This window comes from Rhodococcus sp. NPDC003383, from assembly GCF_053589115.1.
On sequence record NZ_JBSFRG010000009.1, the window covers coordinates 1 to 115,343 of the forward strand.

General features: G+C 67.8%; 103 protein-coding genes, 1 tRNA gene and 2 pseudogenes (1 of these 106 running past the window's edge). 53 read left to right on the forward strand and 53 right to left on the reverse strand.

All coding sequences use genetic code 11. The features are described 5' to 3' along the window. Positions 1-95 precede the first annotated feature (95 nt). Both ACWDTS_RS10325 and ACWDTS_RS10330 read right to left on the reverse strand, forming a co-directional pair. Positions 96-446, reverse strand: a pseudogene (locus tag ACWDTS_RS10325) (IS110 family transposase); the annotation flags it as partial. A gap of 413 nt (positions 447-859) precedes the next feature. Then, the gene (locus tag ACWDTS_RS10330; protein WP_450118108.1) at positions 860-1,903 is read right to left on the reverse strand and encodes an LLM class F420-dependent oxidoreductase; all 1,044 of its coding nucleotides are present in this window, start codon (positions 1,901-1,903) and stop codon (positions 860-862) included. Between ACWDTS_RS10330 and rph the strand changes: the two genes are divergently transcribed. Beyond that, entirely contained in the window at positions 1,896-4,850 is a 2,955-nt protein-coding gene (gene rph, locus ACWDTS_RS10335) for a rifamycin-inactivating phosphotransferase (RefSeq protein WP_450118109.1), read from the forward strand. The two genes, ACWDTS_RS10330 and rph, sit on opposite strands and share 8 nt — an antisense overlap. Before the next feature lie 63 nt (positions 4,851-4,913). Here the strand turns inward: rph and ACWDTS_RS10340 are convergent, their stop codons facing one another. From ACWDTS_RS10340 to ACWDTS_RS10350, 3 genes are all read right to left on the reverse strand, one after another. Further along, the gene (locus ACWDTS_RS10340) at positions 4,914-5,450 is read right to left on the reverse strand and encodes a hypothetical protein (RefSeq protein WP_450118110.1); all 537 of its coding nucleotides are present in this window, start codon (positions 5,448-5,450) and stop codon (positions 4,914-4,916) included. 99 nt (positions 5,451-5,549) lie between these two features. After that, positions 5,550-5,984, reverse strand: coding sequence for a phospholipase D family protein (locus ACWDTS_RS10345; protein ID WP_450118111.1), 435 nt, complete (start codon positions 5,982-5,984; stop codon positions 5,550-5,552). 234 nt (positions 5,985-6,218) lie between these two features. Next, complete coding sequence (locus ACWDTS_RS10350; RefSeq protein ID WP_450118112.1) at positions 6,219-7,040, reverse strand: SDR family NAD(P)-dependent oxidoreductase; 822 nt, start codon at positions 7,038-7,040, stop codon at positions 6,219-6,221. A gap of 246 nt (positions 7,041-7,286) precedes the next feature. Between ACWDTS_RS10350 and ACWDTS_RS10355 the strand changes: the two genes are divergently transcribed. From ACWDTS_RS10355 to ACWDTS_RS10370, 4 genes are all read left to right on the forward strand, one after another. Continuing rightward, complete coding sequence (locus ACWDTS_RS10355) at positions 7,287-7,967, forward strand: TetR/AcrR family transcriptional regulator (protein WP_450118113.1); 681 nt, start codon at positions 7,287-7,289, stop codon at positions 7,965-7,967. Beyond that, positions 7,967-10,579 carry an ABC transporter ATP-binding protein/permease gene (locus tag ACWDTS_RS10360; protein ID WP_450118114.1) on the forward strand — a complete coding sequence of 871 codons (2,613 nt, stop codon included), beginning with the start codon at positions 7,967-7,969 and terminating at the stop codon, positions 10,577-10,579. Before ACWDTS_RS10355 ends, ACWDTS_RS10360 begins: the two co-directional genes overlap by 1 nt. After that, positions 10,576-12,315 carry an ABC transporter ATP-binding protein gene (locus ACWDTS_RS10365; protein WP_450118115.1) on the forward strand — a complete coding sequence of 580 codons (1,740 nt, stop codon included), beginning with the start codon at positions 10,576-10,578 and terminating at the stop codon, positions 12,313-12,315. Before ACWDTS_RS10360 ends, ACWDTS_RS10365 begins: the two co-directional genes overlap by 4 nt. Before the next feature lie 119 nt (positions 12,316-12,434). Then, positions 12,435-13,472 carry a beta-ketoacyl-ACP synthase III gene (locus ACWDTS_RS10370; protein WP_450118116.1) on the forward strand — a complete coding sequence of 346 codons (1,038 nt, stop codon included), beginning with the start codon at positions 12,435-12,437 and terminating at the stop codon, positions 13,470-13,472. 63 nt (positions 13,473-13,535) lie between these two features. Here the strand turns inward: ACWDTS_RS10370 and fabG are convergent, their stop codons facing one another. The 4 genes from fabG to ACWDTS_RS10390 all read right to left on the reverse strand — a co-directional run bounded on the left by fabG (position 13,536) and on the right by ACWDTS_RS10390 (position 17,631). After that, on the reverse strand, positions 13,536-14,294 hold the full coding sequence (gene fabG / locus ACWDTS_RS10375) for a 3-oxoacyl-ACP reductase FabG (protein ID WP_450118117.1): 759 nt from the start codon (positions 14,292-14,294) through the stop codon (positions 13,536-13,538). A gap of 28 nt (positions 14,295-14,322) precedes the next feature. Next, complete coding sequence (locus ACWDTS_RS10380) at positions 14,323-15,084, reverse strand: SDR family NAD(P)-dependent oxidoreductase (RefSeq protein ID WP_420752640.1); 762 nt, start codon at positions 15,082-15,084, stop codon at positions 14,323-14,325. A gap of 148 nt (positions 15,085-15,232) precedes the next feature. Beyond that, positions 15,233-16,450: an acetyl-CoA C-acetyltransferase gene (locus tag ACWDTS_RS10385; RefSeq protein ID WP_450118118.1), complete on the reverse strand. Its 1,218-nt coding sequence runs from the start codon at positions 16,448-16,450 to the stop codon at positions 15,233-15,235. A 35-nt stretch (positions 16,451-16,485) separates the two neighbouring features. After that, entirely contained in the window at positions 16,486-17,631 is a 1,146-nt protein-coding gene (locus ACWDTS_RS10390) for an acyl-CoA dehydrogenase family protein (protein ID WP_197252933.1), read from the reverse strand. A gap of 102 nt (positions 17,632-17,733) precedes the next feature. Between ACWDTS_RS10390 and ACWDTS_RS10395 the strand changes: the two genes are divergently transcribed. The 3 genes from ACWDTS_RS10395 (at position 17,734) to ACWDTS_RS10405 (ending at position 19,554) form a co-directional block, all read left to right on the forward strand. After that, positions 17,734-18,336: a TetR/AcrR family transcriptional regulator gene (locus tag ACWDTS_RS10395; RefSeq protein WP_450118119.1), complete on the forward strand. Its 603-nt coding sequence runs from the start codon at positions 17,734-17,736 to the stop codon at positions 18,334-18,336. Positions 18,337-18,452: 116 nt separating this feature from the next. Next, positions 18,453-18,926: a DUF309 domain-containing protein gene (locus ACWDTS_RS10400; RefSeq protein WP_197252932.1), complete on the forward strand. Its 474-nt coding sequence runs from the start codon at positions 18,453-18,455 to the stop codon at positions 18,924-18,926. 7 nt (positions 18,927-18,933) lie between these two features. Beyond that, positions 18,934-19,554: an LON peptidase substrate-binding domain-containing protein gene (locus ACWDTS_RS10405; protein ID WP_450118120.1), complete on the forward strand. Its 621-nt coding sequence runs from the start codon at positions 18,934-18,936 to the stop codon at positions 19,552-19,554. Positions 19,555-19,632: 78 nt separating this feature from the next. Here the strand turns inward: ACWDTS_RS10405 and ACWDTS_RS10410 are convergent, their stop codons facing one another. The 6 genes from ACWDTS_RS10410 to ACWDTS_RS10435 form a co-directional block, all read right to left on the reverse strand. Then, positions 19,633-21,324, reverse strand: coding sequence for a CotH kinase family protein (locus ACWDTS_RS10410; protein WP_450118121.1), 1,692 nt, complete (start codon positions 21,322-21,324; stop codon positions 19,633-19,635). Further along, complete coding sequence (locus ACWDTS_RS10415) at positions 21,324-22,001, reverse strand: DUF4956 domain-containing protein (protein ID WP_450118122.1); 678 nt, start codon at positions 21,999-22,001, stop codon at positions 21,324-21,326. Before ACWDTS_RS10415 ends, ACWDTS_RS10410 begins: the two co-directional genes overlap by 1 nt. 54 nt (positions 22,002-22,055) lie before the next feature. Then, a complete protein-coding gene (locus ACWDTS_RS10420; protein WP_450118123.1) occupies positions 22,056-22,973 on the reverse strand; it encodes a VTC domain-containing protein in 918 nt (305 codons plus the stop codon). 117 nt (positions 22,974-23,090) lie between these two features. Continuing rightward, entirely contained in the window at positions 23,091-23,714 is a 624-nt protein-coding gene (locus ACWDTS_RS10425; protein ID WP_450118124.1) for a LutC/YkgG family protein, read from the reverse strand. Beyond that, positions 23,711-25,222: a LutB/LldF family L-lactate oxidation iron-sulfur protein gene (locus tag ACWDTS_RS10430; protein ID WP_450118125.1), complete on the reverse strand. Its 1,512-nt coding sequence runs from the start codon at positions 25,220-25,222 to the stop codon at positions 23,711-23,713. The genes ACWDTS_RS10425 and ACWDTS_RS10430 overlap by 4 nt, the downstream gene beginning before the upstream one ends. Beyond that, positions 25,219-25,971 (reverse strand): (Fe-S)-binding protein, encoded by a 753-nt coding sequence (locus ACWDTS_RS10435; RefSeq protein WP_450118126.1) that lies wholly within the window; start codon positions 25,969-25,971, stop codon positions 25,219-25,221. Before ACWDTS_RS10435 ends, ACWDTS_RS10430 begins: the two co-directional genes overlap by 4 nt. 93 nt (positions 25,972-26,064) lie before the next feature. Between ACWDTS_RS10435 and ACWDTS_RS10440 the strand changes: the two genes are divergently transcribed. The 3 genes from ACWDTS_RS10440 (at position 26,065) to ACWDTS_RS10450 (ending at position 28,130) form a co-directional block, all read left to right on the forward strand. Next, complete coding sequence (locus ACWDTS_RS10440; RefSeq protein ID WP_450118127.1) at positions 26,065-26,799, forward strand: FadR/GntR family transcriptional regulator; 735 nt, start codon at positions 26,065-26,067, stop codon at positions 26,797-26,799. Positions 26,800-26,813: 14 nt separating this feature from the next. Beyond that, positions 26,814-26,890, forward strand: a tRNA-Met gene (locus ACWDTS_RS10445). Positions 26,891-26,984: 94 nt separating this feature from the next. After that, entirely contained in the window at positions 26,985-28,130 is a 1,146-nt protein-coding gene (locus tag ACWDTS_RS10450) for an AI-2E family transporter (protein WP_450118128.1), read from the forward strand. Between the two features lie 71 nt (positions 28,131-28,201). On the opposite strand, the gene ACWDTS_RS10455 is transcribed toward ACWDTS_RS10450, so the two are convergent. From ACWDTS_RS10455 to ACWDTS_RS10465, 3 genes are all read right to left on the reverse strand, one after another. Next, positions 28,202-29,737 (reverse strand): FAD-binding protein, encoded by a 1,536-nt coding sequence (locus tag ACWDTS_RS10455; protein ID WP_450118129.1) that lies wholly within the window; start codon positions 29,735-29,737, stop codon positions 28,202-28,204. A gap of 168 nt (positions 29,738-29,905) precedes the next feature. Next, entirely contained in the window at positions 29,906-30,553 is a 648-nt protein-coding gene (locus tag ACWDTS_RS10460; RefSeq protein ID WP_450108804.1) for a CoA transferase subunit B, read from the reverse strand. After that, entirely contained in the window at positions 30,550-31,296 is a 747-nt protein-coding gene (locus ACWDTS_RS10465) for a CoA transferase subunit A (RefSeq protein ID WP_197251941.1), read from the reverse strand. The genes ACWDTS_RS10460 and ACWDTS_RS10465 overlap by 4 nt, the downstream gene beginning before the upstream one ends. Positions 31,297-31,370: 74 nt before the next feature. Between ACWDTS_RS10465 and pcaD the strand changes: the two are divergent. The 3 genes and pseudogenes from pcaD to ACWDTS_RS10480 all read left to right on the forward strand — a co-directional run. Beyond that, positions 31,371-32,129 (forward strand): annotated as a pseudogene (gene pcaD / locus ACWDTS_RS10470) (3-oxoadipate enol-lactonase); the annotation flags it as partial. An 82-nt stretch (positions 32,130-32,211) separates the two neighbouring features. Continuing rightward, the gene (locus tag ACWDTS_RS10475; RefSeq protein ID WP_450118130.1) at positions 32,212-33,042 is read left to right on the forward strand and encodes an IclR family transcriptional regulator; all 831 of its coding nucleotides are present in this window, start codon (positions 32,212-32,214) and stop codon (positions 33,040-33,042) included. A gap of 25 nt (positions 33,043-33,067) precedes the next feature. After that, positions 33,068-34,279 (forward strand): acetyl-CoA C-acetyltransferase, encoded by a 1,212-nt coding sequence (locus ACWDTS_RS10480; protein ID WP_450118131.1) that lies wholly within the window; start codon positions 33,068-33,070, stop codon positions 34,277-34,279. A 70-nt stretch (positions 34,280-34,349) separates the two neighbouring features. Here the strand turns inward: ACWDTS_RS10480 and ACWDTS_RS10485 are convergent, their stop codons facing one another. The 8 genes from ACWDTS_RS10485 to ACWDTS_RS10520 form a co-directional block, all read right to left on the reverse strand. Next, positions 34,350-35,387: an NADP-dependent oxidoreductase gene (locus ACWDTS_RS10485; protein ID WP_450118132.1), complete on the reverse strand. Its 1,038-nt coding sequence runs from the start codon at positions 35,385-35,387 to the stop codon at positions 34,350-34,352. A gap of 47 nt (positions 35,388-35,434) precedes the next feature. Continuing rightward, positions 35,435-37,888, reverse strand: coding sequence for a glycosyl hydrolase (locus ACWDTS_RS10490; RefSeq protein ID WP_450108800.1), 2,454 nt, complete (start codon positions 37,886-37,888; stop codon positions 35,435-35,437). Beyond that, on the reverse strand, positions 37,888-38,880 hold the full coding sequence (locus ACWDTS_RS10495; RefSeq protein ID WP_248674206.1) for a DUF1839 family protein: 993 nt from the start codon (positions 38,878-38,880) through the stop codon (positions 37,888-37,890). The genes ACWDTS_RS10490 and ACWDTS_RS10495 overlap by 1 nt, the downstream gene beginning before the upstream one ends. Beyond that, complete coding sequence (locus ACWDTS_RS10500) at positions 38,877-39,818, reverse strand: amino acid--[acyl-carrier-protein] ligase (protein ID WP_450108799.1); 942 nt, start codon at positions 39,816-39,818, stop codon at positions 38,877-38,879. The genes ACWDTS_RS10495 and ACWDTS_RS10500 overlap by 4 nt, the downstream gene beginning before the upstream one ends. Then, entirely contained in the window at positions 39,815-40,999 is a 1,185-nt protein-coding gene (locus ACWDTS_RS10505; RefSeq protein WP_450118133.1) for an acyl-CoA dehydrogenase family protein, read from the reverse strand. Before ACWDTS_RS10505 ends, ACWDTS_RS10500 begins: the two co-directional genes overlap by 4 nt. Next, positions 40,999-41,238 carry an acyl carrier protein gene (locus tag ACWDTS_RS10510; RefSeq protein WP_450118134.1) on the reverse strand — a complete coding sequence of 80 codons (240 nt, stop codon included), beginning with the start codon at positions 41,236-41,238 and terminating at the stop codon, positions 40,999-41,001. The genes ACWDTS_RS10505 and ACWDTS_RS10510 overlap by 1 nt, the downstream gene beginning before the upstream one ends. Before the next feature lie 19 nt (positions 41,239-41,257). Further along, positions 41,258-41,665: a holo-ACP synthase gene (locus ACWDTS_RS10515; RefSeq protein WP_420748958.1), complete on the reverse strand. Its 408-nt coding sequence runs from the start codon at positions 41,663-41,665 to the stop codon at positions 41,258-41,260. Between the two features lie 304 nt (positions 41,666-41,969). Continuing rightward, positions 41,970-43,346 (reverse strand): NAD(P)/FAD-dependent oxidoreductase, encoded by a 1,377-nt coding sequence (locus tag ACWDTS_RS10520; RefSeq protein WP_420748959.1) that lies wholly within the window; start codon positions 43,344-43,346, stop codon positions 41,970-41,972. Positions 43,347-43,483: 137 nt separating this feature from the next. On the opposite strand from ACWDTS_RS10520, the gene ACWDTS_RS10525 reads away from it, so the two are divergent. Then, a complete protein-coding gene (locus tag ACWDTS_RS10525; RefSeq protein WP_420748960.1) occupies positions 43,484-44,368 on the forward strand; it encodes a LysR family transcriptional regulator in 885 nt (294 codons plus the stop codon). Here the strand turns inward: ACWDTS_RS10525 and ACWDTS_RS10530 are convergent. Then, on the reverse strand, positions 44,365-45,648 hold the full coding sequence (locus tag ACWDTS_RS10530; RefSeq protein WP_450118193.1) for an MFS transporter: 1,284 nt from the start codon (positions 45,646-45,648) through the stop codon (positions 44,365-44,367). The genes ACWDTS_RS10525 and ACWDTS_RS10530 overlap by 4 nt on opposite strands. A gap of 181 nt (positions 45,649-45,829) precedes the next feature. Here ACWDTS_RS10530 and ACWDTS_RS10535 point away from each other — a divergent pair, with 181 nt between their 5' ends. Continuing rightward, positions 45,830-46,669 (forward strand): alpha/beta hydrolase, encoded by an 840-nt coding sequence (locus tag ACWDTS_RS10535; RefSeq protein ID WP_450108797.1) that lies wholly within the window; start codon positions 45,830-45,832, stop codon positions 46,667-46,669. 63 nt (positions 46,670-46,732) lie between these two features. Here ACWDTS_RS10535 and ACWDTS_RS10540 read toward each other — a convergent pair whose 3' ends face one another. The 6 genes from ACWDTS_RS10540 to ACWDTS_RS10565 form a co-directional block, all read right to left on the reverse strand. Beyond that, the gene (locus tag ACWDTS_RS10540) at positions 46,733-47,719 is read right to left on the reverse strand and encodes an alpha/beta hydrolase (protein ID WP_450108796.1); all 987 of its coding nucleotides are present in this window, start codon (positions 47,717-47,719) and stop codon (positions 46,733-46,735) included. A 77-nt stretch (positions 47,720-47,796) separates the two neighbouring features. Beyond that, on the reverse strand, positions 47,797-48,954 hold the full coding sequence (locus ACWDTS_RS10545; RefSeq protein WP_450118135.1) for an alkaline phosphatase family protein: 1,158 nt from the start codon (positions 48,952-48,954) through the stop codon (positions 47,797-47,799). A gap of 28 nt (positions 48,955-48,982) precedes the next feature. Next, positions 48,983-49,267 (reverse strand): muconolactone Delta-isomerase, encoded by a 285-nt coding sequence (catC, locus tag ACWDTS_RS10550; protein WP_197251925.1) that lies wholly within the window; start codon positions 49,265-49,267, stop codon positions 48,983-48,985. A 50-nt stretch (positions 49,268-49,317) separates the two neighbouring features. Beyond that, positions 49,318-50,445 carry a muconate/chloromuconate family cycloisomerase gene (locus tag ACWDTS_RS10555; RefSeq protein ID WP_248674216.1) on the reverse strand — a complete coding sequence of 376 codons (1,128 nt, stop codon included), beginning with the start codon at positions 50,443-50,445 and terminating at the stop codon, positions 49,318-49,320. A gap of 100 nt (positions 50,446-50,545) precedes the next feature. Next, positions 50,546-51,397, reverse strand: coding sequence for a catechol 1,2-dioxygenase (gene catA, locus ACWDTS_RS10560; RefSeq protein ID WP_248674217.1), 852 nt, complete (start codon positions 51,395-51,397; stop codon positions 50,546-50,548). Between the two features lie 488 nt (positions 51,398-51,885). Next, complete coding sequence (locus ACWDTS_RS10565; protein ID WP_450108793.1) at positions 51,886-52,821, reverse strand: AraC family transcriptional regulator; 936 nt, start codon at positions 52,819-52,821, stop codon at positions 51,886-51,888. Positions 52,822-53,013: 192 nt separating this feature from the next. On the opposite strand from ACWDTS_RS10565, the gene ACWDTS_RS10570 reads away from it, so the two are divergent. From ACWDTS_RS10570 to ACWDTS_RS10615, 10 genes are all read left to right on the forward strand, one after another. Further along, positions 53,014-53,580: a flavin reductase family protein gene (locus tag ACWDTS_RS10570; protein WP_248674219.1), complete on the forward strand. Its 567-nt coding sequence runs from the start codon at positions 53,014-53,016 to the stop codon at positions 53,578-53,580. Between the two features lie 45 nt (positions 53,581-53,625). Next, the gene (locus tag ACWDTS_RS10575; protein WP_248674220.1) at positions 53,626-55,242 is read left to right on the forward strand and encodes a 4-hydroxyphenylacetate 3-hydroxylase family protein; all 1,617 of its coding nucleotides are present in this window, start codon (positions 53,626-53,628) and stop codon (positions 55,240-55,242) included. Positions 55,243-55,323: 81 nt separating this feature from the next. After that, positions 55,324-55,815, forward strand: a complete 492-nt coding sequence (locus tag ACWDTS_RS10580; RefSeq protein ID WP_248674221.1) for a hypothetical protein — start codon at positions 55,324-55,326, stop codon at positions 55,813-55,815. A 283-nt stretch (positions 55,816-56,098) separates the two neighbouring features. After that, positions 56,099-57,472: a benzoate 1,2-dioxygenase large subunit gene (gene benA, locus ACWDTS_RS10585; protein WP_248674222.1), complete on the forward strand. Its 1,374-nt coding sequence runs from the start codon at positions 56,099-56,101 to the stop codon at positions 57,470-57,472. Between the two features lie 13 nt (positions 57,473-57,485). Continuing rightward, complete coding sequence (gene benB / locus ACWDTS_RS10590; protein ID WP_450108792.1) at positions 57,486-57,989, forward strand: benzoate 1,2-dioxygenase small subunit; 504 nt, start codon at positions 57,486-57,488, stop codon at positions 57,987-57,989. A gap of 31 nt (positions 57,990-58,020) precedes the next feature. Further along, positions 58,021-59,637, forward strand: a complete 1,617-nt coding sequence (benC, locus tag ACWDTS_RS10595; protein WP_450108791.1) for a benzoate 1,2-dioxygenase electron transfer component BenC — start codon at positions 58,021-58,023, stop codon at positions 59,635-59,637. Then, positions 59,634-60,428 carry a 1,6-dihydroxycyclohexa-2,4-diene-1-carboxylate dehydrogenase gene (locus ACWDTS_RS10600; RefSeq protein WP_450108790.1) on the forward strand — a complete coding sequence of 265 codons (795 nt, stop codon included), beginning with the start codon at positions 59,634-59,636 and terminating at the stop codon, positions 60,426-60,428. The genes benC and ACWDTS_RS10600 overlap by 4 nt, the downstream gene beginning before the upstream one ends. A 106-nt stretch (positions 60,429-60,534) precedes the next feature. Then, on the forward strand, positions 60,535-61,866 hold the full coding sequence (locus ACWDTS_RS10605) for an MFS transporter (protein WP_450108789.1): 1,332 nt from the start codon (positions 60,535-60,537) through the stop codon (positions 61,864-61,866). An 11-nt stretch (positions 61,867-61,877) separates the two neighbouring features. After that, entirely contained in the window at positions 61,878-64,562 is a 2,685-nt protein-coding gene (locus tag ACWDTS_RS10610; RefSeq protein ID WP_450118194.1) for an AAA family ATPase, read from the forward strand. A gap of 10 nt (positions 64,563-64,572) precedes the next feature. Next, entirely contained in the window at positions 64,573-65,826 is a 1,254-nt protein-coding gene (locus tag ACWDTS_RS10615; RefSeq protein ID WP_450118136.1) for a benzoate/H(+) symporter BenE family transporter, read from the forward strand. On the opposite strand, the gene ACWDTS_RS10620 is transcribed toward ACWDTS_RS10615, so the two are convergent. Then, the gene (locus ACWDTS_RS10620; RefSeq protein WP_450108787.1) at positions 65,823-66,629 is read right to left on the reverse strand and encodes a class I SAM-dependent methyltransferase; all 807 of its coding nucleotides are present in this window, start codon (positions 66,627-66,629) and stop codon (positions 65,823-65,825) included. The two genes, ACWDTS_RS10615 and ACWDTS_RS10620, sit on opposite strands and share 4 nt — an antisense overlap. Positions 66,630-66,967: 338 nt before the next feature. Here ACWDTS_RS10620 and ACWDTS_RS10625 point away from each other — a divergent pair, with 338 nt between their 5' ends. Further along, the gene (locus ACWDTS_RS10625; protein ID WP_450118137.1) at positions 66,968-67,393 is read left to right on the forward strand and encodes a hypothetical protein; all 426 of its coding nucleotides are present in this window, start codon (positions 66,968-66,970) and stop codon (positions 67,391-67,393) included. Positions 67,394-67,488: 95 nt separating this feature from the next. On the opposite strand, the gene rsgA is transcribed toward ACWDTS_RS10625, so the two are convergent. Next, positions 67,489-68,397, reverse strand: coding sequence for a ribosome small subunit-dependent GTPase A (gene rsgA / locus ACWDTS_RS10630; protein ID WP_450108786.1), 909 nt, complete (start codon positions 68,395-68,397; stop codon positions 67,489-67,491). A 257-nt stretch (positions 68,398-68,654) separates the two neighbouring features. On the opposite strand from rsgA, the gene ACWDTS_RS10635 reads away from it, so the two are divergent. The 3 genes from ACWDTS_RS10635 (at position 68,655) to ACWDTS_RS10645 (ending at position 71,994) form a co-directional block, all read left to right on the forward strand. Beyond that, positions 68,655-69,362, forward strand: coding sequence for a polysaccharide deacetylase family protein (locus ACWDTS_RS10635; RefSeq protein WP_197251132.1), 708 nt, complete (start codon positions 68,655-68,657; stop codon positions 69,360-69,362). A gap of 90 nt (positions 69,363-69,452) precedes the next feature. Continuing rightward, positions 69,453-70,460, forward strand: a complete 1,008-nt coding sequence (locus ACWDTS_RS10640) for an NAD(P)H-dependent glycerol-3-phosphate dehydrogenase (protein ID WP_197251131.1) — start codon at positions 69,453-69,455, stop codon at positions 70,458-70,460. A 91-nt stretch (positions 70,461-70,551) separates the two neighbouring features. Then, positions 70,552-71,994: a flavin-containing monooxygenase gene (locus tag ACWDTS_RS10645; protein ID WP_450118138.1), complete on the forward strand. Its 1,443-nt coding sequence runs from the start codon at positions 70,552-70,554 to the stop codon at positions 71,992-71,994. On the opposite strand, the gene ACWDTS_RS10650 is transcribed toward ACWDTS_RS10645, so the two are convergent. The 4 genes from ACWDTS_RS10650 to ACWDTS_RS10665 form a co-directional block, all read right to left on the reverse strand. Further along, the gene (locus tag ACWDTS_RS10650) at positions 71,974-73,938 is read right to left on the reverse strand and encodes an aconitate hydratase (RefSeq protein ID WP_450118139.1); all 1,965 of its coding nucleotides are present in this window, start codon (positions 73,936-73,938) and stop codon (positions 71,974-71,976) included. The two genes, ACWDTS_RS10645 and ACWDTS_RS10650, sit on opposite strands and share 21 nt — an antisense overlap. A gap of 162 nt (positions 73,939-74,100) precedes the next feature. Further along, a complete protein-coding gene (locus ACWDTS_RS10655; protein ID WP_450108781.1) occupies positions 74,101-74,745 on the reverse strand; it encodes a GntR family transcriptional regulator in 645 nt (214 codons plus the stop codon). A gap of 180 nt (positions 74,746-74,925) precedes the next feature. After that, the gene (locus tag ACWDTS_RS10660; RefSeq protein WP_450108780.1) at positions 74,926-75,711 is read right to left on the reverse strand and encodes an ABC transporter permease; all 786 of its coding nucleotides are present in this window, start codon (positions 75,709-75,711) and stop codon (positions 74,926-74,928) included. 83 nt (positions 75,712-75,794) lie between these two features. Further along, a complete protein-coding gene (locus ACWDTS_RS10665; protein WP_450108779.1) occupies positions 75,795-76,577 on the reverse strand; it encodes an ABC transporter ATP-binding protein in 783 nt (260 codons plus the stop codon). 310 nt (positions 76,578-76,887) lie between these two features. On the opposite strand from ACWDTS_RS10665, the gene ACWDTS_RS10670 reads away from it, so the two are divergent. From ACWDTS_RS10670 to ACWDTS_RS10680, 3 genes are read left to right on the forward strand one after another with little or no spacing between them, the layout of a single operon-like run. Then, positions 76,888-78,060: a nitrate ABC transporter substrate-binding protein gene (locus ACWDTS_RS10670; protein WP_450118140.1), complete on the forward strand. Its 1,173-nt coding sequence runs from the start codon at positions 76,888-76,890 to the stop codon at positions 78,058-78,060. A gap of 34 nt (positions 78,061-78,094) precedes the next feature. Then, on the forward strand, positions 78,095-79,090 hold the full coding sequence (locus ACWDTS_RS10675; RefSeq protein WP_450118141.1) for an isopenicillin N synthase family dioxygenase: 996 nt from the start codon (positions 78,095-78,097) through the stop codon (positions 79,088-79,090). Beyond that, complete coding sequence (locus ACWDTS_RS10680; RefSeq protein ID WP_450118142.1) at positions 79,087-80,418, forward strand: amidohydrolase family protein; 1,332 nt, start codon at positions 79,087-79,089, stop codon at positions 80,416-80,418. Before ACWDTS_RS10675 ends, ACWDTS_RS10680 begins: the two co-directional genes overlap by 4 nt. Positions 80,419-80,420: 2 nt before the next feature. On the opposite strand, the gene ACWDTS_RS10685 is transcribed toward ACWDTS_RS10680, so the two are convergent. Together ACWDTS_RS10685 and ACWDTS_RS10690 are read right to left on the reverse strand one after the other, a co-directional pair. After that, positions 80,421-81,533 carry a sensor histidine kinase gene (locus ACWDTS_RS10685; protein ID WP_450118143.1) on the reverse strand — a complete coding sequence of 371 codons (1,113 nt, stop codon included), beginning with the start codon at positions 81,531-81,533 and terminating at the stop codon, positions 80,421-80,423. Positions 81,534-81,595: 62 nt separating this feature from the next. Further along, positions 81,596-82,375 (reverse strand): winged helix-turn-helix domain-containing protein, encoded by a 780-nt coding sequence (locus ACWDTS_RS10690; RefSeq protein WP_450118144.1) that lies wholly within the window; start codon positions 82,373-82,375, stop codon positions 81,596-81,598. 136 nt (positions 82,376-82,511) lie between these two features. Between ACWDTS_RS10690 and ACWDTS_RS10695 the strand changes: the two genes are divergently transcribed. The 6 genes from ACWDTS_RS10695 to ACWDTS_RS10720 all read left to right on the forward strand — a co-directional run bounded on the left by ACWDTS_RS10695 (position 82,512) and on the right by ACWDTS_RS10720 (position 87,747). After that, complete coding sequence (locus ACWDTS_RS10695; RefSeq protein WP_450108773.1) at positions 82,512-82,793, forward strand: SHOCT domain-containing protein; 282 nt, start codon at positions 82,512-82,514, stop codon at positions 82,791-82,793. After that, complete coding sequence (locus ACWDTS_RS10700) at positions 82,793-83,602, forward strand: DUF305 domain-containing protein (RefSeq protein ID WP_450118145.1); 810 nt, start codon at positions 82,793-82,795, stop codon at positions 83,600-83,602. Before ACWDTS_RS10695 ends, ACWDTS_RS10700 begins: the two co-directional genes overlap by 1 nt. Before the next feature lie 167 nt (positions 83,603-83,769). Further along, positions 83,770-84,990, forward strand: a complete 1,221-nt coding sequence (locus ACWDTS_RS10705) for a serine hydrolase domain-containing protein (protein WP_450118146.1) — start codon at positions 83,770-83,772, stop codon at positions 84,988-84,990. A gap of 176 nt (positions 84,991-85,166) precedes the next feature. After that, the gene (locus ACWDTS_RS10710; protein ID WP_450118147.1) at positions 85,167-86,330 is read left to right on the forward strand and encodes an alpha/beta fold hydrolase; all 1,164 of its coding nucleotides are present in this window, start codon (positions 85,167-85,169) and stop codon (positions 86,328-86,330) included. 71 nt (positions 86,331-86,401) lie between these two features. Beyond that, positions 86,402-87,082 carry a nitroreductase gene (locus ACWDTS_RS10715; RefSeq protein ID WP_197251119.1) on the forward strand — a complete coding sequence of 227 codons (681 nt, stop codon included), beginning with the start codon at positions 86,402-86,404 and terminating at the stop codon, positions 87,080-87,082. A gap of 80 nt (positions 87,083-87,162) precedes the next feature. Then, the gene (locus ACWDTS_RS10720; RefSeq protein ID WP_450118148.1) at positions 87,163-87,747 is read left to right on the forward strand and encodes a sigma-70 family RNA polymerase sigma factor; all 585 of its coding nucleotides are present in this window, start codon (positions 87,163-87,165) and stop codon (positions 87,745-87,747) included. Here ACWDTS_RS10720 and ACWDTS_RS10725 read toward each other — a convergent pair. Continuing rightward, positions 87,701-88,888, reverse strand: a complete 1,188-nt coding sequence (locus ACWDTS_RS10725; RefSeq protein ID WP_450118149.1) for an AAA family ATPase — start codon at positions 88,886-88,888, stop codon at positions 87,701-87,703. The two genes, ACWDTS_RS10720 and ACWDTS_RS10725, sit on opposite strands and share 47 nt — an antisense overlap. Before the next feature lie 220 nt (positions 88,889-89,108). Between ACWDTS_RS10725 and ACWDTS_RS10730 the strand changes: the two genes are divergently transcribed. The 3 genes from ACWDTS_RS10730 to aztD all read left to right on the forward strand — a co-directional run bounded on the left by ACWDTS_RS10730 (position 89,109) and on the right by aztD (position 91,765). Continuing rightward, on the forward strand, positions 89,109-90,347 hold the full coding sequence (locus tag ACWDTS_RS10730; RefSeq protein ID WP_450108766.1) for a cation:proton antiporter domain-containing protein: 1,239 nt from the start codon (positions 89,109-89,111) through the stop codon (positions 90,345-90,347). After that, positions 90,344-90,472, forward strand: coding sequence for a hypothetical protein (locus ACWDTS_RS10735; protein ID WP_269437552.1), 129 nt, complete (start codon positions 90,344-90,346; stop codon positions 90,470-90,472). The genes ACWDTS_RS10730 and ACWDTS_RS10735 overlap by 4 nt, the downstream gene beginning before the upstream one ends. Before the next feature lie 63 nt (positions 90,473-90,535). Then, positions 90,536-91,765, forward strand: coding sequence for a zinc metallochaperone AztD (gene aztD / locus ACWDTS_RS10740; RefSeq protein WP_450118150.1), 1,230 nt, complete (start codon positions 90,536-90,538; stop codon positions 91,763-91,765). On the opposite strand, the gene ACWDTS_RS10745 is transcribed toward aztD, so the two are convergent. Then, entirely contained in the window at positions 91,766-93,235 is a 1,470-nt protein-coding gene (locus ACWDTS_RS10745) for a DUF4185 domain-containing protein (protein WP_420749062.1), read from the reverse strand. Between the two features lie 257 nt (positions 93,236-93,492). On the opposite strand from ACWDTS_RS10745, the gene otsB reads away from it, so the two are divergent. The 4 genes from otsB to ACWDTS_RS10765 all read left to right on the forward strand — a co-directional run bounded on the left by otsB (position 93,493) and on the right by ACWDTS_RS10765 (position 98,946). Further along, complete coding sequence (otsB, locus tag ACWDTS_RS10750) at positions 93,493-94,302, forward strand: trehalose-phosphatase (protein WP_450118151.1); 810 nt, start codon at positions 93,493-93,495, stop codon at positions 94,300-94,302. 38 nt (positions 94,303-94,340) lie between these two features. Further along, a complete protein-coding gene (locus tag ACWDTS_RS10755; RefSeq protein WP_450118152.1) occupies positions 94,341-96,791 on the forward strand; it encodes a glycoside hydrolase family 65 protein in 2,451 nt (816 codons plus the stop codon). After that, complete coding sequence (locus ACWDTS_RS10760) at positions 96,788-97,591, forward strand: HAD family hydrolase (protein WP_450118153.1); 804 nt, start codon at positions 96,788-96,790, stop codon at positions 97,589-97,591. Before ACWDTS_RS10755 ends, ACWDTS_RS10760 begins: the two co-directional genes overlap by 4 nt. Before the next feature lie 128 nt (positions 97,592-97,719). Beyond that, on the forward strand, positions 97,720-98,946 hold the full coding sequence (locus tag ACWDTS_RS10765) for a glycosyltransferase family 87 protein (RefSeq protein ID WP_450108760.1): 1,227 nt from the start codon (positions 97,720-97,722) through the stop codon (positions 98,944-98,946). On the opposite strand, the gene ACWDTS_RS10770 is transcribed toward ACWDTS_RS10765, so the two are convergent. Both ACWDTS_RS10770 and ACWDTS_RS10775 read right to left on the reverse strand, forming a co-directional pair. Next, the gene (locus tag ACWDTS_RS10770; RefSeq protein ID WP_450108759.1) at positions 98,916-99,245 is read right to left on the reverse strand and encodes a branched-chain amino acid transporter permease; all 330 of its coding nucleotides are present in this window, start codon (positions 99,243-99,245) and stop codon (positions 98,916-98,918) included. The two genes, ACWDTS_RS10765 and ACWDTS_RS10770, sit on opposite strands and share 31 nt — an antisense overlap. Continuing rightward, positions 99,238-99,930, reverse strand: a complete 693-nt coding sequence (locus ACWDTS_RS10775; RefSeq protein ID WP_450108758.1) for an AzlC family ABC transporter permease — start codon at positions 99,928-99,930, stop codon at positions 99,238-99,240. Before ACWDTS_RS10775 ends, ACWDTS_RS10770 begins: the two co-directional genes overlap by 8 nt. A 209-nt stretch (positions 99,931-100,139) precedes the next feature. Here ACWDTS_RS10775 and ACWDTS_RS10780 point away from each other — a divergent pair, with 209 nt between their 5' ends. Continuing rightward, positions 100,140-100,880, forward strand: a complete 741-nt coding sequence (locus tag ACWDTS_RS10780) for a M50 family metallopeptidase (protein WP_450118154.1) — start codon at positions 100,140-100,142, stop codon at positions 100,878-100,880. A gap of 49 nt (positions 100,881-100,929) precedes the next feature. Here ACWDTS_RS10780 and ACWDTS_RS10785 read toward each other — a convergent pair whose 3' ends face one another. Further along, complete coding sequence (locus ACWDTS_RS10785; RefSeq protein WP_450108756.1) at positions 100,930-101,574, reverse strand: cyclase family protein; 645 nt, start codon at positions 101,572-101,574, stop codon at positions 100,930-100,932. Between the two features lie 145 nt (positions 101,575-101,719). Here ACWDTS_RS10785 and ACWDTS_RS10790 point away from each other — a divergent pair, with 145 nt between their 5' ends. Both ACWDTS_RS10790 and ACWDTS_RS10795 read left to right on the forward strand, forming a co-directional pair. Further along, positions 101,720-102,859: an acyl-CoA dehydrogenase family protein gene (locus ACWDTS_RS10790; protein WP_450108755.1), complete on the forward strand. Its 1,140-nt coding sequence runs from the start codon at positions 101,720-101,722 to the stop codon at positions 102,857-102,859. Between the two features lie 68 nt (positions 102,860-102,927). Next, entirely contained in the window at positions 102,928-104,202 is a 1,275-nt protein-coding gene (locus tag ACWDTS_RS10795; RefSeq protein ID WP_450118155.1) for an acyl-CoA dehydrogenase family protein, read from the forward strand. Here ACWDTS_RS10795 and ACWDTS_RS10800 read toward each other — a convergent pair whose 3' ends face one another. Further along, positions 104,203-105,615: an FUSC family protein gene (locus ACWDTS_RS10800; RefSeq protein ID WP_450108753.1), complete on the reverse strand. Its 1,413-nt coding sequence runs from the start codon at positions 105,613-105,615 to the stop codon at positions 104,203-104,205. Between the two features lie 71 nt (positions 105,616-105,686). Here ACWDTS_RS10800 and ACWDTS_RS10805 point away from each other — a divergent pair, with 71 nt between their 5' ends. Further along, positions 105,687-106,202: a MarR family winged helix-turn-helix transcriptional regulator gene (locus tag ACWDTS_RS10805; RefSeq protein ID WP_197251106.1), complete on the forward strand. Its 516-nt coding sequence runs from the start codon at positions 105,687-105,689 to the stop codon at positions 106,200-106,202. Positions 106,203-106,214: 12 nt separating this feature from the next. Here the strand turns inward: ACWDTS_RS10805 and ACWDTS_RS10810 are convergent, their stop codons facing one another. After that, positions 106,215-106,676, reverse strand: a complete 462-nt coding sequence (locus ACWDTS_RS10810) for a hypothetical protein (RefSeq protein WP_450108752.1) — start codon at positions 106,674-106,676, stop codon at positions 106,215-106,217. Between the two features lie 77 nt (positions 106,677-106,753). Further along, the gene (locus ACWDTS_RS10815) at positions 106,754-107,566 is read right to left on the reverse strand and encodes a DUF72 domain-containing protein (protein WP_450108751.1); all 813 of its coding nucleotides are present in this window, start codon (positions 107,564-107,566) and stop codon (positions 106,754-106,756) included. A 113-nt stretch (positions 107,567-107,679) separates the two neighbouring features. Between ACWDTS_RS10815 and ACWDTS_RS10820 the strand changes: the two genes are divergently transcribed. Continuing rightward, on the forward strand, positions 107,680-108,267 hold the full coding sequence (locus tag ACWDTS_RS10820; RefSeq protein WP_450108750.1) for an HdeD family acid-resistance protein: 588 nt from the start codon (positions 107,680-107,682) through the stop codon (positions 108,265-108,267). 105 nt (positions 108,268-108,372) lie between these two features. On the opposite strand, the gene ACWDTS_RS10825 is transcribed toward ACWDTS_RS10820, so the two are convergent. Then, positions 108,373-108,780 (reverse strand): PPOX class F420-dependent oxidoreductase, encoded by a 408-nt coding sequence (locus ACWDTS_RS10825; RefSeq protein WP_450108749.1) that lies wholly within the window; start codon positions 108,778-108,780, stop codon positions 108,373-108,375. 144 nt (positions 108,781-108,924) lie between these two features. Here ACWDTS_RS10825 and ACWDTS_RS10830 point away from each other — a divergent pair, with 144 nt between their 5' ends. Further along, on the forward strand, positions 108,925-109,245 hold the full coding sequence (locus ACWDTS_RS10830; RefSeq protein ID WP_197251101.1) for a GYD domain-containing protein: 321 nt from the start codon (positions 108,925-108,927) through the stop codon (positions 109,243-109,245). A gap of 20 nt (positions 109,246-109,265) precedes the next feature. Here ACWDTS_RS10830 and ACWDTS_RS10835 read toward each other — a convergent pair whose 3' ends face one another. From ACWDTS_RS10835 to ACWDTS_RS10845, 3 genes are all read right to left on the reverse strand, one after another. After that, positions 109,266-111,092: a flavin-containing monooxygenase gene (locus ACWDTS_RS10835; RefSeq protein WP_450118156.1), complete on the reverse strand. Its 1,827-nt coding sequence runs from the start codon at positions 111,090-111,092 to the stop codon at positions 109,266-109,268. Positions 111,093-111,168: 76 nt separating this feature from the next. After that, a complete protein-coding gene (locus ACWDTS_RS10840) occupies positions 111,169-112,485 on the reverse strand; it encodes an NtaA/DmoA family FMN-dependent monooxygenase (RefSeq protein WP_450108747.1) in 1,317 nt (438 codons plus the stop codon). Positions 112,486-112,525: 40 nt separating this feature from the next. Then, the gene (locus ACWDTS_RS10845; RefSeq protein ID WP_450108746.1) at positions 112,526-114,169 is read right to left on the reverse strand and encodes an FAD-dependent oxidoreductase; all 1,644 of its coding nucleotides are present in this window, start codon (positions 114,167-114,169) and stop codon (positions 112,526-112,528) included. A gap of 150 nt (positions 114,170-114,319) precedes the next feature. On the opposite strand from ACWDTS_RS10845, the gene ACWDTS_RS10850 reads away from it, so the two are divergent. Further along, positions 114,320-115,343: the 5' portion of an FAD-dependent oxidoreductase gene (locus ACWDTS_RS10850; protein ID WP_450118157.1), read on the forward strand. 605 nt of this gene lie beyond the right edge of the window; the window shows 1,024 of its 1,629 coding nt (coding positions 1-1,024); the start codon lies at positions 114,320-114,322; its stop codon lies off the right edge, out of view.

The window sequence follows — 115,343 nt, forward strand, 5'->3', positions numbered from 1 at the left end:
GGCTACCACTGGAACACGGCAACCGCTACAGTGAAACCGCCCGCGAGTGGGCACTTTCGTTGAGCACAAGCGAGCACATTCGCTGAGCCTCATCAGTGGTTGTGTCGGTCCGTGCGTACCAGATCCGCGAGCAGCTTGGCGTCACCGGCGTCGGACTTCGCACCGGAGACATGGTGACGGTCGCGGTAGCGCGCGACCGCGAGCGGGTTGACCGCGTACACCTGGTACCCGGCCGCGGTCAGCGCCTGCACCCACAGGCCGCGGTCGGTTTCGATGCCGACCACGACCTGACCGGGCTCTGCGGCGTACTCGGCTACCAGCTCGTGTAGTGCGCGTATGCCGGCCAATCCTTCCGGCAGCCGACGTGACGACAACCGTCCGCCAGCGTCATTCATCAGGTGAACGTCGTGGTGGTCTTCGGCCCAATCGTCTCCGACGAAGAGCATCTCTTCCTCCCAACTCTATTCGGTTGCAACCTGTCCAGAGCCTGGAGAACACCCGGCGGCGACCTAATGGATCAGTGCTCGTACGGCACGACACCCCATCAGCGCTACAGGCGGCCTCACCAACCGGCCGGGGCACGCTCTACGGTTAGGAATCGACCTCACTCCTGGGTCTCACGGTGCTCACCGGCCGGCCGGCTCGGTGATCAGCTTCCCCTCCTGATCCGCAACTTGTCGAAGGCTCGCTGATCGACTCCCATTAGGGTCTCCGATCGGTTCGAGACAGCCGCCCGCAGGGCGTCCGCTTCCTATGCGTGGCCGAAAGTTTCGGGCACACGATATGAAGCGGGCTCGGGTGTGCAGTTGTTGTCGACGATTCACACTGAACGCGACAACAACTGCACACCCGGCCGGCGTCACGCGTCGACGATGGCGCGAAGTTTCTCGAGCTGCTCGACGCGTCCTGCCGGGTCGGGGCTGAGGAACTTCACGTTCAAGGTCGTCGCACCCGCCTCCGCGAATGCCGCGACCCGCTCGCGCACGTAGCCCTCGGGGCCGATCAGCGAAATCGCCCGGACCAGCTCGTCCGGCACCGCCGCGGCAGCTTCGTCCTTCTTTCCGTCCAGATACAGATCCTGGATGATCTTGGCGTCGGCCTCGTACCCGTATCGGCGGGCGAGGTCGTTGTAGAAGTTCTTGCCGCGGGCACCCATACCCCCGATGTACAGCGCGAGGTGGGGCTTGACCAGGTCGAGCAGGTGATCGACGTCGTCACCGATCGCGAGCGCGGGGCCTGCGTAGACCTCCAGGTCGCCGAGGGAGGGATCGCGCTTGGCCTTACCCTTCGCGAGCGCCTCACCCCACACGTCGTTCGCGCGCTCCGGGTTGTAGAAGATCGGCTGCCAGCCCTCAGCGATTTCCGCGGTGAGGGCGACATTCTTCGGTCCCAGTGCGGCGATGACGATCGGGATGCGCTCACGCACCGGATGATTGATGATCTTCAGCGGCTTCCCGAGGCCCGTGCCCTTCTCCGGAGGCAGCGGAATCTGGTAGTACTTGCCGTCGTAGCGCACCGGTTCCCGGCGCCACACCTGCCGGCAGATGTCGACGAGCTCGCGGGTGCGTCCGAGCGGCGCCGTGTAGGGCACGCCGTGGAATCCTTCGATCACCTGCGGCCCCGACGCACCGATGCCGAGTACGAACCGTCCGTCGGACACGTAGTCGAGGCCGGCGGCGGTCATCGCCATCAGTGAGGGGGTGCGTGTGTAGATCTGGAAGATCCCGGAGGCGAGCTGCACCCGCGACGTCTTTGCGGCGAGATACCCGAGCTGGCTGACGGCGTCGAACGAGTAGGCCTCGGCCATGAAGACGATGTCCAGACCTGCGCGTTCCAGATCGGCGACCTCGGCGACGGTCTCGGCGAATCCGCCGCTGTAGGTGATCATGGTTCCGATGCGCATCGAGGCACTCCCGTCGAATTGTGCGGTGCTGCTGACGGATCCGAGGTCGATTCCCCGAGAAGACAGCGGTATGTGCAGTTCAACACCGAGCGGGACGAGGCGCAAAGACGCATCGCCGATCGAACTCATTGCCGCCGCCTATGGTCCGCTCCCCGACGATCCGACCATTGTTCGAGGAAGCAAGAGAGGACGAGAGCGGGAATCGCGACCGTTCGGCTTGTTCCCACTTCCAATCTATACACGAATGGCGAGCCTCATGAGGCCCCGATTTTCGGCTCATAATCGCCCGCAGAATGCTGGACCAGCAGGGAAGGGCGGCAGCATGCACTACGTATTGGGCTTCGAGGAGATCGACCGGACGCAGATCGCGCTGGTCGGCGGCAAGGGCGCGAACCTCGGAGAGTTGTCGCGCATCGACGGCGTCCTCGTCCCCGACGGCTTCTGCGTGACAACCGACGCCTATCGCCGAGTCACGACAGGAACGCCGGCGCTCGACGCCCTGTTCGAGCAGCTCACGCATCTCGCTCCGGACGATCGGGAGCAGATCGGCGCGGTGAGCGCGCAGGTTCGTCGCACGATCGAGGACTGGGTCGTCCCGGAGGAGGTGGCAGCGGCGATCAGGCAAGCACTGTCGCGCTTGGGTGACGACACGGCCTGTGCCGTGCGGTCCAGCGCGACCGCGGAGGATCTGCCGTCCGCGTCGTTCGCTGGTCAGCAGGACACGTACCTGAACGTCGTGGGGTCGGACGAAGTCCTCCGGCATGTTGTCAGGTGCTGGGCATCGCTGTTCACCGAACGTGCCGTCACCTACCGGATGCGCAACGGGATCGACCACCGCAAGGTGCACATGGCCGTGGTCGTGCAGCGGATGGTGGTACCGGAGGCGTCCGGGATCATGTTCACGGCCGACCCCGTCACCTCCAACCGGACGGTCACCTCCATCGATGCCGGATTCGGTCTCGGGGAGGCGTTGGTGTCCGGCCAGGTGAACCCGGATGTCTATACGGTGCGCGACGGTGCTGTGGTCGGCAGGACGATCGCGACCAAGCCGCGCGCTCTGTACGCCACACCGGATGGTGGGACACAGATGCGGGAGAATCCGCCGGAGCGGCAGACCCAACCGGTGCTGACGGACACACAGATCCTCCAGCTCGCGCGGTTGGGCCGCCGGATCGAAACGCACTTCGGCTGCCCGCAGGACATCGAATGGTGCCTGCGCGACGGCGATTTCCGGGTCGTTCAGAGCCGGCCCATCACCACGCTGTTCCCGATCCCGGAATCCAATGACGACGAGAATCGCGTGTACGTCTCGGTCGGGCATCAGCAGATGATGACCGACGCCATGAAGCCACTCGGACTTTCCTTCTGGCAGATGACAAGTCGCGCACCGATGCGTGACGCCGGGGGTCGGCTGTTCGTCGACGTCACCGAGCGGCTTGCGTCGGCGACGGCCGGGCCCGCGATCGTTGCCGCGCTCGGAAAATCCGATCCGCTCATCGGCGATGCGCTACAGACGATTCTGGACCGCGGCTTCGTCCCGCAAGGTCCGGACGACGGTTCCATCCCTGCAGCGGTGGGCGTCCCAGACCCGATCGCGCCGGATCCGGCGATCGTCACCGAACTCATCACGCAGAGCGAGGCTTCCCTCGAGGTCTTGAAGCGTGACATCGCAACCAAGACCGGGACGGAGCTGATCGACTTCATTCGGGACGATATCGAGGAACTCAGGCGGGTCCTGTTCGATCCGCGCGGTCTCCAAGCGATCATGGCCGGGATGGGTGCTGCCGACTGGCTGAACGACCGGCTCGACGAGTGGCTGGGCGAACGGAATGCAGCCGACACGCTCACCCAATCGGTTCCGCACAACGTGACCTCGGAAATGGGGCTGGCGCTGCTGGACGTGGCCGACGCCATCCGCCCGCATCCGCAGGTGGTGGCCTTCCTGCAGCAGGTCGAGGACTCGGGTTTCGACGACGACGCCATCCTCGACGAGCTCGAAAAGTTCGACGGCGGCAGCGAAGCCCGCGCCGCCATCGAGGACTACCTCGACAAGTACGGCATGCGATGCGTCGGCGAAATCGACATCACCCGGCCCCGCTGGAGCGAAGCTCCGACGACCCTCGTGCCGCCGATCCTGGGAAATATCAAGGGTTTCGGTCCAGGTGCCGCCGCTGAGCGCTTCGAGCAGGGTCGACGCAACTCCGGCGAGAAGGAACGCGAGGTTCTGGAGCGCTTGCGCGCCTTACCCGATGGGGACACCAAGGCCGAAGAGACGAAGCGGATGATCGACCGTGTCCGGGACTTCGCGGGGTACCGCGAGTATCCGAAGTACGGGATGGTGTGCCGCTACCTCGTGTACAAGCAGGCACTGCTGCGCGAGGCCGACTGCCTCGTCCAGAACGGTGTAGTCCGCGATCGGGAGGACATCTTCTTCCTGAGGTTCGACGAACTCGCCGATCTCGTTGCGACACAGCGTGAGCGCAACGACCTGATCGACGAGCGACGGGACGAGTTCCGCACGTATCAGGCACTGGCAGCGCCACGCGTACTCACGTCGGACGGTGAAGCCCTCACGGGAGCCTACCGTCGCGAGGATCTTCCGGACGGTGCCCTCGCGGGCATGGCGGTGTCGACCGGGACCGTCGAGGGTCGTGCCCGCGTCGTCCTGGATATTGCGCACGCCGACCTCGAGGCCGACGACATCCTGGTCACCGCCTACACCGACCCGAGTTGGACACCCCTGTTCGTCGCGATCAAGGGTCTGGTGACCGAGGTCGGCGGTTTGATGACGCACGGTGCGGTGATCGCGCGAGAGTACGGGCTGCCGGCGGTCGTGGGCGTCGAGAATGCAACACGGCTCATTCGGGACGGGCAACGGATACGGGTGAACGGAACGGACGGGTACGTCGAGATCCTCACTGATGATCCACCGCCTTTCCCCGAGTGATTGGTCGTACCGACGGTGTGGGTTCGTCCCGGAATCCGGCGGCGAACCCACACTCATCGTCTCTCAGTACTCAGGCCAAAGGCTGAGGAGCGCGTCCACTGCAGACTTGCGGAAGTAGTTGCGCTCGAACTCAGGCTTCTCTCCCAGCGCCTCGAACACCCCGATGACGTCTGCCCACGACACATCACGCGATGACTCCGTGAGGTGCAAGTAGCAGTATCTGTCCCCGTTGTCATCGTCGTACAGGTAGACGACGGGCCCCGGCGGCACTACCTGGCCTCCCTTTGTCACCTTCCCCTTCGCACTCGCATCTACGGCGATCACGTAAGCCCCCACGGAGAGCGGTAAGCGGTACTCGGGTTCCTCGATCTCGCGGAACACGAACAGAACTGAATCCGAATCCGGATCGTCACACCCCAACTCGGCCGAAAGGCGCTCTCGGAGGTGCAAGACTTCGGCCGGAGGATCGAACTCTTCTGCCATCCGAACGAGCAGAAGCTGCGTCGGGCGCGGTCTCGACGCAGCACCTGTCGCGTCAGGGATCGTCTCGCCCGCGCTCGACGACGACTCGTCGAGAGTCTCGGTCGGCTCGGATTCCATGTGGTCCGGTGACCGATCCACACCGTATTGCTCGATGAGCGCACGTACATGATCGAGGGTGAGTGGTTCCGCGCGTGTTTTCCACGCAAGCAGTTTCCTTCAGGCCTCGTCGAGGCAGTCGCGGCTATCGGTCAGAACGACGCTCTCGGTGAGCCTTGTCGCCGAGGATCTCGACAAGTTCGCGGACCCCACGAGCAGAAACGCCGGGTGCGATTCTCCTGTCGACTCGGCAAGAATCATCTTGGCGTGCAAGCCCTCCAGCGAATACACGCGTACGCCCGCCTCGATCCACTTTGCAAGCACGAGGGGATCGGTCGATCCGGCACGCACCGTCGACACGCTCGCATCGACGATGATCGAAGAGCCCCGCTCGAGCTTGATCAGATCACCAGCATGCGAGCCGACGTACGCGACCGCCGCCAATATGGTGCACGAGCGTCGCCCGAGGAGAGGGGTAAGTTCGTCCCACACTCGCTGCCCGGCAATCAATCTGACACTTCGATCTTCGAGCCCAAGACTCGCCAAATCCGTCATTGCTGTAGCGCTTCCTCGACCCGCTCATCCGTCGTTGCCAGCGGGGCCGAGTTGTCACGCATGGCGTTGTCGGCCCCTCTCCCTGGTGTCGGCACCCCTTGCCGAACTCGAAGCAAATCTACTGGAGAGGACCGACACGGACGTACGTAGGGCCGATGCGCCCTGTTGTCGACACCCGGTGACGGGAACCATCATTCGGTCCACCCGAGTGAAGGCTCCCCTCACGGGCGAACGTCAGGCCTCCGGCAGCCCCGCAACCAGCTCCGCCACGTGCTGGTTCAGGATTGCCGAAGACATCTCCGGGTGAGGATGGATCCACCGCGCGCCCGCGGTGATCTGCTCGAAGACCAACTTGGCGACCTCCGCGGGGGTGAGTCCGTCACCGGCCAGGTACGCAGCCATCTGCTGCCGATATCCTTCGGCCCCTTCGGTTCCGGTGGTGGCTGCGTCGTCGAAGATGCGGGTGCGCACGGGGCCGGGCAGGAGTACGGACACACCGATGTTCGCGTCGACGGACTCGAGGTCCGCTGCCAGCGACTGCGCGAGGACCCGGACGGCGTGTTTGCTGACCGTGTACGCCGACTGCGACGCGCCGATGCCGACACCCCCGACCGACGACGTGCACAGGACGTGGCCGCGCGCATCCCGCTCGAGCATCGCCGGAACGAATGCGCGGATGACGTTGAACGCTCCGTTGACGTTGATCGCCTGCACGCGCTCCCACTGGGCCGGGTCCGTTTCCCACACGAGCCCGGTCAGCTCCACACCGGCATTGCAGACCAGCAGCGCGGGTGCGCCGTGGTCACGCAGCACCACCTCGGCCAGGGCGTTGGCCGAAGCCGCATCGGACACGTCGGTGCGCACCGCCGTCGCACTGCCACCGGCTGCGCGGATTCCCCCGGCCACCGCTTCCGCGCGGTCGAGGTCGATGTCGGAGACCACGACGGTCATTCCCAGCTCCGCCGCGGCATGCCGGGCCAACCCCTCGCCGATTCCCGAGCCGGCGCCGGAGATCACCGCAACCTTTCCGGTGAGATCGGCTTCGTTCGTTCCCATGTTCCACCCCTCGACTGTTTCCCGACAGAAGGCCACAGAATACCCACACCAAACCCATTGGCCGGAAACATCATTGGGACCTACCGGGTGAGGCATTCCGTCACCCGCGGCGCGAGAACCACGCGGCAATCCCGGCACGATCTCGATCACCCATCTGGGACGACGGTGTTGCACCGCAACGGGGCGGAACTTAGACTGACCTAAGTTAAGGGGCATAACTTAGGTGAGAATCAGGGGAACAGACACGTGATCGGCAGACGTCCGCGCATGTTCGAGGTCGACGACATCATTCGTGCCGGCCGGAAACTCGGGATGCGCCGGCTGAGCATGAACGCCGTCGCCGCGGAGCTCGGCGTGTCCTCGACCGCCCTGTATCGGGCGGTCGACGGGCGGTGGGGGCTCGAACGGCTCGTCGGCGAAAGCCTGCTCGGCGACCTGAAGCTCCACGACGATCCGGATCACGACATCGAGCAGCATCTGCTGTCCTTCGGGCTGCAGATGTGGCATTTCATCGTCCGTCATCCCGGGCTCGGTGTGTACATGCAGACCCTGTTTCCCCGCGGCGAGGCCGGTCGCCTCCTGATGGCGCACCAGATCGAAGCGTTGAGCAAACGCGGATACAGCCCTGATGTTGCGATCGCACTGTCCAGCGTGATCGCCGGTGTCTCCATCAACTACGCGGTGGCCGAGGACTCCCAGCGCGAGCACGCCGAGGAACTCGACGTGCAACGCGAGAAGATCACCGAACAACTGAAGACCGACGAGGACCTGGCGGAGGCGCACCGCGACCTCCCCTCGGTCGAACACACACAATTCGTGAGACTCGTTCTGGCAGCAATGGTCCGGGGAGTCCTGTCGGTCGCCCCTCCCGGGCGACCGCTCGAACAGGTCATGGCCGAGCTGGCGGCGATAGGAATGGGGGTCTGATGGCCAAACGTGGTTTTCAGGGGGCGATGATGCGCGGGTTCGGTGCCCGCGACCACGACGCCGTGGTGACCGGCACCGAACTGCTTGCACCGCATTTTCTGAGGGTCCGGATGTCGTCTCCGACGCTGTTCCAGGACGCCGACCCGGGACCGACCGCATGGGTCCGGATCTGGTTCCCCGACCCGGACGACGGAGAGACCGAATACCAACGCGGATACACCTTTTCGGAAACGGATCCGGATGCGGGCACGTTCGCGGTGGACTTCGTCCTGCACGAACCGGCAGGTCCGGCGTCGACGTGGGCGCAGCGCGCCACCCCCGGCGATCACATCAGCGTCACCTCGTTCGGGTCGCGGACGCTCGACATCCCCGAGGATCTGCCGGCCGGCTACCTGCTGATCGGCGACTCCGCGTCGATCCCGGCGATCAACAGCATCCTCACCGCCCTCCCCCAGGAGGTCGCCGTCGAGCTGTACCTCGAACAGCACCACGAGGACGACCATCTCATTCCGATGGCCGATCATCCTCTGCTGCAGAAGCATTGGGTTCCCCGCGAGGATGCGAACTCGCTGGCCGCGGCGCTCGAGGACCGCGACTGGTCGAACTGGTACGCGTGGGCCGGCCCCGAATCCAACACCCTCAAGCAGTTGCGGACCCGGCTGCGCGACGACTTCGGTTTCCCCAAGTCCGAGGTGCACGCTCAGGCGTACTGGTACGAGGGCCGCGCAATGGGCAAGCTGCGCTCGACCGCCGACGAGCAATCGACCACTGACGAGGCAGCTCTCACGCGAACCACCGTCGCGGCAACAGCAACCGAAGCCGACGAAAAGCCCGCCACCGCTGCGAAACCGGAGCGCGGCACGTGGCAGGCACAGGCCGGCGGACGACTCATCGCCCCGCTGAAGCGCACCCTCGTCACGGCCGGTGTCGTCCAGGCCGTCGTCACCCTGATCCAGCTCGCACCGTTCGTGCTCCTCACCGAACTGGCCCGCCGCATGCTCGACGGCGCACCGTCGTCAGCGCTGTGGCGCCTCGGGATCTGGACGGTCGGGCTGGTGAGCTTCGGTGTGCTGCTCGCGGCGGCCCTGTCCCTGTGGCTGCACACCGTCGATGCCCGCTTCGAACGCGATCTGCGGCAACGACTTCTCGGCAAGCTCGCGAAACTGCCCCTCGGCTGGTTCACCGCTCGCGACTCCGGCCGGATCAAACGACTCGTGCAGGACGACACCCTGTCCCTGCACTACCTGATCACCCACGCCGTGCCCGACGCGGCCGCCGCGGTGGTCGCGCCGATCGCCGTGCTGGTCTACCTGTTCACCGTGGACTGGCGGATCGCGCTCGCGATGTTCCTGCCGATCCTCGTCTACCTGGTGGCGATGATCATCATGATGACCCAGTCGGGGCCGAAGATCGCCCAGTCCACGCGCTGGGCCGAGCGGATGGACACCGAAGCCGCGGGCTACCTCGACGGCCAGCCCGTCATCCGGGTGTTCGGTGGTGCCGCGGCCTCCACGTTCCGGGCACGCCTGCACGAGTACATCCGGTTCCTCGACGACTGGCAGCGCCCGTTCACCGGCAAGAAGACCCTGATGGATCTCGCGACCCGGCCGGCGACCTTCCTGCTGCTCATCACCGCGCTGGGCACCGTGCTGGTCAACAGCGGCACCAACCCGACGACGCTGCTGCCGTTCCTGTTCCTGGGCACCACCTTCGGCGCCCGGCTCCTCGGTCTCGGCTACGGCCTGTCCGGGCTGCGCGACGGCATGCTCGCCGCCCGCCGCATCCAGGTCGCCCTCGACGAACCCGAACTCGAGACCCGGAACCGTTCGGGTCGCCTCCGCGACAACTCCACCGCCGTGGAGTTCGACGGCGTCCGCTTCTCGTACCGACCGAATGTTCCGGTGCTCCACGACATCTCCCTCGAGCTCGGATCCGCCACGGTCACCGCGCTCGTCGGCCTGTCCGGTTCCGGCAAATCCACGATGGCGTCGCTGCTCGCACGGTTCCACGACGTCGACGGAGGCACGATCCGTATCTTCGGCCGCGACATCCGCGAGCTGACCCCGGACGAGCTGTACAAGCAGGTCGGCTTCGTCTTCCAGGACACCCAGCTGATCCACGGCACGGTCCGGGAGAACATCGCGCTCGCCGTCCCCGATGCCACCGATCAGATGATCGAATCGGCCGCACGCAGCGCCTACATCCACGAACGCATCATGGAGCTGCCCGACGGCTACGACACGATGCTCGGCACGAATCCGCCGCTGTCCGGAGGTGAGCGGCAACGCATCACGATCGCCCGGGCGATCCTCGCGGACACACCGATCCTCGTGCTCGACGAGGCCACGGCCTACGCCGATCCCGAATCCGAGTACTTCGTGCAGCAGGCCCTGAGCCGCCTCACCGAGGGTCGCACCGTCCTGGTGATCGCCCACCGCCTGCACACCGTCGTCGGGGTCGACCGCATCGTCGTCCTCGACCACGGCCGCATCGCCGAGACCGGCACCCACACCGAACTGCTGGCCCGCGGCGGCCGCTACCGGAAGCTGTGGGATGCGGGCTCACTTTCGTCCAGCATGCTCGCCGACGCAGATCAGGAGCCGGCCCGATGATCCGCACCCTGCTCACGCTGCTGCCGCCCGGCAGCCGCCGCACCGTCGCCGCCCACCTTTCGTTGACCGTCCTCGGCGTGTTGCTCCGTGCCGCCGGGGTCGTCCTGCTCGTGCCGCTCGTCGGTGCGCTGTTCGGCGAGACTCCTTCCGACGCGTGGCCGTGGCTGGGCGCGCTCGCCGCCGTCACCGTCGTCGGCTGGGTCGTCGACGCGTGGGGTTCCCGCTTCGGATTCGACCTCGGATTCGGGTTGCTGTCGCACGCCCAGCACGAGGTGACCGAGCGGATCGCCCGCATCCGGCTCACGTGGTTCACCGCCGAGAACACCGCGACCGCCCGTCAGGCCATCGCCGCGACCGGCCCGGATCTCGTCGGTCTGATCGTGTACCTGGTGACGCCGCTGCTCGGGGCGGTGCTGCTGCCGCTGGCGATCGCGATCGCCCTGTTCCCGATCTCCTGGGTGCTCGGTGTCGCCGCGCTCGCCGGTGTCCCGCTGCTGCTCGGCGCGTTCCTCGCGGCGGGCCGGTTCTCCCGCAGCGCCGACCGCGTCGCATCCGACACCAATGCGGCGCTGACCGAGCGGATCGTCGAGTTCGCACGCACCCAGCAAGCGCTGCGCGCGGCACGCCGCGTCGAGCCGGCCCGCAGCCACGTGGGCAAGGCTCTGTCGGAGCAGCACTCGGCGACCTTCCGGTTGATCCGCATGCAGATCCCCGGGCAGCTGGTGTTCAGCCTCGCCGCGCAGCTCGCGCTGGTGATCCTGGCCGGTACCGTCGCGGCGTTGACCGTCCGCGGCGACCTGGACGTCCCCGAAGCGATCGCACTGATCGTCGTCATCGTCCGTTACCTCGATCCGTTCACCACTCTGGGCGATCTCACCGCGGGTGTCGAAGCGTCGATCACGACGCTGCGCAGGATCCGCGAGGTGCTCACCGCCCCCGTCGACGACCGATCCGGAACGAATACCATCACAGGCCGACCGCCACGTATCGAATTGCAGGGCATCGGTTTCCGCTACGACGGCGCTGCGGTGCTGGACGGTCTGGACCTGACGTTCGACCCCGGCACCACCACCGCGATCGTCGGGCCGTCCGGATCCGGGAAGAGCACGGTGCTGGCGTTGCTGGCCGGGCTGCACGAACCGCACACCGGGCGTGTCCTCGTCGACGGCATCGACGCCGCGGACCTGGACCCGATCTCCCGGCGCAACCTGGTGGGGGTGGTCTTCCAGCATCCGTACCTGTTCGACGGCACGATCCGCGAGAACATCCTGGTCGGCAACCCGGACGCGGACGACGCCACGCTCGCGACCGCCGCGACCCTCGCGCAGGTCGACGAGATCGTCGCGGCCTCCCCCGACGGCTGGGACACCCGCGTCGGCGAAGGCGGCAGGGCGCTGTCCGGGGGTGAGCGGCAACGCGTTTCGATCGCGCGGGCGCTGCTGAAACCGGCACCGGTGCTGCTCGTCGACGAGGCCACCAGCGCGCTGGACACGGAGAACGAGACCGCGATCGTGCAGGCCCTGACCGCCGACCCGACGCCGCGCACCCGGGTAATCGTCGCGCACCGATTGGCCAGCATCCGCACCGCCGACCGGGTCGTGTTCCTCGAGCACGGCCGCGTCGTCGAGGACGGCGGCGTCGACGAACTGCTCGCCGCAGGGGGTCGCTTCGCGGAGTTCTGGCGGCAGCGCGACGCCGCGTCCGGATGGCGGCTGGAAACGTCACCCAAGGGGTAGTGCCGGGAGCCCCGGAAAGCTCGTAGGGTGCGCAATACGGGAAGTCCGTGCCGAAACCCGCCGTCCGGTTCCATGATGGATCCGGCCGGAATCCATCGATACCGGCCGGAGAGGACACCATGCCCACCGCTATCAACACCGCACCCGCGGTCACGCACGCCGCTCTGCTCGGAATCGGGGCATACCGCCCTCGCCGCGTCGTGCCCAATGCCGAGATCGTCGACCGCATCGATTCCTCCGACGAATGGATCCGGACCCGCTCGGGCATCGCCACCCGCCGCTGGGCCGAACCCGACGAGACGATCGTGTCGATGAGCGTGACCGCCTCCCGCGAGGCGCTGTCCGCAGCCGGGCTGGACGTGGACCAGATCGACGCGGTCGTGCTGGCCACGTCGTCGCAGATGGTGCTCGGCCCCTCCGCCGGGGCGGTCGTGGCCACCGAACTCGGTATGCACGACACCGCGGCGTTCGACATCTCCGCGGGCTGCGCGGGCTTCTGCTACGCGCTGGGGAACGCGGCGGCCCTGGTCCGGGCAGGACAGGCCCGTCACGTTCTCGTGATCGGCGTCGAACGACTGTCGGATCTGCTCGATCCCACCGACCGCACGTGCGCGTTCATCTTCGCCGACGGGGCCGGCGCCGCCGTGGTCGGACCCTCCGACACCGAGGGCATCGGACCGGTCGCGTGGGGCTCCGACGGCTCCCAGACCGACGCCATCAAGCAGGACAAGGACTTCGCGCGGTACTTCGCCGAAGTCGAGGCGGCGGGCGGCAGCGGGACCGTGCCCGAACGGCCCTACATCCGCATGAACGGTGCCGCGGTGTTCCGGTGGGCCGTCACGTTCCTGGAGAAGGCGTGCCGCGACGCCCTCGGCAAGGCCGGGGTCACCGTCGACGACCTGGACGCTTTCGTGCCGCACCAGGCCAACAGCCGCATCACCGACGCGCTGGTTCGCGCGCTGGCCCTGCCCGATTCGGTCGCGGTCGCGGGGGACATCGCCGAGACCGGCAACACGAGCGCCGCGTCGATTCCGCTCGCGATGGAAGAACTCCTCCGGTCCGGCAAGGCGAAACCCGGCGACACCGCCCTGCTGGTGGGGTTCGGCGCCGGGCTCGCGTACGCGGGGCAGGTCGTGAAGCTTCCCCCGCTCGGTTAGACGCCGGAACGACAGCGGCGCTGCGGCCCCCACCGGGGACCACAGCGCCGCGTTCGGCTCGAGTCAGTCCTTCGGACCGCCGGCGACGTAGATGACCTGGCCGGACACGAAGCCCGCACCCTCGGAGGCGAGGAACGACGCGGTGTGGGCGATGTCCTCCGGCTTGCCGACGCGCGCGACCGGGATCTGCGCCGCGGCGGCCTTCTTGTAGTCCTCGAACGGGACGCCGACACGCTCGGCGGTCGCGGCGGTCATCTCGGTCTCGATGAAGCCCGGGGCGATCGCGTTGGCGGTGACACCGAACTTGCCGAGCTCGATCGCGAGGGTCTTGGTGAAGCCCTGCATGCCGGCCTTGGCAGCGGAGTAGTTCACCTGACCGCGGTTGCCCTGCGCGGACGTGCTCGACAGGTTGACGACGCGGCCGAACTTGTTGTCCACCATGTACTTCTGGCAGGCACGCGTCATGAGGAACGCGCCGCGCAGGTGCACGGCCATGACGGCGTCCCAGTCTTCGACGGTCATCTTGAACAGGAGGTTGTCGCGGGTGATGCCGGCGTTGTTGATCAGGACCGTCGGCTCGCCGAGTTCGGTGGCGACCTTCTCCACCGCAGCGGCGACGGACTGCTCGTCGGCGACGTTCGCGCCGACCGCGAGGGCCTTGCCGCCGACGGACTCGATGGCGGCGACGGTGTCGGCGCAGGCGTCGGCGTCGAGATCGAGCACGGCGACCTGGAGGCCGTCCTCGGCGAGACGCTTGGCGACGGCGGCACCGATGCCGCGGGCGGCTCCGGTGACGATGGCGGTGCGGACTGTCGAGCTCACTACGAAACCTCCAGTAGATGGTGAACGGTCAGTTGATGGTAAGGCCGCCGTCGACCGCGAGGGTCTGCCCCGTCACATACCCGGCCGCGTCGGACACGAGCCATACGAGGGTCGCGGCGAGTTCGGCCGGGTCACCGGTGCGGCCCAGGACGATCCGCGACTTCATGCTCTCGATGTAGCCCTCCGGGTACTCGTCGGTCATCTCGGTCGCGAAGAAGCCCGGGGCGATCGAGTTGACGCGGATGCCCTTGCGCAGACCCCACTGCTGCGCGAGGTCGCGGGTCAGGCCGATGACCCCGGCCTTGCTCGCGGCGTACGCGGCCTGCGGCAGGCCCGCGGTGGTGATGCCGAGGATCGAGGAGATGTTGACGATCGAGCTGCCCGGCTGCATGACGCGACCGGCGGCCTGCGCGGCCCAGTAGGAGCCGTTGAGGTTGATGTCGATGACGCGGCGGAACTGGTCCGGGGTCTCCTTCGTGGCGGGGACCGCGGTGCCGATACCGGCGTTGTTGACGAGGATGTCGACCTTGCCGAGTTGCTCGACGGCGGTGTCGACCATGCGCTGCGCCTGGTCCGGATCGGCGATGTCGGTTTCGACGGTGACGGCGCGACGGCCGGCGGCGCGGACGAGTTCGGCGGTCTCCGCGAGCCGGTCGGCGCGGCGAGCCGCGAGCACCACATCGGCGCCGGCTTCGGCCAGCGCCTGCGCGAACGCGACACCGAGACCGGACGATGCGCCGGTGACGATCGCGACGCGATCGTCGAGGCGGAACCTGTCGAGTGCGGACACAGTTGTCTCCTCGGAAAGTACGGGGCTACGGATCTGTATAGCCCGGAGAGATGGTGGATTTCAATCGGACACGCCGTGAAAAACGTTAGGCCGCATGCCTTTTCAGACATACGGCCTAACGGTGTGATTGCCCTTGCCTATACGGGCGTCAGCTCAGACGCTCGAGGACCATCGCCATGCCCTGGCCGCCGCCGACACACATGGTCTCGACGCCGAACTGTTTGTCGTGGGTCTGCAGGTTGTTGATCAGCGTGTTCGTGATGCGCGCACCGGTCATACCGAACGGGTGGCCGAGCGCGATCGCACCGCCGGAGACGTTGAGCTTGTCCTCGTCGATACCCAGCTCGCGGGCCGAACCGAGCACCTGCACGGCGAACGCCTCGTTGATCTCGAACAGGTCGATATCGGAGATCGACTTACCGGCCAGCGCCAGCGCCTTCTTCACGGCCTCGATCGGGCCGAGGCCCATGATCTCGGGCGACAGACCCGACACGCCGGTCGAGACGATCCGGGCGAGCGGGGTCAGACCCAGCTCCTTCGCCTTGGTGTCCGACATGATCACCAGCGCCGCGGCACCGTCGTTGAGCGGGCACGCGTTGCCGGCGGTGACCGTGCCGTCCGGGCGGAACACCGGCTTGAGCTGGCTGACCGCCTCGTAGGTGGTGCCCGCGCGCGGGCCGTCGTCGGTGGAGACGACGGTGCCGTCGGGCAGGGTCAGCGGGGTGATCTCCTTCTCGAAGAACCCGGACTTGATGGCATCCTCCGCGCGGTTCTGCGACCGCACGCCCCACCGGTCCTGGTCCTCACGGGAGATCCCGGTGTACGAGGCGACGTTCTCGGCGGTCTGGCCCATCGCGATGTAGACGTCGGGGAGCAGGCCGTCCCGGCGCGGATCGGTCCACGGGGTGCCGCCCTCGGCGAGCTTCGCGGTGCGGGCCTCGGCGTCCGCGTAGAGCGGGTTCTTCGTGTTCGGCAGTCCGTCGGCGTTGCCGGTGATGTAGCTCGACACCGACTCGACACCGGCGGAGATGAACACGTCACCCTCGCCGGCCTTGATCGCGTGCATCGCCATGCGGGTGGTCTGCAGCGACGACGAGCAGTACCGGTTGACGGTCACGCCCGGCAGGAAGTCGTAGCCGAGCTGCACCGCGACGGTCCGCGCGATGTTGAAACCCGACTGGCCGGCGGGCTGGCCGCAGCCGAGGAGAAGGTCGTCGATCTCGGTGGGGTCGAGTTCGGGCACCTTCGCCAGCGCGGCGGCGACCATCTGGGCGGCCATGTCGTCGGGGCGCAACGACTTGAGCGAGCCCTTCATCGCGCGGCCGATGGGCGAACGTACTGCGGAGACGATCACTGCTTCGGGCATCGGAAGCTCCTTCGAAAAGAGTGGAGTATCGGGGACTACAGGCCGAGGTCGCGGCCGATGAGTTCCTTCATGATCTCGTTGGTGCCGGCCCAGATCTTGGTGACGCGGGCATCCTTCCAGGCACGGGCCACACGGTACTCGTTCATGAAGCCGTAGCCGCCGTGAATCTGCACGCAGGCGTCGAGAACCTCGGACTGCGTCTGCGCCGTCCACCACTTGGCCTTGGCTGCGTCGACAGCGCTGAGCTCACCGTCGGCGTGGGCCTCGACGGCCTGGTCGACGTAGGCCTCGGCGACCTCGATCTTGGTGACGAGCTCGGCGAGCAGGAACTTGTTGTACTGCATGGTGCCGATGGCCTGGCCGAACGCCTTGCGCTCCTTGGCGTACTCGATGGTCTCGAGCAGGATGTGCTTGGCGTGGTGCACGTTGTTGATGGCGGAGCCGAGACGCTCCTGCGGGAGCAGCTTCATCATCGAGATGAAGCCCATGCCCTCTTCACCGAGGAGATTCTTGCCCGGGACGCGGACGTCCTTGAAGAACAGTTCGGCGGTGTCGGCCTCGGGCTGGCCGACCTTGTCGAGCTTGCGGCCGTTCTCGAAGCCCTCCATGCCGCGCTCGACGACGAGCAGCGAAATGCCCTTGGCGCCCTTCGACGGATCGGTGCGGGCCGCGACGACAACCAGGTCGCAGTTGTAGCCGTTGGTGATGAAGGTCTTCGCGCCGTTGAGGATCCAGTCGTCGCCGTCGCGGACCGCGGTGGTCTTGAGGTTGGCGAGGTCCGAACCACCGGACGGCTCGGTCATGCCGATCGCGCAGATGAGCTCACCGGTGGCGCAACGCGGCAGCCAGCGCTCGCGCTGCTCCTCGTTACCGAGGTGGACGATGTACGGCACGGTGATGTCGGAGTGGATGCCGATCGACGACGACAGCGCCATGTTCGCCCGGGCGAACTCCTCGGCGACGATCGCGTTGAAGCGGTAGTCGTTCGCTTCCATGCCACCGAACCGCTCGGGGATCTCGAGCCCCAGGAAGCCCGCCTTGCCCGCTTCGATCCAGATGTCGCGGGGGATCTCGTGACGTTCGATGAGTTCCTCGGCACGGGGCAGCACGAACCGGTTCACGAACTCGCGAGCCGACTCGCGGAACGCCTCGTGATCGGGACCGTACAGGGTGCGTCGCATTCAACCGCTCCTAATCTAAGCACGCGCTTATAATCTAAGCGTTTGCTTATAGTGGACCCGATGCGGCAAGTTGTCAACTGCCGGGAACACAGGGAGAGCACAGTGGCCACATCGAGAGACGACGTGATCAGCGGATCCAAGGCGGCGGCCCGCCTGCGGGAAGCCGCCGTCGAGGTATTCGCCGAGAACGGGTACGGCGGCACCACCACCCGCCAGATCGCCGCGCGCCTCGACATGAGCCCGGCCGCGATGTATCCGCACTACAAGTCCAAGGAAGAACTGCTCTACGCGATCGGCTACGAGGGACACGACCTGGCGTTGCGGGTCGTGCAGGACGCCGACATCCCCGGCGCCGACGCCACCGAACGTCTCGCCACGATCATCCGGCGCTTCGCGGAATGGCAGGCCGAGAACCACAGCCGTGCCCGCGTCGTCCAGTACGAACTCACCGCTCTCACGCCGGAGCACTACCGCGTCATCACCGGACTGCGACGACGGACGACGCAGGTGGTCCGCGACGTCGTCGACGCCGGCCTGGCCTCCGGCGAGTTCACCGTGCCCGACGCCGAGGGCGTCACCCTCGCCCTGATGTCGCTGTGCGTCGACATCTGCCGCTGGTATCCGTCGGGCCGCTACCAGGACCCCGAAACCATCGGCGCGCTCTACGCCGATCTCGCGCTGCGACTCGTCGGCGCCGTGCACTGAATCGCGAAATCCGCACGGCCACTGGACAACCGCCGAGCTCCTCCGGCGCGCGGATCTCACCACCCGCGCGCGGATGTTGCAACGGAGTGCGGTTGTCCGGGAGTAGTCTCGACGGCATGACCGAGCGTGATCGGGACCCCGACGGCAAGCCGAAGAACGCCCGCCCCCGCGACGCGCTGGGCCGTCCGCTCCCCTATGGCGAGGAGGGCGTCGAACCCATCCCCGAAGACCTCGACCTGTCACCCAACGAGGCCATCACCGAGGCCCAGCGGCTGTTCGACCACGGATACCCCTTCCACGCACACGAGGTGTTCGAAGGATCGTGGAAATCGGCGCCGGTCGAGGAACGCACCCTGTGGCAGGGACTCGCGCAGCTCGCGGTCGGGCTCACCCACCTGCTGCGCGGCAATCCGTCCGGTGCCGCGTCACTGCTCCGGCAGGGGCAGGCCCGGGTGCGGCACTACGAGGACGCACCGCCGCACGGCCTCGACATCGACGGCCTGTCCGCGTGGGCGGACCACCTGCTCGCCGAGATCGAGCGCGGCGATCCGATCCCCGAACCGCCCGTACCGCGCCTGCGGATGCCATGATGCGGTGATGCCGATCCTGCCGATGTTCCCGCTGGGAACAGCGCTGCTGCCGGGCGATCACCTGCCGTTGCGGGTGTTCGAACCCCGCTACCAGCAGCTGGTCCACGACTGCATGGCCGCACCCGACGGACCGCGCTTCGGTGTCGTGCTCATCGCGCGCGGACACGAGGTCGGTGGCGGCGACGTGCGGCACGACGTCGGGACGGTCGCGCGGATCGTCGTCGACACCGAACTCGGCGGCGGCCACCACCGGCTCGAATGCATCGCCGAGGAACGCATCCGGATCCTGCAGTGGCTGCCGGACGATCCGTATCCGCGCGCCGAGGTCGAACCGTGGCCCGACGCCCCGTCCGAGGGCACGGACCTGTCCGGGCTGACCGGGCTGTTCGGGAAGCTGTACGGACTACTCGACCGGCTCGTCGAGAACGGCGTGAACCCACCGCGCGCGGACGACCTGCCCGACGACCCGGGTGCCCGGCTCTACGCGCTGTCGCGGTGGGTGCCGATGGGCGAGGCCGACAGACACGCCCTGCTCGCCGCGCCGGGACCCGACGAACGACTGGCCGTGCTCACCGAGGCGATCGCCACGGCCATCGACCTCGCCGAATGGCAGTTGAAGGACCAGTGATTCCGAAGAAGGGGTGATACGGAAGCGGCGGCACGGTGTGTGAACACCGCGCCGCCGCACCGTCGCTTCCCGGATCGCTCACCGATCGCGCAGGGCTGCCAGAGCCTCGGTTCGCTGGTCGATCCACGTGCGCATCGAATCGATGCTCGCCTGCAGGGTTTCCTGCGTGAGACCGTCGGTGACCGGGACGGTCTCGGCGATCTCGTCCAGCAATGCAGTCGCGCGTCCGCTGCCGTAGATCTGCTCGAACAGATCCCAGTACGCGCTCTCGTACACGGCCGTGAACGCGTCCGACTCGAGGAAGCGGGTCTTCAGCGGATTGCCCATCGACATGCCCGGAGGTCCGCCTTCCGGCCCGCCGGGGAAGGCCGGCACTCCGTTCGGCGTTCCCTGAGGCATCCCACCGCCACCCTGCGGCGGGGTCACTCCTGCGGGAGGTGTCATGCCCTCGGGTGGTGTCATCCCCTCCGGAGGCGTCATGCCCTCCGGCGCCGTGCCCCCGGCCTGCGGCGTGCCCTCACCGGGTGCTGCGCCCGTGCCGTTCATGCCCGGCGGCATGCCACCACCCGGCCCACCCGGTCCCATCATGCCGACCGAGTCGCGCGGTCCGGCACTCGTACCGCCCTGCATCGCCAGGTTCAGATCCCACGAGACGACGGCGAGCTTCTCGGTGCCCAGGTCGTACCAGAGGTAGTAGTTCTGGCCCGGGCCGGCCATGTCGTCGCCGTTGACGAGGAGGTTCTGCGTCGCGACGTAGCGGGCGAAGGATTCGACGTCGACCCAGTCTCCGAGGTGCGCGTCGAACTCCTCGTCGCTCGCCGTGTCCATCCACTTCAGGAAGTTCACGATCGGCTGCAGGTTGCCGCTGCCGACCGCGTTGATCTGCTTGAACTGATCGGCGTAGGACGACTGGTCGTCGTCGACGTACTCGAAACGTGAACTGGCATCGGCCTTGTACAGATAGCCGTCGCCGTCGAACAGCGAGTTGGCGTAACCGTCGTCGGGATGCTCGAGCAACAGCCGTGTCGTGGTGGCACTGTCGTTGATCGAGTACACCGTGTACGCGTACCGCTGCGTCGGCTGGCCGGTCTCCGCGGTGAGCGACAACGCCATCGCCTCGTTCAGCACCGGCGTGCCCGGCCGCACCGACAACTCGGTCATGCCCTGATAGGCACGGCCCGAGGCGTTCTCGTCGAAGCTGATGAGCAGGGGCAGCGACGTCGGATCGTCCTCCGACGCCGACGACATCACGGGGCCCATCCGTCCGGGATCGAAACCCTCGGGGAATTCGAATCCTTCCGGTAGTTCCATACCTTCCGGGGGCCGGAAGCCCGAACCACCGGGCCTGGCGTCGTCGCCGCGCACGCCCATCAGAGTCGAGTTGCCCTTGAGCCGGACGGACACGTCGTTGACGAACGTGCCGTCGATGGTGAGGTCGGCGGTCACCCACTTCTTGTCGCCGGTCTTCTGGAACGTGGTGATCATGTCCCGATATTCGGCATCGGTGATCTCCAGCGACACCTCGTGCTGCACAGAACTGTCGAACAGGTCGACGGTTCCGGCGATGTTCTCGGTGATCTCCGAGGCGATAACCGTTGTGTCCCCGACGATGTAGGGACGGATCCGGGCACTGCCGAACGCGGTCGCCATGATCGTGACGAACGCGACGAACACCACCAGCAGCTTCCAGTGCTGACGCAGCGATGTCGGGATCCGATGCTTGAGCCGACGCCGCGGTCGGGGCTCGCCGGCGGTGTTCGTCCCGCTCATCAGATGTCCGTCTGGTCGTATCCGGTCAGGACGGTGACGCGCTGGCCGGTGTTGACCGCGCTCAGTGCCGCGATCAGCTCGGACGCCTTCTTACCCTTGCGCAACTGCGCCGTGTAGTACAGCTCGTTGAGTGCTCCCGCACGGACGGATTCGGTGGAGACCAGCTCGAATTCCGTGCAGAACTCGATGAGGACGTCTTCGACGAACGCGTCGAACCCCGGCTCCGGCGGCACCTGCACCTTCACGACCTGACGCTGCACGTCGAGCTTGAACCAGTTGAACTTGTTCATGATCAGCAGCACGAGGCAGATCGCGACGGTCGCGGCCACCGCGAGGATGTAGAAGCGGGTGCCGGTGGTCATGCCGATCGCCATCACCAGGAAGATGAACCCGACGTCACGAGTTTCTTTGATGGCGTTGCGGAATCGCACGACCGACAGCGCGCCGACGAGCGCGAACGCCCGGGCGATGTTGGAGCCGACCACGAGCATGATCAGCGAGATGATCATGCCGACCATCACGAGGGTCTGCACGTAGGACTGGCTGTAGGAGACGTTCTTGTGCGTGTATCGGTAGACCCAGCCGATGACGGCGGACAGCACGAACGACAATGACAGCGACACGATGATGTCGAATGTCGAAAACGTCCCGCTGAGGTCCTGAAGATCGAAATTCATGGTTGTCCTGGTGTCCGAATGGTTGGAAATCTATGAAAAGTGCTGCGTGCGTGGCTAACCCACGACCGGAGCGGGTTCGCCGAAGAGATCCGGCGGGACGGGCTCGTCGAACCCTTCGGGCAGGATCGGTTCGGGTGCGCCGGTGATCGAGCGCGGTGCCAACCCGAACGCCTGCACCGACTGGCAGTACTTCGAGATCCGGATGACCGACATGTTCAGTCGCGCGGTCAGATCCGTCGCCCAGTACGGAACCCGTTCGTTCGCCTTGAGTTCCACGATCGCCAGCTTCGGCGGGATGATGAAGCGGTTCTCGGCGCCGGATGCGAAATGGAAGTCGCGGTCGCGGCCGTGCACCTTGTGATCGATCGTCACCCGCAGGCCCAGATCGGCTTCGCGGCCGACGAACGCCTCCCGCAGGTAGCCGGTCGTGACAACCGGCCGCAGATCGAGATTGCCGATCAGGGTGGTCACCTCGTTCACGAACGGTCGCTGCGACGGATCGCACTCGATCTCCTCGCGGCCGTCCAGCCACCGCCGCGCCTGCCCGTAGGGCAGCGCGATCCGCCGCTTCTGGGTCACGCGGTTGACGCGCTGCTTGATCTCGATCTGCACCGAGGTGTCGTCGGTGCAGTCCGCCGGATTGCCGTACAGCCGCATCCGGAGCTTGCGCCGGAACTTCAGGCCCTCGATCTTCTCCCAGTAGAAGCGCAGATCCGCGGTGTCGTAGTACAGCGACGTCACCGGATATCCGCCGTGCGGCGAGAACGGATCGGCGTCCATGCGGGCGGCGAGCTCGGCCCGCAGCTCCGGGACCTTCATCTCGTCGACGAGGTACTTGATCTCGTACCGGTTGAAGGCGTGCAGCTTGCTCGCCGTCTGCTGATAGCCGACGGGACCGGCCGGAACGTCCTCGACCGATTCGGTTGGATCATCCGACGAGGATCGCTTCCGGAATCGATCGATGAGGCTCATGGCGGCGGCAGCTCCCGGCTGATCGGTGGCGAACGGGTGAACGCTCCGAGTACACCCGACGACGTTTCCGGGAAGCTGGAAGGAAGCTGGCAATCGCCTGTGAGTCGATCTTGCCGCTCAGCCGACGATCACGACCTCGAGGTTGCGCGGACCGTGCACCCCCTCGACGCGTTCGAGTTCGATGTCCGAGGTCGCGGAGGGACCGCTGATCAGGGTGGTGGGCCGCTCCGGCACGAGCCGGGCCAGAGCTTCGGGCACCCCGACCTCGACGGTGTGGAGCGGCACGACGCACACGTGCAGATCCGGCACGAGTGTCAGGGCCCGGCGACCCTGGTCGGCGCTGCCGTCGAGGAAGATGGTGCCCGTCTCGGCGCACGACACCGCCGACGCGGTGACGACCCCGTCGAGCGCTTCGAGCTCCGGCGCCGGCACGTCGGCCGAGTCCACGACGATCTCCCCGTCGAACGCGGCGAGCCACGAGTCGTCGAGACCGGCGGGCACACCCACCCGCGCGACCTTCCCGTCGGCGAGCACCCGCGCGAGGACCGTCGGTAGTTCGGCTGCGGTGCAGCGGTGCACGTGGGCCTTGTAATCGAGCAACCGGTCGGCGAACAGTTCGTAGCGTTCGTCGTCCGGCAGGGTTCGGCCGGTGCGGTAGGCGCGGGGGATCTCCGTGGGCGCGGACGGCGCGAGCGCCAGGGCGTCGCGGATGCGGCCGAGCACCGTCTCGCGGGCGCTCATCGTTCGCCCCCTTCCTTCCGCGCTGCGGCCATCGCCGCGCGACCTTCGTCGGAATCCCACCACTGCCGGAACGTCTGCTTCGGCGGTGCCGGGATGTCGCGGGCCGCGGTCCAGCCGCCGAGCGGGCCGGGCAGCGCCGAGATCGCGCCCTTCTTCCCCGCGACGATCCGGCCGCCGATACCGCCGGCCTTCTGCGCCGCGGTCCACCGCCGCGAGGACGACATCGCCAGCGACGCCGCCTTCATCGCCGCGGCTTCGACGGTGAGTCCCGCCTGTTCGACCTTCTGGTGCCGCAGTTCGACGAGCAGCGACGGGATGTCGATCTTGACGGGGCAGGCGTCGAAGCACGCGCCGCACAGGCTCGACGCGAACGGCAGCGTCGCGTTCGGGTCGCCGGGTTCGTTCATGCCCGCGAGTTGCGGGGTGAGCACCGCTCCGATCGGACCCGGATAGGTCGAGCCGTAGGCGTGGCCGCCGGTGCGTTCGTAGACCGGGCACACGTTGAGGCACGCGGAGCACCGGATGCAGTGCAGCGCTTCGCGTCCCACCGAATCGGCGAGCGCGGCGGTGCGGCCGTTGTCGAGCAGGATCAGGTGGAACGCCTGCGGTCCGTCACCCGGGGTGACACCCGTCCACATCGACGTGTACGGGTTCATCCGCTCCCCCGTCGACGACCGCGGCAGCAACTGGAGGAACACCTCGAGGTCGCGGTAGGTGGGGAGCAGCTTCTCGATGCCCATGACGGTGATGAGGGTCTGCGGCAGCGTCAGGCACATCCGGCCGTTGCCCTCGGATTCGACGACCGCGAGGGTGCCGGTCTCGGCGATCCCGAAGTTCGCGCCCGATACCGCGACCGGGACGGTCATGAACTTGTGGCGCAGGAACTTTCGGGCCGCCTCCGCGAGGTGCGCGGGGTTGTCGTCGAGATCCGGGTCGACGCCCGGCATTTCGCGCAGGAAGATCTCACGGATCTCGGAGCGGTTGCGGTGGATGGCCGGGACGAGGATGTGCGACGGCTTGTCGTGGCCGAGCTGGACGATGAGTTCGGCCAGGTCCGTCTCGTGCGCGACGATGCCCTGGGCTTCGAGATACTCGTTGAGGCCGATCTCCTGGGTGGCCATGGATTTGACCTTGACGACCTCGCCGGATCCGGTGTCGCGCACCAGTTGTGCGACGAGGGCGTTGGCCTCGTCGGCGTCGGCGGCCCAGTGCACGACGCCACCCCGTTCGGTGACGGCGGCTTCGAGCTGTTCGAGCAGTTCGGGCAGGCGCGCCAGCACGTCCTTCTTGACGGCGGCACCGGCGTCGCGCAGTGCCTCCCAGTCGGGGACCTCCCCGGTCACGCGGAGCCGCTTGGCGCGGATGGTGTGAGTGGCCTTGCCGATGTTGCGCCGCAGCTGACTGTCGGCGAGTTCGTGATGTGCTGCGTCCGGGAACTTTTCGACGCCGCGCAGGTTTCCCGAGCCGCGCGGCGGGACGGTGGGCGTGCCGAGCGCGGTGATGCTCATGCGGTCACCACCGGGGCGTCGGCGGAGGCGAGGATCTCGGCGAGGTGCACGGTGCGGCCGCCGGTTTTCAGGCGCGACATGCCGCCCCCGATGTGCATCAGGCACGACGAGTCGCCGGCCGTGCAGTATTCGGCGCCGGTGGCGGCGATGTTGCGGAGCTTGTCGGACAGCATGGCGGTGGACGTTTCGGCGTTCTTGATGGCGAACGTGCCGCCGAAGCCGCAGCACGAGTCCGCTTCGGGGAGTTCGACGAGGTCGATGTCGCGGACGTTGCGCAGCAACTGCAGCGGTTTGTCGCCGACCCGCAGCATGCGCAGGGAATGGCAGGTCGGGTGGTAGGTGACGCGATGCGGGTAGCGGGCGCCGACGTCGGTGACGCCGAGGACGTCGACGAGGAACTCGGACAGTTCGTACGTCTTGGCCTTGACCGTGTCGACCTTCCCGCGCAGCGCGGCGTCGCCGTAGCGGCCGGCGACGATCTCGTGCTGGTGACGGACGGATCCGGCGCACGATCCGGACGGGACGACGACCGCGTCGATGGAGGGGTCGCCGAAGGTGTCGGCGTAGTTGCGGACGAGGGGCAGTGCGTCGGGTTGGTATCCGGTGTTGACGTGCATCTGCCCGCAGCAGGTCTGGCCGGGCGGGAACACGACGTCGTGGCCGAGCCTCGCCAGGAGCAGGGCGGTGGCCTTGACCGCGCCGGGGAACAGGGTGTCGCCGAGGCAGGTGGCGAACAACGCGACTCGCATGGTGGATCTCCGCATCGAATCTGTGTGGTCTGACCACACTAACCCACGTTCGGGAGCCACGCACGAGAAAGAGGCGGCCTAGGCTCTGCTGACATGTCGTCGCCGTCCGCACCCCGCGCCTGGGAGCAGGTACTCGCCCGCCTCGAGGAGAAGCTGATCTCCGGTGAACTCGCGCCGGGGCAGCGGCTCCCGGGTGAGCGCATCCTCGCGGCCGAACTCGGCGTGGGCCGGTCGTCGGTGCGTGAGGCGCTGCGGGTGATGGAGGCGCTCGGCCTCCTCACCGCGCACACCGGGTCGGGTCCCAACGCCGGGGCGATGATCGTCTCCCGGCCGGTGGGCGGAATGTCGATGCTCATGCGCATGCAGGTCGCGGCCCAGAACTTTCCCGTCCGCGACGTCGTGCAGACCCGGCTGGTCCTCGAGACCGAGGTCGTGCAGACCCTCGCCGGGACACGCCCGGTCCCGGACCTGTCCCACGCCGAGGAGTTGCTCACCGCGATGGACTCTCCCGAGCTGTCCGCGCACGAGTTCCTCGTCCTCGACTCCCGGTTCCACATCGCCCTGGCCGACGCCGCCGGCAACCTGGTCATCGCGTCGATGATGGCCGCGCTGCGCGAATCGATCGAGAGCTACGTGCTCGCCGGAGCACCCCTCACCACCTGGCCGGAGACCTGCAGCCGCCTGCGCCACGAACATCACGGCCTCGTCGCGGCGGTGCGGGCCGGGGACGTGGAGGCGGCCCGGCAGCGCATCGGCGACCACATCCGCGGTTACTACGCCGAGAGCCTGTCGAACCCCCTGAACGGAGCACCCCCGCCGGTGGTGTAGTGTTGTTCGTGCAACGCGGGGTGGAGCAGCTCGGTAGCTCGCTGGGCTCATAACCCAGAGGTCGCAGGTTCAAATCCTGTCCCCGCTACCACCACCGGCCCGGACTCTCACGAGTCCGGGCCGGTTTTGTTTTTCCCGGAGTAGATTCCGCCTTGACCCGTCAGGCAGACAACCGGGAGGGTGCGATGAGCGAGGACCATCCGAGCGACCCGCCCCGGCAGCGCACCACACCCCGCTGGCTGCGGCCCGCCGTCTTCTACGTCCTGCTCGCCGTCGCCGCCTACCAACTCTCGGGCTGGCTGTTCTTCAACCTCCGCGACTTCCTCGGACTGCTGTTTCTGGCGTGGTTGCTCAGCATCACCCTCGAGCCGGTCGTCGACTGGCTGGAGCGGTTCGGGATGCGCCGCGGCGCCGCGACCGGTCTGGTGCTGTTCGGCCTGCTGGCGTTTCTGATCGGGTTCGTCGCGCTGTTCGGGACGCTGCTCGTCGAACAGCTCGGTCAGTTGCTCAAAGCGCTGCCCGATGCCATCACCACGGTCACCGAGTGGTCCAACCGCACGTTCGACACGAACTTCTCGACCGGCGACGAACTGATCAAGCTGACGCCGGAGACCATCAGGGATCTCGTGCAGCGGTTCACGCCCGGGGTGCTCGGCGTGGTGTCCTCGGTGGTGAGCGTGGTGTTCCAGGCCCTGACGATGCTGCTGTTCGTGTTCTACATGTCGGCGGAGGGTCCCGCCCTGCGGCGCACCATCTCGAGCTGGTTCCCCGCCCGGCAGCAGAAGATCATCGCGACGGTGTGGGAAACGTCCGTCGAGAAGGCCGGCGGATACGTCGTCTCCCGGCTGATCCTCGGAGCCATCAGTGCCATCGGTACCGGCATCTTCCTGATGATCATCGGTGTGCCCTACTGGCTGCCGCTTGCGCTGTGGACGGGCATCGTGTCGCAGTTCGTCCCGACCCTGGGCACGTATCTCGCGATCGCCCTGCCCGCGATCATCGCCGCCGCCAACCAGCCCATCGACGGGCTGTGGGTGGTGCTGTTCGGAACCGGCTATCAGCAGGTCGAGAACTACGTGCTGCACCCGCGCATCACGTCGAAGACCGTCTCGATCCACCCGGCGGTCGCGTTCGGTTCGGTGATCGTCGGAGCGTCGTTGTTCGGCGCGATGGGTGCGCTGGTGTCCGTCCCGGTCGTGGCGGTGCTGCAGGCCCTCGTCGAAACATACGGTCACCGTTACGAACTGGTCGTCGAGCCGGGTGACATCGACCAACCAGGCGACACCGACACCGACACCGACACCGACGAAGCCGAACCGCCGGATGAGTAGTGCGCCTGCGGCGCCCGTGTGCCTTTGTGGCGGCTCCCACCGCCACAAAGGCACACGGGCGGCGAAGCCGCCTAGCGCTTCGCCATGTCCCGTACCGCCACGTGCGCGAACAGCATGCTCGCGCCGATGGGGTTGCCGCCGCCCGGGTACACCGTGCCGCTGACCGCGGCCATCGTGTTGCCCGCCGCGTACAGGCCGGGAATCGGTTCACCCGCGGGGGTCAGGACCCGCGCCGACGTATCGGTGCGCAACCCGCCCTTGGTGCCCAGATCGGAGATCCCGAACGCCGCCGCGTGGAACGGGCCCTTCTCGATCGGGACCATCGGGGACTGCCCGCCGGAAAACGCGCGGTCGTACGGTTCGTCGCCGCGGCCGAAGTCCTCGTCGACGCCCTCGGCGGCCATCTCGTTGTAGCGGGCGACGGTCGCGACCAGTGCGTCGGCGGGGACCCCGATCTGTTCGGCGAGTTCCTCGAGGGTCTCCCCCGTCTTCCACAGGCCGGCCGCGATGTACTTCTCGGGTTCGACCATCGGCACGTTCGTCGCCTGGACGGGCGGAACACCGCCGTCCTTGTCGTCGTAGATCATCCAGAACGGCAGGGTCAGCGAACCGGCGTCCATCTGCGCGATGACATCGCGGCCGAGTCGGTCGTAGGGCGCCGACTCGTTGACGAAACGCTTGCCGCCCTGGTTGACGAAGATGCCGCCCGTGAACCACAGCGCGAACGCGGAGCGCCCGTCCGGGTGGGTCATACCGGGCGACCACCAGGCCTCGCCCATGAGATCGACGTCGGCGCCGGCGGCGATGCCCGCCTGGTGTGCCTTACCGAGATTCGACCACGGCCCCATCGAATCCCGCGCCTCGCCGGGCACGCCGTACTCGGCGCGCATGGCGTCGTTCTGCTCGAACCCACCGGCCGCGAGCACGACACCGCGGCGGGCACGGATCGCGCGACGCTCGCCGTCGTGTTCGACGATGCCTCCGACGACCACGCCGTCCTCGACGACGAGATCGACCAGCGGCGTGTTCAGATGGGTGCTGACGTCGGGGAACTTCTTCAGCGCCACCAGGAATCGTCCGACCAGTGCGCGACCGCCGATGAGGTGACCGGGCAGGGGTTCGCCGTTGCGTTCGCGGCCGAGGGGACCGCGGATGGACTCGTTGAGATCCTCGATCCCCTTCGCGGACAACGGCGACGGAATGATGTGCCGGCCCGTCGCGCTGGCCTTGGGCGCCTTGCCGAAGTAGTCGGGCCACGGCAGGACCTGGAATTCCAGGTCCGCGTCGATTTCGAGATAGTCGATGAGCGAGGCACCTCCGGTGACGAACGCATCCTGCAGTTCGCGGGGCGTGCGGTCGCCGACCACCGCGTGGAAGTAGGTGAGGGCGTCCTCGATCGTGTCCTCGTCGCCGGCGCGGCGCAGCACCGCGTTCGTCGGGAACCACATGCCGCCGCCACCGGAGTAGGAGGTGGTGCCGCCGAACTGCTCCGATGCTTCGACGAGGATCACCGACAGGCCCTCACGGGCGGCGGTGTACGCGCCGCAGCACCCACCTGCTCCCGACCCGACGACGAGCACGTCGCATTCTTCCGCCCAATCCACCACGCTGCCTCCCGAAGACCGTTCCCTGAACGGTTGATCACGGTAGGCGCAGCCGACGGCTCGCGGGACGGAATGTCCTACTGGGCGGGAAGTTACCCGGGCGGGTGCCCGCCGCGGAAAACACGTCGTCCGCCGACCCCCCTGCAGGCCGGCGGACGACGTGGTCGAGCGTCAGACGATCAGCGTCGCGGCGGTCGCGGCGACGACCTCGTCGACACTCACACCGGGGGCCGTCTCGACGAGCTTCAACCCCTCGTCGGTGACGTCGATGACGGCCATGTCGGTGATGATCCGCTGGACGCAGCGCTTGCCGGTGAGCGGCAGCGTGCATTCCTCGAAGATCTTCGGCTCACCCTTCTTCGTGACGTGTTCCATCATCACGATCACGCGCCGCGCGCCGTGCACGAGGTCCATCGCGCCGCCCATGCCCTTGACCATGGCACCGGGGATCATCCAGTTCGCGATGTCACCCTTTGCGCTGACCTGCATCGCACCGAGGACGGCCACGTCGATCTGGCCACCGCGGATCATCCCGAAGGACTGCGACGAGTCGAAGAACGATGCGCCGGGCACGACGGTGATGAGTTCCTTGCCGGCGTTGATGAGTTCGGGGTCGATCTCGTCCTCGTACGGGTACGGGCCGACACCGAGCACACCGTTCTCCGAGTGCAGAACGACCTCGATGCCCGGGTCCAGGTAGTTCGGGACCAGCGTGGGCATACCGATGCCGAGGTTGACGTACTGCCCGTCGGACAGTTCCTGTGCGACGCGCGCGGCCATTTCCTCGCGGGTCAGTTTCCGGGTGGCTGCCTGGGTCATGAACGGACCGTCCTGTTCTCGATGCCGACGGTGACCGGGCCGACCGGCACGACGCGCTGCACGTGGATGCCGGGGGTGTGGATCTCGTTGGGATCCAGCTCGCCGGGTTCGACGAGGTATTCGACCTGGGCGATGGTGATGCGGCCCGAGGTCGCGGCCGGAGGGTTGAAGTTGCGGGCGCTCTGCCGGTAGACGAGGTTGCCGTGGCGGTCGCCCTTCCACGCGTGGACGAGGGCGAAGTCGGCGACGATGCCGCGTTCCATCACGTAGGTGACGCCGTCGAACTCGCGGGTCTCCTTCGGCGGGGACGCGACCGCGATGCCGCCGTTGCCGTCGTAACGCAGCGGCAGTCCGCCCTCTTCGACCTGCGTGCCGACACCGGCAGGGGTGAAGAACGCCGGGATGCCCGCGCCGCCGGCGCGCATGCGCTCGGCGAGGGTGCCCTGCGGGGTCAGTTCGACCTCGAGTTCACCGGCGAGGTACTGGCGCGCGAATTCCTTGTTGGAACCGACGTAGGAGGAGATGGTGCGGCGGATGCGGCCCTTCTCCAGGAGCACCCCGAGACCGAAACCGTCGGTTCCGCAGTTGTTGCTGACCGTCTCGAGGTTGGTGGCGCCCTGCTCGAGGAGGGCATCGATGAGGATTTCGGGGACGCCGACCAGGCCGAATCCGCCGACAGCGATCGTGGCGCCGTCCGGGATGTCGGCTACGGCCTCGGCGGCGGTGGCAACGACTTTGTCCATGACCCAAGAGTAGCGCGTTCCGTACGCAATGTGAACCCTCGTACGTATCGCGAACAAGGGCTATGCTGGGGGACATGACCGTCACGCTCAATCACGAACGGCACGGCGACCCTGCCGCCGCACCCGTGGTGCTCCTCGGCTCGCTCGGATCCGACCTGTCGATGTGGGCACCCCAGATCGAGGCCCTGTCGGCCGTCGCGCACGTCGTTGCCGTCGACCATCGCGGACACGGGAAATCCCCTGCGCCCCAAGGCCCCTACACCCTCGACGACCTCGGCGGCGACATCCTGGCGCTGCTCGACGACCTCGGCCTGGACTCCGTGCACTTCGTCGGGCTGTCCCTGGGCGGGGCCGTCGGACAGTGGCTCGCCGCGCACCACCCGGAGCGCGTGCGCACCCTCACCCTGCTGTGCACCTCGGCCGCGTTCGCCCCGCCCGGACCGTGGCACGAGCGGGCCGCGACCGTGCGCACCGCGGGTCTGGCCTCCATCGCCGAATCGATCGTCGACCGCTGGTTCACCCCCGGCCTGCGCGACCGCGACCCGGTACTCGTCGCCCGGCACGTCGACATGGTGAAGTCGACGACCGACGAGGGCTACGCCGCGTGCTGCGAAGCACTCGCGGGCTGGGACGGCCGCGACGACCTCGCGCGCATCACCGCACCCACCCTGGTCGTCGCCGGCGAGCAGGACCCCGCGACACCGCCCGCCACCATGCGGGCACTCGCCGACGGCATCGCGGACGCCACCTTCCACGTCGTCGACCCGGGCGCGCACCTCGCGAATGTCGAACAGGCCGAACGGATCACGGAACTGGTGCTCGCGCACATCGCCCGCACCCCGGACGGTCGCTGAACACACCCGCGGACACGTGGAAGTATTCGGGCACACCGACACCGAGGGGGATTTCCGGACCATGAGCGAAATCGACGCCGCCACCGCGCCGCAGCAGAACCCGTCACCCGACGACACTCCCGCGGCCTCACCCGACTTCGTGCAGTCGCTGGCCCGCGGGCTGGCCGTCGTCAAGGCGTTCGACGCGACGCACCCGCGGCGCACCCTCAGCGACGTCGCCAAGGCCACCGGCCTGACCCGCGCGACCGCCCGCCGGTTCCTGCTGACCCTCGTCGAGCTCGGCTACGTCCGGACGGACGGGTCGCTGTTCTGGCTGACCCCGCGGGTGCTCGAGCTCGGCTACAGCTACCTGTCCAGCCTGACGCTGCCCGACGTCGCGCGGCCGCACCTCGAAGCGCTCGCCGCTTCGGTGCACGAATCGACGTCGGTGTCGGTGCTCGACGGCGACGACATCGTGTACGTCGCGCGGGTGCCGGTCAGCCGGATCATGACCGTGTCCATCACGCTCGGCACCCGCTTTCCGGCGCACGCGACGTCGATGGGTCGCGTGTTGCTCGCGGGCCTGTCCCCCGAGGACCTCGACGCCTATCTCGACCGCGCCGACCTGCGGCCGCTGACCGGACGAACCGTGGTGACCCCGGACCAGCTGCGCGCCGAGCTCGACACCATCCGCCGCGACGGCTTCTGCATCGTCGACCAGGAACTCGAGGAAGGGCTGCGGTCGCTGGCCGCACCGATCCGGGACGCCTCGGGCACGGTGGTCGCCGCCGTGAACATCTCCACTCACGCCGCCCGCTACACGCTCGACACGGTTCGCGGCGAACTGGTCCCCGCGGTCGTCGCGACCGCCGCTGCGATCTCCACGGACCTCGCACGTACCCAAACCCATTAGAAATCAACGAAAACCGAGGAAGAACATGCTCGACGCAGTGATCTGCGAACCACTCCGCACCCCGGTCGGCCGCTTCGGCGGCGCACTGAAGGACATCGCCCCGGAGGACCTCGCAGCCACCGTCATCCGCGAAATCATCACGCGCACCGGAATTTCCGGCTCGGACGTCGACGACGTGATCCTCGGTCAGGCATCCCCGGGTGGCGAGGCCCCCGCGATCGGCCGCGTCGCGGCACTCAACGCGGGCCTCGGAGTGGACGTTCCGGGCCTCCAGGTCGACCGTCGTTGCGGCTCGGGCCTCCAGGCGATCATCCAGGCCGCCATGCAGGTTCAGACCGGCAGCAGCGACCTCGTGCTCGCCGGCGGCGCCGAATCGATGAGCCAGGCCGAGTTCTACGCCACCGGAATGCGCTGGGGCGTCAAGGGTGAAGCGGTCGCGCTGAACGACCGCCTCGCCCGGGCCCGCGTCACCGCAGGCGGCCGCGACTTCCCCGTCCCCGGCGGCATGATCGAGACCGCCGAGAACCTGCGCGCCGAGTTCTCCATCTCCCGTGAGGATCAGGACGCGCTCGCGGTGCAGTCCCACCAGCGCGCGGTCGCGGCTCAGCGCAGCGGCGTGTTCGCGCAGGAGATCGTCCCGGTCGCGGTGCCGCAGCGCAAGGGCGACCCGGTGCTGTTCGACACGGATGAGCACCCGCGCGCCGACACCAGCATGGAATCGCTCGCGAAACTCCGCCCCATCCGCGGCAAGATCGACCCCGACTCCACCGTCACCGCCGGCAACGCCAGCGGTCAGAACGACGGCGCCGCCCTCGCCATCGTCACCACCCCGGAGAAGGCCGCGCAGCTCGGTCTGCGCCCGCTGGCCCGCCTCGCCGGCTGGGCGGTCGCGGGCGTGCCGCCGCGCACCATGGGCATCGGCCCGGTCCCGGCGACCGAACAGGTCCTGAAGCGCCTCGGCCTGACCCTGTCCGACCTCGACGTCATCGAACTCAACGAGGCGTTCGCCGCCCAGACGCTCGCCGTCACCCGCACCTGGGGTCTCGAACCGGACGATCCGCGGCTGAATCCCAACGGCTCGGGCATCTCGCTGGGGCACCCGGTCGGGGCGACCGGTGGCCGCATCCTCGCCACCCTGCTGCGCGAACTCGACCGTCGCGAGGGTCGCTACGGTCTCGAAACCATGTGCATCGGCGGCGGCCAGGGTCTCGCCGCGGTGTTCGAGCGCCTCGCCTGAACCCAGCACATCGTCCGAACAGTGACGGGAACCGGCCCTGACCGGGTGAGAGTTCCCGTCACCGGGCCGGTCAGGACTCCGGAGCGACCTTCACGACGAGCTTGCCGAAGTTCTTCCCCTCGAGCAGCCCGATGAACGCCTCCGGCGCGGCGCCGAGACCGTCGACGATGTCCTCCCGGTACCGCAACCTGCCGCTGCGGACCCATTCGGAGGCGTCGCGCAGGAAGTCGTCGTGCATCTCGCGGACGAACTCGGACTGGATGAACCCGCGGACGGTCAGGCTCTTGACGAGCACCGTCGAGAAGAACGCCGGCAGCCGGTCCGGTCCCTCGGTCGGGAGGGTGTTGTACTGCGCCACCAGACCGCACACCGGCATCCGCGCATACAGGTTCAGCAGCGGGATCACCGCCGCCTGGACCGGTCCGCCGACGTTCTCGAAATAGACGTCGATGCCGTTCGGCACCGCCTCCCGCAGCCGCTCCGCGAAATCGGGGGCGCGGTGGTCGACGGCCGCGTCGAACCCGAGGTCGTCGAGCAGATGCCGGCACTTCTCGGGGCCGCCGGCGATCCCGACCGCGCGGGCGCCCTTGATCTTCGCGATCTGCCCGACCGCGGACCCGACGGGACCGCTCGCCGCCGCGACCACGACGGTCTCGCCCTCCTTCGGTTGCCCGATCTTCAACAGGCCCGAATAGGCGGTGAAACCCGGCATACCGAGCACACCGAGCGCCGTCGACAGCGGCGCCGCCTCGGGATCGAGCTTGCGCACGGCCCGCCCGTCGACGACGGCGTGCGTCTGCCAGCCCGTTCCCGCCAGCACGTAATCACCCTCGGCGAAGTCCGGGTGACGCGACGTGACGACCTGCGCGACCGTCGCCCCGACCATCACGTCACCGAGTTCCACGGGCGGCGCGTAGGATTTCGCGTCGCTCATCCGGCCCCGCATGTAGGGGTCCAGCGACAGGTACACCACCCGCACCAGGATCTGACCGTCCCCGGGGTCGGGAACGTCGACGGTCTCGGTGCGGAAGTTCTCCGGGGTGGGTGCGCCGACCGGGCGGGAGGCAAGGACGATCCGGGTGCTCTGGACGTTCGTGGAGTCGCTCATGCCCCTCAGTGTGCCCGCCCGACGCGATACCTGTGCGCCGGTTCCCTTCACCCGGTGGACACGGCGGCGGTCGCGGCCGAATTGAGCGCGCGCACGCGACCCGAGACCGTTCGGGCCTCACCTGTCCGCTGCAGTGCGACGGTGCGGCGGCCGCCGGGCGGCAGGTGGAACCACGAGTCGGCGGGTTCGAATCCGCGCAGTTCGAGCGACACGTACTGGGCGGCACCGTCGGTCGCGACCTCCAGCGACCACTCACCGGACTCCGATTCGATTGCGGTGGCGGATAATCCGATGCTGCGTTCGTACGGGCGCACCGCTTCCCCGACCAGGTACACGTCCTCGGACAGCACGCTGCCGTCGGCCGCGACGAGCCGCGCCGTGGCGGATTCGTAGGTCTGCGGTCCGAACCTGTACGTGTGGGTGACGTCGGTGAAGCGACCGAGCAGTTCGTCGAACGACCACGTAGACGCGCTGTGCGCGGCGAGTTCCACCGACAGCGTCTCCTCGTGCGCGACGACGCCGCTGCGGGTGTGCACCAGCAACTCCAGGCGCGCCTCCACCGCAACCGCGGTGTCGTTGAACGCGTCGATGCGCAGACCGTCGATCCCGTCGTCGCCGAGGAGCACCGCGACCGGCGCCCAGATGCGGCGCAGCACGAACCACGGGGCCTTCGGCACACCGGAATGCTCGAGCACGCCCCAGCCGGCGCCCGGCTCGAGATCGCGCGCCGCGAGGATCAGCGCGCCGTGGCATCGCGAATCGGGGCGACGCCAGAATGCCAGGGTCGCGGCGAACGCCTCGCACACCGCGGCCCGCCCGAGATCCAGATACCGCTCCGGGTCCGACCATCGCACAGTCGCCGGATCCTGCTCGAAGACCGTGCGCACGTAGTGATCTCGCACGTCCTCGAAGTCCCAGGACGCGCCGTGGTCGCGCGGCACGGCCGTCTTCCACCGCGGGTGGTGCCCCGCGACCGCGACCGTCCCGAAATCCGCCTCGATCGCGTCGTTGCCCGGCGGGATCGAGAACGCGAGGCATTCGGCGGCGAATCGCACACCCGCAGAGCGCACGTCGGTCAGCGGACGCCGATACCCGCCGACACCGAAGTAGTGCGCGATCCCCGACCCGACGTGGGTGGGCAGCACCCGCGACCCGGGCGGGGCCGACGGTGACGACGAAACCCACACCGCCGCCGGAGCCTCCGCCGCGACGACCGCGGGCAGCCACTCGTCGAGCGCAGCGATGGGCGGACGCCCGAGACCGAGCATCGTGGGCTGCTGTTCGGTCTCGCTGCCCCCACACACGACGGCGAGCGCCGGATTGCCGGATACGGACCGCAGCACACCTCGTACCTCGTCGACGAGAAGTGCTCGGAACTCTTCGGTTTCGGGCGGGTCGGTCGTCGCGAGCATCACGTCCTGCCACACCAGGATTCCCGATTCGGCGCACGCCGACCAGAAGGCGTCGTCCTCGTAGACCATCGTGCCCGGAATGCGGATCAAGTTGACACCCGCGTCGATGCACCGCTCGAGCATACGCCCGGTCTGCTCCGGGGAGGTCAGTGCGACGGGGTCCGCGGGCGTCCACACGAGACCGCGGCAGAATACGCCGATACCGTTGATACTCAATCGGAATCCGCCGTCGGACCGGTCCACGGTGAGGTCGCGGAACCCGACCGCACCGACATCCACGCGGTCGCCGCCCACCTCCAGTGAGACCGGGTACAGCGCCGGTTCACCGTGGGTGTGTGGCCACCAGCGCCGCACGTCGGGCACCTCGACGCGGGCGCGGACCCTGCCGTCCTCGATCGTCGCCGACGCCACCGCGGAGCCGACCCGTGCCGTCACCGAATCACCCACCGCAACACCGGACAACGTCACGTCCAGATCCACGACACCGCTGTCGCCGTCGACCGTCACGCGGATCCGGCGGTCGACGAGGCGCGGCGCACTCGCATCCACCAGCGCGACGCGACGCCACGGCCCGACGGGAGCCGGCACCCCGGAGAACACCGGGGCGCGACCGAGCATCGTGGTGCGGATCCACCGCAATCCCTGTGCCCGGATCATCGACGACCGCCACCGTCCGCGCGGGCGCCTCTTCGCGACCGCCGCATCAAGGGACGCGAATCGCAGTGCAAAACAGAAGTTCTCGGGAATCGAGTCCAGTTCGACCACCAACGGAACGAACATCGACTCCGACACGGCGACCCGCTCGTCTCCGACCCACACCTCGGCCAGGGTGGCGAGACCGTCCAGTTCCAGTCGCCACGGCCCGGTGCCGGATCGCTGTACCTGCGTGACGAACCACCAGTCGGAGGCGTCCGTGTGCGCCTCGCGGGCGGCCGTCGCGCCGTGCGCGGTGCGGATCGCTCCGGCCGCGGTACCGGGCACCTCGGCCACCAGCCGGGATCCGAGCTGGTCCGGCAACTGATCCGGAGAGAGCACCGCCCCCGGAGGCGTTGCGACACAATGCCAGACGGCTCCGTCGAACAGATCCATCAGGCCGGCCCGGACACCCGGCTCGGAACGGCCTGTCCCGCGGCCGCCGCGACGACGGTCATCGCACGCTGCCACGCGTCGGCCATCGCGTCGAGTTGTTCGGTGGGGTCGACGGCACGTCCCCGCGCCGCGCGGGCCATCCGGAACTGCACGGCCTTGGCGCCCTCGGCGACCGCACGGAAATCGTCGATCGCACGGCCCGCGTCCGGATATCCGGCGTTCTGCATGTAGGCGCACACGTCGGCGGCGAGTTCGGCGGTCGCACCGCACTGACGCAGCACCCCGAACGACCACCGGTGGAATCCGTCCACGCCTGCGGCACCGAGCCATTCGACGTCCGCGAGGACACGGGCCGCGAGGTCGCGCACCGGGTTCCCCCGAGGCCGGGCACGCAGATGTCGGCGCAGTGCGGTATCGAAGGCGTCGACGTTCAGTGTCGCACCCGGACGGAACCGGATCTGTTCGACATACGGAGGCCACGCCGGTGGCTCCGGCTCGTCGAGGCCGAAGACACCGCGGAAGTCGGCACCGGTGAGGCGATGGCAGCCGCTGTTGTGGAAGTACTGCAGTTCTTCGCGGTCGCGGTCGACGAGCACCGGCACGATCGTCGTCTTGCCGTGCGCTTCACGGTATCCGGTGCCGGCCGTGTCGGGCAGCCAGAACGAGTCGACCTCGACGGTGGAGAGGATGCCCGCGGTCGCGTTGTCCTCGATGTGCTCGATCGGTCGCCGCCACACGTTCATCTCGTCGACCTCGATGCCGTACAACGCGAACAGGTCCTCGGGCTTGAACTTGAGGAATGTCCACTGCGCCCCGTCGAATCGGGCGCCGAACGCGCACACCGCCACCGGCACCGGGTCGAGACCCAGCGAATGCAGGATCTCGATCCACAGGTCGGCGTAGCAGTTCGTCTCGGTCCAGATACGGTTGCCCCCGTGGATCGGGTGCGGGACGTAGTCGTCGGCCGAGACCCCGAGCAGCCGGACCGTCACGGAAACATCCTGTCCTTCACCGCGACCGGCCAGCGCTCCGGGTCGAAACCGTGGGTACGCAGCAGCGTTAGCGCGATGCGTTCCATCCCGAATCCCACACACGCACTGTGCGCGACGTCCCCGTCGGCCGTGGTGATACCGAAGGTGTCGCCGAAGTGGTCCTGGTGGCAGTTGCAGGACACGACGGCCGTACCGTCCCCGAGGTCGCCGTAGAGCCGCACCGTCAGTTCGGTCTTGAGGTTCTCGTGCCGCTGGTTCGCAGCGAGCATCCGCCCGGCACGCCCGAAGAACGGGTCGTTCGCGACCTCCGCCGTCGCGTCGAGACCCAGGTCCGCGAGCACCTCGAGTCCCCGCTCGATCCACGAATCGCGGTGCCGGGCAGCATCGTCCGCGGTGCCGATGCGCACGAACTCGTGCATCCGGAACGCCTGCATGCGTGCCGGGTCGACGGCCGGTTCGTGGCGGAAGCAGTAGCCGTACACGTCGAGGAGTTCACCACCGTCCCGCAGGGTTCCGCTGTACCGCGCATAGGCGGGATGGCAGGCCGCGGAGACGAGGACGGTCTCGGCCGGTTCGAGCCACGGATCCCACGTCTCGCCGCGCGCCCGCGCCGCGAGCAGTTCGGCATGCTCGGCGTTGCTCCCGGCGAAGGTGTTGATCGCCCCGGTCAGGTGTGGGAACGACGCGATGTAGTCGGTGCGTTCGAAGCTGGTGCGCGGGAACACCGGTGGGAAACGCAACCGGGTCGCGGCCCGGCCGGGTCCCGCCGCGACGACGACCCGATCGATGCCGTCGACGATGTCCTCGAAAACGCCGGAGCGCCCGTACAACCCGGGAACCCCGGTTTCGACGAGCAGGCCGGCGGCGATCAGTTGCTGCTGGAATTCCCGGCGCGCCCGATCCAGTTCGGTGCGGTCGTCGATCGATGCGGTGCTCATATCGTTCCTCGGTAGGCAAGTGACATCTGGGCCGAATTGGCCATGATGCGATCGTTGTTCACCATCACCGCGGCGCCGAGTGCGTCACGCATGTGACGGCCCAGGGAGTAGCGGCCGTCCTCGCGGTATCCGTCGATGCCGCAGATGAGCAGGGCCTTGGTGACGAGTTCGACGACGAGTGTCGACGCGGTCACCTTCAGGTTGTTCATGGCCAGCGAGAATCCGAGACCGCTCGGGTTTTCGGGCTCGACGATCGCGGCGTCGAACCGGGCCGCGGACGCGAAGACGAGATCGGAGAACTGCTGGTGCACGCCGGCGGCTTCCGCCAGGCGCAGGGCGCCGGGTGGCGTCACACCGGGTTGCCTGCGTCCCGCGGCCCGAACGAAGCTGCGGGCCTTGTCCATTGCGGCGTCGGCGATGCCGAGCCACACCGCGGACCACACGCAGTGGGACACGGGCAGCATCGTGCGGGACGAGATGTCGGCGTAGGACGCGGGGACGATCATGTCGGCGCTGCTTCGGGCCTCCAGCACGAAGCCTGGGCTGCACGTGCCGCGCATTCCCAGGGTGTTCCAGTCCCCGGTGCGCTCGAGCGTCACGTCCTCGCGGCGGCACACGACGAGCACCTGATCACTCGCGGGGCTGTCCTCGGTCCGTCGTGCGGTCACGAGGATCGCGTCGGCGTACTCCCCGTACGAGACGACGGGTGTGTTCTTGCGCAGGGTCACGGTGTCCCCGTCTGCCCGGGCCGCACACAGGCTGCTGCGGACGTCGCCGCCGGTTCCGAGTTCGGTGGTCGCCGACGCGAGGAGAAGCTCGCGGGCGGCCACGTCGCGGACGAAGTCGGCCAACGCGGCGCTGTCGGCGTGGTGGACGAGCGAGACGATCTGGGTCTGGTGCATCGCGAAGACCATGGCGGTGGACGCGCAGTAGCGGCCCAGTATCCGGGTGATCTCGCACAGTTCGCCGAGCGAGGCGCCGGCACCGCCGTGTTCCGGCGGCACACCGCACGACAGCAGTTTGTGGGCGCGCAGTGCCGCGAGGGCTTCGTGGGGGAACCTGGCGTCGCGATCCACCTCGTCGGCCCACTGTGCCGCGATGTTTCGACCGACGCTCTCGGCACGCTCGCGAAGGGGCGGGGGCCCACCGATTTCGGCGTTGCGCTCATCGAGGAGGCTCATCACACACCCAGTTCGGTGAGGGCCGCGTGGATGGCATCGACGCTCGCGAACGTGCTCTTGCGCAGCAATTCGTCGGGGAATTCGACGTCGAACGTGTCCTCGAGCGCGAGCATCACGTTGACGCTCGCATGCGAGGTGAGACCCAGTTCGTACAGATCCGCGGACGGTTCGACGGTGGTCGAATCGACCGACAGCCGCCCGTGCTCGCCGAGGATCTTGCGGATGGCCTGCTCAGTCATGCTGGGTCACTTCCTGTTCCTACGTTCCTGCGACGACCGCCGTCACGGTCGCGAGCGCATACCGGGGTTCGTGCGAGATCGAGACCTGGATATCGATCACCTGTTGATCTCGGGCGAGTGCCGCAGCGTTACCGCTGAGTTCGACGGTGCACCCGCCCCACTCGGCTCGCCGGATCTCGATGGAACGCCACGGCACCGCGGTGTCGCCCGGGCGTAGCACTTTCAGCACCGCTTCCTTGGCCGCGAATCGCGCGGCAAGGCGTTGGGACCGGTGTGTGCCCGTACACGTCTCGAGTTCGTGAGGTGTGAAAGTGCGGGTCAGGTAACGATCTCCGAAGATTTCGATGCTGTCCGCCACGTCCTGCACGGTCACCAGGTCGCACCCGATCCGTGGGGCCCACGTGGGACGACGGTCGTCGAGGGTCACGGGACCTCCTGCGGTTTTCCGGGCTCGATGCGGCACCGGTGTGCCGCGTGCCGTACGGGGCACCACCGGAACGCACCGAGTGTGCCGAACACTGTAACCGCAGGTCGCGGGGCGCTGTGAAGCCCGATCGGACTGTCCGCCAACGAATTCTGGATTTTCACCCCATGTTTCACCCACACGCGGATCCGCGCGGCGCCGAGTCACCGTCCCCCACAACGAGCTGCGCCCCGGACGGTGTTCGTCCGGGGCGCAGCTCGTCGGTATCGGGTCAGGCGGTGGGTCTCGGTCAGGCGGCGGGTCTCGGTCAGGCGATGGCCGGGGCGGGTTCGCGTTCGTCGTCCGGCGCATCCGCGACCACCGGTTCCTCCACCTCCGCGGCCGCTTGGTTCACGGCCGGAACCGGCTCGGCGGTCTGCGCGTAGTAGAAGTGCGGACGCCGGCGACCGAGGAACGAACCGCACCACGACATCACCGCGATGTAGCGGTTGCGGAAGCCCACCAGGTAGACGAGGTGGACCGCGAGCCACAGAACCCACGCGATGAAGCCGGTGAGCTCGATCTTGCCGACGCGGGTGATCGCGCGGAAGCGGTTGATGATCGCCATGCTGCCCTTGTCCCGGTACTGGAACGGAGTGCCGGCGGGGATCTTGCCGAGGATCATCTTCGCGACGTGGCGGCCACCCTGCATCGCGAACGGCGACTGCGCGGGCAGATTGTCGAGCGTGACCATGTCGCCGATCGCGTAGATGTTGTCCGCGCGGCCGACGGTGAAGTCGTTGTCGACGAGCAGCCGGCCACCGCGGACGGTGTCGCAGCCGGTGCGCTCGGCGAGCACGTCGGCGAAGTCGTTGGCCTGGATACCGGCCGACCAGATGATCGTCTCGGCGGTGAGCCGGCGCGTTTCCTCGGTCGACGGCGTCGTCAGGGTCGCGCCGTGCTCGTCGATGTCGGTGACCATCGTGTTGAGCACGACGTCGACACCGGCCTTCTCGAGCGATTCCTTCGAGTAGTCGCTGAGCTTGCCACCGAACGGCGGGAGCACCTTGTCCGCGCCCTCGACGAGGGTGACGGTGACGTCGTCGGCATTGATGTTGCCGATCGACTCCGCGAAGTAGCGCTGCGCGAGCTCCTTGATCTGACCGGCCAGCTCGACGCCGGTCGGGCCTGCGCCCACGACGATGAAGCTGAGCAGGTTCTTGCGGAGCTCCGGGTCGGAGGTGATGTGCGCTTCCTCGAAGCACCGGATGATCTGGCGGCGCAGCTTCTCGGCGTCGTCGACCGTCTTGAGGGCGTACGTCAGATCGGCGAACTCGTCGCGGCCGAAGTAGGCCTGACGGGCGCCGGTCGCGGCGACGAGGTGCTTGTAGCCGAGGGTGTGCCGCTTGCCGGCGGCCTCGTAGACGACGGTGTTCGCGTCGGGGTCGACGTCGACGACGCGACCGAGCCGAACGTCGGCGTTGGGATACTTGGCGAGGATCGCGCGGACCGAGGGGGCGATCTCACCGGGCGAGATGACACCCGTGGCGACCTGGTACAGCAGCGGCTGGAAGAGATGCTCGGTGGTCTCGGAGATCAGGACGAACGGGGTGCCCGCCTTGCCGAGCTTCTTCGCGGCCGCGAGGGCACCGAAGCCCGAACCCACGATGACGACATCCGTCCGATCGAAATCTGCATCGCCCATAACCTGCCAAGACCTCCACATTGAAGTCGACTCAAATCGATGTATGAGTCCCACCGTATGTATCTCGCGGGGGTCCGGTCCACTAACCTGGGAGATTCGAAATACTGTTATCTGGTTTGCTCATAAATAGGAGGACGATGGACTTCCGGCAACTGCGGTACTTCGTGGCCGTCGGAGAGGAGTCGAGCTTCTCGCGGGCCGCTCAGCGCTGCTTCATCTCGCAGTCGGCGATCAGCCACCAGATCGCGAAGCTCGAGAACGAGCTGGGAACGAGCCTGTTCGAGCGGTCCACTCGCGTCGTCCGGCTCACCGACGCGGGCCGCCGCCTCATGCCGATCGCCGCCGAGGTCCTCGCCCTCGAGGCACGCGCCCTCGAGGTGGGCAGGCCGCCCCGCGACCGCATCCGGATCAGCGCGAACATGAGCTTCGCCGCGCAGAGCCTCGATGCGATCTCCCGGGTCCGCGAGCAGCACCCCAACCTCGACATCGAGTTCGTCATCCGGGACTTCGCGGACCGCGTGGACGCGGTGGCGGCCGGCGACGCCGATCTCGCCCTCATCCGCGGCGACATCGACCGGCCGGAACTCGAGGCGATCGAACTGGGCGTCGAGGACCTCGTCATCGTCACCTCCAGCCAGCATCCGCTGTCCGCGTTCTCGACCGTCGATCTGCGCGACCTCGCGCACTATCCGCTGCTGCTGCCCCCGCGGCACAGCCAGATCCTCATCCACCGGGTCGTCGAGAACGCCTTCCTCGAGGTCGGGCGCCGCGTCCAGCTCGGTCCCGCCATCGCGAGCGACCACACCGCGACGCTCGAGGTCCTCACCAATCCGCGGGCGTGGACGGTGCTGTACGCGGGCACCGTCGATGCGACGCCCCGCACCGGACTGCGGATCATGAGCGAAGCCCGGCAACGGTTGCGCGTGCCCGTGTGCGCGGTCGTGCGCGCCGGCGCGACCCGCAGCCGCGAATTCGACCACCTCATGCAGGCCCTGGCCGGATCGATCGTGCCCTCGGATTAGGGGCGTGTGTCGACCCGTTCGACGACGTCGAGCGGGTGGGCGATCTCGTCGGCCGGCATGCGCCCCACGGTCAACGCGACCAGCGCGAGGACCAGCGGAACCGTGCCCACGACGACGAAGATCACCGGAACCGGCACCACCGTCGCGAGCGGCCCGGCCAGCGCGACCGACACCGGCATCAGCGCGAGCGAGACGAAGAAGTCGAGGCTCGACACGCGACCGAGCAGTTCCCCGGGCACGCGGCGCTGCAGCAACGTGCCCCAGATGACCATTCCGGCGCCGTCGGTGAGTCCGACGACGAACAGCGCGGTCGCCATCACCCAGAACGACGAGGTGTATCCGAGCACCGCGAACGGCACCGACCCTAGACCCCAGCACAGCACCATCACGGTCAGGTACCTGCGCGGCATGCGTCCCGCCGACACCGCAAGCGAGCCGATCGCTCCCCCGACACCGAACGCGGTCAGGAGCAGGCCGAAGGCCCGTTCCCCGTCGGCGAAGTTGTCGCGGACCAGGAACGGCAACAACACCTCGATCGGACCCATGACCACGAGCACCATCAGGCACGCGAACAGCAACGTCCACAGCAGCCACGGGGTTCGCACGGTGAACGCGAAACCTTCGCGAAGATCGGCGAACACGTTCGAGTGGGCCTCCGGTGTCGACGACTCCGGCGGGGACACCGGCAGGGGCCGCACGAACAGCAGCAGGACCATCGACGCGGCGAAGGAGGCGGACACGACGAAGGCGCCCGTGGCCGGCACGAACGCACCGACCACCATGCCCGCCACGGCGGGGCCCAGCGCCTGCTGCAGCGTCGGCCGCAACGCGCCTTCGAGCCCGTTCGCGGCGAGCAACTCCTCCGCGGGCAGCACGCTGGGCAGATAGGCGCTGTACGCCGGGAAGAAGAAGGCGCCGCCGGCGCCGAGCACGACGGACGCGACGGCCATGTGCCACAGGTCGAGCACGCCGGTCGATCCGAGCGCGGCGACCACCGCGACCGCGACCAGGCTCGCGCCTTGGACCGTCACCAGGATCGCGCGTTTGGAAAGACGGTCCGCTGTGACACCACCGACGAGCGCGAACGCGATCAGGCCGCCGCTGAAGCAGGCCGCGACCGCGGACAGCGCGGTCGGTGAATCCGCAAGCGCCAGAACCTGAAAGACCATCACCACGGTCCACATGCCGCTGCCGAACAACGACAACGCGACCGCCGCGATCAACAGCCGGTAGTCGCGGCGGCGCAGCGGTGCGAACGCACGCAGGCGCCGTGCGTCCACGGTCGTCGATTCGAGGGAAGTCACGAATACCAGGCTCCCACCTAGGACGGGTCCCGAGCCACGCATTTTCCGCCCGGGCCCTCCTCGCGCCGGCCCGGTCACCGGTACGGGGCACACACCACGGCGTCTCGTGCAAGGATGCGGTTCGTCACGCACGTCGAGTCCACGGCAGGGAGACGCCATGCAGCACTCCGAGTCCTCGTTCACCGGTGGGTCCGCGACGCGGATCGTCTACGACATCTGGTCGCCCGACGGCGATCCCCGCGGCGTCCTGGTGTTGTGCCACGGCCTCGGCGAGCATGCCCGGCGGTACGACCATGTCGCCGAGCGGCTCACCGAGATCGGGCTCGTCGTCTATGCCCCGGACCATCGCGGTCACGGACGGTCCGGCGGTAAGCGCCTGCACCTGAGGGAGATGACCGAGTACACCGACGACATCGCCGGGCTGTTCGCCATCGCCGGCGAGGCGCATCCCGGGCTGCCACGTTTCCTGCTCGGGCACTCGATGGGCGGTGCGATCGCCCTGAGCTATGCGCTCGACCATCCGGGGGAACTGGCGGCGCTGGCGCTGTCCGGTCCCGCGGTCGTCGTCACCGCGGGCACGCCCGGGGTGGTCGTCGAGGCAGGCAAACTGATCGGCCGGTTCCTGCCGGACCTGCCGGTACAGAAACTCGACAGCAAGCACGTGTCCCGCGACCCGGCGGTCGTCGCCACGTACGAGGCGGATCCGCTCGTGCACCACGGCCTGGTGCCCGCGGGGGTCGTCCGTGCCCTCGTACTCAGCGAGCAGTCGTATCCGAAGCGCCTGCCGTCGCTGACGGTGCCGGTGCTGCTGCAGCACGGCACCGAGGACAAGCTCACCGATCCGTCGGGCAGCCGGTTGGTCGCGGACCTGGCCGGCTCGGACGATGTCACGCTGAAGATGTACGACGGCCTGTACCACGAGATCTTCAACGAGTACGAGAAGGACAAGGTCCTCGACGACCTCACCGAGTGGCTGAAACCGCGCCTGGCGGCGTAGCCGCCGGTGTGCCTTTGTGGCGGTGGGAACCGCCAGAAAGGCACACGGGCAGCGCAGCCGCACCTACGCGGTGCGGCTGCTTCCCTCGGTGGCATCGGTGGCGACGGACCGGCGCGCGAAGTCGATGCTGAGGTCGAGCAGCGCGCGGGCCTCCGGCAAGGCCTGACCGATCACCGGGAACGCGTGGACCTGACCGGCCCAGATGTGGGTTTCGATCGGACGTCCGGTCCGTTCGATCGCTTCGGTGACGATCTCGACGTCGGGCCGGGTGATCTCGTATTCGGCGACGGAGAAGAACACCGGCGGGAACAGGGTGGGATCGGCGTCGACCGGTGACTGGGCGCCCTCGATGTGGTCCGGACCGTCGAGCCACTTGTCGCGCAGCTTCTCGAGCTGGCGCATCGGCAGGTACGCGTCGCGCTTCATGTAGTCGGGGTCGTGGGATTCGAGGTTCAGGTTGAGCAGCGGCGAGAATCCGATGACGGCGGCCGGTCGTGTCATGCCGCGCAGGGCCGCGATCTCCGCGACCTTCATCGCGAGGTAACCGCCGGCGGAGTCACCGGCGACGATGACGCGGTTCGGGTCCTCGGCGACCGAAAGAACCGCAGTGTACGCGGCCATCGCATCCATCACGGACGTGCCGATCGATCCGTCCGGCAGCTGCCGGTAGGCGGCGGAGTAGACGGGCACGCCCGACTTGGCGGCGAGCAGCGAACACACCGTGCGGTGCGTAGCGAGTCCGCAGAACACGAATGCACCGCCGTGGAAGTACAGGATCGTCGCGCCGGCGAGGGAGTCGGTGGCGGGACGCGGCGGCTCGATCCGTTCACTGGGCACTCCGCCGAGCGTCACCGGGTCGATGTCGACGCCACGCGGCCGGGGCAGCAGCTTGTCGACCTGCCGGTCGAGCCTGCTCAATACGGAGATACCGCGGTCGGTGGCGGGCCACCAGGTCATGATCGGCTTGATGAAGATCCGGGCGAACCAGAAGATCAGCCAGGCCTTCACGCTGATCGACCAGTGCCAGACCGTCGCTCCGTGGGTGCGCATGTACGCCACGATAAGTCGGGTACGACAGCTCCGGCGACGTACTGTCGCTCACAGACGCACCCCCGGCGTCGCCCGGATCATCGGCTGTGCAGGCGGATCGGATCCGGCGACAGCAACGGAATCAGCAGTTCGTCGTCGGTGAGCGCACCGTGCTGGCCGGGCATCCGCGCCATGACGAGCTCCCCGTCGGTGCGGATCACCGACGATTCGCCGCGCCCGATCGCGACGATGTCGCCGACGCGGCTCGCCGCGTCCGGGGACGGTTCCGGCCCGAAGAGTCCGGCGGCGAGCACGTCGTCGCGGGTGCCGACCCACATCTCGTCGCCGAGTTCGTTGCGCCAGCGTTCGAGGACCGCGTCGGGCCGTTCGGTATGGACGTGGCGGCAGCGGGGTTCCCCGGCGATGTAGGTGACGTCCTCGGACAGACCGTCGCAGTGGTCGTAGTCGAAGCGCCGGCCCCGGGTGGTGTCGACCATTCCGTGGTCGGCGGTGACGACGAGTCGTGTTCCGTCCGGTAGCGCGTCGGCGAGTTGTTCGACGAACCTGTCGACGACGGTGAGCTGCGCGAGCCACGCCGGGGACTCCGGACCGTAGAGATGGCCGAGGGTGTCGACCTCACCGAGATAGCCGTAGACGAGGGTGCGTTCGGCGGAACCGACGGCGGTGACGATCCGGGCGAGCAGATCGCCGTAGGCGGAGACACCGACGAACCTGCCGCCGCGCAGCACGGCCCGTGTCAGTCCGCTGCCTTCGAATGTCCGCGGGACCACGGTGGTGACGGCGATACCGCCCCGCTCCGCGCGTTCGAACACGGTCGGGTGCGCCTGCACGAGTTCCGGGACGAGCTGGGTGCGCTGGTCGATCGCGGTGCCGGCGAGTGTCCAGCGCAACCAGTTGAACGGGCTGCGGATCTCGCGCAGGTACGCCTGGTATCCGGTGACGCCGTGCCGCCCCGACGGCAGACCGGTTCCCAGCGACGCGAGGCTCACCGCGGTGGTCGTCGGGAATCCCGCGCGGATCGGCTCCCCCGTCATCCCGGTCAGGAACGGTGCGGCATTGCTGTTGCGTTGCAGCAGATTCCAGCCCATTCCATCGACGAGCAGCACGACGGTGCGGGCGCACTCGGTCAGTTCGAGCCGGTTGCGTTCCCCGGCCACGCCCGCGGATGCGAGCACCGACGGCAGCAGATCCGCGAGGGTCGGCTGTTCGTAGACGTCTCGGAGCGGCAGACTCATACCCCGAGTATGGACCGTCGACGCGTGTTTACTCCTTGATGTCCGATCCGTGCCTGGTCAACGGCATGATTTCGATCTTCATGAAGGGGAACAGCGGAAGGTTCCACAGGATCTCGTGCAGTTCGTCCGCCGAGTCCACGTCGAAGATGCTGATGTTGCTGTACTGGCCGACGATGCGCCAGATGTGCGGCCACTTGCCCTTGCGCTGCAGTTCCTGGCTGTACGCCTTCTCCTTCGCGATGGTGTCGGCGCGGACCTCGGGGTCGAGGTCGCGGGGGATGTCGACGTCCATGCGAACGTGGAACAGCGCCATGGTCGATTCTCCTGATCCGGGCTTGTCTGATCTTGGTCTGGTCGGTCTGGTCAGTCGCGGGCGAGGTGCTTGACGACGTCCATGTCGAGTTCGACGCCGAGGCCGGGGCCCTGCGGGAGGTGCACCTGGCCGTCGGAGTAGTCGAGCGGCGTCTGCAGCAACTCGACGGCGAACAACTGCGGACCGAACAGTTCGGACCCGTAGTCGATGCCGGGTTCGGCGCACGCGAAGTGGACGGACGCGGCGGTGCCGATCGGACCTTCGATCGAGGTGGCGCCGTGGCAGCGGAGCCCGGCGGCCTTCGCAACCGCGACGACCTGCTTGCTGCGTTGCAGCCCACCACATTTCGTCGTCTTGAGTGCGATGACGTCGGCGGCGCCGCGCTTGGCCACTTCGTATGCGTCGTGCGGGGTCTGCACGGATTCGTCGGCCATGACCGGCGCTGCAACCCTCCGGTTGATCTCGGCGAGAACGTCGAGTTGCTCTGCGGGGGTGGGCTGTTCGATGAGCTCGACCCCACCGTCGACCAGTTCCGGCACGTGACGCAATGCGGTGAAGCGGTCCCATCGGGCATTGACGTCGATGCTGAATCCGACCTTGCCGTCGAACGCCTCGACGACCTTGACCACGCGTTCGGTGTCGACCGCCGGATCGAGCGCACCCATCTTGAGCTTGAAGGAGAAGTTCAGGCGCTGCTCCATCTTGTGGGTGACCTCCTCGACGATCTCCTCGAGGGGAGCGGCACCGAGAGCCCACCGCACGTCGACGCCGGTGCGGAACGCACCGCCGAGCAGCGTGTGCACCGGGACGCCGAGACTGCGCGCCCACGCGTCGTGCAACGCGACGTCGACAGCGGCCTTCGCGAATCGCGCGTTGGCGACGATGCGTTCGAGATCGACCATGATGCCGGTGATGTCGTCGACGCCGCGGCCGGTGATGTACGGGCCGATGTAGCGGTCGACGATGGCCTTCATCGTCTCGACCGATTCGCCTCCCCACCACGGTCCGCCGGGCACGACGCCTTCGCCGTAGCCGGTGACGCCGCCGGCGGTGGTGACGGCGACGAGCAGGATCGGCTGCGCCTCGGCGGTCGTGGTCGCGAACTTGTGGGGGCGGATCAGCGGGACGTCGAGAATCGTGGTCTCGACGGAGACGATCTTCAGGTCCGTGTCGGACATCGAGGGAACTCGCATTCGGGTCGGTTGCCGGTGGACTCGCGCTCGTGCGTGGTTTCGGTAGGGGGTGCTACCGAAACCACGCACGAGGGGCGGGGGCCGGTCAGGCCTCGGGGTCGAGCGCGAAGTTGTAGGTCACCTCGGCGACACCGTCGGCATTCGGCTTCGGGTCCAGGATGAGCTCCGGCTTCGTCGCGGAGGCGACGTCGCTGTCGACCCAGTCGCCACCCTTGAAGTAGAGCTGGGTGGTGATCGAGCGGTGTCCGGCACCCTTGACCATCAGGTGGAGGTGCGCCGGGCGCCACGGGTGGCCGCCGTAGGAGTTGATGAACCAACCGGTCGGTCCGTCGGCCGGGATCTGGTACGGCGCGGGCTTGAGCGTGGTGATCTCGAAGTAGCCCTCGTCGTCGCAGACGATCGTGCCGCGCAGGTTCCACTCGGGAATGCCGGGAGCGAACTGGGAGTAGAAGCCGTCCTCGTCGGCGTGCCACAGTTCCACCGTGGCGCCGGGCAGACCCTTGCCGTCGAGGTCGGTGACCTGCCCCTTGAAGATCAGAGACGGTGCCGCAGCATCCTTCTCACGCATCGGCATCGTGCACTTGGACGGGAGCTTCGGCGAGTTCTCGACGTAGTACGGGCCTTCGATGCTGCCCTTGGTGCCCGCGTAGTTGTTGCGCTCGTAGTGCACGGCCTCGACCTCGTGCTCGAGGTACACGTCGAGCCACAGCGGCCATTCGCCGTACTCGCCGACGTCGATGAGCCACTGCTTGAGGACGCGGTACTCGTCGTAGGTCACCTGGTGCTTGTGAACGACGTCGGTGAGGGCCTTCAGCACATCCTGGATGATCGCGCCGGCGCGCTCGACCGAGGTGTCGGACGTGACGCGCTCGCCCTTGAACTTGTCGGTGGCGGCATTGCCCGAGCCGAAGGCGGTGGGGTTCTCCGTGGTGGTCATGGACACTCCTCGTGAGGTCGAACTGGTCTGACGCGACAGTCGCGAAAGTTGTTGGGGGGCTTTGCAGGGGGCTGGCCTGTGGCCCGAGGCGAAATACGCTCTGCGTACAACGGCGCGCACTGCGTACGTTGGATACTGTGCGCGCTGTCACATCGGTTGTCAACCACATGTCGAGACACATCCCGCAAATCCGCAGGTGAGTGGAGTCGATGCCTAGCTGAAACCAGGTAGATGCCCGAGGTACCGTCGGCCCCCACTCCCACCGGCGCCGAACTCGCCAGTGCCACAGTGCTGTCCCCACCCTGCCGCCCCGGGATCCGGTCGACCCTGCGAAAGCCGGTCCATGTCAACGACACCGGTGTCCGGCGGGTACCGACCTCACGCAGTGTCGGAAGTCCCGGTCGAGACCGTTGCTCCGCACCTGATCGAACCCTCGGTTCGCACAACCGAATCCGACCCGGGGCCGGCCCCGGCCTGCAACGACTCGCTCAGGAACGCAGCGTCTCGGACGGCGCGACGCCGTACTTGCGCCGGTAGGCGGCGGCGAACCGGCCCGTATGGGTGATACCCCACTTGAGTGCGACGTCGGTGACGCAGACATCGCCCCGATCGGCTTCGGAAAGCTCCGCGTGGATGCGCTCGAGGCGCAGGTCGAGCAGGTATTCGCGGGGGCAGACCCCGACGTACTCGCGGAAGCCCTCCTGCAGCCGGCGGACGCTGACCCCGGCGACCTCTGCCATGTCGGCGCTGGTCCAGGCCAGTGACGGATCCTCGTGCAACCGGTCCAGAACCCGCTTGATGATGCGCGGCCGCGCGACCGCGCCGGGGTCGGTCTCCTGCATGACAGCGAGGACGAACGCCGAGATGATCGCCCCGGACAACTGGTCGGCGACCAGCGGATTGTTCCAGGGTGAGGCGCCCGATTCGAGGTTTCCGACCATCGCCCCGAGCATCGACAACCAGTTCTTCCCGGCCTCGGTCGTCAGGTCCGCCTGCGGAGGCAGCTGCAGTCCCGGCCGCCCGAGCACCCGGGCCATCTCCCGGTGCAGGTAGTCCCGTTCGAGCTTGACCCCGACGATCTCGCAGTCCGCCGTCCACCGCGTGATCGCCGCCGCGGTGTCGGGACGGAAAACCGTGGCGTAACCGTGCGGGGAGACGACCTCCCGCCCCTCGCTCACCGACTCTATCTGCCCAGCTAGAGGGATGTTTACGGCGTAGGCACCGGGGTGATCGGACTCGAGCGACACCTCGGCGCCCCAGCCGACGCGGGCGAGCCGTAACGGACCGAGATCGACCTTCCGCAACGTCACCTGCGGGGCGGTGACGGCATCGGACGGACGCAGCGAATGCGGGAAGTAGGCGTCGGACACCACTACTTCCGCTTCATCCCAATTGTCGGGAATCTGCACGTCATCGGTGCGCATTCACCCTCCTCGGCTCACGTTTCGGGGCTTTGGTCCCAGTGTGACCGGCAACACTACCTCCTGCAAACAAGGTCGCCGGTCACTTCGCCGCGCAAGGTGGATAGTCGCCGCGCTCAGCGGATCGCGCACCCCCTTCCGCTCGGAATATGGTCTGGATCACACCACGACGGATCGACCGGAAGGGCCTCCGAGATGGACCAGCGAGAGCTTCGAAACATCTTCGGGCAGTTTGCAAGTGGCGTCACCGTCATCACCTGCAACAACCACGAGGGCACCCCGCACGGGGCCACCGTCACCGCATTCACCGCGGTTTCGCTCGAACCGCGACTGTGCCAAGTGACCCTGACGCGCACTTCGAAGGCGTGCCGCTTCCTGTCCGGTGCGCCGTTCGCGGTGAACATCCTCGCCGACGACCAGATCGACACCGCCATGCACTTCGCGGGACGTCCCCAGTCCCCCGAACCCGTGTGGGAGCAGGGCCCGACTGCCCCGATCCTCGCCGGCACCGCAGCCACCTTGTCGTGCGTGCCGTGGCGCGAATACGACGGCGGCGACCACATCATCTACATCGGCGAGATCGTCGACGCCACCGCCCGCGCCGACGCACAACCGCTTCTCTTCTACCGCAGCACATTCCACGACCTCGGCAGACCCAGCGCGTCCGCCGCATGGAACGGATCGCTCGACGACCCGCACAGCGGATGGTTCGACGCATCCACCCGCTTCACGCCCATGCGCATCGCCGTCCCCACGGCGTGACCCCCGTACTTCTTCATCACCTTCCCCGTCACCAGGAGAAATGACATGACCACGACCGAGCCCCGCCCCACCGAGACGGTCGACCGATCCAAGGTCAACGTCGCCGCCGACTGCGCGGCCAACCAGCAGCAGAACTTCACGAGCCGCCCGATGACGGGGGACGAGTACATCGAGTCGATCAAGGACGGTCGCGAGATCTACCTGCACGGAGAGCGGGTGAAGAACTACACCGAGCATCCGGCCTTCCGCAATTCGATCCGCATGACGGCCCGCCTGTACGACGCGCTGCACACCGGCGAGCACGTGGACAAGCTCACCACCCCCACCGACACCGGCAACGGCGGCGTCACCATGCCGTTCTTCCGTACCCCCAAGTCCGCGGACGACCTGCGCGCCGACCGCGACGCCATCGCCACCTGGGCCCGCCTGACCTACGGCTGGATGGGCCGCAGCCCCGACTACAAGGCCTCATTCCTCGGCACCCTCGGCGCCAACGACGAGTTCTATTCACCGTTCCAGGACAACGCGAAGCGCTGGTACCGGGAATCGCAGGAGAAGGTCCTGTACTGGAACCACGCGATCATCAACCCGCCGGTGGACCGGTCGCTGCCGCCGGACGAGGTCGGCGACGTGTTCATGAAGGTCGAGAAGGAGACCGACGCCGGTCTCATCGTCTCGGGCGCCAAGGTCGTCGCGACCGGCTCGGCGATCACGAACTACAACTTCATCGCCCACTACGGCCTGCCGATCAAGAAGAAGGAATTCGCGCTGATCTGCACGGTGCCGATGGACGCCCCCGGCATCAAGCTCATCTCCCGTGCGTCGTACTCGCAGAACGCCAACGTCGTCGGCTCGCCGTTCGACTACCCGCTCTCCTCGCGCATGGACGAGAACGACGCCATCTTCATCTTCGACAAGGTGCTCGTGCCCTGGGAGAACGTCTTCATGTACGGGGACGTCGAGAAGATCAACAACTTCCTCGGCGGGTCCGGCTTCCTCCAGCGCTTCACCCTGCAGGGCTGCACCCGCCTCGCGGTCAAGCTCGACTTCATCGCCGGTCTGCTCATGAAGGCCCTCGACGCCACCGGCGCCGGCGGATTCCGCGGCGTGCAGACCCGCGTCGGTGAGGTCATCGGCTGGCGAAACCTGTTCTGGTCGCTGAGCGATGCGATGGTCAACAACCCCGAGCCGTGGATCGGTGACACCGTCACCCCGAAGCTCGAATACGGTCTGACCTACCGGATGTTCGCGATGCAGGGCTACCCGCGGATCAAGGAGATCATCGAGCAGGACGTCGCGTCCGGCCTGATCTACCTGCCGTCCTCGGCCGCCGACTTCCAGAACCCGGACGTCCGGCCCTACCTGGACAAGTACGTCCGCGGCTCGGACGGCATCACGGCCGTCGACCGGGTCAAGGTCATGAAGGCACTGTGGGATTCGATCGGATCCGAGTTCGGTGGCCGCCACGAACTGTACGAGCGGAACTACGCCGGCAACCACGAGAACGTCAAGGCCGAGCTGCTGTTCGCCGCCGAGGGACGCGGTGACGTCGCCTCCATGAAGGGCTTCGCCGAGCAGTTCATGAGCGAGTACGACCTCGACGGCTGGACGGTTCCGGACCTCATCGGAAACGCCGACGTCAGCGCCTTCTACAAGAAGTAACCCAGACTGCCGCGCGCGGGCAGCAGTGCCCCTACCTGCCCGCGCGCGGTATCGAACCACCACCTCGCGAAGGAGCGCCCGATGTTCCTGGCACAGCCGGATTCCCGACCCCCCTGCATCCCGGAATTCGATGTAGCCGTCGTCGGGCGCTCCTTCGCCTCCCTTCGCGCAGCGATCCGCCTGCGCAACGAGCTCCACCTCTCGGTCCTCGAAATCGACACCGCCACATCGGCTTCGTACGACGAGATCGACAACCGGTGGGACATCCGGTGCGACCGCGAGGTCGTCGCCCACGCCAAGTTCGTCGTCGACGGCGACGGGCACGTGCCACTGAAAGGCCGCGACGGCAACGCATTCGAGGCATCCGACCTCACCGCGTACGGATTCCCCAACCTGTTCCGTCCGGTCCACACGACCCGCACCGACAGCGTCGGATACACGGTCCGGTGCATCGGTCACATGCGGACGCACGGCCACGACTACGTCGAGCGACGCCTGCACACCCCGATCGCCGACGACGACTATCCCGAACTGTCCTTCGACCGTCCCGTCCCGCCCATGTGGGTCGGATAGCACCGCACCCACCTCCCCGCAAGACAGCCGCACACGTCCTGAACGTGTGCGGCTGTCTTTGTGTGCGCAGACACCCGCCGGCGTGGCCGTGTCCAGGGCCTTTCGGCATCACCGCCGGGGGTCCTAGGCACCCCTAGGCATTTCCCCGGTGTGACCGGAGACACAGGGTGGCATCGTAGAGGCATCACGGCGCAGATCCAGCCCACCGAGGATCCGAGCCGGAACCCCCGGACCGATCCCCGCATCGCCATTCCCCCGGTACGACGCCACATTGGAGTTCCCCATGACCGACACCATCGACCACGTGCGTTCCCACCTCGACGACGCCCTCGTCGAGGACGCTGCGAACGGCCGCTACCAGGTGCGGCGCGACATCTTCACCGACGAAGAGATCTTCGAGATGGAGATGAAGCACATCTTCGAGGGCAACTGGGTGTACCTCGCGCACGAGAGTCAGGTGCCCAACGCCGGGGACTACTTCACCACCTACATCGGCCGCCAGCCCGTCGTCATCACCCGCGACAAGGACGGCGAACTGCACTGCCTCATCAATGCGTGCAGCCACCGCGGCGCGATGCTGTGCCGGCGCAAGACCGACAACCGGACCACGTTCACGTGCCCGTTCCACGGCTGGACGTTCCGCAACAACGGCAAGCTGCTCAAGGTCAAGGATCCCCGCGACGCCGGCTACCCGGAACAGTTCAACACCGACGGCAGCCACGACCTGACCCGTGTCGCCCGCTTCGGCAACTACCGCGGATTCCTGTTCGGCAGCCTCAACCCCGACGTCGACTCCCTCGAGGACCACCTCGGCGACACCACCAAGATCATCGACATGGTCGTGGACCAGTCCCCCGAGGGACTCGAGGTGCTGCGCGGCGCGTCCACCTACACCTACGACGGCAACTGGAAACTGCAGGCGGAGAACGGCGCCGACGGCTACCACGTGTCCGCGACGCACTGGAACTACGCGGCCACCACCGCCCGTCGCACGGCCGGGGAATCGGCCAACGAGACCCGGGCGATGGACGCCGGCACGTGGGGTAAGCAGGGCGGCGGCTACCACTCGTTCGAGAACGGCCACCTGCTGCTGTGGATGTGGTGGGGCAACCCGCAGGACCGCCCCCTCTACCCGCGCAAGGACGAGCTCGCCGCCGAGTTCGGGGAGAAGAAGGCCGAATTCATGGTCGGCGCGTCACGCAACCTGTGCCTGTACCCGAACGTGTATCTGATGGACCAGTTCTCGTCGCAGATCCGCCACTTCCGGCCGATCGCGGTGGACAAGACCGAGGTGACGATCTACTGCATCGCCCCCAAGGGTGAGTCCGCCGAGTCCCGCGCCAACCGGATCCGCCAGTACGAGGACTTCTTCAACGCGACGGGCATGGCGACCCCGGACGATCTCGAGGAGTTCCGGTCCTGCCAGAAGACCTACCTCGCGACCGCAGCACCGTGGAACGACATGAGCCGCGGCGCCACGCACGTGCTCAACGGCCCGGATCAGGTCGCGAAGGACCTGGGCATGACCAACGTGCTGTCGAGCGGCGTGAAGACCGAGGACGAGGGCCTCTACCCGATCCAGCACAGGTACTGGCTCGAGACGATGCGCAAGGCCGCCGAGGCCGAAGCCCGGTCCACCGCCGCGAACGAGCGCTGAGGGAAACGAAACAATGACCATTGCAACAGAATTGACGCAGACCGCGATCGAGCAGTTCCTCTACAAGGAAGCACGGTTGCTCGACGACCGCGAGTTCGAGAAGTGGCTCGAGTGCTACCACCCGCAGGCCGAGTACTGGATGCCCGCGTGGGACGACAACGGTGAACTCACCGAGGACCCGCAGCGCGAGATCTCGCTCGTGTACTACCCGAACCGCGGCGGGCTCGAGGACCGGGTGTTCCGCATCCGCACCGACCGCTCGTCGGCGACGTCGCTGCCCGAGCCCCGCACGGGCCACAACATCACCAACGTCGAGATCCTCGAGCGCCGCGGCACCGAGATCGACCTGCGCCACAACTGGTTCTCGCTGTACTACCGCTACAACACGACCGACACGTACTTCGGCACGAACTTCGTCACCCTCGACGTGTCCGGACCCGAGCCGGTGATCCGGAAGAAGAAGATCGTCCTGAAGAACGACTACATCCACCACATCGTGGACGTCTACGTCGTCTGATCACCCCGATTCACGAAAGAAGGCACATGCCATGAGCTTTCAAGTGGCACTGAGCTTCGAGGACGGGGTCACCCGCTTCGTCAAGTGCGGCCCGAACGAGACGGTCGCGGACGCGTCGTACAAGGCGCGCATCAACATTCCCCTCGACTGCCGGGACGGCGCGTGCGGCACCTGCAAGGCGCTGTGCGAGTCCGGTAGCTACGACGGCGGCGACTACATCGAGGAAGCGCTGACCGACGACGAGGCCGAGCAGGGCTACTGCCTGCCCTGCCAGATGACACCGGAATCCGACCTGGTGCTGCAGATCGCGACGACCTCCGACGTCGCGAAGACCGCCGCCACGACCTACTCGGCGACGATCACCGACATCCGCCGGTTCTCGGACAGCACGATCGGTTTCAGCGTCGAGATCCCGAACCGCGACGATCTGGTGTTCCTGCCCGGCCAGTACGTGAACATCACGGTGCCCGGCACCGACCGGAGCCGCTCGTACTCGTTCAGCACCGGCCCGAACGACGAGCACCTGTCGTTCCTGGTCAAGATCACCGAGGGTGGACTGATGTCGGAATACCTGCGCGATCGCGCGCAGGTAGGCGACACCCTCGAGTTCACCGGCCCGCTCGGCAGCTTCTTCCTGCGCGAACGCAAGCGCCCCGCGCTGCTGCTCGCCGGCGGCACCGGTCTGGCCCCGATCCTCGCGATCCTGGCCACGATGCAGGAACAGGGCAGCGACCTGCCCGTGCACCTGATCTACGGTGGCACCTTCGACCGCGACATCGTCGAACTCGACACCCTCGAGGGGTACACGAAGTCGCTGCCGAACTTCAGCTTCGACTACTGCGTCGCGGATCCCGACTCGGCAGCACCGAACAAGGGGTACGTCACCTCGCTGTTCGAGCCGAAGCATCTCAACGACGGCGACGTCGACGTGTACCTGTGCGGCCCACCGCCGATGGTCGAGGCGGTGCGCACCCACTTCGGGAACGAGGGCGTCACCCCCGCCAACTTCTACTTCGAGAAGTTCAACAATTCCGCGGCCGGTTCCGACCAAGGTGCCGTGCAGGTCACCGAGCCCACCGACGCCGAGCGTGCCGCGGCCGAGAAGGCTTCCGCCGAAACCGGTCTGCCCGTCTCGCTCGGAGCCGCGAACCCCACCGTGGCGGACAACTACGAGATCGGCGAGGAGCACCCGCCCGTCGCGGAGTCCGATGCCCAGTTCGACGCCCGCATGGCACTCGAACTCGGCGCGCTCGAACTGACGATCGGCCGGCTCACCGACGCCCAGCTCGCCGAGTTCCGCTTCCTGGCCGAGGCATCGACCGCGTCGATCGAACGCGACCGGTTCACGGACGCCGCCGCGTTCACCGACACCAACGCGGCGTTCCACGAATTCCTGTTCCGCTGCTGCGGCAACCCGGTGCTGCTCGAGGCGTACAACCGGCTCGAGGTCACCCAGCTGATGCGCCGCGTGCTGCGCACCGCGCAGTGGGTGGACGAGCAGGTCCCCCACGACCATCTGAAGATCGTCGAGGCGTTCGAACGCGGAAACCGTGCCGCGGCACGCGATCTCATCGTCTCCCACGCCCAGCACGCGAAGGAGACCATGCGTCGCGCCATCGAGGACCGCAAGAAGGCGGAAATCGCATGAGCCCCCGCGTCTTTCCCGGCCGGTTCGACGACCGCGCGGTCGTCGTGACCGGTGCCGCACAGGGCATCGGATGCGCGGTCGCGAGGCGGATCGCGGCCGAGGGCGGCGACGTCGTCCTGATCGACCGCGCCGACCTCGTCCACGACGTCGCGAAGGAACTGCGGGAGAACGGCGCCCGCGCGCATTCCGTGACCGCCGACCTCGAAACGTTCGAGGGCGCACAGGCCGCGATCGACGAGGCGCGACAGCAGAACGGGCGCATCGACGTGCTGATCAACAACGTCGGCGGAACCATCTGGGCCAAGCCGTACGAGCACTACACGCCCGAGCAGATCCAGGCCGAGGTGCAGCGCTCGTTGTTCCCCACACTGTGGACGTGTCGGGCGGTCCTGCCGCACCTGATCGCGCAGAACTCCGGCACGATCGTCAACGTCTCGTCGGTCGCGACCCGCGGCGTCAATCGCGTCCCGTACGCGGCCGCCAAGGGCGGGGTCAACGCGATCACCGCGGCACTGGCACTGGAGGTCGCGCAGTACGGGATCCGGGTGGTCGCGACCGCACCGGGCGGCACCGACGCCCCGGCCCGCCGGGTCGCGCGCGGACCGGCAGCGCAGACCGACCAGGAGAAGACCTGGTACCAGCAGATCGTCGACCAGACCGTCGACTCGTCGCTGCTCAAGCGGTACGGCACGCTCGACGAGCAGGCCGCCGCCATCACGTTCATGGCATCAGAGGAAGCCTCGTACATCACCGGCACGGTTCTGCCCGTCGCCGGCGGCGATCTGGGCTAGCCCGCCGCCCCCGGGCCTCACCGACAGGGCCATTTCCGGCCCCGACGGTGAGGCCCGTTTTTCTCTCCCGATTGTTTTGTGACAGCCCTCACCAACTGGAGTGATCATGACCCAGCCCACAGAATGGGCGAGTGCGCGGCACCGCCGTTCCGTCCTCTGGATCGTCGCGCTGGCGACGCTCGCGATCGTCTTCGACGGCTACGACCTGGTCGTCTACGGCACCATCCTGCCCACACTGATGGCCGACCCGGGCCAGCTCGGGCACATCTCCGCCGAGCAGGGCGGTGCGCTCGGCTCGTACGCACTGGTCGGCGTCATGGTCGGCGCGCTGGTCACCGGCGCCTTCGGTGACCGCGTCGGGCGGCGGAAGATGATGCTCCTGCACATCGTCTGGTTCTCCGTCGGCATGGCCGCCGCGGCACTGTCGACGAACCTCGCGATGTTCGGCGCGCTGCGGTTCTTCACCGGCATCGGCGTCGGAGGGCTCGTGGCCACCGCCGGTGCCGTCGTCGCCGAGTTCGCACCGGCAGGCAAGCGCAATCTCTACAACGCGATCGTGTACAGCGGCGTCCCCGCCGGCGGTGTCCTCGCGTCCCTGCTGGCGATCGTGCTGCGCGACGCGATCGGCTGGCGTGGCCTGTTCCTGATCGGCGCGCTGCCGCTGGTGATCCTGCTGCCCCTCGCCTTGGCGAAACTCCCCGAGTCGCCGCAGTGGCTGATCTCGCGCGGTCGCACCGACGACGCCGCCGCGGTCTCGTACAAGTTCGACATCCCGGTGCCCGCACCCTCGGCGCCGACCGTCGAGAAGGCCGGTTTCGCTGCGCTCGCCACCCGTCGGTATGCTTGGGGAACAACACTTCTCGGACTGATGAGCTTCTCCGGACTGCTGCTCACCTACGGGCTGAACACCTGGCTTCCGAAGATCATGGCGGACGCCGGGTACAACGCGAAGGGCTCGCTCGCGTTCCTGCTCGTCCTCAACGGCGGCGCGATCCTCGGCGGCCTGCTCGCCTCCCGAGTCGCCGACGGTCGCGGACCCCAACCCGTCGTCGTCACCACCTTCGGTCTCGCCGCCCTCGCCCTGGTGCTGCTCACCTTCGGGTTCCCGCTGCCGGTGCTCCTCGCCGCGGTCGCGATCGCCGGTGTCGGCACGATCGGCACCCAGGTGCTCATCTACGGCTTCGTGTCCAACTACTACGAGACCCGGGCCCGAGCCGCGGGCGTCGCGTGGTGCGCCGGGTTCGGCCGCCTCGGCGGGATCGTCGGACCGATCATCGGCGGCGTGCTCATCGGTGCAGGTCTGAGCAACAACGTCAACTTCTACATCTTCGCCGGAATCGCACTCGCCGGTGCGGTCGTCACCTTCTTCGTGCCGGCCCGTCCGACCGCGCCGAACACCGAACCGGAGCCTGCGGTCGCGGCTACCGTGGATGTGTGACGGGATCTTCCATGCTGGTCGGACGTACCCGCGAGCTCGCAGAGCTCGAACGGATCCTCGACGAGGCGCGAACCGGTACCCCCGGGCTCGCCCTCGTCGAGGGTCCGCCCGGTATCGGAAAGACCACCCTGGTAAGAACTTTCGCCGAATCGCTGTCCGGCTGGACGGTTCTCGGTGCGACCTGCGCAGAGTGGGAGTCGCACCGGGAGTGGTCCGTCGCCGAACAGCTGCTGCAGGCGCCGGTGACGGCGACGGAGCCCGTCGACGTCGCTCACGAGATCCTCGCCGGCCTGACGGGCCCCACGGTGATCGTCGTCGACGACGCGCATCGGTCCGATCCCGCGTCGCTGCAGGCGCTGTCGTCCTTGATCCGCCGCGCCCACGGTCACCCGCTCTTCATGATGTGGCTGATCCCCGACGTTCTGCCCGAGACCGTCGACGGCGAGGTCGCCCACATCCTCGACATGCACCGCACCGTCACGGTGCACGTCGGGCCGCTCTCCCCCTCGGACATCTCCCAGCTGGCCCTAACACGTGCCGGCGTCGACCTGTCCGCGTGGACGGCGCGACGCCTGTACGAACACACCCTCGGAAGTCCCCTTCCGACCCTGCAGGTCATCGACGAGATGCCCCGATCACAGTGGCAGCACTGGCAGGACCGGTTCCCGGCGCCGAAGCAACATGCCGCGACGGTGCGCCGGAGGCTCGCCGGCTGTTCGGAAGAAACTCGCCTGCTCGTCGAATCGGCGGCGATCCTCGGTACCGACAGCTCCCTCGCGCATGCCGCGTCACTCGCCGAACTGGACGACCCGACGACCGCCCTCGACGACGCCCACACGGCCGGGTTGCTCACGATGCGGGAACAACGCGGTGTCGTCACGCTGTCGTTTCCGGACCCGATGACCCGAGCAGCCGTGGTCGACGGGCTCGGCCCGGCGCGACGGCAGGAACTGCACGCCCGGGCAGCGGAGATCGTCGACGACGAGGGCGCCTCCCTGCTCCATCTGGTGTCCGCCACTCACCGGTCCGATGCCGGCCTCGCCGACCGCCTCGATCGGTACGCGCAGGCGCGCGCGTCGGACGGAGCGTGGTCGGATGCGGCCGAGGCCCTCATCATCTCGAGCCGGATCACCCCGGACCGGGAGTTGCGGACCGAACGCCTGATCCGCGGAGTCGACGCACTCACCGGTGCCGCCGACCTCCCGCAGGCGCTGACGTTCGTCCCCGAGATCGAAAGCGCCCCTGGTGGTCCCATGCGTGACGCCGTGCTCGGGTACCTGGCCATCCAACGCGGGCGCGCCGCCGAAGCACACGAACTGCTCACCCGCGCCTGGACATCGATCGACGACACCGACGCGGATCCACAGCTCGCTGCGTTGATCTGCCAGCGCATGGTGCTGCACTCGCTGGCCGGGCTGCGCGGTGACGAACTCGTCGAGTGGGCCGACCGTGCCGCCGCACTGGTACCCCGGGCCACGCCGGCCGCCGTCGAATCCGCGGCCGTCCGCGGTCTCGGTCTCGCCCTGACCGGTCGTGTCGACGAGGGAGTGGCGTCGTACGCGACCCTCTCCGACCACGTCGGATCGGGCGCCCAGAGCCAACGTTTCCGCATGGCCGAAGGCTGGCTGGCGCTGGCGCTCGACGACCCCGGCCGGGCGCGGGCGGAACTCGAATCGGCGGAACCGACCGCGTTCCGGGGAGGCTCGCTACGCATCTCGCTGTGGGCGCAGGCATGGCTGGCCCGCACCCAGTTCTCGCTCGGCGAGTGGGACGATGCGATCCGCACGGTCGATCGTGCGGCCGCCCAGCTCGACCGCACCGGACTGGATCTCCTTCGCCCCCTTGTGCACTGGACCGGCGCTCAGATCCATGCGCTGCGCGGGGACCGCGCCAGGGCGCGCGAACACCTGCTGCGAGGCCGCGCGGGCACCCACGACTACGCGATGATGCTGGCGCCGTCGGCGATCTCGGCAGCGCAGGTCTCCGAGATCGCAGCGGAATACGGCGACGTGCTGCGGCATCTCGAACCGCTTGCCGCCGTGCAGCACCGGCAGGGACTCGACGAACCGGGCTTCTGGCCGTGGCCGGACCTGTACGCCAACGCACTCGTCATGACCGGACGGGTGGACGAGGCCGACGTATTCCTCCGCCCCTTCGAGGAACGCGCGGCCGCACGCGGACACCGGTCCGCGATGGCGCGCGTCGGATACGTGCGCGGTCGAATCCAGGGCTCGCGCGGCGACATCGACGCGGCACGTGACACTTTCGAGTCTGCTCTCGCGCAACTGGCGCCGCTGCCGTTGCCGTACGACCGTGCCCGGGTGAGCTACGCCTACGGGCAGACGATGCGCCGGGCGGGTCGGCGCCGCGAGGCCGACGCGGTGATGCGCTCGGCCCGGGAACTGTATTCGACGCTCGGCGCGACCAGTTACGTCCAACGTTGCGATCGTGAACTCAAGGCGGGCGGCCTGAAGGCCGGTGAGGAGACCGCGGACCGTTCGGTCGACGCCGTCGCCCTCACCCCGCAGGAACAGGCGGTGGCGGCACTCGTCGCAGCCGGCCACACGAACAAGGAAGTGGCCGGCGAACTGTTCCTGTCCGTCAAGACCGTGCAGTATCACTTGACCCGGGTGTACGCGAAGTTCGGTATCCGCTCCCGGAGCGAACTCGCGGCCCGGTTCCGAGAACAGGAGTAGTTGTTTCAGAATGACCGCAGTCGACGAAGACGCCCGGACCGGCGCCGATACCGTCCTGTTCGAACGTCCCGCGCGACCACGCACCACTCTGCGTCGGCTCGGTCGCGACCTCGGGCCCGGATATGCAGCCAACGGCCTTGTCGGGCTGATCTTCTCGTGCACCGGACCGGTCGCGGTGATACTCGCCGCCGGTGCCGCCGGAGGACTGAGCGCACCGCAGCTCGCGTCGTGGATCTTCGGGGTGTTCGTACTCAACGGAATCCTCACCATCGCGATGAGCCTCGCGTACCGTCAGCCGCTCGGGTTCTTCTGGACCATCCCCGGCACGGTGGTGGTCGGCGAATCGCTCACGCACCTGAGCTGGCCCGAAGTGATCGGCGCGTACGTCGTCACATCCGCACTGATTCTGCTGCTGGGACTTTCGGGTCTCGTGCGGCGCGTGATGTCGGCGCTGCCCATGCCGATCGTGATGGCCATGGTGGCCGGGGTGTTCCTGAAGTTCGGGGTGGATCTCGTGCGGGCACTCGACGCCGACGTCGCGATCGCGGTGCCGATGGTCCTGGTGTTCCTGGCGCTCAGCGCAGTTCCGCCTCTCGGCAAGTGGATTCCGCCGATCCTGGGGGCGCTGCTCACGGGAGTGGTCGCGGTCGCGGTGTCCGGCCGGTTCGATCCGGTCGGCGACGATGCCGGGGTGTTCGCGTCACCCGTGTTCACCGCGCCGGTGTTCACGTGGACGGCGATCCTGGAACTCGTTGTTCCGCTCGCCATCACGGTGCTGGTCGTGCAGAACGGGCAGGGTGTCGCGGTGCTGCGCAGCGCCGGACATCACCCGCCGATCAACGTGGCGACGGTCGCGTGCGGGGTGTGGTCCTTCGCGGCAGCGGCGGTCGGCGCCGTGTCCACGTGCCTGACCGGACCGACCAACGCGTTGCTGGTGTCCTCCGGCGAACGCAGCCGCCAGTACACGGCCGCCGTGACGTGCGGCGTACTGGCGATCGTGTTCGGCTCGTTCGCACCGCTGTTCGTGCGGTGGATGACCGCGGCGCCCGTCGCATTCGTCGCCACGCTCGGTGGGCTGGCGATGCTGCGGGCACTGCAGGGCGCGTTCGTCGCCGGGTTCGGTCGCACCCACACGATGGGCGCGCTGGTTGCGTTCGTGGTCACCGCGTCGAACGTCGCGTTCTGGAACATCGGCGCCGCATTCTGGGGCCTGGTCGCGGGCGTTGCGGTGTCGTGGCTGCTCGAGCGCAGCGACTGGACTTAGTTTATGCGGCAGAGGATCTCGCTGTGGAGCAGTGCGAACCAACCGTCTTTGTCGGCAGTCCAGGTACGCCAGCCGTCCGAGATGTGGGCGAGGTCGTCGCCGGTTGCGAACCCCAGTTCGATCGCCCGATCGGCGTAGTTCGACTTCAGAACCCGGTCGGCCCACGACCCGCCCCACCACTCGCGGTCCTCGTCGGACGAGAAGCACCATGCGCTCGCGGTGCAGACCACGTCGTCCAGGCCGGCCGCGTGCGCCCAGGCACGGAGGCGTCGCCCCGCGTCGGGTTCGCCACCGTTCGCGCGAGCGATGTCGTGGTAGAGCGACAGCCATCGGTCGAGTTCGGGATTCTCGGGGTACCAGGTGAAGGTGCCGTAGTCGGCGTCACGGGCTGCGACGATGCCACCCGGCTTGCAGACCCGAGCCATCTCGCGCAGCGCCTGCACCGGGTCGCCGACGTGCTGCAGAACCTGGTGAGCGTGGACGACGTCGAACGAGTCGTCGGGAAAGTCGAGTGCGTGGATGTCGGAGACGACCGTCTCTGCATTGGTGATCCCGCGCCGGGTGAACTCGTTCCGGGCGAGATCGAGGGCCTCGTCGTTCATTTCGACCGCGGTGACCTCGGCGACCACCCCGGCGAAGTCCGCGGTGATCGTCCCGGGACCGCATCCGACGTCGAGGAGAGTCATGTCGGGCCGCAGGTGCGGCAGCAGGTATACGGCGGAGTTCTCGGCCGTGCGCCAGCGATGACCGCGCAGCACCGACTCGTCATGACCGTGTGTGTAGACGACCTCTTCGTTGCCCATGGTTCGAGCCTAAGCGCATTGCCCAATAAATGGGAATGCAATCCCAAAATATGAGAAACAAGGATGCGGACGTGTCGCTGCACAGTCCGTTAACAAAGCAAAGTATTCTCGCCGTATGACGACGCGATGTGTGCCGGGATCGGATCACTCCCCGGATCCGGACCGACTCCGGTCCCGACCGGAGTGCCTGCCGTTCTGATCGGTTGATCACCGCCGTCATCACCACCTCCTGATTCCTGCTTCGAACCGCTCGTCTCCGACGGGCGGTTCGTACTCGCATGACCAGGAAGGGTGGATGTGCACGATCCGCAAGTAACTGTCACAAGGAGATTCCGACATTGAAGAAGCTGATGGCGACCTTCGCTGCCACTGCCACACTCACCACGGGTGCGGCGGTACTCACCGCACCGGCGGCGCAGGCTGCGACCATCTCCGGGAGCGCGGTCAAGTACGTGTTCTGCAGTGACAGGCAGTACAACAACGAGATCGACTACTACGACCGGTACGGCAAGGTGAACAAGTACGTCACCCTGAACAACGCAGACGGGAACGCCTTCTGCGGAGCAATCGAGGTCAGCATCGAATCCGATTCGTACGTCTGGGCCTCGATCTCCAATGACGATGCGACATATACCTACGTCGCGATCTACAACGTGTACTACCCCCTGTTCTCCGGCAGCACCGGGGCCCCGCCGCAGTACACCCTGGTCGCCCGGGATGAGGACCACAGCCGCTACGGGTCCAGCTTCGCGATGGCGTACTGACCAGGACAGTCCTTCGGGGCTCCCGTCCAGCCCGAAAGGCCCTCGGCTCCAATCGAGCCGAGGGTCTCGGTGTAGCAGGCTCAGGCCGTCGCGCTTCAGCGGTCGCGGTAGTACGCCCGGATCGCTCGGCTGATCACCTTGGCCTCCCGGTTCCGCTCGTGCCGCAACCGCGCATCGGCACGCGCCGCTACCCACTCGTTCTCGCGGCGCAGCTTTCGGTGACTCTCCACCCGTCGCGCGTCGAGGTCGCCTTGTTCGACGGCAGCGCGGACCGCACATCCAGGCTCGGTCTCGTGCGCACAGTCCGTGAAGCGGCAGTGCTGCGCGAGATCGTCGATCTCGGGGAACACCGCGGCGATACCGGCATCGGCGTCCCACATTCCGACCCCGCGCAGGCCCGGTGTATCGATGAGGGTGATGCCGTCTCCCAGCGGAAACATCTCCCGATCGGTGGTGGTGTGCCGGCCCTTGCCGTCGCCGTGCCGCACCGGCGCTGTTGCCTGGATGTCGCGGCCGCACAACGCGTTGACCAGCGTCGACTTCCCGGCACCGGATGCCCCGAGGAACACGACGGTGCCCTGGATCCGGTCGCGCAGTTCGCTCAGCCCAGCCCCTTCCGGCGCACACACCTCGACCACGTTCGCGCCGGGCGCGAGCGCCACGACCTGCTCGAACACCGGTTCCGTCGTGACGTCGACCTTCGTGAGCGCGACGACCGGCTGAGCTCCACTGTCCCAGGCCAGGGCAAGCAGGCGTTCCACGCGGCCGAGATCGAGCGTGTCCGCCGCGGCCGTCACCACGACGGTGTCCACGTTTGCGGCGAGGACCTGCTCCTCCGATCGCCCCGACGCGTCGGCGCGACGGATCGCACCGGTACGCGGCAGCACGGCGCAGACCGTGCCGACCGTGTCACCGTCGGTGGCAGGTTCGCGCACGATCACCCAGTCGCCGGTACAGACCCGATGACCCGACGACCGCACCCGCAGCGGGCCCGCGGAGGTCACGGCTTCGCTGTGGCCGCGACCGGCCCGCACGATTCGTCCCGGCGTCCCCTGAATATCGCTGTCCGCGAAGCATTCTGCAATCCGCCGAGTCCAGCCGTACTCGGCCAGAGGTTCGATTCCGGGTAGGACATCGGGGTGCACGGTGACTCCTGATTCATGGTGGCGCGCGGGGCCCATGTCCCGCTCCGACAGATTCCGATGGTGAACCCGGTGGCACCGCAGCGCAATCGAATTTCCGGATGGGGCAGCCTGGACCGATGACGAGACGCCTCCGCATCGTGATCACCGTCGCCGTCGCGGTGCTGCTCGTGATCGCCACCGTGCTCGGGCTCTACACGCTCTCGAACTCGCGCACCTACCAGCTTTTCGGCGATCTCGTGCACCGGGTCGAGACCGACGACAAGCTCGTCGCGTTGACCCTCGACGATGGACCGTCCGACCGCACTCCCGAAGTTCTGCGTGTCCTCGCCGAAGCAGGTGTGCCGGCGACCTTCTACGTCACCGGCACCGAGCTGGCCGCACACCCCGAGATGGGACGCGCGATCGTCGAAGCCGGGCACGAACTCGGCAACCACACGAAAACGCACCGGCGGATGATCCTCGTCGGCGGCGACACCGTGCGCGAGGAGATCGAGAGCACGGACGCGCAGATCCGCGCCGCCGGGTTCGACGGCGACATCACGTTCCGCCCGCCCTACAGCAAGAAGCTCGTCGTCCTCCCCCGGTATCTCGACGCACACGACCGGACCACGGTGATGTGGGACGTGGAACCGGACTCCGTCGCCGCCGACGCGGCCACGATGGTCGACACAGCACTCGCGCAGACCCGCCCGGGGTCGATCATCCTGCTGCATGCGATGTATCCGGCACGGCAGTCGTCGCTCGACTCGATTCCGGGGATCGTCGCCGGTTTGCAGGCGAAGGGCTTCCGGTTCGTGACGGTCTCGGAGCTCCTCGGCTCCTGACCGACCGAAACGTACCCGCTGGTCCCCGCCTCCTGACACGCTGGAGATCTGTAGGACTCACCGGCAGAAACCAGACAGGAGTGATCGCAGATGGCACGTCCGGTTCGCGTCGTCGTTCTCGGTTCCGGATCGTGGGGGACCACGGTCGCGGGGCTCGCGGCCCAGAACACACCGACGCTGCTGTGGTCGCGGAAATCCGACACCGCGGCGGAGATCAACGAGGAGCACCGGAACAGCCGCTACCTCGGCGACCGCGAGCTTCCCGCGGAACTGCGCGCCACCGACGACCTGGTCGAGGCCGCGCACGAGGCGGACGTGCTGGTCGTGGGTGTGCCCTCCCACGCCGTGCGGGAAACGCTCGAGCAGATCGCCGACGAGGTGCGCGCGTGGGTGCCGATCGTCTCGCTCGCGAAAGGTCTCGAGCCGGGCACCCGGCTGCGTCCGACCGAGGTGGTCGCGCAGTGCATGCCGGGGCACCCGGTCGGGTTGCTCGCCGGCCCCAACATCGCCAGCGAGATCGCCGACGGCCTGGCTGCCGCGGCGGTGGTGGCGATGCAGGACGAGTCGATCGCGAGCGCGCTGCAACCGCTGTTCGCGGCGAAAGTGTTCCGCGTCTATCGCAACACGGACGTGCTCGGCTGCGAGTTGGGCGGGGTCCTGAAGAACATCATTGCGATCGCGGCCGGCATGGCCGAAGGTCTCGGGGTCGGCGACAACACCCGCGCAATGGTGCTCTCGCGGGGACTCGCCGAGATGATCCGGCTCGGTGTGGCGATGGGCGCGCAACCGCGGACCTTTTCGGGCCTGACCGGCATGGGCGATCTGATCGCCACGTGCATGAGCCCGGCGTCCCGCAACCGCCGAGTGGGCGAGGCGATCGCACGTGGGCTGTCCGTCGAGGAGGCGGTCGCCGAGTTGGGGCAGGTCGCCGAGGGTGTCAAGACCGCGCCGACGGTGATGGAACTGGCCCGCGAGTACGGCGTCGAGATGCCGATCGCCGCCGAGGTCGAAGCGGTGGTCGCGGGACGTCACACCCCCACCGAGGCCTACCGCGGTCTCCGGAAGCGCGCGCCCGGTGACGAGGAAGACCTCGTCTGATCAGCCGAATATTCAGCTTTCTCGGAGAGACACTAGAGAGCTATAGATTCCCCGATTTGACTGTTCAAACCACAACTTGAACACTGTTCAGGTGTCGTCGTCCACAGAAGTGCTCATCATCGGCGCCGGATTCGCCGGCCTCGGTGCCGCCGTGCACCTGCACCGCCGCGGCCGCGACGTGCGGGTTCTCGAACGCGCGGATTCCCTCGGCGGAACGTGGCGCGACAACACCTACCCGGGATGCGAATGCGACATCCCGCCCGCGCTGTACTCGTACTCGTTCGCCCCGCAGGCGACGTGGGCCCGGGGACGCGCCGGCCAACCGGAGATCCTCGCGCACCTGCACGAACTCGCCGACGAACCCGGCCTGCGCGAGTGCATCACGTGCGGGGTCGGCGCCACCGGCTGCCGCTGGGACGAGCACACGCAGCGCTGGCACGTCACCACGGACCGCGGAACCACCTACGAGGCACGTTTCCTCGTCCTCGCGGTGGGCGCGCTCAACGTTCCGCGGACACCCCGCTTGGACGGGACGTTCGACGGCCCCGCCGTCCACACCGCACGCTGGGACCACTCCCTCGACCTCACCGGCCGACGCGTCGCCGTCGTCGGAACCGGCGCCAGCGCGGTACAGATCGTTCCCCGGCTCGCCGAGATCGCGGCTCACGTCACCGTCGTGCAGCGCACCGCACCGTGGATTCTGCCGCGCACCGCACCCCGGCTGCCGCTCCCCCGTCCGGCTCGGCGGGCATTCGAATACTGGCGCGCGGAAGCGCGATTGGGCTCCTTCACGGGTTCGCCGGACCGGCTCGAGGCTCGCGCGCTGAGGCACCTGCACGATCAGGTCACCGATCCGGCGCTGCGTGAGGCACTGACCCCGCGCCACCGAATCGGATGCAAGCGAATCCTGTTCTCCGACGACTACTATCCCGCCCTGAGTCGGGACAACGTCGAGCTGGTGCCGTCACCGATCGCACGGCTCGCCGGGAACTCCGTCGTCACCGCGGACGGTCGCGAACACCCTGCCGACGCCCTGGTGTATGCCACGGGATTTCACGTCTCGGGCGCGCTCGCATCGGTGCCGGTGTCCGGTCGGGGCGGAATCGTCCTTCTCGAACGCTGGGCGCGCGAGGGCGCGCAAGCGCACCTGGGTGTCACCGTCTCGGGGTTCCCGAACATGTTCGTTCTGGGTGGCCCCAACACCGGCCTGGCACACACGTCGGTTCTCACTATGCTCGAATCCCAGTTCCGTTATGCCGCAGCCGCGATGGACGTAGCCGATCGCGAAGAAGTCGAGGCCCTCGAGGTAGACGAGCAGGCGCCGGCCCGGTTCGGCGCCGAGATGGCCGAGCGGTCGGCGGGAACCGCGTGGACGTCCGGCTGCGACAGCTGGTACCTCGACCGCGGTGGCATCAACCGTTCGTTGTGGCCCGATTACGCGTGGCGCTACCGGTGGCGCACCCGCAGGTTCGACCGCGAGAACTACCGCGTGCCGGTACCTTCGACAGAGCCGTCACCGACCTTCCTGCCGTAGCGCGAGTTTCGGAATGATCCCGCCGGCCAGCACATCCTCGAGTTGCCGGGGCGACAGCCTGTGCCGCACCGGAATATCGGTGTTGCGGGTCGAGTTGTGCACCGAAAGCTCGGGTCCTGCCACGAGCGCGTCACGAAGCCCGTCGAGGACGAGCACGTCGCCCTGCTCGATGACGTCGTAGTCGTCCGGGTTCGCGAATTCGAGGGCGAGGACACCGAAGTTCGCGAGGTTCTGCCAGTGGATCCGCGCGAACGACTTCGCGAGCACGGCGCGGAGACCGAGATACCGCGGCGTGATGGCCGCGTGCTCACGCGACGATCCCTGACCGTAGTTCTCTCCCCCGACGACGATGTGTCCGGTGGTGTCCTTGGTTTCCGCGGCCCGCTCGGGGTAGGTTTCGTCGACCTGAGTGAACGTGAATTGCGAGAGCTTGGGGATGTTGGACCGGAACGGCAGTGCCCGGGCTCCCGCCGGCGAGATCTCGTCGGTGGAGATGTTGTCCGCGACCTTCAGCAGAACAGGTGACTCGATCCGGTCCGGCAGCGGCGGGAAATCGGGCAGCGACGAGATGTTCGGCCCCTTCACCGGTTCGATCCCGCGTGCGTCTTCTTCCGGGGGCGGCGGGACGAGCATCGCGGTGTTCACCGAGGCCTCGGCGGGCAGGTTCAATTTCGGGTAGTCCGTGCCTACCTCCGCGGCCCAGTCGCGGGGATCGGTGATGCGACCGGTGAGTGCGGACGCGGCCGCGGTCTCCGGCGAACACAACCACACCGAATCCTCCCGGGTTCCGGACCGGCCGGGGAAATTCCTCGGCATGGTGCGCAACGAGTTTCGCCCGGTCGCCGGGGCCTGCCCCATGCCGATGCAGCCCATGCATCCGGACTGGTGGATGCGAGCTCCGGCAGTGATCAGGTCGAGCGTGGCGCCCATGCGGGTGAGGTCGGAGTAGATCTCCCGCGAGGACGGGTTGATGTCGAAGCTGACCTCCGGAAGGGTCTGCCGCCCGGCGACCATCGCGGCCGCGATCGCGAAGTCGCGCAGTCCGGGGTTTGCCGAGGACCCGATGACCACCTGCGCGACCGGTTCTCCGGCGACCTCCCGCACGGGCACGACATTGCCCGGCGACGACGGCTTCGCGATCAGCGGTTCGACGGCGGACAGGTCGATGTGCTCGACCAGGTCGTATCCCGCACCCGGGTCGGCGGCAACCTCGACGAAGTCGTCCTCCCGCCCCTCCGACCGCAGGAACTCGTGCACCGCGTCGTCGGCGGGGAACACGGTGGTGGTTGCACCCAGTTCGGCGCCCATGTTCGCGATCACGTGGCGGTCCATCGCCGTGAGCGTGTCGAGGCCCGGCCCGTAGTACTCGACGATCCGCCCGGCGCCGCCCTTGACGCCGTGCCTGCGCAGCATCTCGAGAATCACGTCCTTCGCCGAGCACCACGGCGGTAGCGCACCGGTCAGCTCGACGCCCCAGATCTCGGGCATCCGGAGGTTCAGCGGCTCACCGGCGATGGCCAGCGCAACCTCGAGGCCGCCGACTCCGATGGCGAGCATCCCGAGCGACCCGGCCGCGGGGGTGTGCGAGTCGGATCCGGCCAGTGTCTTTCCCGGAATCCCGAATCGCTGCATGTGCGTCGGGTGCGAGACGCCGTTGCCCGGCTTGGAGAACCACAGTCCGTACCGCAGGCAGGCGGTACGCAGGTACTCGTGGTCTTCGGCGTTCTTCTCGTCCGCCTGCAGCAGGTTGTGGTCGACGTACTGGACGCTGACCTCCGTCCGCGCCCGATCGAGGTTCAGCGCCTCGAGTTCCTGCATCACCAGGGTCCCGGTGGCGTCCTGGGTGAGGGTTTGATCGATCCGGATCGCGATCTCCTCGCCGGGGTCCATACTCCCCGACACGAGATGCGTTCCGATGAGCTTGCGCGCAACGTTCTCCGGCATGGTGGCTCCCGTCCGCGCCCGGGGCACCGAAGGCCGGCCGGGCGGCACTGTCGATTCACTTCCTCCAGGATGCTCCGATTCGACCGCGGGAACTACCGCATTCCGGGGCCTGGGGCCCCCGTGGCGACCACCCGACCCGCCCACTTCAGGAACGAGGGGTCTCTACCGACGCCGAATCCGCACCGCCAGTCCTGCGACGTGAGCGCAGCTGGCGGCGCGGGCACCCTCGGCATCGCCGGCCCGGATGGCCGCGACGATACGTTCGTGCTCTTCGACGGCGAGCTGCCGGTTGGTCTCGGACGCCCACATGTCCGAGCGGTACAGGTGGGCCTGCGCGTCGAGGCGGAACAAGGCCTCGCGCAGCGGCTTGTTCGCGGCGATGTCGCGGATCGCCGTGTGGAAGTCGAGATCGAGCCGCGAGTCCCGTCGTCGGTCCGCGGGCTGGTCGAGCAGTGCCCGCTGTGAGTCGACCATCGCCATGAGATCGGCGACCTGCCGGTGGGTGGCCCGCAACGTCGCCTGGTAGCCGGCGAGCCCGTCGAGCACCTCGCGCACCGCGAACACCTCCCGGATCGTTTCGTCGTCGACCGTTTCGACCTTGGCTCCGGCGTTCCTGGTGTACACCGCGAGTCCGTCGTTGATGAGTTGCTGCACGGCCTCGCGGACCGGGGTCCTGCTCACGTTGAGTTTCGCGGCCAGCGCGGGCACGGACAACGCGGTGCCGGGTGGCAGCTCCCCTGCGAATATCTGTTCTCGGAGCGTGGCGTGAACCGATTCCGCGAGCAGCTCGCGTTCCGTTGTCGTCATCTGTGTTTCTCCGCTGCTTCTTGCCACGCCCCACGGTAACGCGGATGTGGCGTACTCCTCGGTCGCGACCGGGTGTCCTCGGGTGCGCGTCGCATGGACTCGCCGGCTTTCACGGAGACCGACGGGCGCGACAGCGCCCTTCATCGTTCCAGGATTTGTTGTCGTGCAACGGTTGTCCCCCTATTTCTTTGTCGTATCGGCGGAGGAGTGCCAGCTCCCGATCAGAACCTTGGACAGTGCTCCGAAGAGCGTGAACACGGCCACACCGAGCAGAGAGGCGAGGACGATGGCGGCGAAGAGATCCTCGGACTGCAGGCGGCTGCGGTAGATGTCGAGCAGGGTGCCGATGCCGGGGTCTCCCTTGGCGAAGAACATGTCGCCGATGATCGCGCCGACCACGACCAGCCCTGCGGCGGTGCGGATACCGGTGAGGATCGACGGAAGGGCCGAGGGCAGTTCGAGCTTGACCAGCCGGTCCCAGGCGGATGCCCGGGCGAGCGTGAACAATTCGTGTTGCCCGCGATCGACGGACCGGAGGCCGAAGTGCGTGTTCGTGATGATGGGGAAGGCGGCAATGATGACGCACACCAGCACTCGTGCAAAGGTGCCGTACCCGAACCACAGTCCGATCAGCGGCACGATCGCCAGGATCGGAATCACCTGGAGTACAACGGCGTAAGGGTAGATTGCGCGCTCCAGCCAGAGGGCCCGGCTCATGAGGACACCGACACCGACACCGATCGCGGCGGCGATGACGAATCCGAACGCCGCGACCTGGGTCGTGACGAGCAAGGCGTCGAGCATCGGCTTCAGGTGCGTCCAGTCGAGGATCGAGTTGGTCAGCACCGCATGCGGCGGCGGCAGCAGGAATCGTCGCTCGGGGCTGAGCACCAGGTACGTGACCGCGTACCAGGCGGCGAGCGCGACGCCGAAGGACGCGAGCGGAACCGCGACGGCCCCGAGCATGTGACGCACGGATCTCGTGGAGGGACGTCGCGTCGCAAAGGCAATGGTGGGCCGGGCGATTCGTTCGGATCTGGCGAGGACGGTCACTGTGCACCTCCGTGCAGCGAGGCGGAGATCCGCGAGACGTATTCGGTGTAGCGGGTGTCGTAGCGCAGTTCGGGACGGCGGGGGTAGGGGAAGTCGACGTCGATGATCTCGGCGATCCGACCGGGGCGGGCAGTCATGACGACCACCCGGTTGGCGAGGAACACCGCCTCGGACACCGAATGGGTGATGAACATGGCCGTGAACGTCTTCCCCGTGTAGAGCCTCTGGAGTTCGACCTGCATGTCGAGGCGGGTCATCTCGTCGAGGGCACCGAAAGGTTCGTCGAGCAGCAACACCTCCGGGGCCAGAGCGAGCGAACGAGCAAGGGAGGCACGCATCTTCATTCCGCCGGAGAGTGCTCTCGGAAGCTGGTCAGCGAAGTCTTCGAGGCCGACGGCGGCGATCGCGGCATCGGCCCTGACCCGTCGTTCCGCCTTCCGCATGTGCCCCAACTCGGCTGTGAGCTCGACGTTCCGCCGGACCGTACGCCAGGGAAGCAGGGTCGGCTCCTGGAAGATGAACCCGACGGACTCGGTTCCGACGGCGACATTGCCCTCGGTGGGGGTATCGAGCCCGGCCGCCATTCGCAGCAGGGTCGACTTGCCGCAACCCGACGGACCCACCACCGCGACGAAGTCACCGCGGCCGACCTGCAGGTCGATTCCGTCGAGCGCTGTCGTCCCCGTGGGGAATCGCTTGACCACGCTGTCGAACGTCAATTGCGTCGACTTGGTCAGAGTGCGCGCATCCGCGTCGCGCATCGTGTTCACCAACGCCATACCGACCCTCCAGGAATCCGCTCTACATGCAGAACTTGAGTTTGTTGACGACTCAGATCATTAGTTACATGTATTACGCGTGGATGACGAAATATTGCACAGCGGTCACCAAGTCGGGCAAGCACTGGAAATCAGCGAGCTTTCCCGCCACTCAGCGTTGTTAACCCAGATGCAACGACGCACATATTGCATGTAATTCTGAGGCGTGGGATGTTGTCCGTGTCGAACCGGTGACTGTCCCCGGCTCACACTTCGGCTCTCCCTCACGTCCTTTCCGGCGCAGACACGCGCGCAGATCCCGAGGAGCACAGTGACCACTTCACGCACCCATCGCCTGCGGGCCGGCCTCTCGGTCCTCGCTCTCGCCTCGCTGACCTTGACCGCGTGCGCCGACGGTGACACCGCGGAAGCGAACGAGGCCACCCTCGAGTCCGCCGCGCAGGATCAGCATCTGGCCGACGCCTGCCCCGGCACGGTGACGGTACAGCTCCAGTGGCAGCCGCAGTCCGACATGGGCGCGCTGTTCGAGATGCTGGGCCCCGGCTACACCGTCGACACCGAGAACCGGTCGGTGACGGGCCCGCTCGTCGCCGGCGGCAAGGACACCGGGGTCGACCTCTCCCTCCGGGCCGGCGGTCCCGCGATCGGCTTCCAGTCCGTGACCTCCCAGCTGTACGTGGACGAGGAGATCGACCTCGGAATCGTGCACGGCGACCAGCTGATCGCCGCAGCGGGCAACCAGCCCGTCGTGGGTGTCACACCGCTCCTGAAGTACAGTCCCGCGATCCTGATGTGGGATCCGGCAAGCCACCCGGACTGGGAGTCGATCGGTGACATCGGGAAGACCGACGCGACGGTCGTGGTCTCGAAGGAACAGATCTTCCCACAGTGGCTCGTCGCGAAGAGCCTGCTGAAGGCATCCCAGCTGGATCCCACCTACGACGGCGCCCCCTCGCGTTTCGTCGGCGACCCCACCATCGCACAGCAGGGCTTCGCGAACTCCGAGCCGTACTCCTACGAGGAGGACACGCCGGCCTGGAACAAGCCCATCGAATACCAGCTCGCCAAGGACGTCGGCTTCGACATCTACGCATCCAACGTCGTCGTGCGCGCGGACAAGCTCGACGCGATGTCGCCCTGCCTCGAGAAGCTGGTCCCGATCATCCAGCAGGCGAGCGCCGACTACATCACCGCGCCCGACGCGGCGAACGCGACGATCGTCGACGTGATCGCCCAGGACGTCGCATACACGCCGTACAGCGCCGGTGAGGCCGCGGCGGGCGCCGAGCTGCTCGCCGCCGACGGGCTGATCGCCAACGAGGCCGACGGCTCCGTCGGCACCTACGACGCCGCGCGCACGCAGCGCAACATCGACGAGCTCGTGCCGGTGCTCAACGCGGGCGGCGCGAACCTGCCTGCCGGCCTGACCGCCGAACAGCTCTTCACCAACCGGTTCACCGACGCCTCCATCGGCATCGAGTGACCGCCGCGACACGATCCGACGGATAGGACCACTGATGAACCACCCCATGACCGAACTACAGCGCGAGTCCCGGATGGGCGCGCTCGGCACCGTGACCACCGACCGGGAGGTTCGCCGAATCGATCTGTCCGACTTCGAGAACCGGCGTGCACAGATCACCGAGGAACTGTGGGCCGCCGCCACGGAAATCGGCTTCTTCCAGGTCGTCGGGCACGGCATCGACCTCGACGAGGTGCACGGTGCCTTCACCGCGGCCGAGCAGTACTTCGCCCTGCCGGAGTCCGTGAAGGGCGCGGCGCCGCTGAAGAAGGGACTCAACTCCGGCTGGGAATCGATGAGCCAGGTACGGCCCTCGATCGGCACCCCCGACCAGAAGGAGTCGTTCCAGATCACCCGGCCGCACATGGACGGACTGTGGCCGGGTGAGGAGAACCTGCCGGGATTCCGTGAGACCGTACTCGACTTCGAGCGTCGCTGTTGGGAGTTGGCGATGCGGCTGCTGTCCTGCTTCGCGGACCGGCTCGGTTTCGAACGTGACTTCTTCACCCGCGCACACGATCCCGAGACCGTGAGCTACCAGAGCACGCTGCGGTTGCTGCACTACTTCGCCCTGCCCGACGATGCGCTTGCCTCTCCGGACATCTGGCGCGCCGGTGCCCACACCGACTTCGACTGCCTGACATTGCTGTTCCAGCGCACCGGGCAGGGCGGTCTGCAGGTCTGCCCGGGCCGCGAGATGGACGGCGAGGCCTGGACGCCGATCGAACCGTCCGACGACGTGATCACCTGCAACATCGGCGACATGCTCATGCGCTGGAGCGATGATCTGCTGCCGTCCAACTTCCACCGGGTGCGGTCGCCGGGACCCGACGAGCATCGCGGCGCCCGGTACAGTCTGGCGTTCTTCGCGCAGGCCAACCGTGACGTGCTCATCGAAAGCCCGCAGGGCAAGTACCCGCCGATCACCGCCGAGGACTACCTGCGCCGGCGCGTCGAGGCCAACTACTCGAATTCGGAGGAAAAACGATGAGCGACAATGCATCACCGACCACCACCGTGATCACCGACGTGACGGTGTTCACGGGAGGTCGGTGGCTGCCCGGACGCGATGTGCTGATCTCCGGCGGGCACGTCGGCGCCATCGGTGCTCGCGGTGAGGTCGACCCGACCGGTGCGGGGCGAATCGACGGGTCCGGCGCCCACATGATCCCGGGATTCGTCAACACCCACACGCACCTGCAGCAGTCGCTGATGCGCGGCATAGCCGAAGGCATACCGCTTCTCGAATGGCTGCTGCAGGTGGGCGAGGAGTCGATGACGATCACCCCGGAGCGGGCGTACACCGCGACGGTCGCCGCGTCGCTCGAGGCGTTGCGCAGTGGTACCACGACACTCGTCGAGCACATGTGGCCTCACCCGTCCACCGAGGTGCACGACGCAGTCCTTCGGGGATTGCGCGACAGCGGGATTCGCGCGGTACTCGGTCGCGGCGTCGCCGACCGAGCCGACGCCACCCGCAAGTGGGGCTTCGAGCCGCGGCTCATGCAGCCGCTGGACGACGTGCTCGACCACACCGACCAGCTCGCGAAGGACACGGCCGGATCCGCCGTCACCGTCGGGCTCGCGGTCCCTAACCCGCGGTCCGTCACCGCCGAGGGCATGGCCGCCATCCGGGAGTTCGCGACCGCCCGCGACATGACCGTCTCGATACATCTGCTCGAAACCACCACCGACGACACGATGTGCCGGGAGCACGCGGGTATGGGCGCGGTGGAGTACCTGGCCTGCCACGATTTCCTGTGGGACCGGATGATCGCGGTGCACTGCGTCGAACTCGACGCGGCCGGCCGACGCACGCTCGCCGACCACGGCGTCGCCGTATCGTACAACCCGGTGTCGAACATGCGGCTCGGCAGCGGGATCGCCCCGGTCCCCGACCTGATCTCCGACGGTGTCGCGGTCGGACTGGGTGTGGACGGTGCCGCCAGCAACGACACCCAGGACATGCTCGAATCACTTCGCACGGGTGCGTACGTGCAGCGGGCGGCGCGACGCAGGGCCGACCTGTTCGGCTTCGAGCAGATGCTCGACATCGCCACGGGCGGAGCAAATTCCGCGCTCGGACTGCCGGCCCGTGCCGGTGGCGTGCACGTCGGGGACGCGGCGGATCTGACGTTGATCCGGTTCGACCGGGACTTCGCGACCCTGCCCGTCCGCGATCCGGGTGCCGCCATTCTCACGACCGGCACCAGCCGGATCGTGGACACCGTGATCGTCGGCGGTGAGGTGACGATCCGGGACGGGCGCAGCACCCGGGTCGACGAGTCCGAACTGGTCCGCACCCTGGCAGCACTCTGAGATCACAGCCCGGCAATCGGCAGTTCGAGGGTGAAGACGGCACCGTGGCCGGGTCCTTCGCTGTGGGCCCGGATGCGGCCGTGGTGGGCTTCGACGAGGGCGCGGGCGATCGTCAGTCCGATGCCACTGCCCCCACTTTCGCGGTCGCGGGCGGTGTCGGCGCGATAGAAGCGGTCGAAGAGATGGTCGAGGTGATCGGGTGCGATGCCTTCGCCGGTGTCGGCGACGGTGATCTGCACACGATCCTCGTCGGCTCGCCTGCTGGTGACGGTGACGGCTCCGCCGGCAGGGGTGTGCCGCAGGGCGTTGTCGAGCAGGTTTCCCAGCACCTGACCGATCCGGTCCGGATCGACCGTCACGATCTCCGAGTCGTCGGTGCGAGTCTGCAGAGCCACACCTGCGCTTTCGTACCGTTCGCGTACCGCATCGGCCGCGGTGTCGACGAGGGCGCCGGTGGTGGTGGGCACCGGCCGGATGCGGGTGAGGTGTTCTTCGGCGCGGGAGACGGCGGTGATGTCCTGGGCGAGCCGGGACAACCGTTGGGTCGCGGCGTGCAGGACCTGGCGGGTCTCGTCGTCGAAGGTGCGGACTCCGTCGTCCAGGGCTTCGAGGTAGGAGTCGAGAGTGGCGATGGGCGTGCGCATCTCGTGGCCGAGGTCGGCGAGCATACGGCGCCGGGTGGTCTCGGTGGCGTCGAGGCGCCGGGCCAGTTCGTTGACGGTGACGGCGAGTTCGTCGAATTCGCGGCCGAGTCCGGGACTGGCCAGACGGGTGTCGTAGTGGCCACCGGCAATGCGGGCGGCGGAGGCGGTCACCGCGGTGATCGAACGTTGCACCCGTCGGGTCAGATACCAGCTCACCACCAGCGCCAGGAGCACCGCGAGTGCGACGGCCAGCCCCCAGGCCAGGACGATCGACCGGGTGAAGGCCTGCTCGACGTGAGCGGCCTGGCTGGAATTGTGGTCGATGCCGGCCTGTCCGAGGTGATCGTGGAAGATACCGGGCGCAAGAGACGAAGCGACGAGCCAGGCACTGACCGCACAGCCGACCACCACCACGGTCAGCGCGAGAAACAGCCGGGTGCCGAAACTCGCTCCGGGGAAACTGCGCCGCAACGATTCTCTGTGCCGCAACGATTCTCTGTGCCGCAACGATTCTCGTGGAGACGACTGGTGGTTCATGCGCCGGTTCCCATCCGGTAGCCGACCCCGCGGACGGTGCGCACATAGCGACCCCGTGAGGCGTCGTCACCGAGTTTGCGACGCAGATGACCGATGTGCACGTCGACGAGGTGCTCGTCCCCCGTCCAGGTCGGCCCCCACACCGTCTCGATCAGCTGGGCGCGGGTGAGCACGACCCCGGGGTCGCGCGCCAACGCGGCAAGGACGTCGAACTCGGTGCGGGTCAAGGACACCGACATACCGCCGACGGTGACCTCCCGGCCGTCGACATCGAGGCTCAGATCACCGAAACGGAGGATCCGATCGGCAGGAGCCGAGACAGGCTCGGCTGCAGGTACAGCGAGGCCGGCGCGGGGACGGCGCAGCATGGCCCGGATGCGGGCCATCAACTCGCGGGGACTGAACGGTTTGGTCATGTAGTCGTCCGCGCCGACGGACAGCCCGATGAGGGTGTCGACCTCTTCGGTGCGGGCGGTGAGCATCACCACGTACGCATCGGAGAAGGTGCGCAGTCGCCGGCACACTTCGACACCGTCCAATCCCGGCAGCCCCAGGTCGAGGACCAGGACATCGGGATCGACCTGACGGGCGAGGGTCACCGCGTCGGAGCCGTCGCCGGTGATCACGGTCTCGAACCCGTCGCGTTCCAGATACGAGCCGATCAGGTTCGCCAACGGCGCCTCGTCCTCGACGACCATCGCCCGCAGCCCTGTCGTGGGGCGTTGCGGCGGCCCCGGGTCGCCGGCTGCGGTGGACGTGCGCGCAAAGGAGTCCATGACGTCCATCTTCACCGGCACTCACTACGACGAACGCTGTGGTCGGGCTTCTTGAGCAAATCTTCATACGACCTCCATAGCAGTCGCGGGGTAGGAGCGCCAGGCTGGACACACGAACCGGGGAAGGGAGGCGATCATGATGGGCTGGGCAGGTCAGCTGACCTGGACCGGATGGATCGTCATGGCCGTGTGCATGGTCGCGTTCTGGGCGGTGGTGATCTATCTGGTAGCGATGATGTTCCGTTCCGACCGGGTGGACGGATCCGGACGCGGCGGCCAGGAACCCGATCCGCTGCGGCTGCTCGAGACGCGTTTCGCCCGCGGCGAGATCGACGCCGACGAGTTCGCTGCTCGTCGGCAGATGCTCGTCGCAGGTTCACCTGTGCTCCATGGCCATTCGAGGAAGGGAACACCCTGATGGACAAGAAGACTCTCGCTGCCGGTGTAGCGGCGCTTGCGGTGGCGTTCACCGCGGCCGCGTGCGGCGACTCCGACACGGGCACCACTGCCGCCCCGTCGAGCACCACCGTCACCACGCCCGCCGAAGAGGCCGTAACGCACAATCAGGCGGATGTGATGTTCGCCCGCATGATGATTCCGCACCATGCCCAGGCGATCGAGATGAGCGACATCATCCTGGCGAAAGAGGGCATTTCCCCCGAGGTGACCGCACTGGCCGAGCAGATCAAGGCCGCGCAGGGACCGGAGATCGAGCAGCTCGAATCCTGGCTCGGCCAGTGGAGTCAGCCGCAGATGCCCACCGACGCTCCGGGGGCCGGGCCGAACATGCCCGGCATGACGTCCATGCCCATGGAGCCGATGCCTATGGAGTCCATGCCCATGCAGTCCATGCCGATGACGTCTATGCCCATGGAGTCCATGCCCATGCAGTCCATGCCCATGCAGTCCATGCCCATGCAGTCCATGCCGATGCAGTCCATGCCCATGGAGTCCATGCCCATGCAGTCCATGCCCATGCAGTCCATGCCGGGCATGCAGGGGATGATGAGCGCCGAGGACATGCAGGCGCTGTCCGCCGCGCAGGGCACCGAGGCCGCCCGACTGTTCCTCACCCAGATGATCGTCCACCACGAAGGCGCCATCGCCATGGCGCAGACCGAGGTCGAGAACGGACAGTCTCCCGAAGCAATCGCCATGGCCCGCACCATCATCGACACTCAACAGCAGGAAATCGACACCATGCGCCAACTGCTGACCACCCTGTAAACCGATCTCCCTGTCCGGTTTCCTCCAGGGCCCGCCGCGTCCGGAGCACGGACACCCCGGAGGTCTCGCCGAAAGATCCACGGCCGACGCAACCGACGGGTCGCCGCACGTGATTCGGGTATGCCGACGGCGGCCACGCGGTAGGGTTGGCCACACCTGGAGGCGATATGGGCATGCTCGGTTCGCTGCGCACCGCGACGGTGGGGTTGGTCGTCGTACTTCCCGGCATGCTCCTGGCCGGCTGCACGTCCACCGACGCCGCGGATCCGGTCTCGGAATCGACCGACTCCGTCCCGGCCTACTGCCAGCAGATGGAACCCGACCTGGCCGGCCTCGCCGACAGCATGAACGTACCGGGTGCGGTCGTCATGGTGCTCTCGCCGGAGCTGGGCGACTGCCTGCTCACGTTCGGTTCGCGCACGGTCGCGGAGCAGGAGCCGATCGGCTTCGACGACCAGCTCCGCATCGGCAGCAACACCAAGCCCATGACCGGCACGATCGTCCTGCAACTCGTCCAGGAGGGCAAGCTCAGTCTCGACGACCCGGTCTCGAAGTATCGCGACGACGTGCCCAACGGCGACGACATCACCGTCGAGATGCTGCTGAACATGCGCAGCGGCCTGGCGGACTACAGCGGCCTGCCCGAGATCGCCCGGTCGATGGACGAAACGCCCGACCGCGTCTGGACGCCGGATGAGCTCCTCGCACTCTCTTTCGCTCAGCCGGTCGCCTTCGCACCCGGCGAGGGGTACCTCTACTCGAACGCCAACACGGTCCTGCTCGGGCTGATCATCGAGCAGCTCACCGGCGAACCGGTCGAGCAAGCAATCGACGAACGTATCTTCGAGCCGCTCGGCTTGGAACGCACGCTGATGCCCGCCCGGACATCCAATGTGATCCCCGAGCAGCACGCGCGGGGCTACCTTTTCGGCACGGTCACCGACTTCGTCGCCACCGGCGGGGTGTTGCCGGCGGAGCAGGCTGCCGAGGCGGCCGCGGGAACGTTGCAACCCAACGACGTGACCGACATCAATCCCTCCTGGGGATGGGTCGCCGGTGCGGGGATCTCCACCAGCAACGACCTCGCCCGCTTCGTGAAGGCACTCGTCGGCGGCGAGCTGCTGGACGACCGGATGCAGGAGGAGCGTCTCGCCAGCGTCATCTCGATCGACCCGGCCAACCCCGACAGTGCCGCCTACGGCCTGGGGATCGCGAAGTACGGCAGCCTGTACGGACACAGCGGGGAGCTTCCCGGCTACAACTCGTTCATGGGACACGATCCGGAACGCGACCTCACCGTGATCGCCTGGGCGAACATGATGACCGGACCCGACGGACAGCCGACCGCGGCCGTCCTCTCGCAGGCGGTGATCGACGAGCTCTACTGATCGGATCTCGGTCGCAGGCAGCTCTTCGGTACTGGGGCGAACAGCGCTGCGGCACATCGCGTCCGGTGCCTGACCACCCGCACACCCAGCAGCGCCCTGTCGTCGAGTGAATGACGCAGCTCGCCGGTCGCAGACTCGGGCGACACCCCAGTCGAGATCACTACACTGAGAAGTGCATGACCGATCATCTGCCTCTGGCACCGTGTCCGGTCACAGACTGGAGCGATGAGCGTCGCCGAGCGGCTTTGCGCACCACTCGGTTGGGTCACCGCTGGAGGCGGTTCGCGCGTGTACGCCGAGCTTTGGTTCGGCTGACCCTCGTTCTCGTGGCGCTGTTGACGCTGTACGGGCAGTACTGGATCCATGACGTGGCACCGGAACGGACCCGATTGGCCCACACGCAGCCGTATCTGCATCCGATCTTCGATGCTGCGGAGCCGGCCGACCGAACCACCGCAGTCGTGGATCTGGTCGGGTTGGGCAATCTCGACGCCACCGACACCGCCCGGGCGCTTCCGGTACTGGCCGAGCTGGGTCAGGTGTGGGGGGTGCAGTACGACAACGCAGGCCTCGACACCGCCGTGATCGCCCGGATGATCCTCGATCGTGCCGAACACACCGAGGTGGAGCGGATCGTGCTGGTCGGACACAGCATGGGCGGCATCATCGCTCTCGAGGTGGCCGAGCATGTCGTCACCGATCCGGAGGTGAACCTGCTGGCCGTGATCTTGGACTGCACGCCGATCGATCTGCACGCGGTGCGGGCCGATGCACGAGACACCGGGGAAGATCTGCTGCGCTGGATGGGCTGGCTGCCCGGAGCACGGGAAAGCCGCACGTTGCGCCTGGCGGTCGAAACCGCGGCCCGCAAAGACCACTATCTCGTCACGCGCCCGAACCGCTTGCCCACCGTTGATCCCGGCGCGCTGGTCGAAGCGGTCACCGAAGTGCTCCAGGACAAGATCTTCTCCACCGATGCCGCCAGCAACGGGTTGATCGAGGCGCAATTCGAGGCGATCGTGGCTTCCGGTGCGCTCGACAACCTCGGGATGCTTGCGTCCCATCGGAGGAACCGGCGACCTCCGGCGGTGGTGTTCCTTCGACCCCGGCACGGGACCGATGACGAGGTCGTCGATGTGGACTACACCCAGAAGGTTCTGTTCGACCGCATCGGCGGACCCCAGGGCTTCTTGCGGGTGGTGCGACTCGCGGGCACCGGGCACGCCGATCCGATCCAGCGGCCGCAGGCCTACAACTCAGCGCTCGAGTCGAGGGTCGTCCCGTTCCTCGAGCGCCTCGCCCGAGAGGCCGAGCGCCCGATGGTCGCAGGTGGGCGGTAACGCTCTCTTCGCAATACCGGACCCAGGACCTGAACGAGCGCTAGCTCCCGCCGTGTGCGATCGTGGGGCCTATGACTGCCAACGATGCGACGATCCTGTCGACGCTGCTCGACACCCGGTACAGCTGCCGCGCGTTCCTGTCCAAGCAGGTGCCACGCGAGGACATCGAACGCATGCTGCGGATGGCGCAGCGCACCCCGTCGTGGTGCAACTCGCAGCCGTGGCAGGTTCACGTGACCAGCGGTGATGCCACCGACCGGCTCCGCGCCGCGACGTACGAGCAGGCCGTCTCCGGGGTTCTCGACCCGGACATCGCGGGCCCCGCCGAATACCGCGGCGAGTATGCCGAGCGCCGGCGCAACGCGGGGTACGCCCTGTACAACGCACTCGGCATCGCCCGCGACGACTACCCCGAGCGTACCCGGCAGATGCTCGAGAACTACCGGTTCTTCGGCGCCCCGCACGTCGCGATCATCACCAGCGACAAGCAGCTCGGAACGTACGGCGCCGTCGACTGCGGCGGCTACGTCGCCACTCTGCTGCTCGCCGCGCAGTCCCTCGGGATCGCCGCCGTACCTCAGGCGGCGGTCGCGATGACGGCAACAGCCCTCCGGAAGGAGCTGAACATCTCCGACGAGCGCGACATCGTGTGCGCGGTCTCGTTCGGCTACGCCGACGAGTCGCATCCGGCGAACACGTGCCGGACCGACCGCGCCGAACTCGACGACGTCGTGCGGTGGGTGGAGGACTGACCACCCCCAGGGGTGCTGTTTCGTGAGGCCACGGAGGCGCACGCTCGAGGTGTCGAATTCCCGCACCGAGAGGAACCACCGTGACCGATACCGAAACCGAAGCCCTGCTCCGCAATTGGGTTCCGCGGGCCGTCGCGGGTGAACCGCACGCCGTGGGTGTGGTGGTGCGCTCGGTCCATCCCCACGTGATGCGGTTCTGCGACGCACGGATGGACGCGCACACCCGCGCCCACACCCCGGTCGAGGATCTCGTCCAGGAGGTGTGCCTCGCGCTGACCCGCGCGCTCCCCCGTTACCGCGACCAGGGAACCTCGGTGCTGCGCTTCGCTTTCGGTATCGCCACCCGGAAGATCGCCGACGCCCGCCGCGGGGCGGCCCGTTCCGTGCCACACGTGCACGAGGTGACGGTCCCCGGCCCCGAGGAAGCCGTACTCGACGAGGAGTTGATCACCGCCGCGCAGCAGCTCATGACGACGCTCCCCGAACAGCAGCAGCTCGTGCTGAAATTGCGGGTCATGCAGGGCTACAGCACCGAACGCACCGCTGCGATGCTCGGCACCACACCGGGCGCGGTCCGCATCGCCCAGCACCGGGCGCTGAATCGTATTCGGGCGCAGCTCAATCGGATTGAGCGCGCAGATACCGTCCGAAGTGCGGGACGGTGAACCCGATGAAGCCCCGCTCGGCGGAGTAGATCAGCCCCTTTTTGATGAGCCCGTCCCTCGCCGGGGACAGCGACGCCGGTTTCCGCCCGAGCTCCGCTGCGATCTTCGACGTGGCGACGGGCCCGTCGTCGCCGGACAGGTCGGCCATCGCACGCATGTATTCCCGTTCGGCGGGCGTCGCGCGTTCGTACCGGGATCCGAAGAACCCGACGGCGAGTTCCTCCTCGGCCGCCGGCGCGGCGACCCGCACGTCGTCCGCGGTGATCGGACTCGCCGCTGCCACGTCCCACGTCGCCTTGCCGTAGGCCTGCACGAAGTACGGGTATCCGTCGGCTGTTTCGTAGAGGGCATCGAGCGCGTCCTGCGTGAATTCCACGTCCTCGCGCGCGGCGGGGGCGATGAGCGCGAGGTCGGCGGCGGAACGGTCCAAGCGGTCGATGCGGTGATAGGTGAACAGCCGCTCCGAGTAGCTCTTCGACGCGGACAGCACCGCCGGTAGGTGTGGCAGGCCCGCGCCGACGACGATGAGCGGTGCCGCGTCCTGGCTCAGTTCGTGGCAGGCCCCGCAGATCGCCGACACGTCGGCTGCTCCGAGGTCCTGCATCTCGTCGATGAACAGCGCGATGCCCACGCCGACGTCGCGGGCAAGACCGGACGCGTCGACGAGCAGTTCCACCAGGTCGATCTCGATGTCACCGGAATCCGCGCGACCCTTGACGGCGGGCGCGTCGATCCCCGGTTGCCAGCGTTCCCGCATGCCCTTGTCCGCGGTGGCGCGCAGCGCGAACGACTTGAGGACGCCGAGGAAGTAGTCGACCGACTCGCGGTCCGGATGAGCCGCCGCGATCTCCCGCACCGCCATGTGCAGCGCCGAGGACAGCGGTCGCCGCAGGTCCTGGTCGGGGCGCGCTTCGATCTTGCCGGTGCCCCAACTGCGGGCGATCGCGGCCGAGCGCAGCTGGTTGAGCAGCACGGTCTTGCCGACGCCGCGCAGCCCGGTGAGCACGACGCTCCGTTCCGGACGGCCCCGCGCGATGCGTTCGAGCACCACTTCGAACGCCGAGAGCTGCTTGTCGCGGCCGGCGAGTTCGGGCGGGCGCTGTCCCGCGCCCGGGGCATACGGGTTGCGGACCGGGTCCATCGGTCGATGGTAACGACAGGCCTGCGCGATTCCGCGTTCATCCGAACGGTGATTTGCGGCGGTTCCGGATCGGACGTCGGCCGCGGGTCGGCCGGGTCCGCGGGAAGCCACGAAGTGCCGTCGTCTCCGGCCCGGCCGGTGAACAATAGGGTCCTCCGAAACACACCGGACCGGCACTCCGGTCGGCGCGCCGATGACAGGGTGTAAGGGGGTGGCCGCGATGACCTGGGCATTGCCCGCGATCGCCGTAGTCCTGCTCGGTTTCGCGGCGATCTCCCGGCGTGTGGAGGGCACGCCGATCACCGCTCCGATCGTCTTCACCGTCAGCGGGCTGCTGCTCGGCGTCGAGGCGGCCGGTGCGGTCGACGTGCACGTCACCGCCGAGATCGTCAAATTACTGGCCGAGGTGACCTTGGCGCTGGTGCTGTTCTCCGACGCCGCTCGCGTCGACCTCCCCGAACTCCGCACCGAGATCTCCTTGCCCGCGCGACTTCTCGGGATCGGACTGCCGCTGACCATCGCCGCGGGATTCGGTGCCGCCGCGATCGCGCTTCCCGGCCTCTCGTGGCCCGAGGCGATGCTCCTCGCGGTGATCCTCGCCCCCACCGACGCCGCGCTCGGCCAGGCCGTGGTCACCCTGCCCGTGCTGCCGACACGGATACGGCAGGGATTGAACGTGGAGAGCGGGCTCAACGACGGTATCTGCGTGCCGTTGTTCCTGATCGTGCTCGCGATCGCGCAGGCCGAAGCGGGCACGATCGGCGGTGGTGCGGCCGCCCGTCTGGTTGCCGAACAGATCGGGTACGGGATCGTCGCCGGGGCCGCAGCGGGTGCACTCGCCGCCGCGATCCTGGTGACCGCCGGCCGACGACACACCCTCGATCCGCTGTGGGCTCACACCGTGCCGGTGACCGCGGCCCTGCTCGCCTACACCGCTGCCGTGCCGCTGGGCGGGTCCGGGTTCATCGCCGCGTTCGTCGGCGGACTGACCTTCGGCACACTCCGGCGCCGCGCCGACCTCGACGACGGAAACGCCGGGCGCATGATCGACGAGGCCGGTGACCTGTTCAGCGCGGTCACATTCATCGTCTTCGGGGCCGTGCTGCTCGGCCCGGCACTCGGTCACCTCTCGTGGACTGTGCTCGGATACGCGGTTGCGAGCCTGACGGTGGTGCGGATGATCCCCGTCGCACTGTCCCTGATCGGCACGCACCCGCGGGCGCCGACCGTTGCGTTCCTCGGCTGGTTCGGGCCTCGCGGCCTGGCCACCATCGTCTTCGTCATCCTCATCGTCGAGGAACCGGGTGAGTTGCCCCACGAGGAACTACTTCTGACCACCGCGGTGATCACGATCGCGCTCTCGGTCCTGGCGCACGGGCTCACCGCCGCTCCCCTCGCCGCCCGCTATGCCGCGTGGTTCCAGGACCACCCACGCCCGGAGAATCGGGTTTCGCGGTGAAGCCCGATCACCGCTCGATTCGGGTGCGCAGCAGCTTCGCCTCCACACCCCGCAGCCCGGTCGCCTATCCCGTCCTGCCCGGCGTCCCCGGCCTGACCCCGACCGACGCCGGAGAACCCGACTGACAATGCACGCATACGCATACTCGACTTTGACATTCGTTTCCATTAACGCGTAGATCTGTGCTCATGAAACCACTCCCCCGATCCGTCGTCGCCACGCTGTCCGCGGGTCTCGCCCTCGCCCTGCTCGCGGGATGCTCGTCGACCGACACAGACAGCTCGGCGAACCAACCCTCCGAGACCACCGCATCGGACGGCCCCGCCGAGACCGCCTCGGCGCAGCCGCGATTGGCCCTCACCTACGACGGCGGCATCCTCGTCGTCGACGCCACCAACCTCGACGTCGTCGCAGATCTTCCGGTCGACGGATTCAATCGTCTCAACGCCGCGGGCGACGGGCGCCACGTGCTCGTCACGACGTCCGGTGGCTTCCGGGCACTGGACACCGGCAGTTGGTCCGAGGCACACGGCGACCACGCACATCACTACGTCGGCGATCCAGCGTGGGCCACAGCGGAATTCGCGGCCGACAAACCTGGACACGTCGTCACCCACGCCGGCCGCACCGCGCTGTTCGACGACGGCACCGGCCGCATCGACCTGTTCGACCCGGCCGAACTCGCCGACGGCACCCCCGACGTCGAAACGGTCGCGCTGCCCGAGGCGCATCACGGTGTCGCGGTGCCCCTGGCCGACGGCGGTCTCCTCGTCACGCTCGGAAACAGCGACTCCCGCAACGGGATTGCCGTCCTCGACGCTACCGGCGCCGAGGTCACCCGCAACGAACAGTGCCCGGGTGTCCACGGGGAAGCGACCACCCGCGACGCGGTCGTCGCCGGCTGCGAGGACGGCATGCTCGTCTACCGGGACGGAACCGCCACCAAGGTCGCCGCGCCCGATCCGTATGCGCGTCTCGGCAACCAGGCCGGATCGGCGAACTCCGACGTCGTGCTCGCCGACTACAAGACCGACCCCGACGCCGAACTCGAACGCCCCGAACGCATTGCGCTGGTGAACACGGTCACCTCGGAACTGCGGCTGGTCGACCTCGGCACCAGCTACACCTTCCGGTCGCTCGGTCGCGGACCGGACGGAGAGGCACTGGTGCTCGGCACGGACGGCAATCTGCACGTCGTCGACGAACACACCGGAGAGCTGATCCGGAAGATCGCCGTCGTCGATCCGTGGACCGAACCGGACGAGTGGCAACAGCCGCGGCCCGCGCTGAAGGTGCTGGACGGAACCGCCTACGTCACCGACCCCGCCGACGACGAACTGCACGCCGTCGACCTCACAACGGGCGCGATCACCACCGGCACCCTGCCGCGAACGCCCAACGAGATCAGCGGAACCTGATCACCGCTCGATGCGGGTGCGCAGCAGGAAGGTGTTGTAGTCGGACCAGGTCGAGAGCATGAAGTACACGTCCTCGTCGGTCGACCACGGGTGGAGGAACCCGCCGTACAGCTCGACGTGTTCCTCCACCCCGACGAGGCGGGCGCTCTCCGACCACGCCCCCTGCGGGGTGTCCGACTCGCGCAGCACGATCGCGGCCTTCGCCGTGTCCAGATACGCCATCTGCCATCGGCCCGCGGCCGCGTCGTATCGCACGGACAACTCCGCGGCCGGTCCGTGCACGATCGGCGTGGCCGCGGTGTAACCGCCTACGTGCGTCCAGTTTCCGTTGTTCCAGTACTGGTAGGCGTCGGGCTCGAGCACCCGGTCCTCGGGAACCCGGGCCAGCGCCACCGATCCGAGCCGTGTGTTCGGGGTTCCGAAGAGATACACGTAGCCTTCGGCGGGCACCGCCGCCGCCACCTGAAAGTTGGTCACCCCGAAGATGTTGTCCCACTGGGCATGTGGGTCCTTCGTCCAGGTAGAACCGCCGTCGTCGGAGTAGGCGATGCCGCCGTGGTTGGTCCACCAGGTGGCGGGGATGCTGTTCCAGGTGCGGATCGACATGTAGGTCAGGTACTGGCGCGATCCGACCGCGAAGCCCGAGGTGGGAATCACGGTGATCTCGACGTTGTCGAGTTTGCGGCTGTTCAGGATCTCGGCCGCGTGACAGCGCGAGTCCTGCACCATCGAATCGAACGTCATGCCGTCGGCGAGGTCGCGGTCGGTGCTGAACGCGAGGACGTTGCTGCGCCAGTCCTCGCCCTGCCCGCCCGGCGGATGGAAACCCTTGCCGACCGTGTCGCCGAATGCGACGGCGATCTTTCCCGGCTCCGACTCCCACATGACGCCGAGATCGGTGCCGTACACCTGCCAGCGCTTGTCGGTCCGGTTGATCGAACCGGCGCCGGTCTCCTTGGCAACGGTGGTGACGTCCACGACGTTCGGCACCGGAGGCGCCGGAACCTGTGGGGCGGGTTCGATCGGCGCGATCTCACCGCCGGGTTCGGGTGCGGGCGGCTCCGGCTCGGGTCCGGGCACGGGCAGGCCGAAGTAGAACGGCGTCGGTTTCAGCCCGATGCGGGGCAGCAACGGCGGGGTCCGCTCGGGCTCGTCGGTCAGGTCCGGGCACGGATCGGTGCACGGGTCCACCGGAAGCGGGTCCGGTTGGATGCGCACCGGCTCCGGTTCCGGCGCCGGATAGGGAACGGTCGTGATCACCGGGTACGGCACGGGGATGTCCAGGTCGGACGGCACCAGCGACTCGTGTTTCCAGGTGTCGGTCGCGCACGGTCCGGTCCCCGGTAGCCCGTCCGGTTCGTCCGCCGAGGCGACGGGCAGTCCGGTCGCGACGACGACGGCCGCCAGCACCACCGCCAGCGGCAGCCCGCGCCGATTCTGTCCCGACCACCCGTCCACCGCCCGCTTCACGGACGAGATCGTGACACAGACGCCGGGCCTCTGCAGCGCAGGGGTCCGGCCGCCCCGCGCGTGGCGGGACGGACACCGCACGCCTCGGCGGCACACTCGCGCATTCGGATATCTATCGATCTCTAGGCACTACGGTAGATATCCGAATACTGCGGTGTCTCGGCAATCCTCGCCGCCGAGAGTCACGGCGCTGCCCCGCGGGTCCGTGCGACGATGAAGGCCGGGTCACCGCGACAGGACCCCTGGAGGTGCTCAGAATGCAGGACACGACCGTGCGCGATGTTCCCCCGGCGCTCGGGAACCCCGAGCTCGCCCGTCGGCTGGCCGGACGCCGCCCGGCAGTGTTCCTCGACTACGACGGCGTTCTCAGCCCGATCGTGGAGCGACCCGAGGATGCGGTGATGTCCGAGCGCATGCGCACCGTCGTCCGCGACCTCGCCGGCCGCGTTCCGGTGTGTGTCGTCACCGGCCGTGACCGCACCGTCGCACAGCAGTTGATGGGCATCGACGACCTCACGATCGCGGGCAGTCACGGTTTCGACATCTGGACGCCGACCCGGGGCGCGCTGTCCGACGCGTACGTCGCGCAGTACACCGACCTCGTCGCGGAGGTCACGACGCGGCTCCGCGACGAGACCCGCGGCATCCCCGGTGCCCACGTCGAACCCAAACGCGCATCGGTTGCCCTGCACTATCGCCAGGTCGACCCCGCCGACCGACACCGCATCTCGGCAACGGTGCAGACCGTGATGGACGCCTACTCCGGCAAATTGAAGCTCACGCCCGGCAAGATGGTGTACGAACTCGGGCCCAACGTCGACTGGAACAAGGGCAAGGCGGTGCTCTATCTCATCGACGTGCTCGGTCTCGACAGCGACGACATCGTGCCGCTCTACCTCGGCGACGACATCACCGACGAGTACGCATTCCAGGCATTGCGCGACCGTGGGATCGGCATCCTCGTCGGCGATCCCGACGACCCGGAAGTGGCGAATCGAACCACGGCGGCCCGCTACGCGCTGGCGTCCGTCGACGACGTGGAACGTTTCCTGGCGACCCTGACCTGACACAGCTGTAGGTCGTGTGATTCGGGAGGTGAAACACAGTGCAATCTCCGGATTTCGGACTGGACTACGATCGGTTCGACAGTGCCGCAGAGGGTTTGCGTGAGGCCCTGACATCCACGGGCAACGGATACTTCTGCACGCGCGGCACCGCCGAGTGGGAGGACATGAGTCCCGTCCACTATCCCGGAACATACGTCCACGGCATCTACAACCGCGAGACCACGATCATGGGAGGTCGACCGGTCCTCAACGAGGACCTCGTCAACGTGTCGAACTGGCTGATTCTCAAGCTTCGCATCGAAGGCGAGGACGCGATCCGGCTCGACAACATCGACCTGCTGGGATACCGCCACACCTACGACATCCGCTCGGCGACCGTGATGCGGGAGATGACCTTCCGGGACCACTGCGGACGGGAGACGACGCTGCGGAGCCGCCGGTTCGTCAGCATGGCCGACAGCCACCAGGCCGCGATCGAATGGACCGTCACACCCGAGAACTGGTCAGGGCGAGTGGAAGTGGTCTCGGCCCTCGACGGTCGCGTCACCAACCGCGTCGTCGCCCGCTACCGGCAGCTCGAGGGCCGGCATCTGGATCCGGTCTCGCCGCGCACGTTCAGCGACGAGACCATCGCTCTGCGGGTGCAGACGCGGCAGTCCGACATCTACGTGGCCGAGGCGGCGCGCACCCGGGTCTTCCTGGGAGACAGCGAGGAACCGAGCGAAGTCGAACGCGACCTCTACCAGATGGAGGACTACATCCAGCAGGTACTCAGCTTCGACGTCGAGCGCCGGAAGCCGGTGCGGATCGAGAAGATGGTGTCGCTGTTCACCTCTCGGGACAACGCCATCACCGAACCACTGGCCGCGGCCGGCCGGCACGTGCTGCGGTATCCGGATTTCGCCACCGCATACGCCGAGCACTGGGCGGCATGGGACGAACTGTGGGACATCTGCGATGTCCAGTTGCCCAGCGAACCCCGCGCGCATCTCCTGCTGGGCTTGCACGTCGCGCACCTGCTGCAGGTCTGCTCGCGGCACACCGCACGGCACGACGCCGGGGTCCCGGCCCGCGGATTGAACGGTGAAGCGTACCGGGGCCACGTCTTCTGGGACGAGATGTACGTCTACCCGTTCCTCAATCTCCGGATGCCGGAGGTGACACGAAGCCTGATCCTGTACCGGTATCGTCGTCTCACCGAAGCACGTTGGGCCGCACAGGATGCCGGATTCCAGGGTGCGATGTTCCCGTGGCAGAGCGGCAGCGACGGTACCGAGGAAACCCAGGAAGTGCATCTCAATCCCCTTTCGGGACAGTGGGATCCGGATCACAGTCGCAACCAGCGGCACATCAACGCGGCGATCTTCTACAACGTGTGGCGCTTCCATCAGGTCACCGACGACGCCGAGTTCCTCGCCGACTACGGCGCCGAAATCATGCTCGAGATCGCCCGTTTCTGGGCGTCGATCGCGCACTGGAACCCGGAGCGGGAACGGTACGAGATCCACGGCGTGATGGGACCGGACGAGTTCCACGAACACTACCCCGGCTCGACGGAGCCGGGGCTCCGCAACAACGCGTACACGAACGTCATGGTGGCGTGGGTGATGGCGACGGTCCCGTCCGTCCTCGAGTCGCTGTCCACGATCCGGCGGAACGCGCTGCTGGCCCGGCTCGCCGTGACCGACGAGGAACTGAGCCTGTGGGACGACATGAGCCGCAAGATGTTCGTGCCGTTCCACATGGGAGTGATCAGCCAGTTCGAGGGATACGACGAACTGGAGGAACTCGACTGGGAGCAGTACCGCGCCACCTACCCCGACATCGGGCGCCTCGATCGGATCCTGCGCGCCGAGGGCGAAGATCCCAATCGGTTCAAGATGGCGAAGCAGGCGGACACCGTCATGCTGTTCTACCTGTTCGACTACGAGGAACTCGAACCGGTCTTCGCGCGGCTCGGCTACCCGTTCGATCGGGATCTCGCCGAACGCACCATCGAATACTACGACGAAAGAACCTCGCACGGTTCGACACTCAGCCACGTGACGTTCGCGTCCGTGCTCGCCGACCTCGACCCGCCCGGCTCCTGGAATCGTTTCGTGCTGGCGCTCGAGAGCGACGTCAGCGACCTCCAGGGCGGCACCACCAAGGAAGGCATCCACATGGGGGTGATGTCCGGGACGCTCGACGTGCTGCAACGCACCTATGTGGGAACCCGCGTCGAAAACGGTGTCCTCGTGTTCCGGCCGCGGCTCGTCGACCGACTCGACGGCGTGTCCTTCTCGATCCGGTTCCGCGGCACACCGTTGCGGGTGCGCATCTCCGGAGGAGAACTGACCGTGCTCGCGCAGGCCGTGGGCTTCCACGTCCCGATCCGGGTGGCCCTCGACGGACAGGAACACGAACTCGGTCCGGGCGACAGCTGTGTGTTCACCCTCCCCGCGCAGCGGTCGTCGAGCGCCCGGCAACCGCGCGGGGTGCGATCGTGACCCCGGCGGCGACGCCTCCGCCGTCAGGAAGCACCGGTTTCGCCGGCGCCATATTCGACGTCGACGGAGTCCTCGTCGACTCCCCCCACGAGGCGGCGTGGCGACGAGCCCTGCACGAACTGATGGTCGGTGAATGGTCCGGCATCCGGGACACGACGACGTGGTCGCCGGAGGCCTTCACCCCGCAGGTCTATCAGCAGGTGCTGTCGGGGAAGCCGCGCCTGAGCGGCGCGCGCGAGGCGCTCGAGTACTTCCGCGTCCCGGACGCCGCCGAACGCACCGCGACCTACGCGGAACGCAAGCAGCAACTGCTGGTGCGCCTGATCGACGAGCGCGCGTTCGAGGCGTACCCGGACGCGGTGCGGTTCGTCCTGGCCGTGCGCGCCGCGGGTATCCCCGTCGCCGCGGCGTCGTCGTCGAAGAACGCCGACCGGTTCCTGCGCGGCATCTCGCTGGCCGAGTTCGAGGGTGTCCCGGACGCGGCGGCCGGCTTCACCCTTCTCGACGTCTTCGACGCGAATCTGTCCGGCCGGGACTTCGCCCGCGGCAAGCCGGATCCGGAGATATTCCTCACCGCCGCAGGCGAATTGGGTGTTTTGCCCGAATCGTGTTTCGTCGTCGAGGACGCGGTCAGCGGAATTCTGGCCGCGAAAGCCGGCGACATGGCGGCGCTCGGCGTCGCCCGGTCCGGCGACGCGGACGCCCTGGTGGCGGCGCACGCCGACCTGGTGGTGACCTCGCTGGACGACGTCGATCGAACCCGGTTGCTGCACGGGGAACTCGCCACCCGCAGTCGATGACGGCAACGCAACGGAGCAGTCGACGGTAATCTTGCTGCCACGTCGCAATGACAACGATTGTGTAACGTGGCTCGAGTTCACATGCCGTACCGGTCTCATGCCGTCTCGAACCCAGGGGGTGCACGCTCGTGCTGTCGTCCGAAATCCGAATACGGCCCGTGCAGTCGGCACTCGTCGCGCTGGGCCTGATCCTCTCGGCGATCGTCGTGACGAGGTACCTGCAGGATTCGCTCACCGAGTACCTGATGGACCTGGACGTGTTCCGCGATGCCGGTGAAGCGTTCCTGCGCCACACTCCGCTGTACACGGAGGGCTTCCACACCAGCTCGGGTTTCCGGTTCATCTATCCGCCGTTCGCGGCGGCCCTGTTCGCGGTGTTGCCGCTCGTGGGCAGCACCACCATGCAGTTCCTGTGGACGCTGGGCCTGATCGCGCTGGTCTGGTGGGTGCTGAAGGTCGCGTTCGAACGCATGAACGTCGACCGCGCGCCCCTGCTCGCCACTGCCGCGCTCGGACTGACACTGTGCCTCGAGCCGATCCGGTCGAACTTCGCATTCGGCCAGATCAACATCGTGCTCATGGCGCTGGTCGTCGCCGACTGCCTCGGTGTCATCCCCCGCCGATTCCGCGGGGTCGGTATCGCGATCGCCGCGGCCATCAAGATCACGCCTGCGGCGTTCGGCCTGCTGCTGTTGCTGCGCCGAGACCTCCCGTCGGTGGCCCGCGCGGCCGGTGGGTTCATCGCGCTCGCCGCGTTCGGCTACTGGCTGCGGCCCGAGTCGTCGGTCTATTTCTGGACCCACGAGGCGTGGGCGACCGATCGTGCCGGCGACCAGGAATTCTTCCGGAATCAGGCGCTGACGGGCCTGATCGCCCGGTTCGACTTCTCCGAGACGGTCACCAAGGGCCTGTGGCTGGCCGGAGCCCTCGTCATCGTCGCCGCGGCCGCGTGGGCTGCCAATCGTTTCCTGCGGTCGGACGAGCCGGTGATCGCGCTCGGGGTGATCGCGCTCGCGACGCTGCTCGCCGCCCCCATCGCCGTCACCCACCACTGGGCGTACAGCGTGCTGCTCGTCGCGATCCCGATCGCGCCGCAGTACCGCCGCTGGTGGCCGGTCCTGCTGCCCGCCGCGCTCGTGTTCCTCGTCGGACCGAACTACCTGCTCATCGACGCGTCGTCGCACGGCTGGGTCGAGCAGGCCGTCCTCGAGTTGCTGGGCAACGCCCAGTGCCTGACCGGGATCGCGCTGCTGGTCGCCGCCGTGATCGCCGCCCGGTCGCGCCGCGGAGCCGACACCTCCGCCACGCCCGCCGAGGAGACCGCTCAGCTCCAGAGCGCGCCTGCCGCCACATAGGCGACGGTGCCGGCCACGGTGCTCAGCGCCGGACTGTGCCGCCACAGATGGACCGCGACGGTCACGCCGAGCCCGATCACCGCGGGCAGCCACGTCGTCGCACCGGTGTCCCGCAGCGTGTACATCACCAGGATCAACATCACTCCGGCCGGCATCGTCGCGCCGAGGAACTTGACCACCGCCGAATCACGCAGGAACGCGAGCGCCGCGAACGGCGCCGCGCGCAGGCCGACGGTGACCGCGAACATCACGAACAGCGACGCCAGCACGTAGCCGGCGCCGGGCACCGAGTCAGGCATGGGACACCCGATTGCGGTAGACGAATCGGACGAGCAGCGCCAGCACGAACAACCCGAGCGCGACGGGAAGCATGACGTCCTTGGCGATCACCAGCGCCACCAGACCGCAGACCAGCGCAATCGCGGGCGCGGGCAGGTCGCGATTGATGCGGAATGCGTCGATCGCGAGCACCGCGCACAGCGCGGTGAGCGCGAACTCCAGTCCCGACAGGCCCGCAGGAAGGGCCGCTCCGATCAGCGCGCCGACCGTGCCCGAGGCCACCCACACCACCTGACAGAGCACCTGCACGCTGAGGACGCGGGCACCGGTCAGCTCGTCGCGGGGTTTCGGGGCGACGATCGCGTACGACTCGTCGGTGAGGGCGTACACGCTGTAGATCCGCCCGGCGCGGCTGCGGATCACCCGCAGCGGGAAGCTCAGGCCGTAGAACACGTGCCGGAAGTTGATCAGCAGCGTCGCCACCGCGAGCGACGCGAACGGGGTGACCGCGCCGATCAGCCCGACCGCGAGGAACTCCATCGACCCGGCGTAGATGACGGTGGAGAAGATCGGCGCCCACCACCAGTCGAAACCACCCTGGGTCAGCACGACCCCGAACGCCAGACCCAGCGGGATCAGCCCGAGACCGACGGCCCAGGAGTCGGCGATACCGGCGCGGATCTGGGCGGAGCGACGGTCGGACACGCGATCCAATCTATCGGGGGTCGCCGATTCGCCACGCGTCCCCGGCGGCGGTCGATTTGCCGGTCCCCGGCGGCGGTCGATTTGCCGGTCCCCGGCGGCGGTCGATTTGCCGGTCCCCGGCGGCGGTCGATCTGCCGGTCCCCGGCGGCGGTCGCGTGGCAGGGCCCGCCGTACGATGACTCGTTCAGTTCTCCGACGGAAGGTGCCCCGTGTCCTCGACCCTCGCCTCGATCCCGGACGCACTGGGGTCGGCGTGGGACGCGGTGTCCGCGGTCAGCGAGCCGGCCCCGCCCGCCCTGATCGTCACGACCGCCGTGATCGCACTCGTGCTCGTCACCGTGCGGCCGTTGTGGCTCGCGACGCGGCACCTGATCACCCAGGCCCACGAAGGGTCGCACGCGCTCGTGGCCCGCCTGGTCGGGAGACGGCTGTCCGGGATCCGGCTGCACAGCGACACCTCCGGGGTGACCGTCTCGTCGGGCAATCCACGGGGTCCGGGCATGATCGCGACCGCGTTCGCGGGCTACGTCGGCCCGGCCGCGCTCGGCTTCCTCGCGGCGACGCTGCTGACGCTCGATCGTCCGGCCGCCGTGCTGTGGTCGGTGCTGGCCGCGCTGGCGTTGCTGATCCTGCTGATCCGCAATCTGTTCGGCTTCCTGTCGGTTCTCGCCGTGGGCGCAGCCATCGGGGCGGCGGCCTACTACGGGGATCCGGTCATCCGCTACACGGCGGCGTATCTGCTGACGTGGGTGTTGCTGTTCGGCGCGACCCGCCCGGTCGTCGAGTTGGCCCGCACCCATCGGCGCGGGGGCGGCGGGGGTTCGGACGCCGATCAACTGCGGTGGCTCACGCACCTCCCGGCGGCCCTGTGGATCCTGGTGTTCGGGCTGGTCACTGCCGGGACCGCGGCGTACGGGACCGCGCGGATCGTGCTGACGCAACTGCTGTGAGCCGTGTGCCTTTGTGGCGGTCAGGGCCGCCAATAGGGCACACCGGGCGCTAGGCCACCTCCATTGCGACCGCCCGGACCGGGGCACCGTCGCCGTCACGCAAGCGGATCGGCAGGATGCTGATCAGCGGGTCAGGGAAGTCGATGCGTTCGAGTCCGCACAGGTTCTCGCAGATGACGCCGCCGGCATCGGCGATGAGCCAGTGCGCAGGGAACTCGCTCGCGCCGGTGGCATCGAGGCTCGGTGCGTCGATGCCGATCGTGCGCACGCCCCGGCCGAGGAGTGCCCGGCACGCGTCGGCCGCCAGGTAGGGGTGGGCGAAGTACTCATCGGTGCCGTAGTGCGCGTCCCAGCCGGTGTGCAGGAGCACGATGTCGCCGGGTCCGCACGGTACGTCGCCGAGCAGGTCCGCGGTGATGGCGGCACGCGCGGCCAGGCCGCGCACGTCGACGACGACACCGCGCCCGACGAACAGTTCCGGGGCGAGGCGGTCGACGGGTTCCCCGGCCGCGCGCATGTGCCGCGGGGCGTCGACGTGGGTGCCGGTCTGTGACCCCATGTCGATACGCAGCAGGTTGTAGCCGTCCTCGCCGAGGGTGGCGTGCGGGGTGAGGGTCGGCGCGGGATCGCCCGGATAGACCTGGGTGTCCGCGGAGACCAGGCGGCTCAGGTCGACGATCCGGCGTACGCGCACCCGGCGATCGTATCCCCCGCCGGCGGCGCCCTATCAGCTCGCGACCACCGCATCAAGAGTGCCATTTTCAATACTTGCAAGTATTGTTCTCTACTGCGAGAGCACGATGTTCGTACCGGCACGCGACAGCAGGGGACGAAGACACATGTTGTGGGAACCGACTCCCGACCAGGAGTTCTTTCGAGACACCACCGCCCGGTTCCTTCAGGACCAGGCGCCACCGGCGGAACTGCGCCGCCTCCGTGACGACCCGGCCGGTTTCGACTCCGGCTACTGGCGCCGCGGAGCCGAACTGGGCTGGACGAGCCTGCTCGTCGCCGAGGAACACGGCGGCGGCTCGCTCAGCGGCGCGGGCCTGGTCGACCTCACCTTCGTCGCCCACGAATTCGGCCGGCAGGCCGCCCCCGGCCCACTGACCCCGAGCAATCTGGTGGCCGCGGCGCTGAGCACCCACTACACGGACGCGCACGACAAACCGCTCGCCGCACTGATCGCCGGAACGTCGACCGCCGCGTGGTGCGTCGACGAACCGCGACCCGGAAGCCGTGCCGGCGCGACTCCGGTCGAGATCCGGGTCGAGGGCGACGAGGTCGTCGTGCGCGGGACGAAACGTCCCGTCGAAGCCGCACCCACCGCAGACTTCCTGCTGGTAGCCGGCCGCACCGGCGACGGCCTGTCCCAGGTCCTCGTCCCGGCCGGTACCCCGGGTGTCCGGGTCACTCCCCTGCGTTCGATCGACGTGACCCGCCGCTACGCGGCCGTCGAGTTCGACGAGGTGCGCCTGCCGGTCACGGCACTGGTCGGATCCGCGGGCGGTGCGGCGTCCGACGTCGAGCACCTGCGACGGCTCGCGATCGTGATCGGTTGCGCCGAATCGGTCGGCGCCCTCCAATCGGTGTTCGATCTGACCGTCGAATGGGCCTTCGACCGTTACTCGTTCGGCCGGTCGCTCGCCTCGTACCAGGCGCTCAAACACCGGTTCGCGGACATGAAGACGTGGCTCGAGGCGTTCCACGCCCTGGCCGACGACGCCGCCGCCGCGGTCGCGGCAGGAGCACCCGATGCCGCGGAATCGACCAGTGCCGCAAAGGCATACATCGGTGAATACGGTGGTCTGATGATCCAGGACTGCGTGCAGTTGCACGGCGGAATCGGTGTCACCTACGAACACGACCTGCACCTGTTCATGCGGCGGGCCGCCGCGAACCGGTCGAGTCACGGTAGCCCCGCCGAACACCGACAGCTCGTCGCCGACATCGCTCTGCAGCAGGAGGCCGCACAGTGACTCCGTCACCCGACAACGCAGTGACTCCGTCACCCGAGAACACAGTGACTCCGTCACCCGAGAACACAGTGACTCCGTCACCCGAGAACACCGAGACCCTCGACGAATTCCGCGATCGCGCCCGCACCTGGATCCGCGCGAACCTGCGCCCCGCCGATCCCAAAGCCCACATCGGCGTCCTGCGCGCCGAGGGCACGGACGAGGAGGAACTCGCCGCGGTCGCCCGCGAACGCGAGCTGCAGCGCATGCTCTTCGACGCCGGGCTCGCCGGGATCTGCTTCCCCCGGGAGTACGGCGGTCAGGGGCTGACCCGCGCGCATCAGCGAGTACTCGACGAGGAACTGGCCGGATTCGAATATCCGGCCCGGCTGCAGTCACCGACGTTCGTTCCTTGTGCCGCAGTGCTTCTCGAATGCGGCACCGAGGAGCAGAAGCGGCGTCACATTCCCGCCATTCTCAAGGGCGAGGAGATCTGGATGCAGTTCCTGTCCGAGCCGAGCGGCGGTTCGGATGTCGCGAGTGCCGTGACCACGGCCGTGCGCGACGGCGAGGACTGGATTCTCAACGGATCGAAGATCTGGACCACCGGAGCCTGGTGGTCGGACTGGGCCCTGTGCCTGGCCCGCACCAACTGGGACGTTCCCAAGCACCGCGGTCTCACCGTCTTCATGTTGCCGCTGAAACGCGAGGGCATCGAGGTTCACCGCATCGAAATGCTCAGTGGTTCGAAGGAATTCTGCCAGGAATACCTGACCGACGTGCGGGTGCCGGACAGCGACCGCGTCGGCGAGGTCGACGACGGCTGGAGCGTCGGCACGCGCTGGATGTTCCACGAGCGGATGCAGTCGAGTTCGCAGTTCGCCACCCGGCCGCCGGGCAGTTCCCGCGGCGGGTCGCGGATTTCGGAACTCGTCTCGGTCGCCCGCGACGCCGGCCGCCTGGACGACCCGATCGCCCGCGACCTCGTCGGCGAGGCCCACACCCTGGAACTGGCGAAGGAGGCGCTGCAGCGGCGGATCGGCCGGGGCATCGCGACCGGCAAGATCTCCGACCAGGCGGCCGGGATCGTCCGGTTGATGGCCGGGACCGTCGCGACCCGGCTCACCACGATCATGTACGAGTTCACCGATGCCGGCGGTGCCGCGTGGGACGACGACGAAGGCGCTGTCGCGGAGGTCGGACACGACTATCTGATGCAGCAGGTCTGGTGCATCGCCGGCGGCACCACCGAGATGGCTCGGAACACCATCAGCGAACGCGTGCTGGGCATGCCCCGCGAGCGCACCCACGATCCGAACATCGCGTTCCGCGACATCCCGAAGGGCCGGTCCTCGGCCCGGTAGTCAGGACCGGGCGGGCAGATGGTGGTGGTCGCCGCGCGCGATGGTGAGCGCGGCGACCACCACACCGACGACGACGCCGATGAGTGTGTCCCCGATGCGGCTGAGCGCGATGTCCGGTCCGATCGGCTCGCCGAGGCCGATCACCAGCAACGCCATTGCGGTGACCGCGATCGACGTGAGCGCGTAGTTCCGGGTTGCGTACAGTTCCGCCACCGTCTGCAGCGCGACGATCACGACGACGAGCGGCCAGTATCCGAGCGCGGCGGCGATCAGGATCGCGGCCAACAGGGCACCTGCGACGTTCCCGAGCAGTCGCTGGATCCCGCGCTGCACGGTCTGCCGGTAGTTGGCGCCCTGCAGGGCGGCCATCGCGCCCATCGTCGCCCACAGCGGATGCTGCAGTCCTGCGGCCAGCGCGATCCAGCCTGCGAGCAACGACGCGAGCATCACCCGCCCGGCACCGATCACGATCGCGCGGTCGTGCAGATCCCGGACGCCGGTCCGCAGGAAACCTTCGGGCCGGTCGGGCGGTGCGGCGTCGGCCGCATCGACGCGTGGGATCTCGATGTCGCGGCGCACCTTTCGCAGCTCGGATTCGAATCGCGCGAAGTCGTCGCGGCGTGCACGGACCGTGTCGTGCGAACCACCGTCGACGACCGCTTCGGCGGCGTCCAGCAGCGCAAGCAGTTCATGGGTGTGCGGGTGACGGGGCCCGAGGGCGACGACCTCACGCGCTTTCGCGATCGCCGCGCGTGCCGGCGCTACCGCGGACTCGCCGGAGTTCTCCAGCACGGACACCGCGGCGAGCGCGCGGGCGACGGCGACGCGGGCGGGACCGTGCGGGTGGTACAGCGCCGGTGCCATGACGATCACCCAGCCGATCACGGCGCCGGTCGCGGCGGCGGCCACGGCCACGCCGATGTCCGCGGCGGTGTCGGCGAATCCGGCGGCTCCGGCCGCGGCGAAGATGAGGATGACCGCGCCCGGGCCGATGATGCGGAACGCCGCGAGCAGCCAGAACGCAACCCCGGCGGCGACGGCGAGCAGCGCGATCTCCGCCCACATCAGAATTCCCGCAGCGCCGACGGCGGCGCCGAGCGCCACATAGGCGGCGACCGCGGCTCCGGCGCATCCGGACTTGGCGGCGAGCCGCCGATACGGTTCGTGGCGCCCGAACGCCGAGGACAGGGCTCCGAGCGCCGCGAATCCCGCGAGGTGCGTCTGACCGAGCAGACCACCGCCGATCAGGACGACGAGAATCGCCAACCCGACGCGCACCGCCGGGGCGACGACCGCGTCGGCACTCCGCACGTCGAGCGATCGACGCCAGGCGTCGGCGGACAACGAGTGCGCGAGTGCGCCGCCGGTGTGACGCAGACGGCTGTAGGTCGGGTCGACGGTCGAAGGAAGCACCGGGCCAGTCTAATACTTCACAGATGAAATAACTATGAATCGGTTGTGAAACGGATCGCTACACTGGATACATGCCCGACGCACCCACACCCCCGGACGACTTCGTCGATCGAGTGAGACGCGCGTGGTCCGAGGTGTATCCGGACCTGAACACCCGGCCCATCGACATCATCGGCCGCATCATCCGGATCAGCTCGCTGGCACTGAACCATCTCGATCACGAACTGATCGGAAGTGGTGTCACCCGAACGGAATTCGAGGTGCTGTGTGCACTGGCGCGCAGCCCGCACCCGCTGCGCGCCAGCGAGGTCACCTCCGTCACCGGGATCTCGGGGGCCTCCACCACCAAACACACCGACCGGCTCGTCGGGCTCGGACTGGTCGAACGCAAACGGCTCGAACGCGACGGCCGCGTCGTGCTGCTCGAGCTCACCGACGCCGGGCGGCGCGTCGTCGAAACCGAATACCCGCGCCGGGTCACCCGCGAGATGCGCATGCTCGACGGGCTCTCCGACGACGAACTCGACACCCTCACCGACCTGTTGCGCCGGGTCGTGTTCAACGTCGAGCAACAGACCCGCCCGTGACGACGGAGACCGTCAGGGCATCTCGACGGTCTGCTCCCGTTCGATCTCCCCGACCGCCCGGCGGATGTACTGTCCCGGCTCGACCTTGCGGGTCGCGAGCAGGTCGGCGAGGACCACGATCCCCGCGGTGAGGTACTGCTCGGGCCTGGCCTTCGGCGCGTCCGGATCGGTCACCCCGAGCGTCCCGGTCAGCACCGCCACCAGCGCGTCGGGCGTCGCCTGCACGGAACCGCGGGCACAACGTTCGAACACGGCCTGAACGTCCTCACCGGCCAGACCGTCCGGATGCAGTTCCTCGAGCAGTTCGCGCATCATGCCCGAGTGCACCGCGGTGACCTGCTCGTACGGCAACTCGACGAGAGCGCTCACCGCATCGGCGAACGCCGGTTCGTCGTCGGCCCGGGCCGCGTTCAGCGCAGTCTCGGTGGCATGCGCGATCTCCCGCGCGATCGTCGGCCAGTGCGTGGGCCACACAGTGTTCTCCTCGTCGGTGCTGCTTCGTCCGCCTCGTGCGCGGCACGCGCATCAGTGTGCCGTCCGGCCCCGACACCTCACAGCCGGCGCTGCAGCGCGAGCGCGTCGTGAGGAGCGAACCCCTTCGCGTCGTTGTCGAAATACACGTACACGTCGAGGCCGTCGGCGAGCCACGCCCGGATCCGCTCGGCCCACCGATCCAGCGCTGCGTCGCCGTAGCCGCTCACGTACAGCTCGGCGTCACCGTGCATGCGGACGTACACGAAGTCCGAGGTGACCTCGGTGAGGAAGGGAAAGCGGCCCGCGGTGTCGGCGACGACGAGCGCCACGTCGTGTTCGCGGAGCAGCGCAGCCGCCTCGGCGGAAGCGAAGGTCGGATGCCGAACTTCCATCGCGTACCGGAGAGGGCGGTCGGCGTCGGCTTCGGTCCACGCCCGCTCGTCGGGAACCTTGTCCGTGTGGCGCGCCGCCAGCGCCGCAGCGGCCCGTGTCGTGCGCGGCAGTTGCGCGCAGAAGCCGGCGATCCGATCCGGTTCGAACGCCATCGTCGGCGGCAGTTGCCACAGCAGCGGACCGAGCTTGGGACCGAGCGCGGGCACGCCGGATGCGAAGAAGTTGGCGAGCGCCTCGTCGACGTCGACGAGGCGTTTGAGGTGGGTGACGAACCGGCCGCCCTTGACCGCGAACACGAAATCGTCCGGGGTACGGTCGCGCCAGTCCTCAAAGCTCGACTTCCGCTGCAGGCTGTAGAACGTGCCGTTGATCTCGATCGACCCCATCCGCTCGGCGGCGTACTCGAGCTCGAGGCGCTGGGGCAGTCCCACCGGATAGAAGTCGCCGCGCCATCCGGGATAGCGCCAACCCGAGATTCCGACCCGTGCGCGGACCATCGCCCGACGATACCTCCGCAAATCGCCCGCGAGTTGGCTTCCAATTGGGACGCATCGCCCCGTAAGCAGGCATACGCTGTGCCGGGAGACAAGATCAAAAACCAGGAGTGCTCATGTCCGAGGCCGCTGCCACCCCAAGTGATCCGTTCCGTTCACTCTTCAAACAGATCTGGTGGATCGTTCTGATCCGCGGCATCCTCGCGGTGCTGTTCGGCATCGTCGCCCTCGTCTGGCCGGGCATCACCGTGTGGGCCCTCGTCGTCGTCTTCGGTATCTACGCGATCGTCGACGGCCTCGTGCTCGGCTATCACGCGGTCCGCGATCGCAGGACCCTCGACGGCTGGGGGTGGTGGCTCGCGATGGCCGTCATCTCGATCCTCGCCGGCATCGTGGCCCTGGTATGGCCCAAGGCGACCGCGCTCGTGCTGCTCTACATCATCGCGTTCTATGCGATCTTCTTCGGAATCGCCGGGGCCGTCGGCGCATTGCGGTTCCGGAAGGTACCCGAGTCCGGATGGGTGGCGTCGCTCGTCGCCGGCATCCTGGCGATCCTGTTCGGCATCGTCCTGCTGATCTTCCCCGGCGGCGGCATCATCGGCCTGATCTGGCTGCTGGGCATCTACGCGATCCTGTTCGGCGTCCTGCTGATCGCCGTCGCGTTCCAGGCACGCAAGGTCGCGAAGGAGGCCGGCGTCCTCTGAGTTGCCCGGGTGCCGGGTACCTCTCTACTGCTCGACAGCTCTACTGCTCGACAGCTCTACTGCTCGACAGCGAAGACAACGGAGAGGCACCCGGCCCCGAAACGACTACGCGTCCTTGAGCCGACCCCATGCGTGCCAGCGATCGATCTCGATCCACGCGCTGACCCGCTTGCGGTCACGCACGTAGTACGGCTTTCCGGTGTAGTGCCGCGCGATGCGGTCGATGTCGACGAGGCCCTCGTCGTCGACGATCTCGACGACCCGGCCCTGCACGCTCACGTGGGTGATCCAGTCCTCGGGGTCCATCGCGCTCAGGCTCACTCGCGGATCGTTGCGCACATGGTCGAGACGCTTGCGGCCCTCGTCCATGTTCACCAGGATGCGGCCGTTCTCGTAGCCGTACCAGGTGGGCACGGACACTGGCTGGCCGTCGGCACGCAGCGTGCTGATGGTCGCGTAGTTCGGCCGGGCGAGGAATTCGGCCACGGCATCGGGCAGCGGCGGCTTCGGCACGGCAACCCTCCCTTTCGATGAGATCTTCTCGGTGTCGCAACGAGCCTAGGCCAGCAAGAGCGGGCCGATCGCAGCGAAACGGCCCCGCGGCGCGGCGTCCGGACCGAACATGGAAGCAGTCCCCGAACCGAGGAGAACCGTCCCATGCCGAAATTTCTGTGGCAGGTCACCTACACCAGCGAAGGCGCGAAAGGGTTGCTCGGCGAAGGCGGTACCGCCCGCCGCGACGCGATCACCAGCATGGTCGAGAGTGTCGGCGGCAGCGTCGAATCCGTGCATTTCGCGCTCGGCGGCCACGATCTGTACGTGATCGGCGAGGTGCCCGACGACATCGCCGCTGCCACCCTGGAACTGCGCACCATCGGTTCGGGTGCGGCCAGGTCGAAGCCGATCCTGCTGCTCACGCCCGAGCAGATCGACGAGGCCGTGCACCGGGACACCAGTTACCGGGCTCCCGGGAACTGATCCGGTTCGGCACCGCGGCGTCACCGAAGCGTGACGCCGTCCATCTCTCCGTCTTCCCGCCAGCGGGCCAGCAGCTCGAAGAACTGCACCGGACCGCCGCCGTAGTTCGCTGCTGCGAGGCCGTCGGGATTGCCGATGTCTCCCTCGTTGTCGAGATAGCTGGGGGTGCAGTCCGCGTAGAAGGCACGGCCGGGGCCGGAGAGCTCGTTCATGGTGGCGACCCAGGCGTCCTCCGCCCGGAGATCGGCCTCGATCGTGGTGGCTCCGCGCGCCACCCGCTGCTCGAGCAGGTAGACCAGGTGACGGGCCCGTTCCTCGGCGGTGTGCGTGTAGTTGTTCGCGACACCGGTCTGCGTGTACCCGAGGAAGAAGCAGTTGGGGAACCCGCTGGACTGCAGGCCGTGGAAGGTGCGCGGTCCGCTCTTCCACTTGTCGCTGAGGTGAACACCGTCCCGGCCGATGATGTCGAATCCCGTGCGACGGGTGTAGCTGCTGCTGACGTCGTAGCCGGTCGCGAAGATCAGCGCGTCGACCTTGTACTCGCGATCCCCCACGACAACACCGTCGCGCGTGAGGCTCTGGATGCCGCGCCCGTCCGTGTCGACCAACTCGACGTTGTCACGGTTGAAGGTGGGGAGGAACTCGTCGTGGAACCCGACGCGCTTGCAGAGGCGCTTGTACCAGGGCTTGAGGGCTTCTGCGGTGGCTTTGTCGGTCACGATGGCGTCGATCCGCGCCCGTACGCGTTCCATGGATCTGAAGTCGGCCTCGAACAGGAACTCGGCAATCTCCTCCGGGGTCATCGGTGCGCCCCGACGCTCGATCTCCTGCTTGATCGCCGTCTTGGTGACCTCGGCCGACACGCGGGTCCAGCCGTCGTCGACGAGGTCGGTGTGATGCTCCACCCCGGCCGTGTAGCGGGTGAAGTTCTCCATCCGCTCACGTTGCCATCCGGGCCGGAGGCTTGCTGCCCATTGCGGGTCCGTCGGCTTGTTGCCCCGTTCGTCGACGGCGTTCGGAGTCCGCTGGAACACGTAGAGTTTCCCGGCCCACCGACCGAGATGGGGCACCACCTGCAGACCGGTGGCACCCGTGCCGATGAGGCCTACGGATTTGTCCTGCAGCCCGGTCAACCCGCCGCTCTCGTCTCCCCCGGTGTAGCCGTAGTCCCAGCGGCTGGTGTGGAAGGTGTGACCTTCGAATTCGTTGATGCCGGGGATGCCCGGCAGCTTGGGTCGCGTGAGCGAGCCCGGTGAGACCACCACGATCCGGGCGCGGATCCGGTCACCGCGATCGGTCTTCACGATCCAGCGCTCGGCCTCGTCGTCCCAGACCATCTCCTTGACGGTGGTGTGGAAGAGCGCGTCCCGCACCAGGTCGTACTTGTCCGCGATCGCCGTCAGGTGCTCCCGTATCTCGGATCCGTAGGCGTACTTCTGCGTGGGGATGTAGTTCAGCTCCTCCAGCAGCGGCATGTAGATGTAGGACTCGATATCGCACTGCACACCGGGATAGCGGTTCCAGTACCAGGTTCCGCCGACGCCGCCGGCCCGGTCGACCAGCCGGATACCGTCGAGGCCGGCCTCACGCATCCGTGCCGCAGCGATCAGGCTGCCGAGACCCGCGCCGATCATCAGGATCTCGACCTCGTCGTTCACGGGGTCGCGCTCGACCCGCTCGGTGTAGGGGTCGTCCTCGTAGTGCGAGAAGTCCGCCGTGACCTCGATGTACTGTTCGACTCCGTCGCGCCGCAGTCGCTTGGCGCGTTCGTAGGCGTGCTTGGCGCGCACCCAGTCCGGGTCGAAGCCTTCGGGTTGAGGTCCCGGTGGCGTCAACGTCTCCGGCATGTCGGTTCCTTTCGGATTCTCAGCACGTCTTGCGCTACTCGGAGTGGTTGTCATGGAAGGGAATTCGGAATGCTCGTTACTCCCCGCCGACGAAGCGTTCCCGCAACGGTCGCTCGTCGGGAGTTCCCCGGCAGATCCCGCGGTCGATCAGCCGCGGAACCACCTCGTCGATGAACTCCCGGACCGACGCCGGGCCGACGGGGAACATGAGGTTGAACCCTCCGACGTGGCCGTCGGTGAACCACCGGTCGAAGTCGTCGACGATGTCGTCGTAGGAACCGACGAACTTTCGGTGCTGGGCCCCGCCCCGCCCGAGCGACTGGGCTGCGACATCGCGAACGGTTGAGCCGGGATGCGCCTCGATCCAGTCGTAGAGCCCGACGTAGTTCCCGAAAGTGCTCTTGACGGTCGCCTCGACGTCGGCCGGTTTCGGCAGCAGTTCGAGTGGGAATCGGTCGTCGACGCTGTCGTACGGCACCTCCAACCCGAACTGCGCCAACGCTTTCGGCGCGACACTCTCCCACGGAACGTACTCGTCCAGCGCGTGCATCTTCTCCTCGGCCTCGCGCGCGGTACGCCCGATGTACGGGATGAGCCCGGGAACCGCCGGAACACTTCCGGCCGGACGTCCGGCGTCCGCGAGCGCCTTGTCCAGGTCCTCCCGGTACTGCGCCGCACGCTCCCGGGTGGTGGCGGCCGTGAACACCATGTCCGCATGCCGGGCCGCGACTTTGATACCCGGTCCCGACCCGCCGGCCTGAGCGACCAGCGGACGGCCCTGCCGGCTCGGCGCGACGTTCAAAGGGCCTCGGACACTGAAGGATTCACCCTTGTGGTCGATCGGAGTGGCGTAGTACCGCGTCACCCCGTCCGGATCGCGCCGCACCTCACGATTCGCCCACAGGGCCGCGGTCACGTCGAGAAATTCCATGGCTCGGCGATATCTGATCTCCCGATCGGGGTGACCGTCCCGGCTGTAGTTCAGCGCATGCGCGTCACCCACGGTCGTGACCGCGTTCAGCCCGGCGCGGCCGTCGGACGCCTGGTCGAGCGACGCGATGAGGCGAGCGAGGGTGTACGGGTCGTAGAACGTCGTCGAGGCGGTGGCGATGAGACCGACGTGCGTGGTCTCGCGGGCCATCGCGCTCAGCGCGGTGATCGGCTCGGCGGGTCCCCCGTCGAAGGCCGGTGAGCTCGGCATGCCGGGCACGTCGCCGAGGAAGACCGCGGTGAAGAGTCCCTCGTCGCCGAGCCGCCCGTAGGCCATGAGCCGTTCGAACGGGTCGGTGAGTGCCGTGTCGGCGCGGTGCCGCTGTTCGTACGCGGGGGCTCCGAAATGGAGATTGATGTCGTTGCCGACCAGGTTGAGATGCAGATACCGCCGGTTCACCATGGGTCGCCCTTCGGATGGGAAGTGACGCGAAAGTTCTCTTTCAACAATGTAATTCCGACACGTGGACACAATCGGCGACCGCCGCCCGTCCCGCTCTCATCCCCCAGATCCCGGCGACCGCGAGGGTGGCACCGGCACCGCCGTAGACCATCCCGCTCGGGTTGGCCATGACATTGCCGGCGGCGTACAACCCCGCGATGACCGCGCCGTCGACATCGACGACCCGCCCCTCGGTGTCCGTGCGGGGCCCGCCCTTCGTGCCCAGCGCAGAGCTCACGACCTCGACCGCGTAGAACGGTGCCGTCCGGACCGGACCGAGTGTTGCGTGAGGCGAATCGGGATCGCTCATCCGCCCGCCGGGGAATCGATCGAACGCACTGCTTCCCCGGGAGAAGTCCGGGTCCACGCCCTGCTCCGCGTACTCGTTGAAACGTGCGACCGAACTCGACACCGCGTCGACCGGCAACCCCAGGGCCGCGGCCAGCGCGTCCAGCGTGGGCGCGCTTTCGACCCAGTCTGGGACCGGTGCCCCCGGGCGGCCGCCGAACACGCCGAACCGATCGACCGTGGACTGATCGAAGATCATGTACGCCGGAAGGTTCGGATAGTCGAGTTTCGACTCGTCGAGATGGTGGAAGGCGCCGCCGAATGCATTGTAGTTCGCCGCCTCGTTGGCGAAGCGCCGGCCGTAGCGGTTGACCATGATCGACCCGGGCAGCGCACGCTCACGCGAGGACAGCATCGCCGCCGGCACCCCGTCGCGCCGAGTACCCGGACACGGCACCATCGGCGACCACCACGCTTCGCGCATGTTGCCGAGGCGAGCTCCGACCCGCATGGCCATCCGCAGGCCGTCGCCGGTGTTCGTCGGCGCGCCGATGGGGCGCGTCAGCGGTCCGCGCAGGAAATCGCGGACCAGGTCCGGGTCGTACTCGAACCCTCCCGTCGCGAGCACCACCGCGCGAGCTCCGACCGTTCGCATCCCGTCGTCCGTCTCGACCTCGACCCCGACGACTCGGTTCTCGACGGTGCACAGGCGCAGCGCCCGGCACCGGGTCTCGACCCGGACCCCTTGCGCGAGACACGCTTTCAACACGCCACCGACGAGCGCGCGACCCAGGCCTTCTTGTGCGGCTTCCGCGCGGGCGGCGAGGACTTCGGGTGCGACGACACCCGTCCCACCGCCCAGGGGCATCTCGGTCAGCACGATGCGCTGGATGTCGCCGCCGATGCGGTCGATCCACTCCTCCATCCCGGCGAAGGAGAAGAGGCCCGGCTCGAGAGTCCGGCCGCCTCCCGGCTTTCCACCGGGATGCTCGGGGTGATAGTCGGGGTACCCCTCGACGAGTTGGAGACGCAGATCGGTGTGCTCGTGCAGGAAGTCGACGAACCGGGGGCCACCGGAGATCAGCGCCTCGGCCAACTCCGGGAGGATCATCCCGTTGGAGAGGCTCGCCAGGTAGGCGGCCCCTTCCTCCAGGGAGTCCTCGATGCCCTTCTCGGCCGCGATCGGGTTGCCCGGGATCCAGATCCCCGCGCCCGACAGCGCGGTCGTGCCACCGACCAGTTCGGCCTTCTCCAGCAGGGCGACGTCGGCACCCTCGAGCGCCGCGGCCAGCGCTGCGGTGAGGCCGGCGAGTCCCGACCCGAGAACGACCACGTCGTACGTGTCCTGAATCTGCACCCGTCCCCCGATCCGTTTGCCGCGGTCGCCCACCCCTGACGAGCCAATGCACGTTGTATATATAGAACAGACTTACTCTATTAGTGCACGACGGTTATGGTAATCAGCATCACACCGAGTCACAAGCATCGCGCGAACCGGAGGACCGGAATGCCCGAATCCGAAACGTACGACGTCATCGTCCTCGGCAGCGGCGCCGCCGGGCTGACAGCCGCGTTCACCGCGGCCCGCGAAGGTGCTCGCGTCGTCGTCCTCGAGAAGAACGATCGGGTCGGCGGGACGAGCGCCTGGTCGGGAGGTCACGTCTGGATCCCGAACAACCCGTACATGAAGGACATCGGCGTGCAGGACAGCGCCGACGAGGCGATGGCCTACCTGATGTCGCTCGGGCGCGGCATTCTCGACGAACGCCTCGCACAAGCCTTCGTCGACGCCGGACCGAAGATGGTGCGCTGCCTCGGCGAGGACGGCGGAATCCGCTTCTTCGCCGTCCCCGGACTGCCCGACTACCACCCGTCGAATCCCGGTGGCAAGCCCGAAGGTGGCCGAACGCTCGGGCAGGAACTGTTCCCCTTCGCGAAGCTGGGCGAGTGGCGGGACCGGGTCGAGGTGAGCCCCTACTACTCCACACATCTGCGGATGGACGAAACCGCGATCGGCTGCGCGGTTCCCAAACCGCCGTCCGACGAGGAACTCGCCCGCCGCGACGCGGAAGACCTGCGCGGCATGGGCGGAGGACTGGTCGGAGCACTCCTCGACGCCTGCCTCGGGGCGGGCGTCGAGGTCCGGGTGTCGACGCCCGCGCACGATCTCGTGGTCGAGAACGGCCGGGCGCGGGGCGTCGTCGTCGACACCGCCGAGGGTCGGCGGACGATCCATGCATCGCGCGCCGTCATCCTCGCCACCGGCGGATTCGAGTGGAACGAGGAGTATCGCGCCGCTTTCCTCCGCGGCCACGTGACGAAGCCCGCGTCGATCCCCACCAACACCGGCGACGGCCTGCGCATGGCCATGCGTGCCGGCGCCGCGCTCCAGAACATGCGTGAAGCCTGGTGGATTCCCATCACCGAACTGCCCGAGGGCATCAACGCGATGAACCTCGAGATGATCAACGGTGACCGCACGAGGCCACGCAGCATCATGGTGAACCGGACCGGCCGGCGCTTCACCAACG

Bases quoted from the DNA above. Each gene is read 5' to 3' on its own strand.
- rph (WP_450118109.1), top strand. From the start codon at position 1,896: ATGCGCATCGAGGCACTCCCGTCGAATTGTGCGGTGCTGCTGACGGAT.
- ACWDTS_RS10330 (WP_450118108.1), bottom strand. From the start codon at position 1,903: ATGCGCATCGGAACCATGATCACCTACAGCGGCGGATTCGCCGAGACC.
- ACWDTS_RS10340 (WP_450118110.1), bottom strand. From the start codon at position 5,450: ATGGAATCCGAGCCGACCGAGACTCTCGACGAGTCGTCGTCGAGCGCG.
- ACWDTS_RS10345 (WP_450118111.1), bottom strand. From the start codon at position 5,984: ATGACGGATTTGGCGAGTCTTGGGCTCGAAGATCGAAGTGTCAGATTG.
- ACWDTS_RS10350 (WP_450118112.1), bottom strand. From the start codon at position 7,040: ATGGGAACGAACGAAGCCGATCTCACCGGAAAGGTTGCGGTGATCTCC.
- ACWDTS_RS10360 (WP_450118114.1), top strand. From the start codon at position 7,967: ATGGCCAAACGTGGTTTTCAGGGGGCGATGATGCGCGGGTTCGGTGCC.
- ACWDTS_RS10365 (WP_450118115.1), top strand. From the start codon at position 10,576: ATGATCCGCACCCTGCTCACGCTGCTGCCGCCCGGCAGCCGCCGCACC.
- ACWDTS_RS10370 (WP_450118116.1), top strand. From the start codon at position 12,435: ATGCCCACCGCTATCAACACCGCACCCGCGGTCACGCACGCCGCTCTG.
- ACWDTS_RS10385 (WP_450118118.1), bottom strand. From the start codon at position 16,450: ATGCCCGAAGCAGTGATCGTCTCCGCAGTACGTTCGCCCATCGGCCGC.
- ACWDTS_RS10390 (WP_197252933.1), bottom strand. From the start codon at position 17,631: ATGCGACGCACCCTGTACGGTCCCGATCACGAGGCGTTCCGCGAGTCG.
- ACWDTS_RS10400 (WP_197252932.1), top strand. From the start codon at position 18,453: ATGACCGAGCGTGATCGGGACCCCGACGGCAAGCCGAAGAACGCCCGC.
- ACWDTS_RS10405 (WP_450118120.1), top strand. From the start codon at position 18,934: ATGCCGATCCTGCCGATGTTCCCGCTGGGAACAGCGCTGCTGCCGGGC.
- ACWDTS_RS10410 (WP_450118121.1), bottom strand. From the start codon at position 21,324: ATGAGCGGGACGAACACCGCCGGCGAGCCCCGACCGCGGCGTCGGCTC.
- ACWDTS_RS10415 (WP_450118122.1), bottom strand. From the start codon at position 22,001: ATGAATTTCGATCTTCAGGACCTCAGCGGGACGTTTTCGACATTCGAC.
- ACWDTS_RS10420 (WP_450118123.1), bottom strand. From the start codon at position 22,973: ATGAGCCTCATCGATCGATTCCGGAAGCGATCCTCGTCGGATGATCCA.
- ACWDTS_RS10425 (WP_450118124.1), bottom strand. From the start codon at position 23,714: ATGAGCGCCCGCGAGACGGTGCTCGGCCGCATCCGCGACGCCCTGGCG.
- ACWDTS_RS10430 (WP_450118125.1), bottom strand. From the start codon at position 25,222: ATGAGCATCACCGCGCTCGGCACGCCCACCGTCCCGCCGCGCGGCTCG.
- ACWDTS_RS10435 (WP_450118126.1), bottom strand. From the start codon at position 25,971: ATGCGAGTCGCGTTGTTCGCCACCTGCCTCGGCGACACCCTGTTCCCC.
- ACWDTS_RS10440 (WP_450118127.1), top strand. From the start codon at position 26,065: ATGTCGTCGCCGTCCGCACCCCGCGCCTGGGAGCAGGTACTCGCCCGC.
- ACWDTS_RS10450 (WP_450118128.1), top strand. From the start codon at position 26,985: ATGAGCGAGGACCATCCGAGCGACCCGCCCCGGCAGCGCACCACACCC.
- ACWDTS_RS10460 (WP_450108804.1), bottom strand. From the start codon at position 30,553: ATGACCCAGGCAGCCACCCGGAAACTGACCCGCGAGGAAATGGCCGCG.
- ACWDTS_RS10465 (WP_197251941.1), bottom strand. From the start codon at position 31,296: ATGGACAAAGTCGTTGCCACCGCCGCCGAGGCCGTAGCCGACATCCCG.
- ACWDTS_RS10475 (WP_450118130.1), top strand. From the start codon at position 32,212: ATGAGCGAAATCGACGCCGCCACCGCGCCGCAGCAGAACCCGTCACCC.
- ACWDTS_RS10480 (WP_450118131.1), top strand. From the start codon at position 33,068: ATGCTCGACGCAGTGATCTGCGAACCACTCCGCACCCCGGTCGGCCGC.
- ACWDTS_RS10485 (WP_450118132.1), bottom strand. From the start codon at position 35,387: ATGAGCGACTCCACGAACGTCCAGAGCACCCGGATCGTCCTTGCCTCC.
- ACWDTS_RS10490 (WP_450108800.1), bottom strand. From the start codon at position 37,888: ATGGATCTGTTCGACGGAGCCGTCTGGCATTGTGTCGCAACGCCTCCG.
- ACWDTS_RS10500 (WP_450108799.1), bottom strand. From the start codon at position 39,818: ATGAGCACCGCATCGATCGACGACCGCACCGAACTGGATCGGGCGCGC.
- ACWDTS_RS10505 (WP_450118133.1), bottom strand. From the start codon at position 40,999: ATGAGCCTCCTCGATGAGCGCAACGCCGAAATCGGTGGGCCCCCGCCC.
- ACWDTS_RS10510 (WP_450118134.1), bottom strand. From the start codon at position 41,238: ATGACTGAGCAGGCCATCCGCAAGATCCTCGGCGAGCACGGGCGGCTG.
- ACWDTS_RS10520 (WP_420748959.1), bottom strand. From the start codon at position 43,346: ATGGGCGATGCAGATTTCGATCGGACGGATGTCGTCATCGTGGGTTCG.
- ACWDTS_RS10525 (WP_420748960.1), top strand. From the start codon at position 43,484: ATGGACTTCCGGCAACTGCGGTACTTCGTGGCCGTCGGAGAGGAGTCG.
- ACWDTS_RS10535 (WP_450108797.1), top strand. From the start codon at position 45,830: ATGCAGCACTCCGAGTCCTCGTTCACCGGTGGGTCCGCGACGCGGATC.
- ACWDTS_RS10540 (WP_450108796.1), bottom strand. From the start codon at position 47,719: ATGCGCACCCACGGAGCGACGGTCTGGCACTGGTCGATCAGCGTGAAG.
- ACWDTS_RS10545 (WP_450118135.1), bottom strand. From the start codon at position 48,954: ATGAGTCTGCCGCTCCGAGACGTCTACGAACAGCCGACCCTCGCGGAT.
- catC (WP_197251925.1), bottom strand. From the start codon at position 49,267: ATGGCGCTGTTCCACGTTCGCATGGACGTCGACATCCCCCGCGACCTC.
- ACWDTS_RS10555 (WP_248674216.1), bottom strand. From the start codon at position 50,445: ATGTCCGACACGGACCTGAAGATCGTCTCCGTCGAGACCACGATTCTC.
- catA (WP_248674217.1), bottom strand. From the start codon at position 51,397: ATGACCACCACGGAGAACCCCACCGCCTTCGGCTCGGGCAATGCCGCC.
- ACWDTS_RS10565 (WP_450108793.1), bottom strand. From the start codon at position 52,821: ATGCGCACCGATGACGTGCAGATTCCCGACAATTGGGATGAAGCGGAA.
- ACWDTS_RS10570 (WP_248674219.1), top strand. From the start codon at position 53,014: ATGGACCAGCGAGAGCTTCGAAACATCTTCGGGCAGTTTGCAAGTGGC.
- ACWDTS_RS10575 (WP_248674220.1), top strand. From the start codon at position 53,626: ATGACCACGACCGAGCCCCGCCCCACCGAGACGGTCGACCGATCCAAG.
- ACWDTS_RS10580 (WP_248674221.1), top strand. From the start codon at position 55,324: ATGTTCCTGGCACAGCCGGATTCCCGACCCCCCTGCATCCCGGAATTC.
- benA (WP_248674222.1), top strand. From the start codon at position 56,099: ATGACCGACACCATCGACCACGTGCGTTCCCACCTCGACGACGCCCTC.
- benB (WP_450108792.1), top strand. From the start codon at position 57,486: ATGACCATTGCAACAGAATTGACGCAGACCGCGATCGAGCAGTTCCTC.
- benC (WP_450108791.1), top strand. From the start codon at position 58,021: ATGAGCTTTCAAGTGGCACTGAGCTTCGAGGACGGGGTCACCCGCTTC.
- ACWDTS_RS10600 (WP_450108790.1), top strand. From the start codon at position 59,634: ATGAGCCCCCGCGTCTTTCCCGGCCGGTTCGACGACCGCGCGGTCGTC.
- ACWDTS_RS10605 (WP_450108789.1), top strand. From the start codon at position 60,535: ATGACCCAGCCCACAGAATGGGCGAGTGCGCGGCACCGCCGTTCCGTC.
- ACWDTS_RS10610 (WP_450118194.1), top strand. From the start codon at position 61,878: ATGCTGGTCGGACGTACCCGCGAGCTCGCAGAGCTCGAACGGATCCTC.
- ACWDTS_RS10615 (WP_450118136.1), top strand. From the start codon at position 64,573: ATGACCGCAGTCGACGAAGACGCCCGGACCGGCGCCGATACCGTCCTG.
- ACWDTS_RS10620 (WP_450108787.1), bottom strand. From the start codon at position 66,629: ATGGGCAACGAAGAGGTCGTCTACACACACGGTCATGACGAGTCGGTG.
- ACWDTS_RS10635 (WP_197251132.1), top strand. From the start codon at position 68,655: ATGACGAGACGCCTCCGCATCGTGATCACCGTCGCCGTCGCGGTGCTG.
- ACWDTS_RS10640 (WP_197251131.1), top strand. From the start codon at position 69,453: ATGGCACGTCCGGTTCGCGTCGTCGTTCTCGGTTCCGGATCGTGGGGG.
- ACWDTS_RS10650 (WP_450118139.1), bottom strand. From the start codon at position 73,938: ATGCCGGAGAACGTTGCGCGCAAGCTCATCGGAACGCATCTCGTGTCG.
- ACWDTS_RS10655 (WP_450108781.1), bottom strand. From the start codon at position 74,745: ATGACGACAACGGAACGCGAGCTGCTCGCGGAATCGGTTCACGCCACG.
- ACWDTS_RS10660 (WP_450108780.1), bottom strand. From the start codon at position 75,711: ATGCTCGGGGCCGTCGCGGTTCCGCTCGCGTCCTTCGGCGTCGCGCTC.
- ACWDTS_RS10665 (WP_450108779.1), bottom strand. From the start codon at position 76,577: ATGGCGTTGGTGAACACGATGCGCGACGCGGATGCGCGCACTCTGACC.
- ACWDTS_RS10675 (WP_450118141.1), top strand. From the start codon at position 78,095: ATGAACCACCCCATGACCGAACTACAGCGCGAGTCCCGGATGGGCGCG.
- ACWDTS_RS10680 (WP_450118142.1), top strand. From the start codon at position 79,087: ATGAGCGACAATGCATCACCGACCACCACCGTGATCACCGACGTGACG.
- ACWDTS_RS10690 (WP_450118144.1), bottom strand. From the start codon at position 82,375: ATGGACTCCTTTGCGCGCACGTCCACCGCAGCCGGCGACCCGGGGCCG.
- ACWDTS_RS10695 (WP_450108773.1), top strand. From the start codon at position 82,512: ATGATGGGCTGGGCAGGTCAGCTGACCTGGACCGGATGGATCGTCATG.
- ACWDTS_RS10700 (WP_450118145.1), top strand. From the start codon at position 82,793: ATGGACAAGAAGACTCTCGCTGCCGGTGTAGCGGCGCTTGCGGTGGCG.
- ACWDTS_RS10705 (WP_450118146.1), top strand. From the start codon at position 83,770: ATGGGCATGCTCGGTTCGCTGCGCACCGCGACGGTGGGGTTGGTCGTC.
- ACWDTS_RS10710 (WP_450118147.1), top strand. From the start codon at position 85,167: ATGACCGATCATCTGCCTCTGGCACCGTGTCCGGTCACAGACTGGAGC.
- ACWDTS_RS10715 (WP_197251119.1), top strand. From the start codon at position 86,402: ATGACTGCCAACGATGCGACGATCCTGTCGACGCTGCTCGACACCCGG.
- ACWDTS_RS10725 (WP_450118149.1), bottom strand. From the start codon at position 88,888: ATGGACCCGGTCCGCAACCCGTATGCCCCGGGCGCGGGACAGCGCCCG.
- ACWDTS_RS10730 (WP_450108766.1), top strand. From the start codon at position 89,109: ATGACCTGGGCATTGCCCGCGATCGCCGTAGTCCTGCTCGGTTTCGCG.
- aztD (WP_450118150.1), top strand. From the start codon at position 90,536: ATGAAACCACTCCCCCGATCCGTCGTCGCCACGCTGTCCGCGGGTCTC.
- otsB (WP_450118151.1), top strand. From the start codon at position 93,493: ATGCAGGACACGACCGTGCGCGATGTTCCCCCGGCGCTCGGGAACCCC.
- ACWDTS_RS10770 (WP_450108759.1), bottom strand. From the start codon at position 99,245: ATGCCTGACTCGGTGCCCGGCGCCGGCTACGTGCTGGCGTCGCTGTTC.
- ACWDTS_RS10790 (WP_450108755.1), top strand. From the start codon at position 101,720: ATGTTGTGGGAACCGACTCCCGACCAGGAGTTCTTTCGAGACACCACC.
- ACWDTS_RS10805 (WP_197251106.1), top strand. From the start codon at position 105,687: ATGCCCGACGCACCCACACCCCCGGACGACTTCGTCGATCGAGTGAGA.
- ACWDTS_RS10815 (WP_450108751.1), bottom strand. From the start codon at position 107,566: ATGGTCCGCGCACGGGTCGGAATCTCGGGTTGGCGCTATCCCGGATGG.
- ACWDTS_RS10820 (WP_450108750.1), top strand. From the start codon at position 107,680: ATGTCCGAGGCCGCTGCCACCCCAAGTGATCCGTTCCGTTCACTCTTC.
- ACWDTS_RS10830 (WP_197251101.1), top strand. From the start codon at position 108,925: ATGCCGAAATTTCTGTGGCAGGTCACCTACACCAGCGAAGGCGCGAAA.
- ACWDTS_RS10835 (WP_450118156.1), bottom strand. From the start codon at position 111,092: ATGCCGGAGACGTTGACGCCACCGGGACCTCAACCCGAAGGCTTCGAC.
- ACWDTS_RS10840 (WP_450108747.1), bottom strand. From the start codon at position 112,485: ATGGTGAACCGGCGGTATCTGCATCTCAACCTGGTCGGCAACGACATC.